The organism is Streptomyces sp. ERV7, from assembly GCF_001653515.1.
Lineage (GTDB): Bacteria > Actinomycetota > Actinomycetes > Streptomycetales > Streptomycetaceae > Streptomyces.
The window spans coordinates 1,378,696-1,494,038 of record NZ_LYOY01000029.1 but is presented as its reverse complement, the minus strand read 5'-3'; the positions used below and the strand labels follow the sequence as shown (position 1 = coordinate 1,494,038).

86 protein-coding genes, 1 tRNA gene, 5 pseudogenes and 1 riboswitch (2 of these 93 only partly in view) are annotated in these 115,343 nt (G+C 71.3%); of the genes and pseudogenes, 51 read left to right on the top strand and 41 right to left on the bottom strand.

Going from position 1 to position 115,343, the window contains the following annotated elements:
• The 6 genes from A8W25_RS13025 to A8W25_RS13000 all read right to left on the bottom strand — a co-directional run.
• Positions 1-2,035, bottom strand: the 5' portion of a protein-coding gene (locus A8W25_RS13025) for a cell division protein FtsK (RefSeq protein WP_079125992.1). 200 nt of this gene lie to the left of the window's left edge; the window shows 2,035 of its 2,235 coding nt (coding positions 1-2,035); the start codon lies at positions 2,033-2,035; the stop codon falls past the left edge of the window.
• Between the two features lie 172 nt (positions 2,036-2,207).
• Positions 2,208-3,032 carry a phosphoadenosine phosphosulfate reductase gene (locus A8W25_RS13020; RefSeq protein ID WP_107470665.1) on the bottom strand — a complete coding sequence of 275 codons (825 nt, stop codon included), beginning with the start codon at positions 3,030-3,032 and terminating at the stop codon, positions 2,208-2,210.
• Positions 3,029-3,679, bottom strand: a complete 651-nt coding sequence (locus A8W25_RS13015) for a GGDEF domain-containing protein (protein WP_067160068.1) — start codon at positions 3,677-3,679, stop codon at positions 3,029-3,031. The genes A8W25_RS13020 and A8W25_RS13015 overlap by 4 nt, the downstream gene beginning before the upstream one ends.
• The gene (locus A8W25_RS13010) at positions 3,676-4,689 is read right to left on the bottom strand and encodes a DUF2637 domain-containing protein (protein WP_067160065.1); all 1,014 of its coding nucleotides are present in this window, start codon (positions 4,687-4,689) and stop codon (positions 3,676-3,678) included. The genes A8W25_RS13015 and A8W25_RS13010 overlap by 4 nt, the downstream gene beginning before the upstream one ends.
• On the bottom strand, positions 4,686-4,979 hold the full coding sequence (locus tag A8W25_RS13005) for a hypothetical protein (protein WP_067160062.1): 294 nt from the start codon (positions 4,977-4,979) through the stop codon (positions 4,686-4,688). The genes A8W25_RS13010 and A8W25_RS13005 overlap by 4 nt, the downstream gene beginning before the upstream one ends.
• A gap of 155 nt (positions 4,980-5,134) precedes the next feature.
• The gene (locus A8W25_RS13000) at positions 5,135-5,551 is read right to left on the bottom strand and encodes an NUDIX domain-containing protein (protein ID WP_067160059.1); all 417 of its coding nucleotides are present in this window, start codon (positions 5,549-5,551) and stop codon (positions 5,135-5,137) included.
• 517 nt (positions 5,552-6,068) lie between these two features.
• Here A8W25_RS13000 and A8W25_RS12995 point away from each other — a divergent pair.
• Positions 6,069-7,199 (top strand): helix-turn-helix transcriptional regulator, encoded by a 1,131-nt coding sequence (locus A8W25_RS12995; RefSeq protein WP_234386415.1) that lies wholly within the window; start codon positions 6,069-6,071, stop codon positions 7,197-7,199.
• Here the strand turns inward: A8W25_RS12995 and A8W25_RS12990 are convergent.
• Positions 7,183-7,968, bottom strand: coding sequence for a GntR family transcriptional regulator (locus A8W25_RS12990; protein ID WP_079125991.1), 786 nt, complete (start codon positions 7,966-7,968; stop codon positions 7,183-7,185). The genes A8W25_RS12995 and A8W25_RS12990 overlap by 17 nt on opposite strands.
• A 245-nt stretch (positions 7,969-8,213) precedes the next feature.
• A complete protein-coding gene (locus A8W25_RS12985; protein WP_067160051.1) occupies positions 8,214-9,986 on the bottom strand; it encodes a dolichyl-phosphate-mannose--protein mannosyltransferase in 1,773 nt (590 codons plus the stop codon).
• Positions 9,987-10,082: 96 nt separating this feature from the next.
• Here A8W25_RS12985 and rsmI point away from each other — a divergent pair, with 96 nt between their 5' ends.
• The 8 genes from rsmI (at position 10,083) to A8W25_RS12945 (ending at position 17,708) form a co-directional block, all read left to right on the top strand.
• Positions 10,083-10,961: a 16S rRNA (cytidine(1402)-2'-O)-methyltransferase gene (rsmI, locus tag A8W25_RS12980; protein ID WP_067160048.1), complete on the top strand. Its 879-nt coding sequence runs from the start codon at positions 10,083-10,085 to the stop codon at positions 10,959-10,961.
• A 181-nt stretch (positions 10,962-11,142) separates the two neighbouring features.
• Positions 11,143-11,556 carry a hypothetical protein gene (locus tag A8W25_RS12975; RefSeq protein WP_067160046.1) on the top strand — a complete coding sequence of 138 codons (414 nt, stop codon included), beginning with the start codon at positions 11,143-11,145 and terminating at the stop codon, positions 11,554-11,556.
• Between the two features lie 30 nt (positions 11,557-11,586).
• On the top strand, positions 11,587-12,459 hold the full coding sequence (locus A8W25_RS12970; protein ID WP_067160043.1) for a TatD family hydrolase: 873 nt from the start codon (positions 11,587-11,589) through the stop codon (positions 12,457-12,459).
• A 141-nt stretch (positions 12,460-12,600) separates the two neighbouring features.
• Entirely contained in the window at positions 12,601-13,944 is a 1,344-nt protein-coding gene (locus A8W25_RS12965; protein ID WP_420708445.1) for a ubiquitin-like domain-containing protein, read from the top strand.
• The gene (rsmA, locus tag A8W25_RS12960) at positions 13,941-14,801 is read left to right on the top strand and encodes a 16S rRNA (adenine(1518)-N(6)/adenine(1519)-N(6))-dimethyltransferase RsmA (RefSeq protein ID WP_067160040.1); all 861 of its coding nucleotides are present in this window, start codon (positions 13,941-13,943) and stop codon (positions 14,799-14,801) included. The genes A8W25_RS12965 and rsmA overlap by 4 nt, the downstream gene beginning before the upstream one ends.
• On the top strand, positions 14,798-15,736 hold the full coding sequence (locus tag A8W25_RS12955; RefSeq protein ID WP_067160037.1) for a 4-(cytidine 5'-diphospho)-2-C-methyl-D-erythritol kinase: 939 nt from the start codon (positions 14,798-14,800) through the stop codon (positions 15,734-15,736). The genes rsmA and A8W25_RS12955 overlap by 4 nt, the downstream gene beginning before the upstream one ends.
• A gap of 266 nt (positions 15,737-16,002) precedes the next feature.
• Entirely contained in the window at positions 16,003-16,269 is a 267-nt protein-coding gene (locus A8W25_RS34350) for a hypothetical protein (RefSeq protein WP_067160034.1), read from the top strand.
• 50 nt (positions 16,270-16,319) lie between these two features.
• Positions 16,320-16,527, top strand: a riboswitch (cobalamin riboswitch).
• A complete protein-coding gene (locus tag A8W25_RS12945; RefSeq protein ID WP_107470664.1) occupies positions 16,524-17,708 on the top strand; it encodes a HoxN/HupN/NixA family nickel/cobalt transporter in 1,185 nt (394 codons plus the stop codon). (Overlaps the previous riboswitch by 4 nt.)
• Here the strand turns inward: A8W25_RS12945 and A8W25_RS12940 are convergent.
• Positions 17,701-18,540 (bottom strand): NAD(P)H-binding protein, encoded by an 840-nt coding sequence (locus A8W25_RS12940; protein ID WP_067160031.1) that lies wholly within the window; start codon positions 18,538-18,540, stop codon positions 17,701-17,703. The two genes, A8W25_RS12945 and A8W25_RS12940, sit on opposite strands and share 8 nt — an antisense overlap.
• A 143-nt stretch (positions 18,541-18,683) precedes the next feature.
• On the opposite strand from A8W25_RS12940, the gene A8W25_RS12935 reads away from it, so the two are divergent.
• Positions 18,684-19,721, top strand: a complete 1,038-nt coding sequence (locus tag A8W25_RS12935; protein ID WP_067161166.1) for a helix-turn-helix transcriptional regulator — start codon at positions 18,684-18,686, stop codon at positions 19,719-19,721.
• Positions 19,722-19,762: 41 nt separating this feature from the next.
• On the opposite strand, the gene A8W25_RS12930 is transcribed toward A8W25_RS12935, so the two are convergent.
• Complete coding sequence (locus A8W25_RS12930) at positions 19,763-21,073, bottom strand: aldehyde dehydrogenase family protein (protein WP_067160028.1); 1,311 nt, start codon at positions 21,071-21,073, stop codon at positions 19,763-19,765.
• Positions 21,074-21,482: 409 nt separating this feature from the next.
• Between A8W25_RS12930 and A8W25_RS12925 the strand changes: the two genes are divergently transcribed.
• The gene (locus tag A8W25_RS12925) at positions 21,483-22,145 is read left to right on the top strand and encodes an HAD family acid phosphatase (protein WP_067160025.1); all 663 of its coding nucleotides are present in this window, start codon (positions 21,483-21,485) and stop codon (positions 22,143-22,145) included.
• Positions 22,146-22,212: 67 nt separating this feature from the next.
• Here A8W25_RS12925 and A8W25_RS12920 read toward each other — a convergent pair whose 3' ends face one another.
• From A8W25_RS12920 to A8W25_RS12910, 3 genes are all read right to left on the bottom strand, one after another.
• The gene (locus tag A8W25_RS12920) at positions 22,213-23,529 is read right to left on the bottom strand and encodes an FAD-binding oxidoreductase (protein WP_067160022.1); all 1,317 of its coding nucleotides are present in this window, start codon (positions 23,527-23,529) and stop codon (positions 22,213-22,215) included.
• 175 nt (positions 23,530-23,704) lie between these two features.
• Entirely contained in the window at positions 23,705-24,001 is a 297-nt protein-coding gene (locus A8W25_RS12915; RefSeq protein ID WP_067160019.1) for a hypothetical protein, read from the bottom strand.
• 15 nt (positions 24,002-24,016) lie between these two features.
• Complete coding sequence (locus tag A8W25_RS12910) at positions 24,017-25,687, bottom strand: sodium:solute symporter family protein (RefSeq protein WP_067160016.1); 1,671 nt, start codon at positions 25,685-25,687, stop codon at positions 24,017-24,019.
• A 376-nt stretch (positions 25,688-26,063) separates the two neighbouring features.
• Between A8W25_RS12910 and A8W25_RS12905 the strand changes: the two genes are divergently transcribed.
• Positions 26,064-27,188 (top strand): hypothetical protein, encoded by a 1,125-nt coding sequence (locus tag A8W25_RS12905; RefSeq protein WP_067160013.1) that lies wholly within the window; start codon positions 26,064-26,066, stop codon positions 27,186-27,188.
• A gap of 6 nt (positions 27,189-27,194) precedes the next feature.
• Here the strand turns inward: A8W25_RS12905 and A8W25_RS12900 are convergent, their stop codons facing one another.
• Both A8W25_RS12900 and A8W25_RS12895 read right to left on the bottom strand, forming a co-directional pair.
• Positions 27,195-27,875, bottom strand: a complete 681-nt coding sequence (locus tag A8W25_RS12900; protein ID WP_067160010.1) for an NUDIX domain-containing protein — start codon at positions 27,873-27,875, stop codon at positions 27,195-27,197.
• Complete coding sequence (locus A8W25_RS12895) at positions 27,872-28,660, bottom strand: DeoR/GlpR family DNA-binding transcription regulator (protein ID WP_067160007.1); 789 nt, start codon at positions 28,658-28,660, stop codon at positions 27,872-27,874. Before A8W25_RS12895 ends, A8W25_RS12900 begins: the two co-directional genes overlap by 4 nt.
• 261 nt (positions 28,661-28,921) lie before the next feature.
• On the opposite strand from A8W25_RS12895, the gene A8W25_RS12890 reads away from it, so the two are divergent.
• From A8W25_RS12890 to galK, 5 genes are all read left to right on the top strand, one after another.
• Positions 28,922-30,604, top strand: coding sequence for a PQQ-binding-like beta-propeller repeat protein (locus tag A8W25_RS12890; protein ID WP_079126048.1), 1,683 nt, complete (start codon positions 28,922-28,924; stop codon positions 30,602-30,604).
• Positions 30,605-30,869: 265 nt separating this feature from the next.
• A complete protein-coding gene (locus A8W25_RS12885) occupies positions 30,870-31,544 on the top strand; it encodes a helix-turn-helix transcriptional regulator (protein ID WP_067160004.1) in 675 nt (224 codons plus the stop codon).
• A 159-nt stretch (positions 31,545-31,703) separates the two neighbouring features.
• Positions 31,704-32,753, top strand: a complete 1,050-nt coding sequence (galT, locus tag A8W25_RS12880; RefSeq protein WP_067160001.1) for a galactose-1-phosphate uridylyltransferase — start codon at positions 31,704-31,706, stop codon at positions 32,751-32,753.
• Entirely contained in the window at positions 32,750-33,730 is a 981-nt protein-coding gene (gene galE / locus A8W25_RS12875) for a UDP-glucose 4-epimerase GalE (RefSeq protein ID WP_067159998.1), read from the top strand. The genes galT and galE overlap by 4 nt, the downstream gene beginning before the upstream one ends.
• Positions 33,723-34,868 (top strand): galactokinase, encoded by a 1,146-nt coding sequence (gene galK / locus A8W25_RS12870; protein WP_067159995.1) that lies wholly within the window; start codon positions 33,723-33,725, stop codon positions 34,866-34,868. The genes galE and galK overlap by 8 nt, the downstream gene beginning before the upstream one ends.
• A 24-nt stretch (positions 34,869-34,892) precedes the next feature.
• On the opposite strand, the gene A8W25_RS12865 is transcribed toward galK, so the two are convergent.
• The gene (locus tag A8W25_RS12865) at positions 34,893-35,333 is read right to left on the bottom strand and encodes a GNAT family N-acetyltransferase (protein WP_067159993.1); all 441 of its coding nucleotides are present in this window, start codon (positions 35,331-35,333) and stop codon (positions 34,893-34,895) included.
• A gap of 241 nt (positions 35,334-35,574) precedes the next feature.
• Here A8W25_RS12865 and A8W25_RS12860 point away from each other — a divergent pair, with 241 nt between their 5' ends.
• Positions 35,575-36,342, top strand: coding sequence for a LuxR C-terminal-related transcriptional regulator (locus tag A8W25_RS12860; RefSeq protein WP_067159989.1), 768 nt, complete (start codon positions 35,575-35,577; stop codon positions 36,340-36,342).
• On the opposite strand, the gene A8W25_RS12855 is transcribed toward A8W25_RS12860, so the two are convergent.
• Positions 36,301-36,798, bottom strand: coding sequence for a MarR family winged helix-turn-helix transcriptional regulator (locus A8W25_RS12855; RefSeq protein WP_067159986.1), 498 nt, complete (start codon positions 36,796-36,798; stop codon positions 36,301-36,303). The two genes, A8W25_RS12860 and A8W25_RS12855, sit on opposite strands and share 42 nt — an antisense overlap.
• 131 nt (positions 36,799-36,929) lie before the next feature.
• On the opposite strand from A8W25_RS12855, the gene A8W25_RS12850 reads away from it, so the two are divergent.
• Positions 36,930-37,931, top strand: a complete 1,002-nt coding sequence (locus A8W25_RS12850) for a methyltransferase domain-containing protein (RefSeq protein WP_079125989.1) — start codon at positions 36,930-36,932, stop codon at positions 37,929-37,931.
• A gap of 62 nt (positions 37,932-37,993) precedes the next feature.
• On the opposite strand, the gene A8W25_RS12845 is transcribed toward A8W25_RS12850, so the two are convergent.
• The 3 genes from A8W25_RS12845 to A8W25_RS12835 all read right to left on the bottom strand — a co-directional run bounded on the left by A8W25_RS12845 (position 37,994) and on the right by A8W25_RS12835 (position 41,721).
• The gene (locus tag A8W25_RS12845) at positions 37,994-39,700 is read right to left on the bottom strand and encodes an FG-GAP repeat domain-containing protein (protein ID WP_234386414.1); all 1,707 of its coding nucleotides are present in this window, start codon (positions 39,698-39,700) and stop codon (positions 37,994-37,996) included.
• Positions 39,701-39,994: 294 nt separating this feature from the next.
• The gene (locus tag A8W25_RS12840; RefSeq protein WP_067159980.1) at positions 39,995-40,693 is read right to left on the bottom strand and encodes a TetR/AcrR family transcriptional regulator; all 699 of its coding nucleotides are present in this window, start codon (positions 40,691-40,693) and stop codon (positions 39,995-39,997) included.
• Positions 40,693-41,721 carry an acyl-CoA desaturase gene (locus A8W25_RS12835; RefSeq protein ID WP_067159977.1) on the bottom strand — a complete coding sequence of 343 codons (1,029 nt, stop codon included), beginning with the start codon at positions 41,719-41,721 and terminating at the stop codon, positions 40,693-40,695. The genes A8W25_RS12840 and A8W25_RS12835 overlap by 1 nt, the downstream gene beginning before the upstream one ends.
• A 219-nt stretch (positions 41,722-41,940) precedes the next feature.
• Here A8W25_RS12835 and ppc point away from each other — a divergent pair, with 219 nt between their 5' ends.
• On the top strand, positions 41,941-44,670 hold the full coding sequence (ppc, locus tag A8W25_RS12830) for a phosphoenolpyruvate carboxylase (RefSeq protein ID WP_067159973.1): 2,730 nt from the start codon (positions 41,941-41,943) through the stop codon (positions 44,668-44,670).
• Positions 44,671-44,755: 85 nt separating this feature from the next.
• Here the strand turns inward: ppc and pth are convergent, their stop codons facing one another.
• From pth to A8W25_RS12805, 5 genes are all read right to left on the bottom strand, one after another.
• Complete coding sequence (pth, locus tag A8W25_RS12825; protein WP_067159969.1) at positions 44,756-45,349, bottom strand: aminoacyl-tRNA hydrolase; 594 nt, start codon at positions 45,347-45,349, stop codon at positions 44,756-44,758.
• A gap of 89 nt (positions 45,350-45,438) precedes the next feature.
• A complete protein-coding gene (locus A8W25_RS12820) occupies positions 45,439-46,026 on the bottom strand; it encodes a 50S ribosomal protein L25/general stress protein Ctc (RefSeq protein ID WP_067159967.1) in 588 nt (195 codons plus the stop codon).
• 194 nt (positions 46,027-46,220) lie between these two features.
• Entirely contained in the window at positions 46,221-47,195 is a 975-nt protein-coding gene (locus A8W25_RS12815) for a ribose-phosphate diphosphokinase (RefSeq protein ID WP_067159963.1), read from the bottom strand.
• A gap of 117 nt (positions 47,196-47,312) precedes the next feature.
• On the bottom strand, positions 47,313-48,761 hold the full coding sequence (gene glmU / locus A8W25_RS12810) for a bifunctional UDP-N-acetylglucosamine diphosphorylase/glucosamine-1-phosphate N-acetyltransferase GlmU (protein ID WP_079125988.1): 1,449 nt from the start codon (positions 48,759-48,761) through the stop codon (positions 47,313-47,315).
• A 155-nt stretch (positions 48,762-48,916) separates the two neighbouring features.
• Positions 48,917-48,991: transfer RNA gene (locus A8W25_RS12805), tRNA-Gln, on the bottom strand.
• 174 nt (positions 48,992-49,165) lie between these two features.
• Between A8W25_RS12805 and A8W25_RS12800 the strand changes: the two genes are divergently transcribed.
• Complete coding sequence (locus tag A8W25_RS12800) at positions 49,166-50,488, top strand: sensor histidine kinase (protein ID WP_067159958.1); 1,323 nt, start codon at positions 49,166-49,168, stop codon at positions 50,486-50,488.
• A 301-nt stretch (positions 50,489-50,789) separates the two neighbouring features.
• On the opposite strand, the gene A8W25_RS12795 is transcribed toward A8W25_RS12800, so the two are convergent.
• The gene (locus tag A8W25_RS12795) at positions 50,790-51,281 is read right to left on the bottom strand and encodes an SUKH-3 domain-containing protein (protein WP_067159955.1); all 492 of its coding nucleotides are present in this window, start codon (positions 51,279-51,281) and stop codon (positions 50,790-50,792) included.
• A gap of 10 nt (positions 51,282-51,291) precedes the next feature.
• Entirely contained in the window at positions 51,292-51,870 is a 579-nt protein-coding gene (locus A8W25_RS12790) for a YwqJ-related putative deaminase (RefSeq protein WP_079125987.1), read from the bottom strand.
• Between the two features lie 289 nt (positions 51,871-52,159).
• Here A8W25_RS12790 and A8W25_RS12785 point away from each other — a divergent pair, with 289 nt between their 5' ends.
• From A8W25_RS12785 to A8W25_RS12775, 3 genes are all read left to right on the top strand, one after another.
• Positions 52,160-53,134 (top strand): SMI1/KNR4 family protein, encoded by a 975-nt coding sequence (locus A8W25_RS12785; protein ID WP_067159952.1) that lies wholly within the window; start codon positions 52,160-52,162, stop codon positions 53,132-53,134.
• A gap of 5 nt (positions 53,135-53,139) precedes the next feature.
• Entirely contained in the window at positions 53,140-55,023 is a 1,884-nt protein-coding gene (locus A8W25_RS12780; protein WP_067161153.1) for an SUKH-4 family immunity protein, read from the top strand.
• A gap of 258 nt (positions 55,024-55,281) precedes the next feature.
• Positions 55,282-56,184 (top strand): cellulose-binding protein, encoded by a 903-nt coding sequence (locus tag A8W25_RS12775; protein WP_067159950.1) that lies wholly within the window; start codon positions 55,282-55,284, stop codon positions 56,182-56,184.
• A gap of 23 nt (positions 56,185-56,207) precedes the next feature.
• Here the strand turns inward: A8W25_RS12775 and A8W25_RS12770 are convergent, their stop codons facing one another.
• The 3 genes from A8W25_RS12770 to A8W25_RS12760 all read right to left on the bottom strand — a co-directional run bounded on the left by A8W25_RS12770 (position 56,208) and on the right by A8W25_RS12760 (position 60,257).
• Entirely contained in the window at positions 56,208-57,806 is a 1,599-nt protein-coding gene (locus A8W25_RS12770; protein WP_067159948.1) for a cation acetate symporter, read from the bottom strand.
• Positions 57,803-58,135: a DUF485 domain-containing protein gene (locus A8W25_RS12765; RefSeq protein WP_079125986.1), complete on the bottom strand. Its 333-nt coding sequence runs from the start codon at positions 58,133-58,135 to the stop codon at positions 57,803-57,805. The genes A8W25_RS12770 and A8W25_RS12765 overlap by 4 nt, the downstream gene beginning before the upstream one ends.
• A gap of 517 nt (positions 58,136-58,652) precedes the next feature.
• Positions 58,653-60,257 carry an MFS transporter gene (locus A8W25_RS12760; RefSeq protein WP_079125985.1) on the bottom strand — a complete coding sequence of 535 codons (1,605 nt, stop codon included), beginning with the start codon at positions 60,255-60,257 and terminating at the stop codon, positions 58,653-58,655.
• Between the two features lie 336 nt (positions 60,258-60,593).
• Between A8W25_RS12760 and A8W25_RS12755 the strand changes: the two genes are divergently transcribed.
• The gene (locus tag A8W25_RS12755) at positions 60,594-61,382 is read left to right on the top strand and encodes an ABC transporter ATP-binding protein (RefSeq protein ID WP_067159942.1); all 789 of its coding nucleotides are present in this window, start codon (positions 60,594-60,596) and stop codon (positions 61,380-61,382) included.
• Positions 61,379-63,958: an ABC transporter permease gene (locus A8W25_RS12750; RefSeq protein ID WP_067159939.1), complete on the top strand. Its 2,580-nt coding sequence runs from the start codon at positions 61,379-61,381 to the stop codon at positions 63,956-63,958. Before A8W25_RS12755 ends, A8W25_RS12750 begins: the two co-directional genes overlap by 4 nt.
• 101 nt (positions 63,959-64,059) lie before the next feature.
• On the opposite strand, the gene A8W25_RS12745 is transcribed toward A8W25_RS12750, so the two are convergent.
• The 3 genes from A8W25_RS12745 to A8W25_RS12735 all read right to left on the bottom strand — a co-directional run bounded on the left by A8W25_RS12745 (position 64,060) and on the right by A8W25_RS12735 (position 67,641).
• On the bottom strand, positions 64,060-65,403 hold the full coding sequence (locus A8W25_RS12745) for a DUF2079 domain-containing protein (protein WP_234386413.1): 1,344 nt from the start codon (positions 65,401-65,403) through the stop codon (positions 64,060-64,062).
• Positions 65,404-65,873: 470 nt separating this feature from the next.
• The gene (locus tag A8W25_RS12740) at positions 65,874-66,368 is read right to left on the bottom strand and encodes a SigE family RNA polymerase sigma factor (protein ID WP_067159935.1); all 495 of its coding nucleotides are present in this window, start codon (positions 66,366-66,368) and stop codon (positions 65,874-65,876) included.
• 145 nt (positions 66,369-66,513) lie between these two features.
• Positions 66,514-67,641 (bottom strand): acyltransferase family protein, encoded by a 1,128-nt coding sequence (locus A8W25_RS12735; RefSeq protein WP_158942495.1) that lies wholly within the window; start codon positions 67,639-67,641, stop codon positions 66,514-66,516.
• Between the two features lie 282 nt (positions 67,642-67,923).
• Here A8W25_RS12735 and mfd point away from each other — a divergent pair, with 282 nt between their 5' ends.
• Positions 67,924-71,466 (top strand): transcription-repair coupling factor, encoded by a 3,543-nt coding sequence (gene mfd, locus A8W25_RS12730; protein ID WP_067159930.1) that lies wholly within the window; start codon positions 67,924-67,926, stop codon positions 71,464-71,466.
• 95 nt (positions 71,467-71,561) lie between these two features.
• Here mfd and A8W25_RS12725 read toward each other — a convergent pair whose 3' ends face one another.
• Entirely contained in the window at positions 71,562-71,843 is a 282-nt protein-coding gene (locus tag A8W25_RS12725) for an antitoxin (RefSeq protein WP_067159927.1), read from the bottom strand.
• Positions 71,844-72,085: 242 nt separating this feature from the next.
• Here A8W25_RS12725 and A8W25_RS12720 point away from each other — a divergent pair, with 242 nt between their 5' ends.
• Complete coding sequence (locus tag A8W25_RS12720) at positions 72,086-72,766, top strand: HNH endonuclease family protein (RefSeq protein ID WP_067159924.1); 681 nt, start codon at positions 72,086-72,088, stop codon at positions 72,764-72,766.
• A 32-nt stretch (positions 72,767-72,798) separates the two neighbouring features.
• Here A8W25_RS12720 and A8W25_RS12715 read toward each other — a convergent pair whose 3' ends face one another.
• Complete coding sequence (locus A8W25_RS12715; RefSeq protein WP_067159922.1) at positions 72,799-73,506, bottom strand: hypothetical protein; 708 nt, start codon at positions 73,504-73,506, stop codon at positions 72,799-72,801.
• A 742-nt stretch (positions 73,507-74,248) separates the two neighbouring features.
• On the opposite strand from A8W25_RS12715, the pseudogene A8W25_RS35700 reads away from it, so the two are divergent.
• The 5 genes and pseudogenes from A8W25_RS35700 to A8W25_RS12690 form a co-directional block, all read left to right on the top strand.
• Positions 74,249-74,968, top strand: a pseudogene (locus A8W25_RS35700) (HsdM family class I SAM-dependent methyltransferase); the annotation flags it as partial.
• Between the two features lie 164 nt (positions 74,969-75,132).
• A pseudogene (locus A8W25_RS12705) lies at positions 75,133-75,561 on the top strand (serine/threonine protein kinase); the annotation flags it as partial.
• A gap of 324 nt (positions 75,562-75,885) precedes the next feature.
• The gene (locus A8W25_RS12700) at positions 75,886-86,700 is read left to right on the top strand and encodes a LamG-like jellyroll fold domain-containing protein (RefSeq protein ID WP_067159919.1); all 10,815 of its coding nucleotides are present in this window, start codon (positions 75,886-75,888) and stop codon (positions 86,698-86,700) included.
• Positions 86,690-87,181: an SUKH-3 domain-containing protein gene (locus A8W25_RS12695; protein ID WP_067159917.1), complete on the top strand. Its 492-nt coding sequence runs from the start codon at positions 86,690-86,692 to the stop codon at positions 87,179-87,181. The genes A8W25_RS12700 and A8W25_RS12695 overlap by 11 nt, the downstream gene beginning before the upstream one ends.
• A gap of 110 nt (positions 87,182-87,291) precedes the next feature.
• Positions 87,292-88,161 carry a glycoside hydrolase domain-containing protein gene (locus A8W25_RS12690; protein WP_067159914.1) on the top strand — a complete coding sequence of 290 codons (870 nt, stop codon included), beginning with the start codon at positions 87,292-87,294 and terminating at the stop codon, positions 88,159-88,161.
• Positions 88,162-88,194: 33 nt separating this feature from the next.
• On the opposite strand, the gene A8W25_RS12685 is transcribed toward A8W25_RS12690, so the two are convergent.
• The gene (locus A8W25_RS12685) at positions 88,195-89,367 is read right to left on the bottom strand and encodes a hypothetical protein (RefSeq protein WP_067159911.1); all 1,173 of its coding nucleotides are present in this window, start codon (positions 89,365-89,367) and stop codon (positions 88,195-88,197) included.
• Between the two features lie 292 nt (positions 89,368-89,659).
• Between A8W25_RS12685 and A8W25_RS12680 the strand changes: the two genes are divergently transcribed.
• The 12 genes and pseudogenes from A8W25_RS12680 (at position 89,660) to A8W25_RS12625 (ending at position 102,517) form a co-directional block, all read left to right on the top strand.
• Positions 89,660-90,649 (top strand): glycosyltransferase family 2 protein, encoded by a 990-nt coding sequence (locus A8W25_RS12680; RefSeq protein WP_067159908.1) that lies wholly within the window; start codon positions 89,660-89,662, stop codon positions 90,647-90,649.
• Entirely contained in the window at positions 90,646-91,080 is a 435-nt protein-coding gene (locus A8W25_RS12675; protein ID WP_067159903.1) for a GtrA family protein, read from the top strand. Before A8W25_RS12680 ends, A8W25_RS12675 begins: the two co-directional genes overlap by 4 nt.
• 61 nt (positions 91,081-91,141) lie before the next feature.
• A complete protein-coding gene (locus A8W25_RS12670; RefSeq protein ID WP_067159900.1) occupies positions 91,142-91,801 on the top strand; it encodes a SurA N-terminal domain-containing protein in 660 nt (219 codons plus the stop codon).
• Between the two features lie 299 nt (positions 91,802-92,100).
• Positions 92,101-93,381: a phosphopyruvate hydratase gene (eno, locus tag A8W25_RS12665; protein ID WP_107470690.1), complete on the top strand. Its 1,281-nt coding sequence runs from the start codon at positions 92,101-92,103 to the stop codon at positions 93,379-93,381.
• Between the two features lie 119 nt (positions 93,382-93,500).
• A complete protein-coding gene (locus A8W25_RS12660) occupies positions 93,501-93,977 on the top strand; it encodes an FtsB family cell division protein (RefSeq protein WP_067159893.1) in 477 nt (158 codons plus the stop codon).
• A 56-nt stretch (positions 93,978-94,033) separates the two neighbouring features.
• Positions 94,034-94,570, top strand: coding sequence for a DUF501 domain-containing protein (locus A8W25_RS12655; protein ID WP_067159890.1), 537 nt, complete (start codon positions 94,034-94,036; stop codon positions 94,568-94,570).
• Positions 94,567-95,511 carry a Ppx/GppA phosphatase family protein gene (locus A8W25_RS12650; protein WP_067159887.1) on the top strand — a complete coding sequence of 315 codons (945 nt, stop codon included), beginning with the start codon at positions 94,567-94,569 and terminating at the stop codon, positions 95,509-95,511. The genes A8W25_RS12655 and A8W25_RS12650 overlap by 4 nt, the downstream gene beginning before the upstream one ends.
• Positions 95,512-95,912: 401 nt before the next feature.
• Entirely contained in the window at positions 95,913-96,290 is a 378-nt protein-coding gene (locus tag A8W25_RS12645; protein WP_158942491.1) for a hypothetical protein, read from the top strand.
• A complete protein-coding gene (locus A8W25_RS12640; RefSeq protein ID WP_067159881.1) occupies positions 96,287-97,942 on the top strand; it encodes a recombinase family protein in 1,656 nt (551 codons plus the stop codon). The genes A8W25_RS12645 and A8W25_RS12640 overlap by 4 nt, the downstream gene beginning before the upstream one ends.
• A 380-nt stretch (positions 97,943-98,322) precedes the next feature.
• Complete coding sequence (locus tag A8W25_RS12635; protein WP_067159878.1) at positions 98,323-99,702, top strand: NAD(P)/FAD-dependent oxidoreductase; 1,380 nt, start codon at positions 98,323-98,325, stop codon at positions 99,700-99,702.
• 203 nt (positions 99,703-99,905) lie between these two features.
• Positions 99,906-101,149, top strand: a pseudogene (locus tag A8W25_RS12630) (class I SAM-dependent methyltransferase).
• A 99-nt stretch (positions 101,150-101,248) separates the two neighbouring features.
• A complete protein-coding gene (locus tag A8W25_RS12625; RefSeq protein ID WP_067159875.1) occupies positions 101,249-102,517 on the top strand; it encodes a phospholipase D-like domain-containing protein in 1,269 nt (422 codons plus the stop codon).
• 67 nt (positions 102,518-102,584) lie between these two features.
• On the opposite strand, the gene A8W25_RS12620 is transcribed toward A8W25_RS12625, so the two are convergent.
• The gene (locus tag A8W25_RS12620; RefSeq protein ID WP_067161145.1) at positions 102,585-105,119 is read right to left on the bottom strand and encodes an ABC transporter permease; all 2,535 of its coding nucleotides are present in this window, start codon (positions 105,117-105,119) and stop codon (positions 102,585-102,587) included.
• 356 nt (positions 105,120-105,475) lie between these two features.
• Between A8W25_RS12620 and A8W25_RS12615 the strand changes: the two genes are divergently transcribed.
• The 3 genes from A8W25_RS12615 (at position 105,476) to A8W25_RS12605 (ending at position 109,366) form a co-directional block, all read left to right on the top strand.
• Positions 105,476-106,864 (top strand): cystathionine beta-synthase, encoded by a 1,389-nt coding sequence (locus A8W25_RS12615; protein WP_067159872.1) that lies wholly within the window; start codon positions 105,476-105,478, stop codon positions 106,862-106,864.
• A 199-nt stretch (positions 106,865-107,063) separates the two neighbouring features.
• Positions 107,064-108,284 carry an acetyl-CoA C-acetyltransferase gene (locus tag A8W25_RS12610; protein ID WP_067159868.1) on the top strand — a complete coding sequence of 407 codons (1,221 nt, stop codon included), beginning with the start codon at positions 107,064-107,066 and terminating at the stop codon, positions 108,282-108,284.
• A gap of 290 nt (positions 108,285-108,574) precedes the next feature.
• On the top strand, positions 108,575-109,366 hold the full coding sequence (locus A8W25_RS12605) for a hypothetical protein (RefSeq protein WP_199831750.1): 792 nt from the start codon (positions 108,575-108,577) through the stop codon (positions 109,364-109,366).
• Between the two features lie 19 nt (positions 109,367-109,385).
• Here A8W25_RS12605 and A8W25_RS35435 read toward each other — a convergent pair whose 3' ends face one another.
• Entirely contained in the window at positions 109,386-109,511 is a 126-nt protein-coding gene (locus tag A8W25_RS35435; RefSeq protein ID WP_267890374.1) for a hypothetical protein, read from the bottom strand.
• A gap of 110 nt (positions 109,512-109,621) precedes the next feature.
• Here A8W25_RS35435 and A8W25_RS12600 point away from each other — a divergent pair.
• A pseudogene (locus A8W25_RS12600) lies at positions 109,622-110,080 on the top strand (SGNH/GDSL hydrolase family protein); the annotation flags it as partial.
• Positions 110,081-110,385: 305 nt separating this feature from the next.
• Here A8W25_RS12600 and A8W25_RS12595 read toward each other — a convergent pair.
• The gene (locus A8W25_RS12595) at positions 110,386-110,802 is read right to left on the bottom strand and encodes a hypothetical protein (protein ID WP_067161140.1); all 417 of its coding nucleotides are present in this window, start codon (positions 110,800-110,802) and stop codon (positions 110,386-110,388) included.
• A gap of 134 nt (positions 110,803-110,936) precedes the next feature.
• On the opposite strand from A8W25_RS12595, the gene A8W25_RS12590 reads away from it, so the two are divergent.
• On the top strand, positions 110,937-111,776 hold the full coding sequence (locus tag A8W25_RS12590) for a MurR/RpiR family transcriptional regulator (protein ID WP_067159866.1): 840 nt from the start codon (positions 110,937-110,939) through the stop codon (positions 111,774-111,776).
• Between the two features lie 342 nt (positions 111,777-112,118).
• On the opposite strand, the gene A8W25_RS12585 is transcribed toward A8W25_RS12590, so the two are convergent.
• On the bottom strand, positions 112,119-113,441 hold the full coding sequence (locus tag A8W25_RS12585) for a diaminopimelate decarboxylase (RefSeq protein WP_067158380.1): 1,323 nt from the start codon (positions 113,439-113,441) through the stop codon (positions 112,119-112,121).
• Positions 113,442-113,555: 114 nt separating this feature from the next.
• On the opposite strand from A8W25_RS12585, the gene hutU reads away from it, so the two are divergent.
• Complete coding sequence (gene hutU, locus A8W25_RS12580) at positions 113,556-115,217, top strand: urocanate hydratase (RefSeq protein WP_067158377.1); 1,662 nt, start codon at positions 113,556-113,558, stop codon at positions 115,215-115,217.
• A gap of 12 nt (positions 115,218-115,229) precedes the next feature.
• Here the strand turns inward: hutU and A8W25_RS32280 are convergent.
• A pseudogene (locus A8W25_RS32280) lies at positions 115,230-115,343 on the bottom strand (DegT/DnrJ/EryC1/StrS family aminotransferase); its annotated part runs 1,011 nt beyond the window's last position; the annotation flags it as partial.

Genomic DNA, 115,343 nt, shown 5'->3' with positions numbered 1-115,343 from the left:
GGGTGGCGACCTTCTCGTTCCACACCTTGTCCTCGTCGACCGCCACGACCTTCAGCACGTCGGCGAGAAGGTCGAAGCTGGCCTCCTCGGTCTCGGGGAGCTGGCCGATGGCGTGGCCGGTGACGTTGCCGTACTCCTCGCGCATCTGCCGGGCCCGCGCCACGACCTGCTCAGCGCCGACCGCGTCCACGAACGCGGAGGCGACGATGCGGGGGTCGTCGCCTTCACCGGCCATCCAGCAGATGCCGCGGTCGGTGCGGGAGAACATCGTGGCCCGGTATCCGGCCTTGTACATCGAGGTGCCCAGCACCATGTCGTTGGCGGGCTGGGCCATGACCTTCAGGCAGAACCTGAGCACGGCGTTCGCGGAGATGCCGGTGGGCAGCGACTTCGCGTCCGGGCGCTGCGTGCCGAACAGCATCGTCATCCCCAGTGCCGGGCCGCGCTTGCCCAGGTCGGTGCAGATCTCCTCGATTTCCGCGCCGAACTTCTCGTGCTCGAAGGGGACCTGGCACTCATCGAACCCGGCCACGATCGGGTGCAGCCGCAGCGTCTTGTCGTTGGCCAGCTCCGGGGTCACCTTCGACTCCGGGCACCGCGAGCGCGGCAACGACTTGATGACCTTCGCCCGGCGCCGCAGCTCCGCGCGCAGCTCACGCAGGGCGTTGAGGACGTATTCGATGTCGTCGTCCTCATCGCCCGCGCGGTAGCGGTGGCAGACGGGTTCGAGGGCGCCGAAGTCGCCGGTGCCCTTGAAGTCGAACGCGTGGACTTCCGCGCGCGGGTCGAGAGCGGCGATGAGGAGGAACAGCCGCATCAGGAAGGTCTTGCCCATGCGCGGAATCGACCCGACGATGACGGAGGCGAACATGAGCGTGACGGACACGTCGCCCATGCGCTGGTCGTTGCCGAACACGACCGGCTTGAACAGGTCGACCACACCCGACTTCAGCAGCGGCCAGGCGGGCTTGGTCGTCTCGTTCATCGGCTTGTCCCCGACCCACAGCACAAGCCGTCCCTCGTGCTCGGTCGGGTCGGCCGACGGCCACACGCAGCCGACTTTGCGCCGCAGACCGGAAGCAAGCGACTTGCGGGCCTCCATGATGTCCTCCGGGGTAACACCCCACGGCAAGTCGAGGTCGGCGCGGTAGCCGGGCCCGTCACGGGTGATCTCGGAGGTGAACCGCATCCCGTTCATGTCGCCGCCCTTCTTGATGGCGGCGGACAGCTTCGGGTTGCCGATGTTGTCCAGGGCCCGGAGCACGATCGAGGTGGTCAGCTTCTCCAACTCGGTCTTCACAACGGCCCGGCCGATCACGGGCTCATCCGCCTTGCCGCCCTTGAACCCGGCGACCAGCACCGCGGCGGACGCGAACAGCACGAGCCAGCCCGGTGCCAGGATGTAGCAGGCCATCGCGAGCGGCACGCCGATGAGCCCGGCAACGGCCATGACCAGCATGCGCAGCCGCACGCGGCGGTCACGCTGGCGCGACAGCTTCAGGTACTCGCCGGTGTTCTCGTGCTCTACCTCGTACGCCCGCAGCGGGGCCGCTTCCGCGTCCCACACCCACCGGTTGGTCTTCGAGATGAGGCGGGCCGCACCCGTCGGCGCGTCCAGCGTCAGCCGGTATAGGTACCAGGGGGTGCGGATGCCGTGATAGGCGGTGGCGTAGAAGGCGTTGCCGGTGGCGCGCTGCGCGGTGGAGACGAAACCGGGCTTGGACTTCAGCCAGGACGGCACGATCGGCTTGCGCTTGTACGTGGTGATCCCGGGGCCCGGCAGGGTCGACGGGTCGGCCGGACGCGGCGCCGTGGAGTCGCCCGACTCGTCGTGGCCGGTGTCGGCCGACGGGTCGATAGTGCGGACGGCCGACTCACCGGCCGACGGGTCGGCCGACTCCGTTCCGGTGCGGTCGGGCGACCCGGCGCGGGCGTGGCGGGCCTTGTCGAGGTCGACCACCTCGCCGGTTCGGTCGGCGTTCATGTCGGCTTCGAGGCGTTCGAAGAAGTCGTGGTTCTCGTCGGGGTGATTCACTGAGGACTCCCCTTCAGGGATGGAGGGATGGCGGGCCCGGCCGACGCTGTGAGAGGTGGGCGGTCGGGCCCGTGTGCTGAGCATCCGCCCGGATGCCGGGCAGCAGGGCACGCAAAGTGCGTGGTCTGTGGTGCGAGGCAGCCTCAAGGGGCTGACCGGTCGCCCTTGTGGGTTAGGTCATGCACCAGCCGGAATCACAGCCGGAGTCGAATTCGTCGAACGGCAGCGTGTCGACTCCGTCCGGGATCGCAGCACGCAGGGGCCGGTTGAACCGGGTCAGCCAGACGTGGTCTTTGCCGAGTTCGTCGCGGCGGCGGTTGAGGAGTTCTTCGAGCTGGCAGGCGCGTTCGAACAGATCGGGTTCGTTGCGGCGCATGTCGTGCCACGCTTCCGGCCGGTGGAACGGGCAGAACCAGCACGACGACTTCGGCGGTACCGGCAGGCCCGCGGTGCGGATAATGCGGGCGCAGTCGACACGGCGGATCCCGCGTTCCAGCAGCGGGTACTCGATGACCTCGTGCGGTTCACAACGCCGGTTGTTCGCCCGGCCTATCTCATCGAGGCTGATGCCGATCCCGACCGTAGCCGGGGCGTCCTTCGTGGCACCGCGGCGTTTGAGTTCGTCTCCGACGACTTGGATTTTGAACTGCGCTGTGCACGAACGGGTGCCGGGGGCCCCGTTCGACATCCGTACCGGGATCTTCAGTGACCGGGAGCCCTCGCGGGTGAGGTCCTGGTAGAGCGTGCGGACCTCACCGGAGCGCTTCATCACCCGGTCCAGCACAACCAGCTCAAGGCCGTGGACTTTGGCGTAGGGAATGGCGTACTGGTGCAGATAGGAGAGGGTGCCGGGGTGTTCGGAGTCGTCCCCCACGTTCGCCATCAGGAAGGTGCGGTAGTCCAGCTCGCCCGAAGCCGCAAGGACAAGGGCTGCCATGGACTGCACGCCCCCGCCAAAGCTGAACGATTTCACCGCAGTGGCATTCGGTGTGGTCATGCCGCCACCTCCAGCGTGGGCGGGGTGGTGCGGGTTCCGCGGCGCCCGGAGCGGCGTCCGGCGACCGTGGCGAAGAGCCTGCCGAGCCCGGCCCGCTTCAGCCCGGATCGGGCTTGCTTGGCTGCGTACATCGACTCATCGGCCCGGCGCAGCAGGCCGGACAGGTCTTCGCCTGGGAAGTCGGCGGCGCGGACCCAGCCGAGCGACACGGTGGTGTGCACGTTCGGGTTCTGGCCGTCGACCGGTCGGGCGAGGATGCCGCACAGGAGGGCGAGTAGGTCGGCGGCGGCGCCGTGCTCGTCGATCAGGACGGCGGCGAACTCATCGCCTCCGAGCCGACCGGCGACCCCCTTGCGGCCCACGTGGCGGGTGAGACGGTCGGCGGTGGCCTTCAGCAGCATGTCCCCTGCGGCATGGCCGTGGGTGTCGTTGATCTGCTTGAACTGGTCCACATCCGCCAGCACCACGACCGCGCGCGGGTCCTTCAGCAGGGTCGTGGCGCGGTGGGTGAAGGCGTCGCGGGTACGCAGCCCGGTGAGCGGGTCACGTCGGGCGACGTGAAGGCGTCGGCCAAGCCAGCGCACATGCGCGGCCCATCCGGCAGCCAGCGGGGCGGAGGCGGCGAGAACGTCTAACAGGGTGTTCATGCCGCCACCTCCCCGACCGGCTCGCCCTCGTCAGAGGCGGGGGTGCCGACGGCGTGCAACGGCTGGTGGGCGCGCTCCGCGGTGAGGATGTCGCGCACCTCGCGAGCCTGCTTGGCCCCGCAGCGCAACCCCTTGCGCAGCGCTTCGGCGTTGATATCCGCGTCCGACCACGACCCCGTCAGCTCCCGTGCCTGGGCCGTCAGCTCATCGAGCGTGCGCCGGGCGGGCGCATTCGTCGGGCGGCGGCGCGGCGCGGACGGCTTGCGGGATGCGGGGGCGGGCGCCGGTGCCGAGGTTTCGGGCTCCGGCTCCTCGGGCTGCTCCGGATCCTCTGGCACCGGTTCGGTTCCGGGGGCGAGGTCCCCGAGCCTGAGCAGGACGCGGGCCCGGCGGGGTGTCCTCGAACGCCACCTGCGGCCGTACTGCTCGCGCAGGTCAGCACGCGCCAACTGCCGCTCACGTTCGCGGGTGAGGGCGTCGGCGTAGGAGGTGATCTCCCACAGCGTCATGCGCCGCCACAGCGTGAACGTCGGCCACGGGGCCAGCAGCCACCGCGTCCACCGGATCTTGTCCATCCGGCGGCCGGTGACCGCGCCGATGCGGACGGCGTAGATGTGCGCGCCGATCTCGGAGAAGACCACCCACAGCAGCGGCATCGTGCCGTGGGCCAGCTTGGCCCACATCCCCTCACCCGCGGCGACGTTCAACCCGCACGTGACGAGAGTCAGCAGCCAGGGCACGAACCGCACCCACGCCAAGCCCATGTCCATGCGGATCAGCAGAAGGTTGGCGACGGTGAACACCGGGATAGCCCCGTCGATGCCCACGGGCAGCATCCACGGCTCGGTGAACCCCCACCGCAGCGCGGCCGACGAGACCGCGTCGAAGGAAGCGAGGAAGCCGAGCGAGCCGACACCAGCCGCAGCGGCGGCGCCGACACCGGCCAGCCCGAGTTCCGGGCGCGTCAGCGGCGGAATCACCGGACGCTCGGTCGCGGTGCCGGCAGTCATGCCGCCGCCTCCTTGCGCGCCGAACGGCGCCGGGAGACCGGGCGAGCCAGCGCTACGACGTTGAACAGCTCCGCCGCGTGGTCCTCGATCGCGCAGGCCGCGATCCGGATCGCGTCGTCCGGCATACCGGGGTTCTCCGCGAGGATGTCGCGGGCCGCGTCCAGACGGGCCGCGCGCTCCATCTCGCTCTCGCCCTCCACACCCAGCCACAGTTCGACCGGGGTGCCCAGGGCGAGTTCGACGAAGTCGTTGCTGGTCACGGCCCGACGGCCATTGATGTACGAACGCATGACGAAACTCCTGATCACAGAGGGATGGGAGAGACCGGAGCGGGCGCGGCTTGTGGAGAGACGGCGCCCGCCCCGGGCGGAAGAAGGAGCGCCCCGGCCGGGAGTCGAACCCGGCCTACGACCATCGAGGCGGTGAAGCGGAACAGTTGTCAGGCTCAGGAGGCCGATGCAACAGCCGCGTTGAGAATGTCGGCGTGGTCGAACGCGAGCGGCGGCAGCGCGTCCAGCGGCCACCACTGGGCATTCGCCGCGTCATCGCCCGCCTCCACGATCGTTCCGGGGATGACGGTCAGGTGGTAGGCGACGGTGACGTACCGGCCGCGCGGGTCGCGGTCGGGCTGATCGAACGTGCCGACCTGCTCCAGCTCCGCCTCCATCGCGTACACCCCGGCCTCTTCGGCAAGCTCGCGAGCAGCAGCGGCGCGACTCGTCTCGCCGGGGTCGACGTGGCCGCCGGGGAGGGCCCACTGGCCCTTGAACGGGTCCCACCCGCGTTCGATCAGCAGGACATGCCCGTCGGTCGTGGTGACGACAACATCGGCGGTGTAGCGAATGACCTCGTTGAGCTCCATAGCTGCTCCCTGTGAAGGTGACTGTCAGATGTCGCGGAGCGCCCCGGCCGGGAGTCGAACCCAGCCTTCGACCATCGAGGCGACTTGCACTGAACCGCGTACGGGACAGGACCCGTACACGCCCGCCCACTTGCAGAGGTGGGGTGGGACTCCCTCGGACCCCATCGACCACCCGTGTGCAGGTGGCTGGGGCCGCACGCTGTTCAGTTCTCAAGCCACGAACGCTTCCTTTGGCCCGTTTCACGGGGCCTCCGGGCGCTGCATTGCGCTCTGCGAATCGGAAGCTACTCCGATCTGGTGCGCACCAGTAGGTAAGCATCTGGTGCGCACCAGAGTCAAGGGGCTTCGTCGGATCGAGCTGTGATTCCCCTTCGCGGCGCATCTCCAGAAGACCGGACTGAAGGGTGAGTTGGTAGCCAACAGGGCTTAACTCGCGACCTGTTAACCCCTGTTGACCTGCGGCGACGTGAGGCATGCTGGGAGGGTCAGCGAGTGGATCTATCGCCGGGCGGTGGTCATGAGCACAGGACTTCGGGTCGCGCGAACAGCACGAGGCTGGTCCCAGGAGCGACTGGTTCGCGAGATCGAGCAGTACGCCCGACGGCACGTCACTGATGTCGCGTCGACCGCGAGTTTGCGGGTGTACGTATCCGAGTGGGAGAACGGCAAGCGCACCATCTCGGACCGTTACGCCACGATCCTGCGCCAGCTTTTCGGCGTCACGGACACGGAGCTGCGCGGCGGTCCGGCCTCGCTCGTGCTGCCGACCGCCGATGGGTACGACGACCTGTTGACCAGGATCGATGCGGCAAGCAGCGTCAGCGTGTCCATGGTCGAGACGTTCAACAGTCAGACCGAACTGCTTCGCACCATGGACCGGCAGATGGGTGCATCTGGTCTCGTCGACCAGATGTCCGGCCACCTGGCAGCCCTTGAAGATGCTCTGAACTTTGCGGTGCTCCCCAGTGCGCGCCAACCCGTGGCGCTCGCGCTCGCAGGGGCGTCGACCCTCGCCGCATGGCAAGCAATTGACTCTGGTGCTGTTGAACGAGCCTGGCGGCACTATGAGTTGGCGAAGCGGGCAGCGCGCGACGCCGAATCTCCTATGTACCTCGCCCACGCCATGGGAGAGCAAGCGTACGTACTCTGCGAGGCTGGTCGGCCGTCGCTCGGAGTCGAATTGGTGCGTGATGCCCAACGCACTCTCGGCCAGGCAGGATCACCACGGCTTTGGGCGTGGCTGCATTCAGCCGAAGCGGAGCTGTGTGCCCACGCCGGAATGCCTGACGACTGTCAACGTGCACTTGATGCGGCCAGGGCCAGTATTCCGCCGGGTTCCGAAGTGCGCGACCCGGACATGGTGAGCATCTTCCTCAACAGCTCCCACCTTGCCCGATGGCGCGGCAACGTTCTTGCCCTGCTCGGAGATGACGATGCAGTGAGCAGCCTTTACGGCGCCCTGAAGGTGGCCGACCCGTCCTTCGTACGCGCGCGGGCAGGGCTTCACGCTGACCTGGTGCAAGCTCATTTGGCGCGAGCCGAATACGACGACGCGAATACGCATCTACGAGAGGCGCGGTTGCTGGCGAGCCGCACCGGTTCGGTGCGGCAACGCCGCCGTGTCGACCTGCTCAGTGCCCGGCTGTGAGTCCCTGTCGACGGCTCGCCAAGATGTGGAGCAGGGCAACGAGGGTGCCAGAGCCCATCAGCTCACCCCGTGCCATCAGCCCCGGAATGTCGGCCAGAGGTACCCACTCGATATGGCCTGCCTCTTCCAGGTCCGTCGGCGAACCAACCTGTTCGGCTCCGTGGCCCACGAAGATTTCGTGAGGCGAATCGACCATGCCAATCATGGGTTGATACGTCACGACGTGCTCAACGGACTTCGGCCGCCAACCCGTCTCTTCCACTACTTCCCGGAGTGCCGTGTCCGCAGCATCCTCGCCCTCATCGACGATGCCGCCCGGAAGCTCCCATCCGAATTGCTGCGGGACGAAGCGGTACCGCCACATCATCAGTACACGGTCTTCGTCGTCCACAACGGCTGTGATGGCGACGCGCTGAAGCTTCACCACATGGTGCTCGAAACGCTCCACGCCTGGAGGCTCCACGTCCCAAAGCTGGAGCTTTACCCACTGGTTGTCATAGACGTTGCGCTCACCGTGGATTTGCCACGGCTCCAGTCCTTCGGGCGTTTGAATGCTCACTCCACCCGGCACTCGGTACGAGCTGCGGCCGCGAACCTCCAAGGCTCCTTCGGACACGAGCCGGGCCAGCACTTGCCGCAGCGCGGTGCGACCGATACCGAGCTCTTCCACAAGCGCGCGCTCTGAAGGCATCTTGTCGCCGGGGGCGTACTCGCCGGAAGCGAGCCGGGCACGAATCGTCTCGTAGACCTTCGCTGTCTTCGGTCCCATTCGCGGGGCACTCTCCATCCTGAAGTGGTGCGTACCAGCGTACTGGGCGTGGGACCTGCTCTCTCTGGTCACGCTTCAGGCATGCTCCGATCTCGGTGCGCCAAACCGGGCCTCAACAGCTCCTGAGCCCGGATGCAGTGGGCCGTCTGTGGGCCGTCCAAGGGCGGCCCAAGACGACCGGCAAGGACCAACAACGACCACGGTGGCCCCGGAGCGCAGACGCTCCGGGGCCACCGTTTTTCCAGCTAGACCCAGGTATCCAGCCACATCCGGTTCCGCCAGGAATCCAGCGGAATCGCCGTTCCCGTGTACAGCGGCCAGAAGTAGATGAAGTTCCAGACGATCAGCAGGACGAGCACGCCCGCGCCGATCGCGCCCACCGCCCGGCGCCGTTCGTCCGAGCCCGGTGGCCCGAGGATCGCGCCGATCATCATCGCCACCGCGAGACACAGGAACGGCACGAAGACGACCGCGTAGAAGAAGAAGATCGTCCGCTCCTGGTAGAGGAACCAGGGCAGATAGCCCGCCGCGACGCCGCAGACGATCGCGCCCGCCCGCCAGTCGCGCCGGAACGCCCAGCGCCACAGCACGTACAGGAGCGCGAAGCAGGCCGCCCACCACAGCAGCGGAGTGCCGAGCGCCATCACCTCGCGGGCGCACTTGTCGGCGGTGGAGGACGGGCAGCCGTCGGTGCCGGGGGAGGGGCTCTCGTAGAAGTACGAGACCGGGCGGCCCAGGACGATCCAGCTCCACGGGTTGGACTGGTAGGTGTGCGTGTCCGTCAGGTTGACGTGGAAGCTGTAGACCTCGGACTCGTAGTGCCACAGGCTGCGCAGCGACTCCGGCATCCAGCTCATGTCGAACTGCGGCAGGCTCACCTTGCCGAGCAGCGGCAGCTTGACGTGGTCGGGGGAGAGGCCGTCGCGGCCGTGCGCCCAGTCCCGGAAGTAGCCCTTGTCGGTCATGAACCAGCCGGTCCAGGAGGCGAGATACGTCGCCACGGCCACCGGGACCGTGGAGACGAACGCCGGGAACACGTCCCTCCTGAGCGCCGCGCGGTACGGCCGCACCGCGCCCGCCGTCCTGCGGGCGCCCGCGTCCCACAGCACCGCCATCACACAGAAGAACACCAGGACGTACAGGCCGTTCCACTTGGTGCCGCAGGCAAGCCCCAGCATCACCCCGGCCGCGATCCGCCAGGGGCGCCAGCCCAGCCGCAGGCTCTGCGCCACGGCCGTGTCCGGGCGCAGATCGCCGTCCTCGCCCTGCGGGAGCGCCGCGGCGAGCCGGGCCCGCGCCCGGTCCCGGTCGATCAGCAGACAGCCGAAGGCCGCGAGCACGAAGAACATGACCACGAGGTCGAGCAGCGCCATGCGGCTCATCACGAAGTGCAGCCCGTCCACCGCGAGCAGCAGGCCCGCCAGACAGCCCAGGAACGTCGAGCGGAACAGCCGCCGCCCGATCCGGCAGAGCATCAGCACCGAGAGCGTGCCGAGCACCGCCATCATGAAGCGCCAGCCGAACGGGGTGAAGTCGAACCACTTCTCGCCGATGCCGATGACGTACTTGCCGACCGGCGGATGCACCACGTACCCCGGGTCGGTGGGGATCGGCACCGACGAGGGGTCCTTGATGATCGACTTGTCGACGTCCTTCGGCCAGGCGCCCTCGTAGCCGCGGTTGATCAGCGCCCAGGCGTCCTTGGCGTAGTACGTCTCGTCGAATATCACCGCGTTCGGGCTGCCCAGGTTCCAGAACCGCAGCACGCCCGCGACCAGCGTGACCAGCAGCGGCCCGCCCCACGCCGACCAGCGCACCAGGCGCTCGGCGGTCGTCGGGGAGACCTTCAGGACCGCCCAGAGCTGCCCGGACGGCCGGGTGTACGGCGGCACCAGCCGGTCGCGCAGGCCGATTCTCGGCCGGGCCGCGTAGCCGAAGCGGCGCAGCCGGTCCTGCCAGCCGGGCGGCGGATCTCCGGCGTCATGGCCCTCAAGGGTCTGTGGCGCAGTACTGGTCACCGCGCCATCGTAGGGAAAGCGTCTGTGCGAGTCCCGTGGCCGGGCCCGATCCGGTCCTGGCGACCGGAGCGGCCCCGGGGCTGGGAGGATGGCGGGGTGACCGGAACACTCGTACTCGCAGGCACCCCCATCGGCGACATCGCGGACGCGCCGCCGCGCCTCGCCGCAGAGCTGGAGCGGGCCGACGTCGTCGCCGCCGAGGACACCCGCAGGCTGCGCGGCCTGACCCGGGCCCTCGGCATCCACACCTCGGGGCGGGTCGTCTCCTACTTCGAGGGCAATGAGTCCGCCCGTACGCCCGAGCTGGTCGAGGCGCTGGAGGGCGGCGCGCGCGTGCTGCTCGTGACCGACGCCGGGATGCCGTCGGTCTCCGACCCCGGCTACCGGCTCGTGGCGGCCGCCGTCGAGAAGGACATCAAGGTCACGGCCGTGCCCGGGCCCTCGGCTGTGCTCACCGCGCTCGCCCTGTCCGGGCTGCCCGTCGACCGGTTCTGCTTCGAGGGCTTTCTGCCGCGCAAGGCGGGCGAGCGCCTCGGGCGGCTGCGCGAGGTCGCGGACGAGCGCCGCACCCTCGTCTACTTCGAGGCCCCCCACCGCCTCGACGACACGCTCGCCGCGATGGCCGAGGTCTTCGGCGCCGAGCGCCGTGCCGCCGTCTGCCGCGAGCTGACCAAGACGTACGAGGAGGTCAAGCGCGGCAGCCTGAAGGACCTCGCCGAGTGGGCCGCCGACGGGGTGCGCGGCGAGATCACCGTGGTGGTGGAGGGCGCGGCCGAGGCCGGGCCCGCCGAGCTGGACGCCGAGGAGCTGGTGCGCCGGGTGCAGGTGCGCGAGGAGGCGGGCGAGCGGCGCAAGGAGGCGATCGCCGCGGTGGCTCTCGACGCGGGCCTGCCCAAACGCGAGGTGTTCGACGCGGTCGTGGCGGCAAAGAACGCGGCACGACAGGCACCTGCGGATGGCAAAGGACTATCGTAAAAAGTAAAGCGCAGGCCGCGCACCGGGGCTTTTGCCTAGGAAAGGCCAAATCGGCACCAACACTCGACAGCCCCTGATGCGTTTTGGCGGCGAAAGGCGTCCCATGGATCGGGGGCGCTTTCCGCCTCCGCTCGCAAGGAGCGCTCGCAAGAGCTTGTCCAGCGGACAAGGGAGCCGGCACATGAGTGAGATCGCTGAGACCACGGCGCACGAGGCTTACGCCTTCGCGTGCATGAGGTGTGGGTATGGCTGGGAGCAGGCGTACGAGATAGAGCACCACGTGGACGGCAAGGGGCAGTCGTTCGTGGTCTACAAGGCCGACGGGGAACGGGTGCCGTCACCGCTGTCCCAGCCCACCTGTATGAACTGCGGCGGGCACGTCGTGCGCACCCTGCGCGCCGGCCGGGTCTCCAGCGTGCAGCAGTGGCTCGCGCACCACTCGACCCATCAGGCACCGGCCGGGCCCGTGGGGTCCGGGGGCGACCCGGAGCCGGACACCCCGCGCACGGCGGAGCCCTCCGACGCCCCCGACTCCACCCACCACTGGCACCTGTCGGACCTTCTGCACCCCTTCCAGCACCACCACAAGAAGTGACGGGCGGGGGCCTTTCATAGGATCGGCCCCATGAGTGCCGCCAAGGATGCCCCGCCGCCGCTGCCCGAACCGCTCGGTGTGGCGGTGGCCGACTCGCACACCCACCTGGACATGCAGTCCACCACGGTGGAGGAGGCCCTGACCAAGGCCGCCTCCGTCGGCGTGACCACGGTCATCCAGGTGGGGTGCGACCTGAAGGGCTCCCAGTGGGCGGCGGACACGGCCGAGGCGTACGAGAACGTGCACGCCGCCGTCGCCCTGCACCCCAACGAGGCGCCCAGGATCGTCCTGGGCGACCCCGACGGCTGGTCGCGCCAGGGGGCGCGGCGGCCCGGCGGTGACGCCGCCCTCGACGACGCGCTCGCCGAGATCGACCGGCTCGCCGCCCTCCCGCACGTCAAGGCCGTCGGCGAGACCGGGCTCGACTACTTCCGTACCGGCGCCGACGGCATGGCCGCCCAGGAGCGGTCCTTCCGGGCGCACATCGAGATCGCCAAGCGGCACGGCAAGGCGCTGGTGATCCACGATCGCGAGGCGCACGCGGATGTGCTGCGCATCCTGCGGGAAGAGGGCGCCCCGGAGCGCACGGTCTTCCACTGCTATTCCGGTGACGCGGAAATGGCGGAACTCTGCGCGGAATCCGGCTACTTCATGTCCTTCGCCGGAAACATGACCTTCAAGAACGCCCAGCCGCTGCGCGACGCGCTCGCCGTCGCCCCCCTCGAACTGGTGCTGGTGGAGACGGACGCGCCGTTCCTCACACCGGCGCCGTACCGCGGACGGCCCAATGCGCCGTATCTCATTCCGATTACGGTGCGCGCCATGGCGGCGGTGAAGTCCATTCACGAGGATGTGCTGGCCGCGGCCATCGCGGAGAACACTGCGCGCGCATTCGATTACTGACGGATAACGGCAGGGATGCTCCGAGTGGGCGAGTGCAGGGTAGCGTGACGACGCTCCGTAGTCGAATCGCTTTGGAGGGTGACCGGTGCTCCGCTAATGTCCCGGCCTCGACGGGACGACCGGCCGGAACTCTGGAGCGCCGTGAGCAATTCGCAGGGCAGTCACCGTGCCGCACGCGGCGGCCGCCGCGCGGCGGCCAGAACGGCCGAGCCGCCGTATCCGCAGGACGCGCCGGCCGCCGAGCCGCCCCCGTACGACGCGTACGAGACGTACGAGACGCAGCCGGGCCAGGTGCCGGGGCCGCGGCAGGGCGGCGGCCAGGAGGAGGCCTCGCGGGCCGGGGCGCGGCGCGCCGCGCGGCGCCGCAGGAGCGGGGCGCTGTTCGGCGCCGGGCCCGACGCCCTGCGCCGGATCATTCCGCAGGCCCTGGTGGTCGCCTTCCTCGCGGGCGGGACCACCGCGTTCCTCGCCAACGACAAGGCCGTACGGCTCACCGTCGACGGCGTCCCGCGCACCCTGCACACCTTCGCGGACGACGTCGACGAGCTCCTCGAGGACCAGCACGTCAGCGTCGGGGACCACGACATCGTGGCGCCCGGCCGCCACGAGGCGCTGACCGGCGGCGACGAGGTGGTCGTCCGCTACGGCCGCCCCGTGGCGCTCACCCTCGACGGCCAGCGCCGCCAGGTGTGGACCACCGCCCAGACGGTGGACGGGGCCCTGCGCCAGCTCGGGGTGCGGGCCGAGGGCGCGTACCTCTCGGCCTCCCGCTCCTCGGCGATCGGCCGCGCCGGAATGGGCCTCGACGTGCGCACCGAGCGCCAGGTCACCTTCCTCGCCGACGGCCGCGAGCGCAGGATCCGCACCAACGCGGCGACGGTCGCCGAGGCCCTGGAGGAGGCCGGGATCTCGCTGCGGGGCCAGGACACCACCTCCATGCCGCCGTCCGCCTTCCCCCGCGACGGCCAGACGATCACCGTCATGCGGATCACCGGCAGCCGCCAGGTCCGCGAGGAGCCGATCCCCTACGAGGTCGAGAAGACCAGGGACGACTCGCTCTTCGCCGGGACCGAGGTCGTGGACCGGCCGGGCCAGCAGGGCTTCCGCAAGGTCACCTACGCGCTGCGGACCGTCAACGGAGTGCGGCAGAAGCCGAAGAAGGTCGCCGAGCACGTGGTGCGCCGGCCGGTCACCCAGACCGTCCGGGTCGGCACCAAGCCGCTGCCCAGCTCGGTGGGCGGCGCCGACCACCTCGACTGGGACCGGCTCGCCCACTGCGAGTCCGGCGGGCGCCCCGGCGCGGTCGACCCGACCGGCAACTACGGCGGGCTCTACCAGTTCGACGGCCGGACCTGGCACGCGCTCGGCGGCAGCGGCCTCCCGCAGCACGCCAGCGCCTCCGAGCAGACGTTCCGGGCGAAGAAGCTCTACGTACAGCGGGGGTCGAGTCCGTGGCCGCACTGCGGCCGTAGGCTGTATCGGTGAGCACCACTGAGCCCGACGCCCTCCTCGGCCCCGCCGACATCCGTGAACTGGCCGCAGCGCTGGGCGTACGCCCCACCAAGCAGCGCGGTCAGAACTTCGTCATCGACGCCAATACGGTCCGCCGGATCGTACGGACGGCGGAGGTACGGCCCGACGACGTCGTGGTGGAGGTCGGGCCCGGCCTAGGCTCCCTGACGCTGGCGCTCCTGGAGGCGGCGGACCGGGTGACGGCCGTAGAGATCGACGACGTGCTCGCGGGCGCGCTGCCCGCCACGATCGCGGCCCGGCTGCCCGCCAAGAAGGACCACTTCGCGCTGGTCCACTCCGACGCGATGCTGGTCCAGGAACTTCCGGGCCCCGCCCCGACCGCGCTGGTCGCGAACCTCCCGTACAACGTCGCCGTGCCCGTCCTCCTCCACATGCTGGACCGCTTCCCGAGCATCGAGCGCACCCTGGTCATGGTCCAGGCGGAGGTCGCGGACCGGCTCGCGGCCAAGCCCGGCAACAAGGTGTACGGCGTGCCGTCGGTGAAGGCCAACTGGTACGCGGACGTCAAGCGCGCCGGGTCGATCGGCCGCAATGTCTTCTGGCCCGCGCCCAACGTCGACTCCGGTCTGGTCTCGCTGGTCCGGCGCACCGAGCCGGTGCGGACCACCGCCACCAAGGCGCAGGTCTTCGCGGTGGTGGACGCGGCCTTCGCCCAGCGCCGCAAGACCCTGCGGGCCGCCCTGGCCGGCTGGGCCGGCTCGGCCGCGCTCGCCGAGGAGGCGCTGGTCGCGGCCGGGATCTCGCCGCAGGCGCGCGGCGAGGCGCTGACGGTGGAGGAGTTCGCGCGGATCGCGGAGGCGAAACGATGACGGTGCCGCCGGTGCCGCCGGTGCCGCCGGTGCGGACGGTGCTGCCGGTGACGGTCAGGGTCCCCGCCAAGGTCAACGTCCAGCTCGCGGTGGGCCCGGCCCGCCCCGACGGCTTCCACGACCTCGCCAACGTCTTCCTCGCGGTCGGCCTCTACGACGAGGTCACCGCGACGCCCGCCGACGAGCTGCGGATCACCTGCTCCGGCCCGGACGCGGACAAGGTCCCCCTGGACCGTACGAACCTGGCGGCCCGCGCGGCCGAGCTCCTTGCCGCGCGGTACGGGCTGGCCCCCGACGTCCACCTCCACATCGCCAAGGACATCCCGGTCGCGGGCGGTATGGCGGGCGGCAGCGCGGACGGCGCGGCGGCGCTGCTGGCGTGCGACGCGCTGTGGGGTACGGGCGCGTCGCGTTCCGAGCTGCTCGACATCTGCGCGGAGCTGGGCAGTGACGTCCCGTTCAGCCTGGTCGGCGGGGCGGCGCTCGGCACGGGCCGGGGCGAGAAGCTGTCCGCGCTTGAGGTGGGCGGGTCCTTCCACTGGGTGTTCGCGGCGGCGGACGGCGGTCTTTCCACGCCGGCGGTGTACCGGGAGTTCGACCGTCTGACGCCGCACGCGGTGGCGCCGGAGGCGGATCCGGTGCTGCTCGCCGCGCTGCTCGCGGGTGACGCGTTCGCGTTGGCGGGGGCGCTGTCGAACGACCTCCAGGCCGCGGCCCTGTCCCTGCGGCCGTCCCTCGCGGACACGCTGGCGGTGGGCAGGGAGGCGGGTTCGCTGGCCGCGCTGGTCTCGGGCTCGGGCCCGACGACGGCGTTCCTCGCGGAGGACGCGGCGTCGGCCGAAAAGATCGCGGCCGCCCTGATGGCATCCGGCACCTGCCGCTCCGCGAGACCGGCCCCGTCCCCCGCCCCCGGGGCAACAATCCTCTCGACCTGAGCGCCGCCCCGTCCCCGGGGCGAGCATCGTCTCGGGCTGAGCCCCGGGCTTCCCGCCCCCGGGCGAGGGCTGTCTCGGGCCGGTGGTGCGGCCGCGCCGCGGGCGAGCCGCAACGCGGGGCCGGCCTCGTGGCCTGTCAGGCCCGGCTCCGCTCCGCCAGGACGCGGCCCAGCCGGCTCGCCCCCTCGTCGAGTTCGGCGTGGTCGGCGGTGGCGGCGAAGTCGAGGCGCAGATGGGGGGCGGGAGGCTCCATGGGGAAGTAGCGGGTGCCCACGCTGGTCCGCGACCCCAAGCACTATGCCGAGGCCGGAGTGGAGAGGGGTATGAGCTCGTCGGCGGCCGACGTGGCCGGACCGGGCCTGGCCGGACTCCTGTCCGGCAGCCTGGGCCCGCGCGGCGCCCTGACGGTGGCGGCCGCCGGCTCGGCGGCCGTGGTGGTGGCCCTTGTGCTGTCACCCGTACGCAGGCTGAAGGGGCTGCCGCAGGAACACGAAGAGGAGCAGGGACGGGAACCGGAGGCGTCCGGAATGTGATCTGCAATACCCCTGCCCACAGCCAGACTTGCAGGTGAGGCGGGTCGCACCTACGGTTGGCGAGCCGTGGTGTTCGGGAAGACCGGTGCAAGACCGGAGCGGCCCTCGCCACTGTGATCGGGTCCCCTGCCGTCCATGCCATGAACGGCTTCGGGTAGCCCGTCCCGCTGTGCCACTGGTGGCCGTGAGGCCGCTGGGAAGGCAGGGACGGCGCGCACCCCGGAAGCCAGGAGACCGGCCACGGCATCTCGCTAATGATCCACGAGGTGCTGGAGCGTGAACGAATGACCCTGCCCACCCCTCCCGCCACATTCCACTGGCGGCGTGAGGACACCGTACGCACCGCCTGGCTGCTGGTGGTGATCGCCGCCCTGCACGTCGTGGCGTTCGGCATACTCTTCCTGCTCGTCGTGCCCGAGCACTACGAGGTCGGCTCGAAGACGTTCGGTCTCGGACTGGGCGTCACCGCCTACACCCTCGGTATGCGGCACGCCTTCGACGCCGACCACATCGCCGCGATCGACAACACCACCCGCAAGCTGATGGCCGACGGCAAGCGGCCGGTGTCGGTCGGCTTCTGGTTCGCCCTCGGACACTCCAGTGTCGTGGTCGCGATGGCGGCCCTGGTCGCCGGGGGCGCGCAGCTCGCGGGCACCCTGATGAACGACGACTCGGAGACCCACCAGACCCTCGGCGTCGTCGGAACCACAGTCTCCGGTTCATTCCTCTACCTCATCGCGGCGCTCAACCTGCTGGCCCTCGTGGGCATCCTGCGGGTGTTCCGGGCCATGCGCGCGGGGACGTACGACGAGGCCGAGCTGGAACAGCACCTGGACTCACGGGGGTTCATGAACCGCCTCCTGGGCCGCTTCACCAAGTCGATCACCCGGCCCGGTCAGATGTACCCGCTGGGCTTCCTCTTCGGGCTCGGCTTCGACACCGCCACCGAGGTCACCCTGATGGTGATGGCCGGTTCGGGCGCGGCCGCCGGGCTGCCCTGGTATGCCGTGCTGTGTCTGCCGCTGCTCTTCGCAGCGGGGATGAGCCTGTTCGACACCATCGACGGCACGTTCATGAACTTCGCCTACCAGTGGGCCTTCTCGAACCCGGTGCGCAAGGTGTTCTACAACCTCGCCATCACCGGGCTCTCCATCGCGGTGGCGTTCCTGATCGGCACGATCGAGCTGGTGGGCGTGCTGCACGACAAGCTCGATCTGCGGGACGGGTTCACCGGATGGGTCGCCGGCCTCGACCTGGACAACGTGGGCTTCATCATCGTCGGCCTGTTCGTCGTGGTGTGGGCGGCGGCCCTGGCGTACTGGCGGTTCGCCAAGGTCGAGCAGCGGTGGGCGGTGCGGGTCGCCGCGGTGGCGGCCGAAGTGCCCGGCCGGGACCGGGCCGCCGCAGGCGTACCCGCGCCCACCTCGGACATCACCTGAAGGCGACGATGTTGTCCGCCGTCCAGTCGGCGAACGTACGCGGTGTCCGGCCGAGGATCTGCTCCACGGCCGGGCTCACCCGCCGCTCCTCGGGCGTGGGTTCGCCGAGGATGCCGAGCGTGCTGTCGACCACCGGCGCGGGCATGAAGCGCAGCAGCAGTTCCCGCGCCTCGGCCCGGCTCTGCTCGACGAACCGCACCGGCGCCCCCAGTGCCTCACCGATCGCCCGCGCCTGCTCGCGCGGTGAGACCGGGGCCGGTCCGGTGAGCTCGTACGTGCGGCCCGCGTGGCTCCCGTCGCGCAGGGCCTCGGCGGCGACCGCGGCGATGTCGGCCGGGTCGATGACGGGCAGGCCGACGTCGCCGAAGGGTGCCGCCACCGTCCGCCCGGAGCGGATCGAGGCCGCCCACATATAGGCGTTGGAGGCGAACCCGCTGGGCCGCAGGACCGTCCACCGCAGGCCCGACTCCCGTACGGCGCCTTCGAAGGTACGCAGCCGGGTGTGCGCGGGGGAGTCCGGGCGGGTCGCGGTGGCCTGCGAGGACTGGAGGACGACCCGCCGCACTCCGGCGGCCCTCGCCGTCTCCAGGATGGCGTACGGGTCGAGGCCCGCGCCGTCGCCGGGGACGAGGAGGTACAGCGCGTCGGCCCCGTCGAGTGAGGGCTTGAGGGTCTCGGGGCGGGCCGGATCGGCCTGCTGGAACTCCACGGTGCCCGGCATCTCGCCGGCCGGGGCGCGACGGGACACCGCCGTCACCCACTCACCGGCGGAGGCGAGGTTCTGCACGAGGTGTCGCCCGACGTTTCCGGTTGCTCCGGTCACCACGATCATGATCTCTCCCTGATGGCTCTGAGGCGCTGACGTGCGCGACGCGGGCCTCGGTCGGCCCGCTGATCCGTTCGCGCTCGATCTGTATGCATCCTGAAAGCCAAACTGGCCATCTCCTGGCCAGTTTCCCAAAGAGAATGATCGGTATGAGAGCCGATCGACTGGTGGCGACCCTGCTGTTCCTGCAGACGCGCGGACGTGTGACAGCGCGCGAGGTGGCGGCGGAGCTGGAGGTGTCCGAACGCACCGCGCGCCGCGACCTGGAGGCGCTGGCGGCGGCCGGCATTCCCGTGTACTCCCAGCACGGGCGGGGCGGCGGCTGGTCCCTCGTCGGCGGCGCCCGCACCGACCTCTCCGGTCTGACCGCTACCGAGATCCGCGCGATGTTCCTGGTGGCGGGCCCGTCGGCGGTCTCGCCCGAACTGCGTACGGCACTGCGGAAGTTGATCCGGGCCCTGCCCGCGACGCTCCGGGCGGACGCCGAGGCCGCCTCGAAGGCAGGGGCCACGGACGGCACCGACTGGTCGCGCCTGCCCGTCACGGCGGGCACGTCTTTGCTGGACGCGTTGCAGCGGGCGGTGGTGGACGGCCTGCGGATCCGCCTCGGTTACGCCCGCCCCGGCAGCCCGGCCCGTATACGCACGGTCCACCCGCTGGGCATCGTCACCAAGGCGGGAGTCCCGTATCTCGTGGCCGGTACTGGGGAGTTCGAGGCTGGTACGAAGGAGTTCGAGGCCGGTACCGAGAAAGGTGTGGCGGGAGCCGAAAAGACGGGAGCCGCGTCCGGCCGCGCCGGGCTGCGTATCTTCCGGCTCGACCGGGTCGCCTCGGTCGAGGTGACCGAGGACCCCGTGGTGCGGCCGGACGGCTTCGACCTGGCCACGGCCTGGCGCGCGCTGGCCGCCCCGATGGAGGAGCGGATGCGCGGGGCGACCGTACGGGGACGGGCCGAGCCCACGGCCGGGCGTGTCCTGGCGATGCTGTTCGGCGGCCGTCTGCGGCTGGGCGGCCGACGGGACGACGGCTGGCTGGAGATGGAGATCGACGGCCCGTCCCCGGAGGTCGTGGCCGCGCAACTGGCCGGTCTCGGGGCGCGCGTGGAGATCCTCGAACCGCCGCAGGCCCGCGAGCGGCTGGCGCGGCTCGCGGCCGAACTCGCCGCCCTCTACGGCCCGGCGCAGTGATCGCAGGGGGCCGGGACGGAGATCCGGCCCCCTGCCGGCCGTCACCCGGCGGCCAGCACGGCCTTGCGGTGGCTGAACGTCTCGATGGAGTAGCGGCCGTGGTAGTTGCCCATGCCGCTCTCGCCGACGCCGCCGAACGGCAGGTCGGAGACGGTGAGATGGGCCAGCGGCAGCCCGAGGCCGAGGCCGCCGGAGGAGGTCTCGGCGGCCAGGCGCTCCCGGGTGGCGTCGGACTCGGTGAAGGCGTACAGGGCCAGCGGCTTGTCGCGGTCGTTGATGAAGTCGATCGCCTCGTCGAGGTCCGCCACCGCCACGATGGGCAGGATCGGGCCGAAGATCTCCTCCCGCATCACCGGCGACTTGGGGTCGACGTCGGCCAGGACGGTCGGCGCGAGGTACTTGGTGGCGCGGTCGCCCCGGCCGCCGGTGACGACCCGGCCCGAGTCGAGCAGCGCGCTCAGCCGGTCGAAGTGGCGCTCGTTGACGATGCGGCCGTACTCGGCGGAGGCCTGCGGGTCGGCCCCGTACAGGGCCTCGATGGCCTGGGCCAGCGCCGGTTCGAGGGCGCGGGCGGTCTCCGGGTCGGTGAGGACGTAGTCGGGGGCGACACAGGTCTGGCCCGCGTTGAGGAACTTGCCCCCGGCCAGTCGCGCCGCGACCGTGGCGATGTCGGCGTCCCGGTCGACGAACACCGGGGACTTGCCGCCCAGTTCGAGCGTGACCGGCGTGAGGTGCTGGACGGCAGCGGCCATGACGATACGGCCGACGGTCCCGTTGCCGGTGTAGAAGATGTGGTCGAAGCGCTCGGCCAGCAGCGCCGTGGTCTCCGGGATGCCGCCTTCCACCACGGCCACCGCGTCCGGGTCCAGATACTCGGGCAGCAGCCGCGCCAGCACGGCGGAGGTGGCCGGAGCCAGCTCGCTGGGCTTGACCACGACGGCGTTCCCGGCCGCCAGCGCGCCGATCATCGGCGTGAGCAGCAGCTGCGCCGGATAGTTCCAGGGCGCGATGACCAGGACGACGCCCAGCGGGTCGTACTGCGTCCAGGCCGTCGCCCCGCCCAGGTGCTCGGGGACGGGCGCGGGTTCGGGGCGCAGCCACCGCGCGAGGTGGTCCAGGGTGTGGTCGATCTCCCGGACGGTGAAGCCGATCTCGGTGCGGTGGACCTCGGTGGGGCTCTTGCCGAGGTCGGCGTGGAGCGACTCGACCAGGTCCGTTCCGCGCTCGGTGAGCATCTCGCGCAGACGTCGCAGCTGCGTGGTGCGCCACTCGACGGGCTTGGTGCGGCCGGTGCGGAAGGTGGCGCGCAGCCGGGCCACGGTGTCGGCGGGCTGCTCCTGGATGCGGTTCATGGTGCCTCGCTGCTGGGGGCGGACCCGTCGGTCCGCGCTGTCGTCGGGATCGGGCCGCGATCGGCTCGATGTATATGCCAACAGTTGAGGTTGGAAAACAAATTCCCGGCTGCGGCGGAATTCTATGGCGTGAGCTCCTCGCTACGCGCGGTGACGGCCCGGGGGGCGTGAGGGGGCCCGGACCGGCGGATCCGGCGGCTCGGCTTCCGTATGGGGTGGGTTCGTGGGGCACTTCCGTGGATTCACCACCCGTAAACGAGAAGTTTCCTACCGACCAGTAGACATTGCGTCACCGGCTGATCATTCTTGGCCGTGCGCATGCCAATCCGTGCCGCCCGAGCCGATCCGCCACGGCCCGGTGGCTCTCCCACGGACTCCCACCATCGCGACAGAGGAGCACCAACCCCCCATGCACCGCACTGCTTGGACGACGCGCACCGCCGTCACGGTGGCCGCCGCGGCGACCGCCCTCATGGCCGCGCCGACCGCCTCCCAGGCCGCCGCCCCCGCCGCGGCCCCGCACTCCGTCGTGGCCCAGGCCTCCCCTTCCGGTGGGATCGCCGGGCTCAAGGGTGTCGACTACGGGACCTGGCTGCGCGATGTCCAGGCCGTCGTGGACACCGCCCGCCCGTACCTGAAGGAGCGCGTCGCCGCCTCGCCCGCGGGTGAGAAGCCGGCGATCGTCCTGGACATCGACAACAGCTCGCTGGAGACGGACTTCCACCACTTCTGGACGTTCCCGACCCCGGCCATCCAGTCCGTCCGCGGCCTGGTGCGCGAGGCGAGCGCCCAGGGCGTCGCCGTCTTCTTCGTGACGGCCCGCCCGGGCATCATCGAGTCCCTCACCTCGTACAACCTCAAGGCGGTCGGCTACCCGGTCACCGGTCTGTACGTACGTGATCTGCCGGACCTGTTCCACGAGGTCAGCACGTACAAGACGGAGAAGCGGGCCGAGATCGAGGCGCGCGGCTACACGATCATCGCCAACATCGGCAACCACACGACCGACCTGGTCGGCGGCCACGCCGAGCGCACCTTCAAGCTCCCGGACTACGACGGCAAGCTGTCCTGACCGTCCGCAGACGCAGAACGGCGCCCCGCGAACACTGCCGCGGGGCGCCGCTCTCGTTTCCGGACCGTCAGCCGAGGACCGGGAAGTTGCTGCGGAAGACCCCGTTCGGGTCGCGGTCGCGCTTGACCTGCTGGAGCTTGGCGAGCACCTCGGGCTTGAAGGCGGTCGAGGCGGTGTCGCCGGGGGAGAGGTAGGTGTAGGGCTTGCGGCCGCTGATGTACGGGGCGACCGACTGGATCAGCGACTGCTGGCGGGCGACGATCTCGGCCCCGCGCTCGGGCGTGAAGGGCACACCGAACATGGCCAGTGAGTACGGCTCGGTCAGCGGGCCCTGCGGGTTCTCCGTCGGCCTGGCGAAGGCGCCGCCCAGGTGCCGGATCTGCACACCGAGGAGCGGGGCGATCGACTCCGCGAGCAGTGCCGCCGCGACCTTGTCGTCCAGGTCCGTGAGCAGCTCGGCGCGGCTCGCGCTGAGCCCGGGCTCGGTCGGCTCACCGGCGATCTCGCCCAGCTCGGCCACCGGCAGCATGCCCCTGGTGTCGGTGTTGGCGCCCTCGATCTCGTCGAGCGCGCTGAGCAGCGCCCGGCCCTCGGCCTCCTCGCCCAGGAAGGCGCTGTCCACGGTGACCAGCGAGGGCCCGTTCGGGATTTCGAGCAGGTTGATCCACGAGGTCAGCTCGTCCGGGGCGTTCGAGGTGATCTTGCGGTAGGCCTCCAGGACGCGGGGCGCCTGGCTGCCGTGCCAGACCACCCGGCCGCCGAACAGCGCGGGCGCGGGGTGCAGGTCGTACTCCATGGCCGTGACCAGGGCGTAGTCGCCGCTGCCGCCGCGCAGCGCCCAGAAGAGCTCGGCGTCGGAGTCGGCGGTCACCCGGGTCTGGGTGCCGTCGGCGGTGACCACCTCGAAGGCGGTGACGCTGTCGGCCGCCCAGCCGTGCTTGCGCCCGAACCAGCTGAGCCCGCCACCGAGCGTGTAGCCGACCACGCTGACCAGCGGGGAGCTGCCCGGCAGGCCGGTCAGGCCGAGCGGCCCGGCCACGGCCTGGACCTGCCCGCCCATGACGCCCGCGCCGACGCGCGCGGTGCGGGTGGCGGCGTCCACGTGCAGCTCGTCCAGCTTGCCCGTGCGGAGCAGGATCACTCCTTCCACGTCACCGCTGGCGCCCCGGCCGCCGGGCTGGGGGGCGACGACGAGCCCGGCGGCCGCCGCGTACCGCACCACGGCCGAGACGTCGTCGGCGTCGGCGGCCTCGACGACCGCCGAGACGGGCTGCTGGACCGAGAGGTTCCACGGCTGTCGTGCCTGGTCGAAGCCGTCGTCACCGGTCAGCAGGACACGGCCGCGCACCTGTGAACGCAGTTCGGCGAGAGCGCTCGTGGTCATGGTTCTTCCCTACTTCCTCGTTCTGCGTATGCCCCCGGAACGCACCGGCCGGCTTTCGCGATCACTTCACTGACGGATTCGAACAGGGAAATGTGACGAGAAGCAGCAGGAAAAAAGATCGAGAAGCGGAGGGGAGGGGCGCGCAGGACCGTCGGGAGGGTCCCGCGCGACCGGCCTAGGCCCCTTCCGGCCGGTCCGCGCCGTCCTCCGGGGCGGGCGGGGCCAGGGGCCGCAGCCACAGCCAGGCCAGGAAGAACAGGCCCAGGGCCAGCATGCCGAGCCCCGTCCAGAGGTTGATGTTGACGCCCTGGGCCTTCTCCAGATCGGCGTCGGAGGCCGTGAGCCCGGCTATGGTGACGATCACTCCGTACAGGGTGAACAGACCGCCGATAATCCGGCGGATGTCGAAGAGCCGGGCCGCCGTGGCGGACTTCTTCTCCAGCTCGGAGACTTCGCGTTGCAGTTCAGACATGGTCCGGGCCTCCGATCAGAGCGAGTAGGGCAGGTAGCAGGCCGCGGCGAGGACCACCGCTCCCCAGCCGAGCAGCGCGGGCCTGCGGTACCAGGCGCCGTCGCCCTCGGCGGGCGGCTCCTCCAGACCGGGCGAGGCCGTCCCGTACACCAGACCGGCCAGCTCGGCCTCGGGCTTGGGGGCGGTGAAGAGCGTCACCACGACCATGACGATCGCGCCGGCGGCGAAGCCGACGATGGCGGAGACGAAGTTGGCGCCCTGGTCGGTGGGGATGGAGACGACGCCCTGCTTGTAGATCCAGAAGTAGTTGACCATCGCGGCCGTGGTGCCCGCGAGCAGCCCCCAGACACCGGACTTCATCGACGCCCGCTTCCAGAACATCCCGATGACGAAGACCACGAACATCGGCACGTTGAAGAAGGAGAACAGCGTCTGGAGGTATCCCATGATGTTGGAGAAGCTGGACGCGATGAACGCGGTGCCGATCGAGGCCAGCACGCCGATCGCCGTGATCAGCCGCCCGAAGCGCAGGTAGTACGCGTCCGGCCGGTCCTTCTTCACGTACTTGGACCAGATGTCGTAGGTGAAGACGGTGTTGAACGACGACACGTTGGCCGCCATGCCCGCCATGAAGGCGGCGAGCAGCCCGGTGACGGCGATGCCGAGCACACCGTTGGGCAGCAGCTCCTGCATCAGATACGGGATGGCGTCGTTGTACGTCAGGTCGGAGCCCGGGGTGCCGATCTTCGGCACCAGGGCGGCGGCGACCAGCCCCGGGATCATCACCAGGAAGACGATGAACATCTTCGGGAAGGCGGCGATCAGCGGGGTGCGCTGGGCCGCGCTGAGGTTCTTGGCGGAGAGGGCGCGCTGGACCTCGGCGAAGTTGGTGGTCCAGTAGCCGAAGGAGAGCACGAAGCCGAGCCCGAGGATGATCGTCAGCCAGTTGGCGCCGAGCGGGTTGCCCTGCCCGATGCCGGTGCCTCCCCAGGCGGTGAGGTAGTTGTGGCCGTGCGCCGACTCCAGGTCGTCACTGAGCGCGCCCCAGCCGCCGACCCGCTTGAGGCCGAGGACGACCAGCGGGATCAGCGCGGCGAGGATCACGAAGAACTGGAGCACTTCGTTGTAGATCGCCGAGGAGAGTCCGCCGACGGTGATGTACGCGAGCACGAACAGCCCGGCGACGACGACGGCCACCCACTGCGGCCAGCCGAGCAGCGCCTCCACCACGATCGACAGGGCGTAGAGGTTGACGCCCGCGATGAGGATCGCGGCGAAGGCGAACAGCGCGGAGCTGAGCAGGTGTGCGGAGGCGTCGAACCGCTGGAGCAGGAACTCCGGCACGGACCGGACCTTCGAGCGGTAGTAGAAGGGCATCATCACCAGGCCGAGGAAGACCATGGCCGGGATGGCGCCGATCCAGTACCAGTGCACGACCGCCACGCCGTACTGGGCGCCGGTGGCGGCCATCCCGAGGATCTCGGTGGCGCCGAGGTTGGCGGCGACGAAGGCGAGCCCGGTCACCCAGGCGGGCAGCGACCGGCCGGAAAGGAAGAAGTCGAGGCTGGTCTTCACACTCGCGCGGGCGGCGAAGCCGATGCCCAGGACGACGACGAAGTAGATCGCCAGAATCGTGTAGTCGAGCCCGTTGGTGGGGAGCCGGAGCCCTTCGGCCAGAGATTGCATACGTACCCGCTTCGTCGAGCGAACTGATCCGAACCGGAACCTACGCCTCGACGGCCAGAAACTGAACACTTTTGTTGGAAGTTTTTGTTTGATTGTGGTGGAGAGTGAGAGGGGTCGCGGTCGGCGGCCCGGCGTGTCCGGCGGCCTGTCCGGAACGAGCCCGTGGAGTGGTGGGGTCCGGGCCGCGCCGGTGACAGCAAGGGGATGCGGTGCCAGAGTGTCCGCCACGGAACTGTGCGGGACTCCGGCCGGACCCCGTCCCTGTGTCCCGGCGCGCGCCCACGGCGGCGCCGGACCCCTTGGAGCACATCTCACCTCGGCATGCCCTGACCTGCGCGCATCGCGCCGGGCCCTGGGGCTGGAGAAGGGGAACACGATGGGTTCATGGCAGTGGAACGACCAGCAGAAGCCCACCGCCGCGGTCGGTGTCCGAGCCACCGCGGGCGCCGTCACGATGAAGGACGACCCACAGGCCGCCCAGCGGCCGTATGTCTTCGTCCGCGGCTACGACTCGCGGCTGCACGTCAACTGGTGGGACGGCAAGGCCTGGCACTGGAGCGACCAGGGGACGCCGGCCGGGCGCACCGTCATCGAGAAGGTCGGCGCCGTCACGGTCAAGGACAACCCGAACGCGCCCCAGCGCCCGTACGCCTTCGTGATCGGCGACGACTCGAAGCTGTATGTGAACTGGTGGGACGGCAGCAAGTGGAACTGGAACGACCAGGGAGCGCCGGGCGGGCGCCGGGTCCGTGAGGGCGTCGGGGTCGTCAGCGTCCAGGACAACCCGAACGCGCCGCAGCGCCCGTACGTCTTCTTCCTCACCGACGACTTCCGCCTCTGGGTCAACTGGTGGGACGGCAAGGCGTGGAACTGGAGCGACCAGGGCACCCCGCCGAGCCGCGTCATCTCGCGTCCGCTCGGCGTCACCACCATGCGCGACAACCCGAGCGCCTTCACCCGGCCGTACGCCTTCGTCATCACCGGCGACTCCCGTGTCTGGGTCAACTGGTGGGACGGGAGCAAGTGGAACTGGAGCGACCAGGGAACGCCCAGCGGGCAGCCGGTGAAGAAGGGCGCGGGCGTCGTCACCGTCCAGGACAACCCGCAGGCGGTCGAGCGGCCCTACGTCTTCGTCCAGGGCTACGACTCGAAGCTGTACGTCAACTGGTGGGACGGCGGCAAGTGGAACTGGAGCGACCAGGGCGCGCCCAGCGGGCGGCTCATCCTCGACTCCGTCGGCGTGGTCACGATGCGGGACGACCCCAGCGCGTTCACCCGCCCGTACGCCTTCGTGATCGGCGACGACTCCAAGCTGTATGTGAACTGGTGGGACGGCGGCAAGTGGAACTGGGCCGCGCAGGGCACACCGCCCGGACGCGTCATCGAGCGCCCCGGCGAGGTCCTCACGGTTCAGGACAACGCGAACGCCGCCGAGCGGCCGTACGCCTTCGTGGTCACCGACGACTCCGACCTGTGGGTCGACTGGTGGTCGCTGCCGTAGGGCGCGTCACGGTGCGGGACGCGGGTCCTCCCGAGGCCGGAACGGGCCGTCCAGGGCCGCCCATTGGAGCAGCATGACGGTCTTGGCGTCGGCGATCTCCCCGCCGCGGACCATGTCCAGGGCCTTGGCGAAGGGGAGTTCCACCACGGCGATGTCCTCGCCCTCGGCCGCCACCCCGCCTCCTTCGGCGGTGGCGGTGGCCGGGCCGTAGGGCGCCGCGAAGAAGTGCAGCCGTTCGGTGACCGAGCCGGGGCTCATATAGACGGCGAAGACCGGCTCGGGGGTCCCGACGGTGTGGCCCGTCTCCTCGGCCGCCTCCCGCCGGATGGCCTCCTCGGGGCTGTCGCCGTCGAGCAGTCCGGCGGCGGTCTCCAGGAGCATCCCGTCGGGGTGCCCGTTGACGTACGCGGGCAGCCGGAACTGGCGTGTCAGCAGGACGGTCCGGTGCTCGGCGGAGTAGAGGAGGATCGTCGCGCCGTCGCCCCGGTCGTACGTCTCGCGCTGCTCGCGGCTCCAATGGCCGTCGCTGTGGCGGTAGTCGAAGGTGGTCTTGCGCAGGACGTACCAGTCGCAGGAGAGCACCTCGACGTCCGTGATCCGCACCTGCGGGTTGCCGGTCAGATCGCGGCCGTGCCGGTCCAGGCCGGTGCGGCCGCGGCGGTCGGGGGTGTCGATGCCGGCGGTCATCGGGCGAGCACCGTTCGGACGCCCGCGTCCCGCAGCGCCTTCAGCGTCGCCGGGCCGCCGGGGTGGGTGGCGGGGTCCTCGGCCGCGGCGTCGGTGACGAAGGCGTCCACCGCGTCGAGCGGGGCGACCTGTCCGAACGCGCGGACGCCGAGCTTGGTCGCGTCGGCCACCCCGACCGTGCGGGCGGCCTGGGCGAGCCCGGCCCGCTTGACCGCCGCGTCCTCCAGGGAGAACTCCGACCAGCCGTGCTCGGCGTGGACACCGCCGATCGACATCACGAAGCAGTCGAAGACGAGGGATTCCAGCGTGCGCAGGGCCAGCGGGCCCACCAGGGAGCGCTCGCCGGGCCGGGAGCGGCCTCCCACGACGAGCAGCTCGATCCCGGGCCGGTCCGCCAGGCACACCGCCGCCTGGAGGCTGAGCACCGCGACCGTGAGCGGGGCCCGGGCGGCCAGGTGCTCCGCGACGTGCACGGTGGTGGTCCCGGCGTCCAGCAGCACGCGCGAGCCGGGCTCCACCAGCGCGGCCACCGCCACGCCGAGCCGGTCCTTGGTCGCGGCCTGCCACGCCTCACGGGCGTCGAACCCCGCCCCCTCCTCCCGGCGCGGCCCGGCGACCGCCCCACCGTGCACCCGCCGGAGCAGCCCCTGCCGCTCCAACGCGTCCAGATCCCGCCGCACGGTCATCTCGGACACCCCCAGCCGCTGAGAAAGTTCAGACACAGAAACCTGCCCGGAGCCCTGCACGAGCCGCAGGGTCAGATCGAGACGGTTGGCTACACCCATGGCCCCTTTCTAACACATCGATGTTCGATCGAACATGTGGATGGGAGAGTAGCGGACTCTCGGGGAGGGGAGGGGTGGTCGGCGTCCCCGGGCGGCGGTGTTCCGCATCCCCCGCCCCCGTGTCATCGTGATGACCGAGGCCAACTGGTCTGGACCATCTCGGCCGTGCGGCGGGTCCGTGCGGTGCCACAGGCGGGAGCCGGCGGATGCGTGGGGCGACGGTGTTACGCCGGCGGCTTCGGCGCCCCGACGCCGCCGGCGATGCCGCCCGCGCCTCCGGCCCAGCCGCCCACGGCCCCGGCCGCCCCGGCCTACGGCTATCCGCAGGCCCCCGCGCCCGGATCCGCATACGGCTATCCGCAGACGCCGCCCCCGGCCCAGCCGGGCTACGGCTACCCGGGCCAGCCGCAGCAGGGCTACGGCTACCCCGGCCAGCCCGCCACCCAGCCCATGGCGCCGCAGGGCGACCCCGGCGGCTCCGGCGGCGGCCGGAAGCTCAACACCCAGGCGACGATCATCGTTTCGGCGGTCGTCGCGGTGGCGCTGATCGTCGGCGGCGGCCTCTGGTACGCCAAGGGCAAGGACGGCGACAAGAAGGACGAGTCCAAGTCCGGCTCCACGCAGGGCGCGGACGGCGGCAAGGACGGCAAGGAGGGCGGCTCGACCGGAGGCGGCGGCAAGGAGCAGGCCCCGGCCAACGTCACCTCCAAGGTGCTCTTCCAGGTGCCGCAGCCCAAGGTCGCCGACCTGGTCCACGTCGACGGCTCCTGGCTGACCGACAAGGTGTACGCCAAGTCGGGCGTCAACGAGATCGTCGGCTACGACCCCGCCAAGGGCACCCAGCTGTGGAAGCTGCCGCTGCCCGGCGCGGTCTGCGCGGCGACCACGCACGTCACCTCCGACGGCAAGACGGCGATCGTCTACGAGGGCGCCAAGGCCTCCGGCGAGAAGTACGCGCGCTGCACCGAGGTGGCCGTGCTGGACCTCGCCACCGGCAAGCTGGCCTGGACGAACTCCGTCAAGGAGGGCGACCGCAAGACGATGTACGAGGAGGTCACCATCGGCGGCGGCACGGTCGCCACCGGTGGCACCTCGGGCGGCTCCGCCTGGGACCTGGCGACCGGCAAGCTGCTGTGGCAGCCGAAGATCACCACCGACCAGTGCAAGGACGCGGGCTACGGCGGCGGCGAGGCGCTGGTCGCCGTCCGCAAGTGCGGCGACTACGACAACCCCACGGTCACCATCCAGCCGCTGAACCCCAAGACGGGTGCGCCGGCCGCCTCGTACAAGATGCCGGCCGGTGTCCAGTACGCGCACATCGTCTCGACCAAGCCGCTGGTCGTGGCCGCCGACGTCGGTGACACCGCCGGGGACGGCAGCGGGATCTCGGACTTCTTCTCGATCGACGACAAGACCGGCAAGCTGCTGGCCCGCATCCCGGCGCCGGGCGACAAGTACGCCGCCGACTGCGACTCCACCGATGTGGAGAAGTGCACCTCGGTCGCGGCGGGCGGCGGCAAGCTGTACATCCCCACCGAGCAGCACGACGGTGCGGGCGGCAGCGGCTACTCCGGCCGCACCAACGAGATCATGGCGTTCGACCTGGCCACCGGGCAGCCCGTGCCCGGCAAGGCCGACGCGGGCGACGGCTCCTCGCTGTACCCGCTGCGGATGGACGGCAACAACGTCATCGCGTTCAAGAAGCCCCCGTACGACAAGGGCAGCCAGATCGTGAGCGTCGACGGGGGCAGCTTCAAGCAGACGGTCCTGCTGCAGAACCCGGCGGACACCTCGGTGCGCGACGCGCTCTCGCAGTTCGGTCCTGAGTACGGCGAGATCCGCTTCAACCAGGGCAAGCTCTTCATGTCGGCCACATCGGTCATGAAGCCGAGCACGCTGACCAGCGAGACGAAGTACCTGCTGATCGGTCTCGGCACCGGCTGACCCGGCGACGCCGTCACCGACGGCGTCAACTTCTCCAGCACGGCGGCCCCGGCCGCGGAGCACTCTCCGCGGCCGGGGCCGCCGCGTTCACCTGGGCGGACACAAACATTCGCCAAGTAGTCCTGAATGCCGGGGATTTCGACAATCCGGGCGTCTTCTCACCGGTAGGGGGCGCGCGACGTCGAACAAGCGTGTAGCTTGCCGGGTCAGGGAGGGCCGGGCCAGGGGAGTTGGCAACGTGCCCCGGGGGGATGGGGGTTGCTCGATGGGCGTGCGGCTCATGGTGGTCGACGACCACCGCCTGCTCGCGGAGGCGCTCGCCTCGGCACTCAAGCTCCGCGGGCACCGGGTGCTCGCCGCGGCCGCTCCGGTCGCCGGGGCGGCCGAGCTGGTGGTGTCACGGGCGCCGGAGGTGTGTCTGCTCGGCACGGCCACGCCCGCCGAGCCGGGGGTGTTCGACCCGATCGTGAAGATCAAACGTGAGCGGCCGCAGGTGGCCGTGGTGGTGCTCGGGCCGGTGCCCAGCCCGCGCGGGATCGCCGCCGCGTTCGCCGCGGGCGCCTCCGGTTACGTACGGCACGACGAGCGCATCGAGGGCGTGGAGCGCGCCATGGTCAAGGCGCGCTCGGGGGAGGCGGCGGTGGCGCCGCAGCTGCTCCAGGGCGCCTTCGCGGAGCTGCTCAACCCGGCCGCGCAGCCGGACGACGAGGGGCAGCGGCTGCTCCAGATGCTGACCCCGCGCGAGGTCGAGGTGCTGGTCAGGGTCGCGGACGGGGAGGACACCCGGCTGATCGCGGCGGGCATGGGCATCGCCCCCTCCACCGCGCGCACCCATGTCCAGCGCGTCCTGATGAAGCTGGGCGTCGGCTCCCGCCTGGAGGCGGCGGCGCTGGCCGCCCGCACCGGGCTCCTGGACCGGGCGGTCCCTCCGGCGGGCTGAGCCGGATCTCTCCTCTGCCGGTGCTGTGGGCGCGACCGCGTGGCGGTCGCGCCCACAGCCGTGTGCGGCCCCGTGCGTCCGTCTTCGTCGCGCCCATTGACTGATGGTGTTGGCTCGTGGTTCTTTATGTTTGGTTCTGTTTGAAGCTGGAGGGTGCAGGTGAAGAAGACGTCGACCCGGCTCGCCGACGGCCGTGAGCTGCTCTACTACGACTTGCGGGACGACGTCGTACGGGACGAGAGCGACGCCCGGCCGCTCGATCCCGTCTCCACCGCATCGGAGATCCGCCGGGACCCCCTGCTCGGGGACTCCGTGGCCATCGCCTCGCACCGCCAGGGCCGCACCTACCACCCGCCCGCCGACGACTGCCCCCTGTGCCCCTCGCGCGACGGGCGGCACAGCGAGATCCCGGCCGCCGACTACGACGTGGCCGTCTTCGAGAACCGCTTCCCCTCCCTGGCCGGGGACTCCGGGCGCTGCGAGGTCGTCTGCTTCACCCCCGACCACGACGCCTCCTTCGCCGACCTCACCGAGGAGCAGGCCGCCCTCGTCCTGGAGGCGTGGACCGACCGGACCGCGGAACTCGCCGAACTCCCCCAGGTGGAGCAGGTGTTCTGCTTCGAGAACCGGGGCGCCGAGATCGGCGTCACCCTCGGCCACCCGCACGGCCAGATCTACGGCTACCCCTTCACCACCCCCCGCACCGCCCTCATGCTCCGCTCGCTGGCCGAGCACCGCGAGCGCACCGGCGGCCGCAACCTCTTCGACGACACCGTCGCGCGCGAGCTCGCCGAAGGCGTCCGGGTCGTCCTGGAGGGCGAGCACTGGGTCGCCTTCGTGCCGTACGCCGCGCACTGGCCCTACGAGGTGCACCTCTACCCCCGCCGCCGGGTCCCGGACCTGCGGGCCCTGGACGACGGCGCGCGCACGGAGTTCCCACAGGTCTATCTGGAACTCTTGAGGCGCTTCGACCGGATCTTCGGGGACGCCGAACCGCCCACGCCGTACATTTCGGCCTGGCACCAGGCACCGTTCTCCGAAAGCGCCGACCGGCGGGAATTCGCTCTGCACCTGGAGCTTTTCACCGTTCGCCGTACTTCCGGCAAGCTGAAGTTCCTCGCGGGTTCCGAGTCGGGCATGAGTGTGTTCATCAATGACGTGCCGCCGGAGGCCGCGGCCCGGCGACTGCGAGAGGTAGCGAGTTCATGAGCGGGAAGTACCTGGTCACCGGCGGCGCCGGCTATGTCGGCAGCGTGGTGGCGCGCCACCTCGTCGAGGCCGGCCACTCGGTGACCGTCCTCGACGACCTCTCCACGGGCTTTCGCGAAGCCGTCCCGGCGGGCGCGGAGTTCATCGAGGGCCGTATCCAGGAGGCGGCGCGCTGGCTGGACGCCTCGTATGACGCCGTGCTGCACTTCGCCGCGTTCTCGCAGGTCGGGGAGTCGGTGGCGCGCCCCGAGAAGTACTGGTCGAACAACGTCGGCGGCACCATGGCGCTGCTCGACGCGATGCGCGCGGCGGGCGTGCGCACGCTGGTGTTCTCCTCCACCGCCGCGACCTACGGCGAACCGGCCTCCGCGCTGCTCACCGAGGCCGACCCGACCGCCCCCACCAGCCCCTACGGCGCCTCCAAGCTCGCCGTGGACCACATGATCACCGGCGAGGCCGCCGCGCACGGCCTCGCGGCCGTCTCCCTGCGGTACTTCAACGTGGCCGGGGCGTACGGCAGCTGCGGCGAGCGGCACGACCCCGAGTCGCATCTGATCCCGCTGCTGCTCCAGGTCGCCCTCGGCGAGCGGGAGTCGATCTCGGTGTTCGGGGACGACTACCCGACCCCGGACGGCACCTGTGTACGCGACTACATCCACGTCGCCGACCTCGCCGAGGCGCATCTGCTCGCGCTGGCCGCGGCGACCGCCGGAGAGCACCTGATCTGCAACCTCGGCAACGGCAACGGGTTCTCCGTCCGCGAGGTCGTCGAGACCGTACGCAAGGTCACCGGGCATCCGGTCCCCGAGGTCATCGCCGGGCGGCGGCCGGGCGACCCGGCCGTCCTGGTCGCCTCCGCCGCCCGCGCCCACGAGCGGCTCGGCTGGCAGCCCTCCCGCGCGGACCTCGAAGGGATCGTCGCGGACGCCTGGGACTTCGCGCGGCGCGGGCACGGGCGGGAGAACCCGGATGACTGACGTCGCGGAGCAGTTCCGCAAGCTGTACGGCGCGGAGCCCGAGGGGGTCTGGGAGGCGCCCGGACGGGTCAACCTCATCGGCGAGTACACCGACTTCAACGACGGCTTCGTGATGCCGCTGGCGCTTCCCCACACGGCGGTCGCGGCGGTGTCGCGGCGCACCGACGGGGTGCTGAGGCTGCACTCGGCCGATGTGGACGGCGGAGTCGTCCAGCTCGACGCCGACGCCCTGGAGCCCCTGGCGAGCGGCGGCTGGGCCGCGTATCCGGCGGGTGTGGTCTGGGCGCTGCGCGAGGCGGGCCACCCGGTCACCGGTGCCGACGTCCACCTCTCCTCGGCGGTGCCGACCGGCGCGGGGCTCTCCTCCTCGGCGGCGCTGGAGGTCGTGACCGCGCTGGCCCTGAACGACCTGTACGAACTGGGGCTCACCGGGCCCGAGTTGGCGCGTCTGGCCCAGCGCGCCGAGAACGCCTTCGTGGGCGTCCCCTGCGGCATCATGGACCAGACCGCGTCCGCCTGCTGTACCGAGGGCCATGTGCTGCACCTGGACACCAGGGACCTCTCGCTGCGCCAGGTCCCCTTCGACCTCGCCGCGCACGGGCTCGCGCTCCTCGTCGTGGACACCCGGGTGAAGCACGCGCTCGGAGACGGCGCGTACGCCGCGCGGCGCGCCGCCTGCGAGGCGGGTGCGCGGGCGCTCGGTGTGCGGACCCTGCGCGAGGTTCCGTACGCGCGCCTCCATGCCGCGCTGGCCAGGCTCGACTCCGAAACCGTTCGCCGGTGCGTACGCCATGTGGTGAGCGACAACGAGCGGGTGGAGCGGGTCGCGGCGCATCTGGCGGCGGGTGATCCGCGCGCGGCCGGCCCGGTCCTCACCGAGGGCCACGCCTCGCTCCGCGACGATCTGCGGGTCTCCTGCGCCGAGTTGGACCTGGTCGTGGCCTCGTCGGTGGCGGCCGGGGCGCTCGGCGCGCGGATGACGGGCGGCGGCTTCGGCGGGTCCGCGGTCGTCCTCACCGAGGCGGCGGCGGTGGACACGGTCACCAAGTCGGTCGAGGAGGCCTTCGCCGCGGCCGGGTACACCGCGCCCAGGGTCTTCGAGGCGCTCCCGTCGGCGGGAGCGCGCCGCAGGAGCTGACCCGGGCCGGTGCCCGGCCCCGGCTCACAGCCGCTTGGCCAGGATGAACTCGGTGACGCCCGGCGGGTAGTCGGGCACCTCGCCCACCACCTCGTACCCCTGTTTGCGGTAGAAGTCCGGCGCCTGGAAGTCCCAGGTCTCCACGCGGGAGAAGGCGCAGGAGCGCTCGGTGCGGGCCGACTCCTCGGCGCGGGCCAGGAGTTGGCCGCCCAGGCCCGCGCCCCGGTGGGCCGCGTCCACCCACAGCAGGTCCACATGGAGCCAGGAGGCCCAGGTGCGGCCGGTGAGACCGCCCGCCAGGCCGCCCTTGTCGTCCATCACCCATACGTGGAGCGGCAGTTCCTTCTCGTCCGGGGTGCCCCGCAGGGCACGCAGCACCGAAGAGGCCTCGGTATTGGTGTCCTTGAGCAGCTGACCCAGCAGAATCCGTCGAGCCTTGTCCACTTCCGTCTCAAAACGAAACATGGGCCACACCCTAAACAACCCGGTCAATCAGTTCTGCAAATTGCCTTCCGCTTCCGGCCCACGGCCCTACTCTGAAGCACAGCACCGGTGGGGGCCGGTGTTGATCAGGGGGCGAGGCAGTCGGGTACGACGCCCGGGGTGGGGTACCAGTCAGTCCACGGCGGCGGCCGCGCGACTGCCGTTTCCCCCTCTTCGGGCGCCGTGCCCTGACCGGTCCGTTCCCCGACGCATGGGGGTGTCTGTGGTTCGTATCCGGGTTCTCGTGGTGGATGACCACCGAATCTTCGCGGAGTCGCTGGCCGCCGCCCTGGCGGCCGAGCCCGACGTCGACGTCGCGGCCGCCGGCAGCGGCCCGGCAGCGCTGCGCTGTCTGGAGCGGGGGGCCTCCGAGGGCCGCCGCTTCGACGTGATGCTCGTCGACGCCGACCTCGGCGCGCTCGCCGGGGCGCCGGTGGCCCGGGCCGTGCCGGACGGCGGCGGCGCCGACGGGCTGGTGGACGGCATCTCGCTGGTCGCCGGGGTCCGTTCGGGCCAGCCCGCCGTGCGTACGGTGGTGCTCGCCGAGAAGGACGACCCGCGCCGCGCCGCGCTCGCGCTCCAGGCGGGGGCGTCCGGCTGGGTGGCCAAGGACTGCTCGCTCCAGCGGCTGCTCGCGGTGATCAGAGGAGTGCTGCGGGACGAGACGCATCTGCCGCCCGCGCTGCTCACCGGCGTGCTGCGCGAGCTCACGGCCGCCCGCAAGCACCGCACCGAGAGCGAGCGCCTGGTGGAGTCGCTGACCCCGCGCGAGCGCGAGGTGCTGCGGTGCATGGTCGCCGGTCTGGGCCGCAAGGCGGTCGCCGAACGCCTCTTCCTCTCCCCGCACACGGTCCGCACCCATATGCAGAACGTGCTGGGCAAGCTCGGCGTGCACTCCACGCTGGCCGCCGTCGCCCTGGCCCGCCGGGCCGGGGTCGGCCCGGTCGACCTAGCCGGGGATGTTGTCGAACGGGGCGGTCAACTGGCGTAGCAGCGCCGCCAGTTCCCCCCGCTGGGTGCGCGACAGCTGGGCCAGGATGGCCCGCTCCTGCTCCAGGAGCCCGGCCAGCGCCTGGTCCGCCCGGTCGCGCCCCTCGGGGGTGAGGCGGACCAGGACCCCGCGCCGGTCGCTGGGGTCGGGGAGCCGCTCGACCAGGCCCTTCTTGGCGAGCCGGTCGATCCTGTTGGTCATGGTGCCCGAGGTGACCAGCGTCTGGGTGAGCAACTGCCCGGGAGAGAGCTGGTAGGGGGCGCCCGCGCGCCGCAGCGACGTCAGGACGTCGAACTCCCAGGGCTCCAGCTGATGCTCGGAGAAGGCGAGTCTGCGCGCCCGGTCGAGGTGGCGCGCCAGCCTGCTGACGCGGCTGAGCACCTCAAGCGGCTCCACGTCGAGGTCCGGGCGCTCGCGGCGCCATGCTGAGACCAGTCGGTCGACCTCGTCCTCCATGTCGATCAGTGTAGAGGGTCTGTCGACGTGAAGTCTCTTGACGTCAAGATATATAAACCCCCACCATTGGGCATGGAGGGCCCGGGACTCTGTTCCGCTTCGGTCAGCCGTACCTGCAAGGGGGCTCGAACATGCATTCCGATTTCGTCCCGGAGTCCGTCGAGACGCCGCCCCGGGAGTTCACCGGCACGTCCGCCCGGACGTCCGACCCGCTGCCCGCTCCCCTCTGGGATCCGCAGCAGTACCTGCACCATTCCGGCCATCGCACCCGGCCCTTCCTCGATCTGCTCGCGAGGATCCCGGCCCTGCCGGGCTTCGCCGGCGCGGCCGCCGCCGACACGGCCGCAGCCGGCGAGCCCGCCGCCCGGGGCATGGGGTCCCCGCACACCAGGGACATCCACCCGGGGCCCGGGACCCGTCCGCCCGCCCGGATCGCGGACCTCGGCTGCGGCCCGGGAAACGTCACCGCACTGCTCACGGAGCGCTGGCCCGAAGCCCGGGTCACCGGCTTCGACCTCTCGCCCGAGATGCTCGCCCAGGCCGACAAGGACCACGCGGGCACCACCCCGGGCGGCGGCTGGCTGGACTTCCGCCCCGCCGACCTCGCCCACTGGACGCCCGAGGAGCCGTACGACCTGATCGTCTCCAACGCCGCCCTCCAGTGGGTCCCCAACCACCCCGAGTCCCTCGCCTGCTGGATCGACGGCCTCACCCCCGGCGGCACCCTCGCCTTCCAGGTCCCCGGCAACTTCACCTCGCCCAGCCACGCCCTGCTCGGCGAGCTCTGCGAGTCGCCGCGCTGGCGAGCCCGGCTGGGCGACCACGGGCGCCGCTATGTGCACATCCTGGGCCCCGCCGACTATCTGCTGCGCCTGACCGGCCTCGGCTGCGAGGCGGACGTCTGGGAGACGACGTACTCCCAGCTGCTGCCCGGCGAGGACCCGGTCCTGGACTGGGTCAAGGGCACCGCCCTGCGCCCGGCCCTGACCGCGCTCGCCGACGACGAGGAGGCCACCGGGGCCTTCCTCGCCGAGTACCGCGAGCTGCTGCGCCGCGCGTACCCGCCGGGCCCGCACGGCACGGTCTTCCCGTTCCGCCGGATCTTCGCCGTGGCGCGCAGAACGGACCGCTGAAGCCCGGACACAGCGGTTCCCCGCGCCCCCTGGCGGGACGCGGGGAACCGTGGCGCGCGCTCTTAGTAGAGGTCGCGGTAGATGTTCCAGCCGTCGCCCAGCTTCACCCGGGACTTGAAGCCGCCGTAGCCGTTCGACTCGTAACGGAACGCCTCGCCGCGCGAGTTGGTGGCCACCAGGTCCGCCCGGCCGTCGCCGTTGAGGTCGCCGGGGGCCGCGATGTTCCTGAACTGCTGCCAGCCCGGGCCGACGTAGACCCGCGACTTGAACGGCGAGGCGGAGTCGCCGGTGCCCGCGTACAGATACAGCTTGCCGTCGCCGGTGCGCGCGACGATGTCGGTCAGCCCGTCCCCGGTGAGGTCGCCGGCGCCCACGATCCTGTCGTACGCGTTCCAGCCGCCGCCGACCTTGAGGCGGGAGGAGAACTGGTAGCCGTTGCCGTAGCCCCGGTAGAGGTAGAGCGTGCCGGAGCCGTCGCGGGCCAGCAGGTCGCTCTTGCCGTCGTTGTTCAGGTCGCCCGGGCCGACCAGGGAGTCGAAGCCGCCCCAGCCGCCGCCCGCGTCGCTGAGGCTGGAGCCGATGTAGAGGTGCCCGCCGTCCCACTGGAGCAGGTCGCCGTAGAGGCTGCCGTGGATCGAGGCCGCGAAGGCGAGCCGGCGCGAGTTGGCGAAGACGCCGTCGTCGCTGGCCCGGAAGCGCTGCGAGAGCTGGCCGTTGTACTCGGAGTAGTACTGCCAGAGCGTGCCCTTGGTGTCGCGGGCGATGACGGCGCTCTTCACCGGGGTCGCGTTGGCGCCCGTACCGCTGAAGGCCTGGGTGTACTCCCAGCCCGTGCCCATCTTCACCGGGTTCGCGAAGTTGCCCTTGCCGTCGGCCGCGTAGAAGTACAGCGTGCCGCCGTTGCTGCGGGCCGCGAGGTCGGCGTAGCCGTCGCCGTTGCCGTCGTCGATCGAGAGGATCTGGTTGTACGCGGTCCAGCCGCCGCCGATCCGCACCCGGGACTTCAGCGGGTCGGTCGCGTTGCCGGTGCCCGCGTAGAAGTACAGGTCGCCGCCGGGCGTCCGGGCCACGACGTCGCCGAAGCCGTCGCCGTTCATGTCGTTGGCGCCGACCAGCTGGTCGTAGCCCTGCCAGCCGCCGCCGACCTTGATGCGCCCGGCGAACGGGTCACCCGCGGCGAGACCCTTGCCCGGGTACAGGTACAGGTCGCCGCCCGGCGTGCGGGCCAGGACGTCGCCCTTGCCGTCGCCGGTCAGATCGGCCGCGCCCACGATCTTGTTGTAGGCGTTCCAGCCGCCGCCCGTCCAGGTCGCGTAGGGGGAGCCGTTGTTCGTCACGTCGGCGTAGAGCGAGAGGATCCCGCCCGGCTGCACGGTCAGCAGCTCGGGGGTGCCGTTCCCGTCCAGGTCGCCCGGAGTGATGATCTCCTTGTAGGCGCCGAAGGAGTTGGCGAACGCCGGGTTCTCCTTCTCGGTCCAGGTCTCCAGGTACGTCTGGTCGTCGATGCCCCGGTAGAGCAGGTCCGAGCTGCCGTCCTTGTTGAGGTCCAGGCGCGGCTTGGCGGCGGTGGCGGCCGCGGCCGCCGACGACCTGGGGCTCCGCTGCGGGAGTGCGCCCGTCGGGTTGCCGGCGGACGGCTTGGCGGCCTGGACGGCCGCCTTGGGGGCCTTCGGCGCCTCGTCGGCCGCGGCCGTGCCCGAAAGGAGCATGCCGGCCGAGAGCGCGAGGGCGGTGCAGGCCGCGAGACGGCCGGGGCGCAAGGTGCGCACAGAAGACAAAATTCCCCCCAGGGAATATGCGGGTGGAACCGGGTCGAATTCGCTGCGGCTCACGCGAAAGCGGAGCGCGCGGAAACATTCCTCGCGGGGCCCACACGCAGCGCGTCGAATCGGACGTTGAGGCACGCGTGGCCGCTCACGAAGGAATGCCGGAATCCCCCCCGGGAATGTGCGTGAAGCCTACAGCCGATACGAGTGTGGTTGAAGAGCGAAATGGGCCACGAGAAGAACTCGCGACCCATTCGAGATCATCCGGATCCGGCGGTCATCGCACCCGGCCACCGCTCAGTTCTTGCGGTGCCCTATCAGCCGCGGTTTCTGCTCCAGGCCGTCGAGGCCGTGCCACGCCAGATTCACCAGGTGCGCGGCCACCTCCGCCTTCTTGGGCTTGCGCACGTCGAGCCACCACTGGCCGGTCAGCGCGACCATGCCGACCAGCGCCTGCGCGTACAGCGGGGCGAGCTTGGGGTCGAAGCCGCGGGCCTTGAACTCCAGGCCGAGGATGTCCTCGACCTGGGTCGCGATGTCGGAGATCAGCGAGGCGAAGGTGCCCGTCGACTGCGCCACGGGGGAGTCCCGCACCAGGATGCGGAACCCGTCCGTGTACTTCTCGATGTAGTCGAGCAGCGCGAACGCGGCCTGCTCCAGGAGCTCGCGCGGGTGCCCCGCCGTCAGGGCGCCCGTCACGCCGTCCAGGAGCGAGCGCATCTCGCGGTCGACCACTACCGCGTACAGCCCCTCCTTGCCGCCGAAGTGCTCGTAGACCACCGGCTTGGAGACGCCTGCCTTGGCCGCGATCTCCTCCACCGACGTGCCCTCGAAGCCCTTCTCGGCGAAGAGCGTGCGGCCGATGTCCAGCAACTGCTCCCGGCGCTCCGCGCCCGTCATCCGGGTACGGCGGGTCCGCCGGGGTCGTTCGGTGCCCGCAGAGCCGTTGCTGCTGGTCGTGCGGGTGGTACTGGAGTCGGTCGCCACGTCCTCCATCATGCCGCCTCTGTGGCCTTCTCCTTACGGGCGCTCTCCTCGCGGGCCTTCTCCGCACGCCGGGACGGGGCGCCGGGCTCGCTGCGCTTGGCCTCCAGCCGGGCCTCGGTGGGCCAGCGCACGTCGTACGCCCAGCCCAGCTGCTCGCACCAGCGGATGATCCGGGCGCTGGAGTCGATCTGGCCGCGCATCACGCCGTGCCGCGCCGAGGTCGGGTCGGCGTGGTGCAGGTTGTGCCAGGACTCGCCGCACGACAGGACCGCCAGCCACCACACGTTGCCGGAGCGGTCACGGGACTTGAAGGGGCGCTTGCCCACCGCGTGGCAGATGGAGTTGATGGACCAGGTGACGTGGTGCAGCAGCGCGACCCGGACCATCGAGCCCCAGAAGAACGCGGTGAACGCGCCCCACCACGACATCGTCACCAGACCGCCCACGATCGGCGGAATGGCCAGCGAGAGAATCGTCCAGAAGACGAAGTCGCGCGAGATCCGGCGGATCGCCGGGTCCTTGATCAGATCCGGCGCGTACTTCTCCTGCGAGGTCTGCTCCTCGTTGAACATCCACGCGATGTGGGCCCACCACAGGCCCTTCATCAGCGCGGGCAGCGTCTCGCCGAACCGCCACGGAGAGTGCGGGTCGCCGTCCGCGTCGGAGAACTTGTGGTGCTTGCGGTGATCCGCCACCCAGCGCACCAGCGGGCCCTCCACGGCCATGGATCCGGCCACCGCGAGCGCGATCCGCAGGGGGCGCTTCGCCTTGAAGGAGCCGTGTGTGAAGTAGCGGTGGAAGCCGATGGTGACGCCGTGGCAGCCCAGGTAGTACATGAACACCATGAGGCCGAGGTCGAGCCAGCTCACGCCCCAGCCCCAGGCCAGCGGCACCGCGGCGAGCAGCGCCACGAACGGCACGACGATGAAGAGCAGCAGCGCGATCTGTTCGACGGACCGTTTGCTCTCGCCCCCGCGGGTGGCGGAGGAATCCGGCGGCTCGGTGGCCGGATCGATCAGGTCGGGGCTTGTGGTCATGGGGAATCCCCCCGGGGGGTGAGTGAAGAGACGAGAGGCGCAAGGCTACGGACCCGTAACCTACGGCGACGTAAGTATGGCAGTGCCCCGGCACCGTACAAGAGGGCAGTGGACTGCGACGCGCGCACGGACACCTATCCTGGGTCTCGTCGGACAGCGCGGTCCGCAAGCCTCCAGTACCCCTCCAGACGTGCTCAAACACTGCAAGGAGCCGCACCTGTGAGCAGTGCCGACCAGACCCCCGCCGCCAGCCCCGAGCTTCGCGCCGACATCCGCCGACTGGGTGACCTCCTGGGCGAGGCGCTCGTCCGCCAGGAAGGGCCCGAGCTCCTGGAGCTCGTCGAGCGCGTGCGCGCCCTCACCCGTACGGACGGCGAGGCCGCCGCCGAGCTGCTCGGCGGCACCGAGGTGGAGACCGCCGCCAAGCTCGTACGGGCCTTCTCCACCTACTTCCACCTGGCCAACGTCACCGAGCAGGTGCACCGGGGCCGTGAGCTGCGCGCCCACCGGGCCGCCGAGGGCGGGCTGCTCGCCCGCACCGCCGACATGCTCAAGGACGCGGACCCCGAGCACCTGCGCGAGACGGTCAAGAACCTGAACGTGCGCCCGGTCTTCACCGCGCACCCCACCGAGGCGGCCCGCCGCTCCGTCCTCAACAAGCTGCGCCGTATCGCCGCCCTCCTGGAGACCCCGGTCACCGAGGCCGACCGGCGCCGCCACGACCTGCGGCTCGCCGAGAACATCGACCTCATCTGGCAGACCGACGAGCTGCGCGTGGTCCGCCCCGAGCCCGCCGACGAGGCCCGCAACGCCATCTACTACCTGGACGAGCTGCACGCCAACGCGGTCGGCGACGTCCTGGAGGACCTGGCGGCCGAGCTGGAGCGGGTCGGCGTCGAGCTGCCTCCCGGCACCCGGCCGCTCACCTTCGGCACCTGGATCGGCGGCGACCGCGACGGCAACCCCAACGTGACCCCGCAGGTCACCTGGGACGTGCTGATCCTCCAGCACGAGCACGGCATCAACGACGCGCTCGAAGTGATCGACTTCCTGCGCGGGCTGCTGTCCAACTCGATCCGGTACGCGGGCGCCACCGAGGAGCTCCTGGCCTCCCTCCAGGCCGACCTGGAGGCGCTCCCCGAGATCAGCCCCCGCTACAAGCGGCTCAACGCCGAGGAGCCCTACCGGCTCAAGGCGACCTGCGTACGCCAGAAGCTCGTCAACACCAAGGAGCGGCTCGCCAAGGGCACCCCGCACCTGCCCGGGCGCGACTACCTGGGCACCTCCGAGCTGCTCGCCGACCTCACGCTGATCCAGACGTCGCTGCGCGCCCACCGCGGCGCGCTCTTCGCGGACGGCCGGATGGACCGCACCATCCGCACCCTGGCCGCGTTCGGCCTCCAGCTCGCCACCATGGACGTACGCGAGCACGCCGACGCGCACCACCACGCGCTCGGCCAGCTCTTCGACCGCCTGGGCGAGGAGTCCTGGCGGTACGCGGACATGCCGCGCGAGTACCGCCAGAAGCTGCTCGCCAAGGAGCTCCGCTCGCGGCGCCCGCTGGCCCCCACGCCCGCCCCGCTGGACGAGGCCGGACAGAAGACCCTGGGCGTCTTCGGCACGATCAAGGAGGCCTTCGAGCGGTTCGGCCCCGAGGTGATCGAGTCGTACATCATCTCGATGTGCCAGGGCGCCGACGACGTCTTCGCGGCGGCCGTGCTCGCCCGCGAGGCCGGGCTCGTCGATCTGCACGCGGGCTGGGCGAAGATCGGCATCGTGCCGCTCCTGGAGACCACGGACGAGCTGCGCGCCGCCGACGTCATCCTCGACGAGATGCTGGCCGACCCCTCCTACCGCCGTCTGGTGTCGCTGCGCGGCGACGTCCAGGAGGTCATGCTCGGCTACTCCGACTCCTCCAAGTTCGGCGGCATCACCACCTCCCAGTGGGAGATCCACCGCGCCCAGCGCAGGCTGCGCGACGTCGCCCACCGCTACGGCGTACGGCTGCGGCTCTTCCACGGCCGCGGCGGCACCGTCGGCCGCGGCGGCGGCCCCTCGCACGACGCGATCCTGGCGCAGCCGTGGGGCACCCTGGAGGGCGAGATCAAGGTGACCGAGCAGGGCGAGGTCATCTCCGACAAGTACCTCATCCCCTCGCTGGCCAGGGAGAACCTGGAGCTCACCGTCGCGGCCACCCTCCAGGCGTCCGCGCTGCACACCGCGCCGCGCCAGTCCGACGAGGCGCTGGCGCGCTGGGACGCGGCGATGGACACGGTCTCGGACGCGGCCCACTCGGCGTACCGCAAGCTGGTCGAGGACCCGGACCTGCCCGCGTACTTCTTCGCCTCCACCCCCGTCGACCAGCTCGCCGAGCTGCACCTGGGCTCGCGCCCCTCGCGCCGCCCGGACTCCGGCGCGGGCCTGGACGGGCTGCGGGCCATCCCGTGGGTGTTCGGCTGGACGCAGTCGCGGCAGATCGTGCCCGGCTGGTTCGGCGTGGGCTCGGGCCTGAAGGCGCTGCGCGAGGCCGGTCTGGACACGGTCCTGGACGAGATGCACGAGCAGTGGCACTTCTTCCAGAACTTCATCTCCAACGTGGAGATGACGCTGGCCAAGACCGACCTGCGGATCGCCCGCCACTACGTGGACACCCTGGTGCCGGACGAGCTCAAGCACGTCTTCGCGGACATCGAGGCCGAGCACGCGCTCACGGTCAGCGAGGTGCTGCGGATCACCGGCGGTGAGGAGCTGCTCGGCTCCCACCCGGTGCTCCAGCAGACCTTCGCGATCCGGGACGCCTATCTGGACCCGATCTCCTACCTCCAGGTGTCCCTGCTCGCCCGTCAGCGGGCCGAGGCGGAGCGCGGCGAGAACCCCGACCCGCTGCTCGCCCGGGCGCTGCTGCTGACCGTGAACGGCGTGGCCGCGGGCCTGCGCAACACGGGCTGACCCGCGCACGAGGCACGAAGAAGCCCCGGCGGCCGCACGGCTGCCGGGGCTTCTCGCCGCGTACGTCTGCGTACGTCTGCGTACCTCAGGAGTTGTACGTCGACTGGGCGCGCTCAAGACCCTCGATGACCAGCGCCTCGACGGCGTCCGCCGCGCGGTCCACGAAGTAGTCGAGCTCCTTGCGCTCGGTCGAGGAGAAGTCCTTGAGGACGAAGTCCGCGACCTGCATCCGGCCGGGCGGGCGGCCGATGCCGAAGCGGACGCGGTGGTAGTCCGGGCCGAACGACTTGGTCATCGACTTGAGGCCGTTGTGGCCGTTGTCGCCGCCGCCGAGCTTGAGGCGCAGCACTCCGTAGTCGATGTCCAGCTCGTCGTGGACGGCGACGATGTTCTCGACCGGCACCTTGTAGAAGTCGCGCAGCTGGGTGACCGGGCCGCCCGAGAGGTTCATGTACGAGAGCGGCTTGGCCAGGATCACCCGGCGGTTGAACGGTCCGGCCGGGCCGATACGGCCCTCGACGACCTGGGCGCGCGCCTTGTGCGCCTTGAACTTGCCGCCGATGCGGGAGGCGAGCAGGTCGGCCACCATGAAGCCGACGTTGTGCCGGTTGCCCGTGTACTCGGGGCCGGGGTTGCCGAGCCCCACCACCAGCCAGGGGGCGTTCGCTTCCGTGGTCATCTGTGCTGCGTCTCTCCTCGCGTGACGACAAGAAAAAACGGGGCGGCGGGCCGCAGTGGCCCGCCACCCCGTCAGGCAGAGCGTACGGCTCAGGCCTCGGCGGACTCGTCGCCCTCGGCGTCGGCGGCCGGCTCCTCGGCCTGGGCGGCCAGGATCTGGATGACGACGGCCTCGGGGTCGGTCGCCAGGGTGGTGCCCTTGGGCAGCGCGACGTCCTTGGCGTGGATGGAGGCGCCGGCCTCCAGGCCCTCGATGGAGACGGTGACGGAGGTCGGGATGTGGGTGGCCTCGGCCTCGACGGAGAGCGTGTTCAGCACGTTCTCGACGAGGAAGCTGCCCGGGGCCAGCTCGCCCTCGGTCAGGACGCCGACCTCGACGGTGACCTTCTCGCCCTTCTTGACGAGCAGCAGGTCGACGTGGACCAGGTAACCCTTGATGGCGTCGCGCTGGACGGCCTTCGGGATCGCCAGCTCGTTCTTGCCGTCGATGTCCAGGGAGAGCAGGACGTTCGGGGTACGCAGGGCGAGCTGCAGCTCGTGGCCCGGCAGGGTGATGTGGACCGGCTCGGTGCCGTGGCCGTAGACGACCGCGGGAACCTTGTTCTCACGGCGGATGGTGCGGGCGGCACCCTTGCCGAAGCTGTTACGGACTTCGGCGGCGAGCTTGACCTCGGACATGTGCACTCCTCGTACAACCAGATGGATAGGTGTGGCTGGTTACCCGGCCACGACTGGCCTGCTACGAAGAGCGCGTCGATAACGGACCGCCGTACCGAAACGGGTACGGCCTCCCTCGCCGAGCAACTCGATGAGTCTACCCGGCCGGGAGGCCGCACCCAAAAGGATCTTCTTGGGCCCTGGGGGCCGGGGGCCTACTGCTCCTCGAAGAGGCTCGTCACCGAGCCGTCCTCGAAGACCTCGCGGACCGCGCGCGCGATCGACGGGGCGATCGAGAGGACGGTGACCTTGTCGAGCTCCAGGTCGGCCGGGTCGGGCAGGGTGTTCGTGAAGACGAACTCGCTGACCTTGGAGTTCTTCAGCCGGTCGGCGGCGGGGCCGGACAGGATGCCGTGCGTGGCCGTCACGATGACGTCCTCGGCGCCGTGCGCGAACAGGGCGTCGGCGGCGGCGCAGATGGTGCCACCGGTGTCGATCATGTCGTCGACCAGGACGCAGACGCGGCCCTTGACGTCACCCACGACCTCGTGGACGGTCACCTGGTTGGCGACGTCCTTGTCACGGCGCTTGTGGACGATCGCCAGGGGCGCGTCCAGACGGTCGCACCAGCGGTCGGCGACGCGCACGCGGCCGGCGTCCGGGGAGACGATCGTCAGCTTGGAGCGGTCGACCTTGGCGCCCACGTAGTCCGCGAGGACCGGCAGGGCGGTGAGGTGGTCGACCGGGCCGTCGAAGAAGCCCTGGATCTGGTCGGTGTGCAGATCGACCGTGAGGATCCGGTCGGCGCCGGCCGTCTTCAGGAGGTCCGCGATCAGCCGGGCGGAGATCGGCTCGCGACCCTTGTGCTTCTTGTCCTGGCGGGCGTACCCGTAGGACGGCACGATCACGGTGATGGAGCGGGCCGACGCGCGCTTCAGCGCGTCGATCATGATCAGCTGCTCCATGATCCACTTGTTGATCGGAGCCGTGTGGCTCTGGATCAGGAAGCAGTCGGCGCCGCGCGCCGACTCCTGGAAGCGGACGTAGATCTCACCGTTGGCGAAGTCGAAGGCCTTCGTCGGCACGAGGCCGACACCCAGCTGGTGCGCGACCTCCTCGGCCAGCTCGGGGTGGGCGCGGCCGGAGAAGAGCATCAGCTTCTTCTCGCCGGTCGTCTTGATCCCGGTCACAGCACTGTCTCCTCAGAGGTGTCTTCTGCTGCTGAGCCCGCGCGGTCCCTTGGCGACGAGCCAGCCGAATCGTGTGCGCCTATCACGGTACGCCGTGACAGGCGCAGATGTTTCCGGTCAGTTTTCGCCAACGGCCTCTTCGGAGGCGGCCGCAGCCGCCTGCGCGGCGGCGCTGCCCGGCCGCTTGCGGGCCACCCAGCCCTCGATATTCCGCTGCTGGCCCCGGGCTACGGCCAGCGAGCCGGCGGGCACGTCCTTGGTGATGACGGACCCGGCCGCGGTGTAGGCGCCGTCCCCCACTGTGACAGGAGCAACAAACATGTTGTCCGAGCCCGTCTTGCAGTGCGAGCCGATCGTGGTGTGGTGCTTGGCCTCACCGTCGTAGTTCACGAAGACGCTGGCCGCGCCGATGTTCGTGTACTCGCCGATGGTGGCGTCACCCACGTACGACAGGTGCGGCACCTTGGTGCCCTCGCCGATCGTCGCGTTCTTGGTCTCGACGTACGTGCCGAGCTTCGCCTTCGTGCCGAGGCGGGTGCCCGGGCGCAGATAGGCGTACGGGCCGACCGACGCGCCCTCGCCGACCTCGGAGTCGTACGCCACGGTGTTGTCCACGCGCGCGTCCGGGCCCACCTTGGTGTCGGTCAGCCGGGAGTTGGGGCCGACCTCGGCGCCGCGGCCCAGGTGCGTGGAGCCGAGCAGCTGGGTGCCGGGGTGGACCAGCGAGTCCTGCTCGAAGGTGACGGTGACGTCCACGAAGGTGGTGGCCGGGTCGACCACGGTCACGCCCGCGAGCATCGCGCGCTCAAGAAGGCGGTCGTTGAGGAGGCGGCGGGCCTCGGCGAGCTGGACGCGGTTGTTGATGCCGAGGATCTCGCGGTGGTCGCCGCCGACCGAGGCGCCTACGCGGTGCCCGGCCTCGCGCAGGATGCCCAGCACGTCGGTGAGGTACTCCTCGCCCTGGCTGTTGTCGGTGCGGACCTTGCCGAGCGCGTCCGCGAGCAGGGCGCCGTCGAAGGCGAAGACGCCGGAGTTGATCTCCTTGATGGCGCGCTGGGCGTCGGTGGCGTCCTTGTGCTCGACGATCGCGGTGACCGTGCCCGAGGCGCTGTCGCGCACGATCCGGCCGTAGCCGGTCGAGTCGGGGACCTCGGCGGTGAGCACGGTGACGGCGTTGCCGTCCTCCTCGTGCGTACGGGTCAGCGCGGCGAGCGTGGCGCCGGTCAGCAGCGGGGTGTCGCCGCAGACCACGACGACGGTGCCCTCGATGGACTGGCCGAGCTCTTCGAGGGCCATCCGGACCGCGTGCCCGGTGCCGTTCTGCTCGTACTGGACGGCGGTGCGCACCGAGGCGTCGATCGCGCCGAGGTGGGCGCCGACCTGCTCGCGGGCGTGGCCGACGACCACGACGAGGTGCTCGGGGTCGAGCTCACGGGCGGCCGCCACGACGTGGCCGACGAGCGAACGCCCGCAGATCTCGTGCAGGACCTTCGGGGTGGCCGACTTCATACGGGTGCCCTCACCCGCTGCGAGGACGACGACGGCTGCCGGGCGATTGGCGCTCACGGGAATGCCCTTCGGCTTTGTGTGGTGGACATCCGCAGGATACCGGGGGGTTTCGGGGCCGAAATGCCGGGAGGGTCGGCGGAAGGAGAACAGAAGGGGAGCGGCGGGGAAAAACAACCGGGTCCCGACCGATGTGGTCAGGACCCGAACTGCGCTGGCTCCCCCGCCAGGACTCGAACCCGGACATAAGGCACCAAAAGCCTCAGTGCTGCCAATTACACCACGGGGGATGGAAACCGGTTCGACCGGACATTACGTCGGGTCACCGGATCGGCACCCCACACTATGCCGTACCGAACCCCTTCCGTGCGACGGTGCCGATCACCGTGATCGGCACCGTCGCACGCGGAGGGTCGGCGAAACTCGCCGGAAAATCGCTGGCGGGCGCCCGTAGGCTGGATGGCATGACCGCAACGGGGGCAGACCACGACTCCGCGGGGAGGACCTCCCGCGGCTGGTGGTGGTGGGAACGGCGGCGCAGTGCCGTCCTGGACATCGGACTGGGGCTCGGCTCCGCGTTCGAGTGTGCACTGGAAGGTGTGAAGTTCGCCGGGGACGCGGGGGTTCCCGTACCGGCCGGGGTGCTGTTCGGCCTTGTGGCCGGGGCGACTCTGGCCGCGCGGCGGCGCTGGCCGGTCGCGGTGGTGCTGGTCTCGATCGCCGTCACCCCGGCCAATATGGGCTTCCTGCTCGGCATCGTCGGCCTGTACACGCTGGCCGCCTCCGAGGTGCCGCGCCGCATCACCGCCGCGCTGGCCGGAATGTGTCTGGCGGGCACCTTCATCGTCACCTTCGTGCGGATGAACCAGAGCGTCGACGACGGCGCCTTCGACGGCGGCCGCTGGCTGGTCCCCCTGTTCTCCGCCGTGATGTCGCTCGGCCTGACCGCGCCGCCGCTGCTCCTGGGGCTCTATATAGGGGCCCGGCGGCGGCTGATGGAGTCGCTGCGCGAGCGCGCCGACTCGCTGGAGCGGGAGCTCTCGTTGCTCGCGGACCGCGCCGAGGAGCGTGCCGAGTGGGCCCGTACGGAGGAGCGCACCCGGATCGCCCGCGAGATGCACGACGTGGTCGCCCACCGGGTGTCCCTGATGGTGGTGCACGCGGCCGCGCTCCAGGCGGTGGCCCGCAAGGACCCGGAGAAGGCCGTCAAGAACGCGGTGCTCGTGGGGGACATGGGCCGCCAGGCGCTGACCGAGCTGCGCGAGATGCTCGGGGTGCTGCGGACCGGGGAGGCGGTGCGGCGGGCCGACGCGCCGGTGCCGGTGCCGCTCGCGGCCGTCGGCGCGGCGGCCGCCGCGGCCGCTGCCGCCGCCGAGGAGGGGCCGTGCCTGGCCGACATCGAGGCGCTGGTCGGCCAGTCCCGGGAGGCCGGGATGGTGGTCGAGATGATGGTCCACGGCGTAGAGCGCGTGTATGACGCGCTGGTGGAGCAGACCGCGTACCGGGTGATCCAGGAGGCGCTCACCAACGTCCACAAGCACGCGGCGGGCGCCAAGGTGATGGTCCGCCTCGCCCACCGGGACGCGGAGGTCGCCATGCAGGTCGAGAACGGGCCGGCCGACGGGGCGACGGCCGACGCGGGGCTTCCCAGCGGGGGGAACGGGCTGGTCGGGATGCGCGAGCGCGTCCTCGCCCTGGGCGGGGTGTTCGTCTCCGGCGTCACGGACGCGGGGGGATGGCGGGTGTCGGCGGTACTCCCGGACCGCGTGGAGGCGCAAGCGCCGTAGGCGCCGGAGGCGCCGTTGTCGTTGTTCACCTGCGGACCGTGGTGGGTTGCTCGCGCAGTTCCCCGCGCCCCTGAAGGCCTGTGGCTGAGCCGGTTTCTCCGGCTGCGGCGAACCCCCTAAGGGGCGCGGGGAACTGCGCGACCAGCCCCCACCGGCCCGCGGCCAACGAACCACCTAGGGGCGCGGGGAACTGCGCGACCAGCCACCCACCGGCCCGCAGGTGAAGTCCGGGCCCAAAGCGCCGCGAGCAACCACCCACCGGCCCGCAGGCGAACCCCGGGCCCAAAAGGGGGCGTCGCGGTCAGCGCGGGGACGTCAGGCGGATCGGCTGGACGCCCGTCACCAGCGTGTTCAGGGCGAGGTCCAGATCCGCGCCCAGGTACCAGTCGCCCGTGTGGTCGACGCTGTAGACCCGGCCCTCCGTGTCGATGGCGAGGACGGCCTGCTGGTCGCCCTCCTCGCCCAGCGGCGCCAGCTCGGTCTCCAGGGCCCGGCCCAGGTCCGCGAACGTACGGGCCAGATGCAGCCCGGCCACGGGGTCGAAGCGGACGGTCGCGGGCGCGTTGTGGCGGCCGGGGCCCGGCGCGGTCAGCCGCAGGCCGCCGAACTCGGCCCACGCCTCCACGGCCGCCGGGAACACGGTGTGCCGGTGCCCGGCGGGCGAGGCGTGCGAGCGCAGCACGTCGGCCCAGGCCTCGGCCTGTCTGATGTCCCAGCGGCCGGGGTGCCACCCGGCGGCGCGCAGCGCGGCGTCGACGGGGACGGGGAAGCGGGTGGTGGACACGTCCGGCATCGCGTTCGGTTCAGCCCTTCTCGGCGGCGGGGTCGACCGCGCGTACCCCGAAGTGGGCGAGCAGCGCGGTACAGGAGCGGCAGGGCGGCGCGTAGCTGCCGTGCAGCGGGTCGCCGTCCTCGCGGATGCGGCGGGCGGTCACCTTGGCGTGCTTGAGCGCGCGGCGGGCCTCGCCGTGGGTCAGGGGCTTGCGGCCGGACCTGCGCGACTTGCCCGCGCGGGCCGACTCCAGGGAGGCGAGCTGGCGCGAGAGCAGGATCGCCTCCGGGCAGCGCCCGGTGAACCGCTCGCGCTGGCCGCTGGTGAGGGTGTCGTGGAAGTCCTGTACGAGCGGGTGGAGCGCCGGCGGCTGGTCGCCCTTGCCGGCGGTGCAGGTCAGCGTCTCGCCCCGGAGCGAGAGCGCGGCGGCCACGGCCGGCAGGATGCCGTCGCGGCGGTGCAGCAGGACGGGCGCGGAGGCGGTCGTGGTGCTCCACTGCAGACGCGGGTCGCCGGTGCGCGGGTCCCCTGCCCCCGGGGCCCCGGCCCGGGGGTCCCCCGTCCGGGAGGCGTCCGCCGCCGTACCCGATATGTCGGTCGTTCCGTGCATGGTGCTCGCTGTCCCTCCCGTTGCCGGCACTGTCCGCAAGCCGGTGTCAACGCCCCCGTTAACGCCCCGTTGCGGGGAACAGACTGCCAAATGTGCCCAGTGGTACGGAAGCTGGGGCTCTGATGTCACTACGTCCGTGTCGTCACCATCGCCGCACGGTGACCCGGTTGTGACACCTGGTCACGGTGGTGCGGGGCCGGGGTGCGGGGCAGGGACCCGGTATTGCCCCACCGCATAGTCTGGTCCTCACCAGCCAGACGCAGCAGCTCGCACGCAGGGGGCATCCGCCATGACGACAGGTCGGCTCGGGCACGCCGCGCCACCGAACGCGGCCTATGCCGGACAGGTCGTGAACTTCCCGGACCCGGTCCGCGCCTCCCGCCACCCCAGAGGGGTGCGGGTGGACGGCGACGGCTACCCGGACTTCTCCGCGTACGCGCGCGCCGCCGCCGAGATCGCGGAGCCGCCGGAGGGCTTCGGCGTGGACGAGCTGCGGCTGACCGACTACGTGTCGGCCAACGCGGCGCTCGCCGCCGACGGCCATGAGCTGTGGGACACCGTCCCCGCCGTCGCCACCCCGCACGGCTGGACCTGGCACCACGTGCCCGGCACCCGCCGCCTTGAGCTGGTCCCGGTCGAGGTGAAGGCGCTGCTGCGCCACCACGGCGGGCTCACCACGACCGGCGTCGACCAGGACAAGCGCGGCACCCGCCCGCTCCAGGAGACCCGCCCGGCCCACTTCGGGCTGCCCAAGACCCTGGTCTCGGTCTCCGAGTCCCAACTCCTCGGCGTGGAGGAGGACTTGGGGTACCGGCTGCCGGGCGCGTACCGGGCCTTCCTGAAGGCGGCGGGCGGCTGCGCGCCGGTGGGCGCGGCGCTCGACGCGGAGCTGGGGCTCCTGGTGGACCAGCCGTTCTTCACCGTGCGCGACCAGGCGGCGGCCAATGACCTCGTCTACATCAACAAGTGCCTGCGCGACCATCTCACCAAGGACTACCTGGGCGTGGCCTTCGTCCAGGGCGGCATCCTCGCGGTGAAGGTGAAGGGGCAGGCGATCGGCTCGGTCTGGTTCTGCGCGTACGACGACGCGCGCGACCAGGACGGCTGGAGCGTGCAGGAGCGAGTGGAGCGGCTGCTGCTGCCCTGCGGGACGGACTTCGACGACTTCCTCCAGCGGCTGGCGGGCAACCCGCCGGAGCTGGAGACCGTGGCGAACCTGATGGTGGACGGCGGCTTCGCGCGCGCCGTGCCGGTGGGGGAGTGAGTGTGATGGTGACCTTCGCCCAGGCGCAGGAGCGCGCGGAAGAGTGGATCAACGGGGACGTTCCCGCGTACCAGCACCGTGAGGTGCGGGTGCGGGAGTTCGAGCTGGGCTTCGTGGTGTGGGCCGAGGACCGCGCCGAGGGCCCGTCCTCGGACGGCGGCCGCCAGCGGCTCGTCATCGCCCGGGACAGTGGAGAGGCCACGCTGTGGCCCGGTCTGCCGGTGGGTGAGGTGATCCGCCGGTACGAGGAGGAGTACGGCGTGCCGGACGAGCCCGAGGACGCGGTTCCCGCGCCGCCGCCCGAACGCATCGACCTCAACCAGACGTCGTTCCTGCTGACGCCGCCGGAGTGGCTCCAGGCGGCGGCGGACCGGATGGGCATCCCGGACCGCCGGGATGCCGGCGGTCCGGCGTCCGGTACCGGTGCCGCTGTCGCGGCTTCGGCCGGGGAGGCGGCGGCACCCGCGCCGACGCCCGCACCCGCCCAGCCCGCGCAGTCCGGGCCCGCGTGGCCCAGTGCCGGCCCGCCCGGTGCCCCCGGTGCCGGTCGTGGGCCGCAGCCGCCCGGGCCGCCCGGTGCTCCCGGCGCGCCGCAGCCCCCCGGTCCGCCCGGTGTTCCCGGTGGGAGCAGCGGTGGCGGGGCGCACTACGCCGCGACCATGCTCGCCGACCCGAGCCAGCTCGGGGCCGGTGGGCGGCCCGGCGCGCCCCAGCCGCCCGGTCCGCCGGGGGCTCCCGGCCAGCCGGGGCAGCCCGGTGTGCCCGCGGCGCCCGGCATGCCCGGTGGCCCCGCCGGACCCGGTGGCGTGCACCACGCCGCCACCATGCTCGCCGGGCCCGCCCAGATGGGACCCGGCGCGCCCCAGCCGCCGCAGCCGCCCGCGTACGGCTACCCCCAGCAGCCCACCGGCGTGCCGACCGTCGGGCCCGGGTACCAGGCCGTGCTGCGCTACCGCGCGGCCGACGGGTCCGAGCAGCAGCTCATCCGGCGCTCCGCGCCCGGCATCCCGCACCCCGAGTGGCAGATCTTCCACGAGCTGCGCGGGATGAACGTGCCGCCGGACCACGTCCTGGAGCTGCACACCGAGCTGGCGTCGTGCGAGCTGCCCGGCGGCTACTGCGCCCGGATGATCCGGGAGACCTGGCCGCAGGTGCGGATCACCTCCGTCGCCCCGTACGGCACGGACCACGCCTCGCGCCGCCAGGGCGTCCAGCATCTGCTCACCCACCAGGGCGAGCTGGCGCAGGTCGCGGACGGCCCCGCCCGGCCGCAGCCGGTGCGCGCGCCGCTGCAGCAGGTGCAGCCCGCGCCGCCGCTCCCCCCGGAGGGCGTCGCGCACGAGCTCGCCGGTGCCTTCGGCCCGCAGGGCGTCTTCCGCTTCGACCAGCGGGCGGTGTCCCGCCAGGGCGTGCCCGAGGCCGTCGCGGTGACGCTGGTGTGGGCGGGGCTTCCGGCGGACTTCGGCCCGTTCTTCTGGGCGCAGGCCGTGCCGGGCCAGCCGGTCCCGACGCTCGCCGAGCTCGCCGCCCAGCGGCAGGTGCAGCCCGCCCCGGACGCCGGCTCGTACCTCGTCATGGGCTCGGACTTCGGCCGGGCGATCTGCGTCCAGTACGGGACCGCGAACATCGTCGCGGTGCCGGTGGAGGCGGGTCCGGGCGGCCAGTCCGTACCGCCGCAGTTCGTGAACAGCGGACTGCCCGAGTTCGTCCGGTGCATGGCGCTGCTCGGCCGGATGTGGCGGCTGCGCTACGGGCTCACCCCCGAGCAGGCGGGCCGCTGGACGGTCGACTTCCAGGCCCAGCTCGCCGCGCTCGACCCGGCGGCGCTGGCCTCGCCGGAGAGCTGGTGGTCGGTGCTGCTCGAACAGTTCTGGGACGGACTGCTCTGAGTCAGCGGCGGGGAAGCGTACGTACATCCGTGTAAGTGCGTTGATATGACGAGGCGTTCGCCGCGGTCGCGCGGCGGGCGCCTCGTCGCCTTTCCGTGGCCTTTTCCGGCCCCCTTCCGGTTCTGAGGGGAATTGACGCATCCTTGGCCGTTACGGATGGGCGGAGTGTCGCGTTATGACCACTTCGCTTCGATCCAGCAGGATGTGGCCGGATCGCGTCGTGTTCGGAGAGGTCGGAGAGGTCGGAGGACGTCAAGGATGAGTGCAGCGCCCGAACCACCGCAGGCACCCCAGGGCTTCGCCGCCGTACGGGGCGGCCGGGGCTACCGGACCGACCAGGTCGACCGTCAACTGGCCCTCCTCGGCGAGGAGCGCGACGCCGCCTGGGAGCGGGCGGCGCGGCTCACCGTCCTCGCCAAGCGGATGGAGGCGGAGGCGGCCGCCCTGCGCGACCGGGTCGCGGCGCTCGGCCCGCAGTCGTACGAGTCGCTCGGCCGCCGGGCGCAGGCGCTGCACGCCCTGGCGGTCGAGGAGGCCGACGCCGTACGGGCCGGCGCCCACGAGGAGGCGGCGGGCGTGCGCGACTCGGCGGAGGCGGCCGGGCGCCAACTGCGCGAGACCGCCCGCGCGTACGGGGAGACGGTCCGCGCCGAGGCCGAGGAGCGGGCACGGCATCTGCTGCTCGTGGCGCGGACGAGCGCCGACGAGCAGTGCGCCGAGGCCGGTGCCGAGGCGCGTGAGCGGCGTGCGGAGGCGGCGGACGCGCTGCGCGAGGTGCGCGAGCGGACCGGGGCCGCCCTGGCCGAGCAGGCACGCGAGCACGCCGAGCGCGTCGAGGCCCTCGACCGTGAAGTGGCCGCGCGCCGGGCCGAGTCGGACGCCCGGCACGCCGAGCTGACCGCGCACGCCGAAGCCGCCCTGGCCGAGACGGGCCGGGTCTGCGCCGAGGCCCAGGAGTCGGCCCGGCACGGTCAGGAGGACGCCGAGGCGCGGGGCGCGGAGCTGGTCGCGGCGGCGCGGGTGCGGGCCGAGCGCATCGCGCGCGAGACCGAACAGGTGCTGCGGGAGCACGCCGAGGCCCGGGAGGAGGCCGTCGCGCACATGGCGCATGTACGGAGCAGTCTGGCGGGCCTGACGGGGCGGGCCCCGGCGGAGGGCTGAGCCGCCGGGGCCGTGCGACGGACTCAGCGCCTCGCGCCCGCCAGGATCCAGCCCTCCACCGCCTCGTACCGCTGCCGCTGGGCGTACACGTCACGGCGGCTCAGGACCGTGCCCAGCCAGCCGACCGCGAAGCCGAACGGGATGGAGACGATGCCCGTCGTGGTGAACGGGAACCAGTTGAAGTCGTAGGCGGGGAAGACGGACTGGGGCGAGCCCGACACCAGCTTCGTCCCCGTCATCACCACCGCCGTGAACAGCGTTCCGCCGATCAGGGTGCACAGCAGGCCCGCCCGGGTGTAGCGGCGCCAGAACAGACTGAGGATCAGGGCCGGGGCCAGCGCGGACGCGCCCAGGCAGAACGAGAGGGTGACCAGCGGCTGGAGGTTGTGGTTCTGGGCCGCCGTCGCCAGCGCGATCGCCGGGACGCCGATGGCGAGCGCGGCCACCCGGGCGGTGTTCGTCTCGGTGGCGTCCCGCACTCCGGCCCGGCCGCGCAGCCCGTGGGCGACCAGGTCGTGGGCGAGCGAGTTGGCGCACGCCAGGGTCATCCCGGAGATCGAGGCCAGCAGGGTCATGAAGATCGCCGTGGCGACCGCCGTGAAGAGCAGGGCGCCGAGCGTCGACGCGTGCGTCCCGACGAGCGCCTGGCTGGTCAGCAGGATGGACGTCTTGCCCTGCGGGTCCGCCTCGGTGATGGCGCGGCGGCCCACCACGGCCGCCGCGCCGAAGCCGATCACGATCAGCGCCAGGCAGATGACCACGACCGCCGACACCGCCCAGGAGAGCGAGCGCCGGACCGCGCGGGCGCTGCGGGCGCTGTACATCCGCATGGTGATGTGCGGCAGACAGGCCGCGCCGATCACCACCGTGAGCTGCGAGCTGATCATGTCCAGTGAGTCGCCGCCGAACTGGAGCCCGGAGGAGAGGTACGCCGGGCCCGCGCCGCTGCCCCGCGCCGCCTCGCCGAGCAGCAGGCCGGGGCTCCACCCGTACCGGTTGAGGACCAGGCCCGCGACCACGAGCGAGGAGGCGGCGAGGACGACGGTCTTGACCGCCTGGATGAAGGCGGTTCCCTTCATTCCGCCGATCGCCGCGTAGCCGATCATCAACAGGCCGAGCATGACGATGCAGCCGGTCTTGAACTGGGCGGCGTCGAAGCCCAGGACGAACGCGATGAGGTCGCCCGCGCCGGCCAGCTGGACCACCATCAGCGGCAGCAGCGCGGCGAGCGTGACCAGGCACGCGGTGACCCGGACGGCGGGGCCGGGGGCCCGCCGGGCGAACGCGTCGCCCATGGTGAACTTCCCCGCGTTGCGCAGCGGTTCGGCCAGCAGGAACATCAGCAGCACCAGCGAGAGGGCGGTGCTCAGGGTGAGGACGAGGCCGTCGTACCCGGTCAGCGCGATGACCCCGACCGTACTGAGCACGGTGGCCGCCGAGACGTAGTCCCCGGCGATGGCCAGGCCGTTGCGCAGCGGCGAGAGCGAGCGGTAGCCGGTGTAGAACTCGCCGAGGTCGTCGCGGTCGGGCGCGGTCATCACACAGAGCAGCAGGGTCACGGTGATCACCGCGATGAACGCGACCAGGGACATGGCCCGGGCGTCGGAGGCGAATCCGGTCATCGGGCGGCTCCGTCCGTGTACCGGCGGGAGTTCGCCGGCCGCTGCGCGGCCTGGTGGCGGATGGCGGCGGCGAGCGGGTCGACGGTCCGCTGGGCGGTCCACTCGTACACGGCTATCGCGGCCAGCGTCACCGGCAACTGGCAGAGCCCGAGCAGCAGTCCGGCGGTGAGCCCGCCGGAGACGTGCCGGGCGAGCAGACCGGGGGTGTAGCCGGAGAGGAACAGGAAGAGGACGAAGTACCCGAGGGCGGTGAGGGTGGAGACGCGCCGCAACAGACGGTAGGCGGTGCGGAGTTGGGGGAGGCCGGGGGAGGAGCGGTGGTGCGGCATCGGCTGCTCCTTGCAGAGGGGGACGGGGAAGCCGGAAGCGCTGGTGGGTGGCGGCGAACTTACCGGTCGGTATGGAGTCTGGGGACCCCCTGACGCGAACTTTTCGATCCGACCGGATCGTTACCGTAGGTAACGCCGGGGGCCCACCTGCGGGCCGGCGGCGGGCTGGCCGCGCAGTTCCCCGCGGGGCGCTCCGCTGTGGGGGCCGGTTTTTCGTCCGCGGACCGTGGGTGGTTGCTCGCGCAGTTCCCCGCGCCCCTCAGGGCGTCCGCCGCAGCCGGGGAATCCAGCTCAGCCACAGGCTCTCAGGGGCGCGGGGAACTGCGCGAGAAGCGAGCACGGCCTGCAGGCGACCACGGGTTGAGGGGCGCGGGGAACCGCGCGAGCAACCCAGCACGGCCCGCAGGTGCACACCACGCACTGGCGTCACATCCCGCCCCGGGGATCCCCAACCCCCTCAGGGGCGTGGGGAACCGCGCGAGCACCCACCCACCGACCCGCGGCCGAAACCGGGCCCTCACCCCGCGTCAGCGTCCCGCACGGGAAACCGCCGAGGCGCCAGCGTCAGGAGAACGACCAGCGCCGCCACCGCAGCCAGCGCCGCGCCCACGTACACGCGATCCACCGCCGCCGCGACCGCCCGTCGCAGGTAATCCGCCCCCTCCTGCGACAGCCCGGCCGGCGAGGCCAGCGCGCGGGAGACCGAGTCGAGGTCGTCCGGCAGGCCGGACACCGGTGCCGAGGCCAGCCGTGACGTGATCGTCGCGTTGGCCACCGCCCCGAACAGCGCCGCCCCCACGGACTGCCCCACCTGCCGGCAGAACAGGACCGACGCCGTCGCCGTACCCCGCTCGGCCCACCCCACCGACGACTGCACCGCGATGATCAGCGGCAGTTGGAAGAGGCCGAGCGCGCCGCCCAGCGCCAGCATGATGAGCGCGGGCTGCCACGCCTGCCCGGGGTACGGCAGCAGCGGGAAGGCCAGCAGGATCAGCGCCGCGAGCCCGATGCCGATCACCGCCGAGTCGCGGAACCCGATCCGGGTGTACACCCGGTTGGAGAGCGCGGCGGAGACCGGCCAGCTCAGGGTCATCACCGAGAGGACGAAGCCCGCCGCCACGGGGTCGAGGCCGAGTACGGACTGCGCGTACGTCGGCAGGAACACCGTCGGCGCCACCATCAGCAGCCCGAGCGCCCCCAGCGCCAGGTTCACCGCCGAGATGCTGCGCCTGCGCCACACCCAGCCGGGGATGACGGGCTCGGCGGCCCGTCGCTCGACCACCACCGTGACGAGCCCGAGCACCGCGCTCGCGGCGAACAGGCCGAGCGAGGGCGCGGAGAGCCAGTCCCAGGCCACCCCGCCCTGGACGAGTGCGGTGAGCAGCAGCGCCCCGGTCGCGAAGACGCACAGTGCCCCGGCCCAGTCGATCCGGGGCACGGCCGCGGGCTTCGCCCGTACGGGCTCCACCAGGTGCCGCCCCACCAGCCACAGTGCGAGGAGTCCCACCGGCAGGTTGACCAGGAAGATCCAGCGCCAGTCGGCGTACGAGGCGAGCACGCCGCCGAGTGCCGGTCCGGCCACCGCCGACACCGCCCAGACCGTGGACAACTTCGCCTGGATCTTGGGGCGTTCCTTGAGCGGGTAGAGGTCGGCGGCCACCGTCTGGACCGTGCCCTGAAGAGCCCCGCCGCCCAGGCCCTGGAAGACCCGGAAGGCGATCAGCGCGGCCATGTTCCAGGCGGCCGCGCACAGCAGCGACCCGGCGAGGAAGAGCACGATGCCCGCGATGAGCACCGGCTTGCGGCCGAAGGTGTCGGAGAGCTTTCCGTACACCGGCAGGCTCACCGTGACGGCGAGCAGATAGCCGGAGAAGAGCCAGGAGAAGACGGAGAACCCGCCGAGGTCGCCGACGATCTGCGGAACGGCGGTGGAGACGATCGTGCCGTCGAGCGCGGCGAGCGCCATGCCCAGCATCAGGGCCGCGACGACCGGGCCGCGCCCCCGGGCGGGGACGGACTCGGCCGCCGCGCCGGGTATCGCCTCCGTGCCGCCGCCGGATCGGCCGCCGGACCCGCCCCGAGTACTCACGGCGTACTCCCCCAAGATCGGTTCATGGTGCATGTAGTTGACCGGGCTCCACCCTCTCATCCCGGGCCTGAGCGGCGACAGAGAGCGGCGGGGTGGAGGTCCTCGTGGCCGGACTCAGCCCTGGGGTGGAGAGCCCCTACGGGTTACTCCCTACTTCAGGGCAGGGGCTGTTCGTCCTGGCGGAGGACGAGAAGAGGGGGAGCGGTTCTTTAACGTGGTCCTACATCGAGCGGCTACGGGGAGCCGCAGGTGGGGGGTGGGGCTAACCCCCCGCTCAAGACACCGCCGGGCACCAGGGTGCCGGGCGGCCTCGATCGTCAGACTCAAGACGTACGCAGGACGCACTGACTCGCAACGAGGAGAAGAACCGTGACAACGGCTGTGACCATTCCCAGGCACGGGGGTACTGGAGGGCAAACGGCGGTCGCGGCTCGGGCGCGCCAGGTCGTCAAGGCGTACGGGTCGGGGGAGACCAAGGTCGTCGCGCTTGACCATGTGGACGTGGACATCGCCCGGGGGCAGTTCACCGCGATCATGGGTCCGTCCGGCTCCGGCAAGTCCACGCTGATGCACTGCCTGGCCGGGCTCGACACGGTCACGGGCGGGCAGATCTATCTGGACGACACCGAGATCACCGGTCTCAAGGACAAGAAGCTCACGCAGCTGCGCCGCGACCGGATCGGCTTCATATTCCAGGCGTTCAACCTGCTGCCGACGCTCAACGCCCTGGAGAACATCACGCTCCCGATGGACATCGCGGGCCGCAAGCCCGACCAGCAGTGGCTGGACCGCGTGGTGGAGACCGTCGGCCTGGCCGGCCGCCTCAAGCACCGCCCGACCCAGCTCTCCGGCGGTCAGCAGCAGCGTGTCGCGGTGGCCCGCGCCCTCGCGGCCCGGCCCGAGATCATCTTCGGTGACGAGCCGACCGGAAACCTGGACTCCCGCGCGGGCGCCGAGGTCCTCGGCTTCCTGCGGCGCTCGGTGGACGAGCTGGGCCAGACCATCGTGATGGTCACCCACGACCCGGTCGCCGCCTCGTACGCGGACCGCGTGCTCTACCTCGCGGACGGCCGGATCGTCGACGAGATGTTCCGCCCGACCGCCGACGCCGTGCTCGACCGCATGAAGGACTTCGACGCGCGGGGGCGGACGTCGTGACCGTGCTCAAGACCTCGATGCGCAACTTCTTCGCGCACAAGGGACGGATGGCCCTCTCGGCCGTCGCGGTCCTGCTGTCGGTGGCGTTCGTGTGCGGCACGCTCGTCTTCACCGACACCATGAACACCACCTTCGACAAGCTCTTCGCCGCCACCGCGGCCGACGTCACCGTCACCCCGAAGAACGCGAAGCCCGACGACCGGCCGCAGACCGGCACGCCCGAGACGCTGCCCGCCTCGGTCCTGGAGCAGGCGCGCGGCGCGGCCGGGGTGAAGTCCGCCGAGGGCGGCGTCTCCAGCTCCAGCGTCACGGTCGTCAACTCCGAGAACGAGAACATGGGCTCCTCCAACGGAGGCCCCACGCTCGCGGGCAACTGGACTGCCAACGACCTCAAGGCGATGGAGATCACCTCCGGCCACGCCCCGCGCGGCCCGACCGAGGTGATGGTCGACGCCGACACCGCCGACAAGCACGATCTGAAGATCGGCGACGAGCTGCGCACCATCGCCGTCACCGGTGACTTCAAGGCCAGGATCTCCGGCATCGCCTCCTTCAAGGTGACCAACCCGGGCGCGGCGATCGTCTACTTCGACACCGCCACCGCCCAGCGCGAACTGCTCGGCCGGACCGGTCTGTTCACCAACGTCACGCTCACCGCCGCCGACGGCGTCAGCGACAAGCAGCTGAAGCAGAGCGTCGCCGCCAAGATCGGCGCCGGTACGTACAAGGTGGAGACCGCCGCCGAGAACAAGGAGACCAACCGCGACTCGGTCGGCTCCTTCCTCGACGTGATGAAGTACGCGATGCTCGGCTTCGCCGGAATCGCCTTCCTCGTCGGCATCTTCCTGATCATCAACACCTTCTCGATGCTGGTCGCCCAGCGCACCCGCGAGATCGGTCTGATGCGGGCCATCGGCTCCAGCCGCAAGCAGGTCAACCGCTCGGTCCTGGTCGAGGCGCTGCTGCTCGGCTTCTTCGGCTCCGTCCTCGGGGTCGGCGCGGGCGTCGGCCTGGCCGTCGGCCTGATGAAGATCATGAGCGGCATGGGCCTGGAGCTGTCCACCGACGACCTGACGGTCAAGTGGACGACCCCGGCGGTCGGCATGCTGCTCGGCATCGTGGTCACCGTCCTGGCCGCCTACCTCCCGGCCCGCCGGGCCGGCAAGATCTCCCCGATGGCCGCGCTCCGCGACGCCGGTACGCCGGCGGACGGCAAGGCGGGCCTGATCCGGGCGATCATCGGCCTGGTCCTGACCGGCGCCGGCGCCGCCTCGCTCTACGCGGCGGCCCACGCCGACAAGGCCAGCTCCGGCTCGGGCGTCCTCGCCCTCGGCGTGGTGCTCACGCTCATCGGCTTCGTGGTCATCGGCCCGCTGCTCGCGGGCGGTGTGGTGCGGGTGATCAGCGTCCTGGTACTGCGGATGTTCGGCCCGGTCGGCCGGATGGCCGAGCGCAACGCGCTGCGCAACCCGCGGCGTACGGGAGCGACCGGCGCGGCCCTGATGATCGGGCTCGCCCTGGTGGCCTGCCTCTCGGTGGTCGGCTCCTCGATGGTCGCCTCGGCCACCGCCGAGCTCGACAAGTCGGTCGGCGCGGACTTCATCGTCCAGTCGGGCAGCAACGACGGCCGGCCGATCGTGCCGCAGGCCGCCGACGCCCTCCGCAAGACCCCGGGCATCGCCCATGTCACCGACTACAAGTCGGTGGACGCGAAGATCACCACGCCGGACGGGAAGACCAGCAGCGAGGACCTCGCCGCGGCCAGCCCGACCTACGCCGAGGACCTGCGGCGCGAGACGGTCTCCGGCAAGCTCTCCGAGGCGTACGGCAAGGACGCGATGTCGGTCGGCGACAAGTTCGCCGGGGACCACAACGTGAAGGTCGGCTCCACGCTGACCGTCGCCTTCAAGGGCGGCCGCACGGCCCACCTCAAGGTCGCGGCGATCACCTCGGACGACACCAATGTCGACAAGGGCGCGATGTACACCAACGTCACGACCGCCGAGCGCTATCTGCCCGCCGACCGGGTCCCGAAGAACATGATCATGTTCGCCAAGGCGGAGGACGGCAAGGCCAAGGAGGCGTACGCCTCGCTGAAGGCGGCCCTCAAGCCGTACCCGCAGTACAAGGTGCAGGACCAGACGGACTTCAAGAAGGACCTGAAGGACCAGATCGGCCAGCTCCTGAACATCGTGTACGGCCTGCTGGCCCTCGCGATCATCGTGGCGGTGCTCGGTGTGGTGAACACCCTTGCCCTGTCGGTGGTCGAGCGGACCCGGGAGATCGGCCTGATGCGCGCCATCGGCCTCTCGCGCCGCCAGCTGCGCCGGATGATCCGTCTGGAGTCGGTGGTGATCGCCCTCTTCGGCGCCCTGCTCGGCCTCGGCCTCGGTATGAGCTGGGGGACGACCGCGCAGAAGCTGCTGGCCCTGGAGGGCCTGGGTGTCCTGGACATCCCGTGGCCGACGATCATCACGGTCTTCGTCGGATCGGCGTTCGTGGGTCTGTTCGCCGCCCTGGTCCCGGCCTTCCGGGCGGGCCGAATGAACGTGCTCGGAGCAATCGCGAGCGAGTAGCCGCCGTACGGGGGTCGGCGGGGTGGCCCCGGGGAGTTCTTCCGAACTCCCCGGGGCCGCTTCATGTTCGGGGCCACTTTTGCGGGCGGCGGGGGTGGGGGCTACGGCTGCCGCTCCAGCAGGACGTAGCCGTACGCCACGCCCACCACCGCGTACCGCGTGCCCGGGTGCAGCTCGCGGGCGTACTCCAGCGGGTTCCCGGCCCAGCCCGAGACGTTGTCGAGCGCGATGTAGCGCGGGATCACCTGCCGGGTGTCGCCGACCCAGAACACCCGGCAGCGGGAGGTGAGCCGGGAGATCGGCCCGACGTTGGCCTCGACGGTGGCCCCGTCCGGGACCGCCGCCAGCATCCGCTCCCGCTCGGCCACTTGGGGGCTCTTGCGGTAGGTGGCGGCCTCGGTGAGCGAGTACAGCGGCAGCGAGGCGGTCAGCGCGAGCGCGGCGGCGGCCGCGGCGGCCGGCAACTGGCGGGCGTACGTCCGCAGCCAGGGGCGCGCGCTGCGGCGGCCGGTGTCCACGGCGTCGGCGAGGGCGAGCGCCAGGACGGGCATCAGCACGGCGCTGTAGTGCCAGTCGGTGGACCAGTAGTGGTCGTCGGAGGACAGGAAGCGCCAGCCCAGGGTCGGCACGGCGGCCAGGAACAGCGGGGAGCGCACGGCGAGCAGCCCGGTGGGCAGCAGCAGCCACAGCAGGGTGCGCAGCTTGGTGCCGGAGGCGGTGAACGGCCCGGCGCCGGTGGTCTTGCCCCAGTAGTCGTACGCCCCGGTCGAGTTGAAGGCCGGTATCAGCGCGGTGAGGGTGACCACGACGGCCGCGATCCCGAACGCTGCGACGCCCAGCGCGTACGCGGCGGTGCGCGGCGAGCTCCGCCGGGCGCGCAGGGCGACGACCACCGCGACGGCCGCGAGGGTCAGCCCCAGGTCCTCCTTGACCACGACGAGCGGCAGCGCCCAGCACAGGGCGGCCCGCCAGCGCCGGTCCAGTACGGCTTCGAGCGCGTAGGCGATCAGCGGTACGGCGAAGCAGATCTCGTGGAAGTCGAAGTCGGCGGCGCGCTGGATGCCCCAGGAGAGCCCGTAGGCGACGCCGACCGCGAGTCCCGCGCCCCGGCCGAGCAGCCTCGCCGCGCCCCGGGTGACCGGCACGGCCGAGAGCGCGAACAGCGCGGCCTGGGCGACGAGCAGCGTGACGGGGGTCGGGAAGAGCCGGTAGAGGGGGGCGAGCAGCGCGGTGACGGGGCTGAAGTGGTCCCCGAGGATGTTGGTGCCCGGCCCCTTGAGGTCGGCGACGGGGGCGCGCAGGTGCGCGTAGCCCCGGACGGCCTGCTCGAAGATCCCCAGGTCCCAGGAGAGCGTCTCCATGCGTCGGTGGCGGAGCACGGAGACGGTGGCGTACGCGGCGAACAGCGCGGCGGCGAGGAGGTACGGGTCCCGGTGCCCGGGCACGCCACCGCGGCCTTTTGCTTCCTTTCGGCCAGGTATGCGGGGGGAGGGGACCCGGGTTTCGGGCAGCGTGAGTAGAGCTCCGTGCACGGTGAGTTCCTCGGGTCAGCGGAGGCGGGACGGGGTGGCGGGGCGAGGGGGTGCCCGCGTCGGACGGGCTGCGGGACGGGGTGCCCGAGCCGTACGAGGGCGAGCCGGACGGTGTCCCGGACGGGGTGGGCGGGTTGGCCGGGACCGTCGTCCCCGAGCCGCCCTGCATCGTGAGGGCGGCGACCGCGCCCGTACCGGCGACCAGGCAGACCACACAGGCGGCGGTCGCGGCGAGGGTGCGGCGCCGTCGCCGCAGTCCGCGCTCGGCGACCCGGGCGGGCGGCTCCGGCACGACCCGGCGCCCGCTCTCGGCGGCGGCCCGCTTCAGCGCCCGGGCCAGGTCGGGATCGCCCTCGTGGTCGTCGGGGAAGCCCTGGGGGAATTCAGACACCCTGATCCTCCTCGGAGGTGAGGTGGGGCCGCAGCGCTGCGCGCGCCCGGGAGAGGTGGGTCTTCACCGTGCCGGTGGACAGGCCGGTCTCGGCGGCCACCTGCTCGACGGTGAGATCGCAGACGTAGTGCAGGACGGCCACGCGCCGCTGGCGTTCGGAGAGCAGGCGCAGGGCGTCGACGAGCGCGACGGAGGACGGGTCGGGGCCGTGCGCGGCGCCGGGGTGGCCGCCGCTGTGCAGCCGCCAGGCCTCACCGGCCCGGCGGCCCCGGCGCCAGCGGCTCACCGCGAGCCGCCAGGCGACGGTGCGGATCCAGGCCTCGGGCCCGGCCTCGCGCCGCAGTCGCGCGCGGCGGCCCCAGGCCCGGACGAACGCCTCCTGGACGACGTCCTGCGCCTCGTGGAGGTCGCCGGTCATCAGATAGACCTGGCCGACCAGGTCCTTGACCGAGTGAGCGTAGAACTCCTCGAACTCGTCGTCGGTCAAGGCGGCTCCCGTCGGATGGACAGACCTGTCGGCGGACAGGTCTCACGGGATGTACGCCTGGCGGTGGCCGTTCGGTTGACAGCTCACCGCAAGAATTTTCGGACAGGTCCCCGGGGCGGGTCCCGGACGGGTCCCGGCGCGGGCCTCAGAGCTTCCGCAGGCCCTGCTTGAGCTGCTTGCCGAGCGGGCGCTCCACATACCGGTGCACCAGCCAGGACACCGCCAGCATCAGCGCGATCACGCCGCTGACCAGCGGGACGGGCTTCACCTGCGGGGAGAGGGCGCCGATGATCTCCCAGCCGATGTACTCGTGCAGGAGGTAGAGCGGATACGTCAGCGCGCCCGCGTACGGCAGCCAGCGCCACTGGATCCAGGACAGCTTCCCGGTGGCGACCAGACCCATCACCGCGAAGCACGCCGCCATGACCGCCACGACCGGCCAGTACGGCATCGGGTGGCTGAGGCGCTCCCCGGCGTGCTCCCAGGTGCGGTGGGCGGAGGGCAGCGAGGCGGCCAGGCAGAACAGGACGATGCCCCAGAGCATCAGGTTCGGCCGGAACCGGTACATCAGATAGAACGCGACACCCGCGATGAAGCACCAGCTGTTGTCCGGCATGACGATCATCCGGATCGTGCTGTCGTCCGACTGGTAGGCGAGCGCGCTGGCCACCGCCCAGGCGCAGCAGAAGAAGAGGACGCGGCGGTAGGTCAGCCCGCGCCAGGCGACGACTGCGAACAGCAAATAGAACCGCAGTTCGGCGAAGAGGGTCCAGTAGACGCTGTCCACGCTCTCGACGCCCATCGGTTCCTGGAACATCGTGAGGTTGGTGACCACGTCCGCGAACGGGTGGCCCCTGAGCCCGCCCGGTACGGCCGTCACGACCAGGGTGGTGGCGATGACCGCGAACCAGTACGCGGGGTAGAGCCGCACCACGCGCGAGACGAAGAACGACTGGAGCGGTTTGCCCCAGCTGCTCATACAGATCACGAAGCCGCTGATGAGGAAGAAGAGCTGGACGCCGAGCCAGCCGTAGGCGGCCACCGGGTAAGTGGCTGGAAATCTCGCCCGGGAGTCGGATTCCGGCCATCGTCCGGTGAGCGCCATGTAGTGGAACATGACGACCGTGAGGGCCGCGAGGAGGCGCAGACCGTCGAGTGCGTAGATACGGCTCGGTCGGCTCCCCTCGGCGGTGGAGCCGGTCCGCTGCGGGATGCCGGTGCTCGTGAGCACCGGCTCGGGCTGAAGGAGCGCTGTCCGGGCCTGGTCGGGCATGTCGAGCGGGTTCCCCTCGGGCACAGATGTCAAAGCATGGTCTCGCGACGTCGCCGTCCTGCCAGGCGTTCGGCACGTCCGCCGGAGCCTATGGGGTTCCACAAGATTTGCAAAGGCTCACCCTTTGCTCAGGAATACCGCCGAAGGGGTGATCCTGGCCACGCGCGCCCCCTGGCTTGCTTCCCGCGCGGCTGTCACACCCACGCCGTAGGCTGGGAACCCCCGGCCCGTGCGACGTGTCGGGCGGTTCGCGTTGCCCTCTCCCCGGGATGGAAGCCCTTCATGAGCCTGCACGGTCTGCTGGACGCGGTGGTACGGGACCCGGCGCTCGCCGAAGCGGTCAAGGCCGCCGCCGACGGCCACCGGATGCACGTCGACCTGGTCGGCCCGCCCGCCGCGCGGCCCTTCGCGGTGGCCGCGCTGGCCCGCGAGAGCGGACGCCCGGTGCTCGCGGTGACCGCGACCGGGCGCGAGGCGGAGGACCTGGCGGCGGCGCTGCGCTCGCTGCTGCCTCCGGACGGGGTCGCCGAGTTCCCGTCCTGGGAGACGCTGCCGCACGAGCGCCTCTCGCCCCGCAGCGACACGGTGGGCCGCCGGCTCGCCGTGCTGCGCCGCCTGGTGCACCCCCGGGACGACGACCCGGCGGCGGGCCCGGTCAGCGTGGTGGTCGCGCCGATCCGTTCCGTCCTCCAGCCCCAGGTCAAGGGGCTCGGGGAGCTGGAGCCGGTGGCGCTGCGGAGCGGGCAGTCGGCGGATCTGAACGCGATCGTGGAGGGCCTGGCGGCGGCCGCGTACTCCCGGGTCGAACTGGTCGAGAAGCGCGGCGAGTTCGCGGTCAGGGGCGGCATCCTGGACGTTTTCCCGCCGACCGAGGAGCATCCGCTCCGGGTCGAGTTCTGGGGCGACGACGTCGAGGAGATCCGGTACTTCAAGATCGCCGACCAGCGCTCCCTCGAAGTCGCCGAGCACGGGCTGTGGGCGCCGCCCTGCCGCGAGCTGCTGCTCACCGACGACGTCCGTACGAGAGCCGCCGCGCTCGCCGAGCAGCACCCGGAGCTGGGCGAGCTGCTCGGCAAGATCGCGGAGGGCATCGCGGTCGAGGGCATGGAGTCGCTGGCGCCGGTCCTGGTCGACGAGATGGAGCTGCTGCTCGACGTGCTGCCCAAGGGTGCGATGGCGGTGGTCTGCGACCCCGAGCGGGTGCGCACCAGGGCGACCGACCTGGTGGCGACCAGCCAGGAGTTCCTCCAGGCCTCCTGGGCGGCCACGGCCGGGGGCGGCGACGCCCCGATCGACGTCGGCGCGGCCTCGCTGTGGGGCATCGCGGACGTCCGCGACCGGGCCCGCGAGCTCGGCATGATGTGGTGGTCCGTCTCGCCGTTCGCGGCCGACGACACCGACCTCGACGATGAGACCCTCAAGCTCGGGATGCACGCGCCGGAGACCTACCGGGGCGACACCCAGCGGGCGCTCGCGGACACCAAGCAGTGGCTCGCGGACGGCTGGCGCGCGGTCTATGTGACCGAGGCCCACGGCCCGGCGTCCCGGACCGTGGAGGTCCTCGGCGGCGAGGGCATCGCCGCCCGCCTGGACGCGGATCTGGCTGAAATCAGCCCCTCGGTGGTCCATGTCGCCTGCGGCTCCGTCGAGTACGGCTTCGTGGACGCGGGCCTGCGGCTCGCGGTGCTCACCGAGACGGATCTGACCGGGCAGCGCACGGTCAGCAAGGACCTGGGCCGGATGCCGGCCCGGCGCCGCAAGACCATCGACCCGCTCACCCTCGAAGTGGGCGACTACATCGTGCACGAGCAGCACGGCGTCGGCCGCTATCTGGAGATGGTCCAGCGCACCGTCCAGGGCGCCACCCGCGAGTATCTGCTCGTCGAGTACGCGCCCGCCAAGCGCGGCCAGCCCGGCGACCGGCTCTACATCCCCACCGACCAGCTGGAGCAGGTCACCAAGTACGTCGGCGGCGAGGCCCCGACCCTGCACCGGCTCGGCGGCGCCGACTGGACCAAGACCAAGCAGAAGGCCAAGAAGGCGGTCAAGGAGATCGCCGCCGACCTCATCAAGCTGTACTCGGCGCGGATGGCCGCCCCCGGCCACGCCTTCGGCCCGGACACCCCCTGGCAGCGCGAACTGGAGGACGCCTTCCCGTACGCGGAGACGCCCGACCAGCTCTCCACCATCGCCGAGGTCAAGGAGGACATGGAGAAGACGGTCCCGATGGACCGGCTGATCTGCGGCGACGTCGGCTACGGCAAGACGGAGATCGCGGTCCGCGCCGCGTTCAAGGCGGTGCAGGACGGCAAGCAGGTCGCGGTCCTGGTGCCCACCACGCTCCTGGTCCAGCAGCACTTCGGTACCTTCTCCGAGCGCTACGGGCAGTTCCCCGTGGTCACCAGGGCGCTCTCGCGCTTCCAGACGGACACCGAGGCGAAGGCGACCCTGGAGGGGCTCAAGGACGGCGCCGTCGACATCGTCATCGGCACCCACCGCCTCTTCTCCTCCGAGACCAAGTTCAAGGACCTCGGCCTGGTCATCGTCGACGAGGAGCAGCGCTTCGGCGTCGAGCACAAGGAGCAGCTGAAGAAGCTGCGCGCCAACGTGGACGTACTGACCATGTCCGCGACCCCCATTCCCCGTACGTTGGAGATGGCAGTCACCGGCATCCGCGAGATGTCGACGATCACCACCCCGCCCGAGGAGCGCCACCCGGTGCTCACCTTCGTGGGGCCGTACGAGGAGAAGCAGATCGGCGCCGCGATCCGGCGCGAGCTGCTGCGCGAGGGCCAGGTCTTCTACATCCACAACCGGGTCGAGTCCATCGACCGGGCGGCGGCGCGGCTGCGCGAGATCGTCCCCGAGGCGCGCATCCAGACGGCGCACGGGCAGATGGGCGAGTCCCAGCTGGAGCAGGTCGTCGTCGACTTCTGGGAGAAGAAGTTCGACGTGCTCGTCTCGACCACGATCGTCGAGTCCGGCATCGACATCTCCAACGCCAACACGCTGATCGTCGAGCGCGGCGACAACTTCGGCCTCTCCCAGCTCCACCAGCTGCGCGGCCGCGTGGGCCGAGGCCGCGAGCGCGGCTACGCGTACTTCCTCTACCCGCCGGAGAAGCCGCTCACCGAGACCGCCCACGAGCGTCTGGCGACCATCGCCCAGCACACGGAGATGGGCGCGGGCATGTACGTGGCGATGAAGGACCTGGAGATCCGCGGCGCGGGCAACCTGCTCGGCGGCGAGCAGTCCGGCCACATCGCGGGCGTCGGCTTCGACCTGTATGTGCGCATGGTCGGCGAGGCCGTCGCGGACTACCGGGCGCAGCTGGAGGGCGGGGACGGGTCTTCGGGGGAGCAGGCGCCGCTGGAGGTCAAGATCGAGCTGCCGGTCGACGCGCACGTCCCGCACGACTACGCGCCGGGCGAGCGGCTGCGCCTCCAGGCCTACCGGGCGATCGCCTCGGCCAACTCCGAGGAGGACATCAGGGCGGTACGGGAGGAGCTCACCGACCGCTACGGCAAGCTGCCCGAGCCGGTCGAGAACCTGCTGCTCGTGGCCGGGCTGCGGATGCTTGCGCGGGCCTGCGGCGTCGGCGAGATCGTGCTCCAGGGCTCCAACATCCGCTTCGCGCCGGTGGAGCTGCGCGAGTCCCAGGAGCTGCGCCTGAAGCGGCTGTACCCGCGCACGGTGATCAAGGCGCCCACCCACCAGATCCTGGTGCCGCGCCCGACGACGGGCAAGATCGGCGGCAAGCCGGTGGTGGGCCGTGAACTGCTGGCGTGGACGGGGGAGTTCCTCACCACGATCCTGGGGTCGTGATCCCGGCCCGCTGAGAGCCGCCCGGCGGCAGGGGACGGGTGGGCCGCGCCCACCCGTCCTCCCACCGGCCCGTGGCCTGCGGCCCGCCGGGAAGCTCAGGCCGGGGGCTCCTCCTCCGGGTTCCGCGCGGAGGACGTCCGCTCGGGCGGGCTCTGTCCGTCCGCGCTCTGTCCGTCCGCGCTCTGTTCTGCCGGCCGCTGCTCGGCGGCGTCGGTGCCGAGGACGTCCCTCGCCTTCTCCTTCGCCTTGTCCTGCGCCTGGTCGACCTGGGAGGCGAACCGGCCGCCGGTCTTCTCGTCGATCTGGTCTCCGACGGTGTCGACCAGGTCCTCCGCCTTGTTCTGCGCCTGGTCCTTGAAACGGTCGAGGATCCCCATCCGCGGTCTCCTTCGTGGGGGAGGCAGGGCCGGTCACGACGCTACGCGCCACCGCCCCGTCGCGGGCGGCCCGCCGCCGGTGGAGAGGGGCACGGCCGGGTGCGGGCCCCGCGCCGCCGTGCGCGGGCGGCCGGGCCCGCCGCGGCTTTCCGCCTTCGAGCCCCTATGGCCGCCGGGTGGCCGGGTAGGACTCCATAGGATCGCGGGGTTCCGCCAACTTCCTTCGAGGACGGCCCGTTGTGATGCGTACGTACCGAATCGCCCTTCCCGCCGCCGCGCTCGCGGCCGCGCTCGCCCTCACCGGATGCTCCGACAGCAAGAGCGACGCCAAGAAGGCGAAGCCCGGCGCGCCCGCCGCGCAGGGGAGCGCCCTCGCCGGTGTCGACACCCTCACCGTGAAGGGCCGGGCCGCGAAGACCGGTTACTCGCGGGACCAGTTCGGCAAGGGCTGGACCGACACCGACGCCAACGGCTGCGCCACCCGCGAGGACATCCTCAAACGGGACCTCACGGACGTGAAGTTCAAGGGCAAGTGCGATGTCGCGTCCGGGACGCTGACCAAGGACGTCTACACCGGCGAGACCATCAAGTTCGTCCGGGGCGCGAGCAAGGTCGACATCGACCATGTGGTGGCCCTCTCGGACGCCTGGCAGAAGGGCGCCCAGCAGTGGGACAAGAAGAAGCGGGTGGCCTTCGCCAACGATCCGCTGAACCTGCTGGCCGTGGACGCGAGCGCCAACCGCCGCAAGAGCGACGGCGACGCGGCGACCTGGCTGCCCACGTTCGCGGCGGGCCGCTGTACGTATGTGGCGGACCAGGTGGCCGTCAAGAAGAAGTACGGGGTGTGGGTGACGGACGCCGAGAAGGAGGCGATGAAGAAGGTCCTCACCGAGTGCCCGCAGCAGAAGCTGCCCACGGGGTGAGGCCCGCCCGCTCCTCGTGGCAGGGCTGACGCTCAGCCCGTCTTCACCCAGTCCTGGCAGCCGCTGCTCTTGAAGTACGCGTCGCCGGCGCCGACCTTCACGATCGCCGTGCCCGTCACGTTCTCGTTGGCGGCGATCGCCTCGGTGCTGTGCGAGGCGTCCTTGGCCCGCTCCCAGTAGCACTGGTCGTCCTTGTTGCCGGTCGACTTGTAGGTGCCGGGCGCGATGTCGGCGCCCACCTTGAACATGCCCCCGTTGCCCTTGAGCGTCGCCTTGGGGGCGCCCTTCGCGGCCTTGGGGTCGACGAGGTGCCAGTCCTGGCAGTCGCTGCTCTTGAAGATCTTGTCGCTCGCCAGCACCGTGACGTAACTGGCGCCCGTCACATTGTCGTTGGCGAGGATCGCGTCGGTGCTGCCCGAGGCGTCCTTGGCCCGCTCCCAGTAGCAGCCGTCCTTGTTCCCGGTGCTGACATAGGTGCCGGGCCTGATGTCCGAGCCGACCTGGAAGCTGCCGTCGCCCAGGCCCTTCTCCTTCTTCTTCCCGTCCTTCGGGGTCTCGCCCGTCCCGCCCGCCTTCTCCGTCTTCTCGGGCGTCTCCTTGGTGGCCGCGGCGGTGGGGGACTTGTCGTCCGAGCCGCCGCCCGCGCCGACCGCGCCGCCGACGGCGACCACCAGGGCGACCGCGCCGACGCCGGTGAGGACCTTGTGGCGGGCGAACCAGTTGTGCTTCCGCTGAGACATGGCAGTGCCTTTCCGTCGGGCCCTGGGGCCGTGTGAACCGATGGGGCAATCACAACAGAGACTGTGAACCGAGTCAACATGGTTCACGGAAGTTGCGTGGTTCACGCTCGTGTATGGAGTGCTCAGGTGGTGATCGCTATGCTGGGAGGCACAACAGACGAGGGGAGTCGGGTCCGTGCCGGACAACGCAAGCGAGGTGACCGCCGCCGGGATCGCCCGGCTCGCCGGGGTGGGCCGGGCGGCCGTCAGCAACTGGCGCCGCCGCCACGCCGACTTCCCGAGGCCCGTCGGCGGCACCGAGACCAGCCCCTCCTTCGCGCTCCCCGAGGTCGAGCAGTGGCTGCGCGACCAGGGGAAACTCGCCGAGGTCCCGCTGCGCGAGCGCGTCTGGCAGCAGCTCTGCGGTCACCCCGCCGGAGCCGTGGCGGGCCTGGTCCACGCCGGCCGCGCGCTCCTTCTCGTACGGGACGACCCGGATGGGTGGCGCCGGCTCGCCGCGCTCTCCGACGCCGCGCTGGCGGAGCGGCTGCCGAAGGTGCTGGACGAGTCGGTTCACAGCGACGCTGTGAACACCCCCGCCCCGGGCCCGGCCGAGCTCGCCGTGTCCGTGCCGCTGCTGCGCGGGGTCGGGGAGCTCGCCGCCGAGCTGGGCGCCCGGCAGACCTTCGAGTTCCTGCTCGGCCGCCAGCTGGACGCCAACCCGCGCCAGTACACGCTCACCCCGCCCGGCCCCGCCGAGCTGATGGCCGCGCTCGCGCTGGCCTCGCAGGCGGCCTCGGTGCTCGACCCCGCGTGCGGCACCGGCACGCTGCTGCGGGCGGTCCCGCACGCGGAGGCGGTGTACGGACAGGACGCCGACCCGGAGCTGGCGGCGCTGGCCGGGCTGCGGCTCGCCCTGCACGGCCCCGCCGAGGTGCGCACCGCCGCCGCCGACTCGCTGCGCGCCGACGCCTTCCCCGCGCTCACCGTCGACGCGGTGCTCTGCCACCCGCCGTTCAACGAGCGCAACTGGGGCCATGACGAGCTCGCGTACGACTCCCGCTGGGAGTACGGCCTGCCCGCCCGCACCGAGTCCGAGCTGGCCTGGGTGCAGCACGCGCTGGCCCGGCTGCGCGAGGGCGGCACGGCCGTCCTGCTGATGCCCCCGGCCGCCGCCTCCCGCCGCTCGGGCCGCCGCATCCGCGCCGGGCTGCTGCGCCGGGGCGCCCTGCGGGCGGTGATCGCCCTGCCCGCGGGAGCCGCGCCCCCGTACGGCATCCCGCTCCATCTGTGGGTGCTGCGCAAGCCCGGCGCGGGCAGCCGCCCCGCACCCGAGCTGCTGCTCGTCGACGCGGCCGGGCTGTCCGGCGGCGACGGGGGCGGCCGCGACAAGCTGCCGTGGCAGACCGTGCGGAGCGCGGTCCTTCAGGCCTGGGCGCCCTTCGACCGGGACGGCACCGCCGAGGAGCGGCCCGGCGTCAGCCGAGCGGTCCCGGTCATCGAACTCCTCGACGACGACGTGGACCTGGCCCCCGCCCGGCATCTGCCGCCCCCGGCCGCGGCGGGCGGCGCCGACGCGCTCGAAGCCGTACGCGAGGAGCTCGGCGCGACCCTGCGGACCCCCGTCTCGCGCCCGAGCCGGCCCAGGCCGCCCAGCCCGATGTCGCGGGCGCCGTCGACGAGGCCAAGCGGCTGCTCGGGGAGGGGCGGATCACCCAGGCCGTGGACATCCTCGGCGCGATCCTGCCGGCCGCCGCGGCCCGGCACGGGGAGGGCTCCCCCGTCGTGCGGATCCTGCGCAAGCAGTACGCGGCGACGCTGATGGACGACGGCCAGTACCGCCGGGCGCTGCCCGAGCTGCGCCGGCTCGCCGAGGAGCGGGCCGCCGAGGCGGGCCCGGCCGACCCGCAGGCGCTGGCGTTCCGCCAGGACGCCGCGCTCTGCCTGGAGCAGCTCGGCGACGGCGCCGCCGCGCTCGCCGAGTACCGCGCGGTCCTGCCGTACTTCGAGAGCCCCTACGGCACCGGCGACCCGGCCCGCGCGGCCGAGGTCCGGCGGCGGGTCGACGAGCTGCTGCGTCTGCCGTCGATCGCGGGACGCGCTTGACCTTCGCCTCGCGATACCCAGTGGAGGAATGGCCCCGGACTTCTTCTGGCAAAAGTAGGGGAAAGCCCGAAACGGACAGTTGGAACAACCCATTCCACTTAAGCAATGGGTTGCTCAAGCGGCAGCCAAGAAGAGGTCTGCTGACTGTCATTTAGGTGCGCTTTACGGACAGGATCGGCGCGTTTCTGTCTTCGCGCCCTTCTGTGGCCGTCCTTTGGGAGTCGCCTCGTGCGTCCGCGTCCCTTCCGCCGTTCCCCGCGGCGGCCCTCGTTGTACCGCCGCCGTCAAAGACGCGTGGCACTGCTGCTGCTCACCAGCCTCGCACTGATGCTGACCACCCAGCAGGCCATGGCCGACGACGCCCATCTGGGCCGGATATCGCTGCCCAGCCTCAGCTCGATCACCGCCTGGTTCAAGGACCCGCACTGGGGCTCGCTGCCCAAGCAGCAGAGCGGCACCGCCGCCGGGCACGGCCACCACACCGGCGCCGCCGCCACCAAGGCGAACAAGGGCAAGGGCCACAAGCCGGGCAAGGGCCACGGCGAGCTCGACGCGTACCAGCCGTACGCGAAGGCCACCAAGGGCGGCAAGAGCCGCTCGGCCCAGGGCTTCAACTCCAAGACGAGCCGCCGCAATCCGGTCAAGTCCACCCGTACCGCCACGGTCTTCGACAACGCGGACGGCACCCTGACCCGGCAGCTCGCCATGACGCCGGTGAACTACAAGGACGAAGAGGGCAAATGGCAGCCCATCGACGTCGATGTGAGAGCCGGGCCGGACAAGCGCTGGCACGAGAAGGCCAACTCCCTCGACGTCGACTTCGCCGCCAAGGCCGCCGACCCGGCGCTCGCCTCCTTCGCCGCCGACGGCTCGCACGCCCTCAGCTACGGCCTCCAGGGCGCGGCCCCCGTCACCGGCACCGCACACGGCTCCCACGTCACCTACGCCAAGGTGCTTCCCGACACCGACCTGGAGCTCGCGCCCACCGCGACCGGGCTCAAGGAAGCGATCGTCCTGCACTCCGCGAAGGCCGGCAACAGCTGGACCTTCCCCCTCGACCTCAAGGGCCTGACGGCCGAGCAGGCCAAGGACGGCTCCATCGAGCTGGTGGACGCCGCCGGCAAGACCGTCGAGCGCATCCCTTCCGCGTACGCCTACGACGCGAAGGTCGATCCGCGCTCCGGTGACCCGGCCACCACCCACTCGGTGACCTACCAGCTGATCCGCCAGGGCGCCAGGACCGCCCTGAAGGTCACCCTGGACCCGCGCTGGCTGCACGACCGCGCCCGGGTCTTCCCGGTCACCGTCGACCCGACCGTCACCGACGGCTGGACCACCACCTACGCGGAGTCCGGCCTCCCCGCCGGCGACCACTCCTCCGAGCAGACGGTCAAGGTCGGGTCCTACGACTCCGGCCCGCACTCGGCGGCCTCGTACGTCAACCACTGGTACAACACCTGGGACGGCACGCACGCCACGGTCACCTCGGCGACCCTGCACCTCTTCGACACCTGGGCCTCCACCTGCACCCCGGAGCGCTTCGACGTCGCCCTGGTCACCCAGGCCTGGAAGCCCGACACGGTGACGAGCTACCCCGGCCCGTCCTACGGCTCCTCCATCGGCAACGCCACCCCGAGCGTCCCCAAGGCCTGCGCCAACACCGGCGCCGACCGGACCGTGGGCGACTGGGTGGACGTGCCGCTGGCCACCAGCGCGATCCAGGGCTGGTTCAACGGCACCACCGCCGACAACGGCCTCGCGGTCTACGCGGCGACCAACGACAACCTGCACTGGAAGCAGTTCGGCTCGTTCAACGACCCGGCGCTCGGCCCGTACATGTCGGTCACCTACACCGGCAACGCGGCCCCGCAGATCTACCAGCAGTACCCGAACAACAACGCCGTCGCGGACACCACCACGCCCCACCTGACCGCCTGGGCGGGCGACGACGTCACCACCACCCCGCAGTACGTCTTCCAGGTCTACGACAACACCAACACCAAGGTCGCCGACTCGGGCCTGATCGCCACCGGCGACTGGACGGTCCCGGCGGGCAAGCTCAAGTGGGGCCAGACGTACTACTGGACGGTCCAGGGGTACGACGGCTCGCTCTACACCCCGGCCGCCGACTGGTACGCGCTGCAGATCCAGGTGCCCCAGCCGGTGATCACCTCGGGGCTCTCGCAGAACAGCGGCGACCACGGCTTCGACGCGTCCAACGGCAACTACACCACCAGCGACACGGACGCCTCGATCTCCACCGTCGGCCCCAGCCTCGACGTGGTGCGCGACTACAACTCCCGTGACCCGCGCTGGACCGGCTCCTTCGGCGCCGGCTGGTCGTCGATCTTCGACACCCGCGCCACCGAGCAGTACAACGCCTCGGGCGCCGTCACCAGCGCGGTCATCTCCTACCCGAACGGCTCCCAGGTCGGGTACGGCAAGAACGGCGACGGCAGCTTCTCGTCCGGCTCCGGCCGCTTCTCCACCTTCAAGTCGGTCACCGGCGGCTACTCGCTGACCGACAAGGACGACACCGTCTACACCTTCACCCAGGCGCTCGGCTCCGGCGGCTACGGCCTCACCTCGGTGACCGACGCCAACGGCCGCGCCCTGACCCTCACCTGGTCCGGCGGCCGTGTCTCCAAGATGGCCTCGGCCGTCTCCGGGCGGGCCCTGAACGTCACCTGGTCCACGCCGTCGGGCGCGAGCGCCGCGCACGTGGCGACCGTCGTCACCGACCCGGTCGTCGCCGGCACCCCGTCCTCCGCGCTGACCTGGACCTACGGCTACACCGGCGACCAGCTCGTCTCGGTCTGCCCGCCGTCCTCCACCACCGCCTGCACCAAGTACACCTACACCGCGGGCTCCCAGTACCAGAACGCCTCGCTCGACCTCGACCCGCGCGCCATGTGGCCGCTGGGCGAGGCCTCGGGCACGGTCGCCAAGGACGCCGTCCTCGGCAACCAGAGCACCCTCAACGCCACGTACAAGAACGTCACGCTCGGCCAGGCGGGCCCGCCGAACGGCGGCACCGCCGCCGGCTTCAACGGCACCTCCTCCGCCGTGGCGCTCCCCAACAACACCGGCAACAACACCGACTCGGGCGCCCTGTCGCTCTGGTTCAAGACCTCGGCGGGCCCCGGCGTCCTCTACTCGTACGCCTCGCAGCCCATCGACGCGGGCAACGCGGCCGGGTACTACACGCCGTCGATCTACGTCGGCACGGACGGCAAGCTGAACGCCGAGTTCTGGTACAGCGGCGGCATCGCCCCGCTCACCACCTCCGCCTCGGTCGCCGACGGCAAGTGGCACCACGTGGTGCTCTCCGCCGCGGGCAACTCGCAGTCGCTGTTCCTCGACAACGCCAAGGTCGGCTCGCTGTCGGGCACCGTCTCCATCAAGAGCGGCACCGCCTTCGGCAAGAACCAGCCGTTCAACTACCTCGGCACCGGCTTCCTGGGCGGCAACTGGCCCGACCAGCCGCACCAGAGCAGCACCAGCAAGACCGGCTACGCCACCTACTTCAACGGCTCCATCGCGGGCGCCGCGTGGTACGACCGCCCGCTGGTCGCCGCCGACGTCAGCGCGCTCTACAACTACGGCACGCACGCCTCCAGCCTGCTGTCCTCCGTCACCCGCCCGTCCGGCAAGACGTACGCGGCGATGACCTACGACCCGGGCACCGCGGCGCTCACCCAGGTCACCGACGAGAACGGCGGTGTCTGGAAGCTCGGCGCCCCCACGGTCACCGGCTCCAGCCAGACCTACCGGGGCGCGGTCCTCGGCGGCGCTCCCGCCACGTACTTCCGCCTCGGTGAGGCGGCGGGCGCGGCGACCGCGGTCGACGAGACGCGCGGCGGCAACGGCACGTACAGCAATGTGACGCTGGGGGCCACCGGCCCGTTCAGCGACCAGAAGGCGGCGTCCTTCAACGGCACCAGCTCCTGGGTGCAGGTGCCGGACGTCCAGACCGGCAGCACCTCCGCCTCCGCCGAACTCTGGTTCAGCACCACGCGCGGCGGCGCGGTCCTGATGAACGCGCAGAACGGGCCGATCGGGGGCACGGTCGGCTCGACCACCCCGCAGCTGTGGATCGGCACCGACAACAAGCTGTACGGCGGCTTCTACACCACCTCCGGCTCCGTCCAGATGGGCACCGCCGGCACGGTCACCGACGGCAAGTGGCACCATGTGCTGCTCTCCGCCACGGGCAGCGGCCAGACGCTCTACCTGGACGGCACCCAGGCGGCCACCAGGACCGGCACGGCCGGGCTCACCACCGGCGGGCGCACCACCGACTACATCGGTGCCGCCACCACCGGCTCCGGCTGGGCCGGTCTGCCCTACCCGGCGACCGTGTACTTCAACGGCTCGCTCGCGGAGGTCGCCACCTACCGTTCGGCGCTCACCGCGCAGGACGCGGCCGCGCACTTCCAGGCCGCGAAGAACTCCACGGGCCTGCTGCCGGTGTCGACCGTCAAGGTCACGTCCCCGGCCAACGCCACCCTCACCTACCAGTACGACGTCAACCACAACAACCGGACGCTGACCGAGACCGACGGCCTCGGCAACACCACCAGCTTCGGCTACGACACCGGTGGCTACGAGCACACCGTCACCAACCCCAACGGGGCGACGACGGTCACCGGCCATGACGTCCGCGGCAACACGGTCTCCACGACCACCTGCCAGAACCAGGCCGCCAACGCCTGTTCCACGGAGTACTTCAGCTACTTCCCGGACGACACCACCGAGCAGCTCACCACCGCCGACCCGCGCAACGACATCCTGCTCACCCGGCGCGACGGCCGCTCGGCCTCCGCGACGGACAACACCTATCTGACGTCCTTCGGCTACGACAGCGCGGGCAACCAGACCACCATCACCGGTCCGGCCGTGGCGGGCTTCCCCAGCGGGCGCACCACCACGACCGTCTTCAGCGACGGCACCGCCACCTACCCGGCGGCGGACAGCGGCAACGTCCCCAAGGGCCTGCCGGTGCGCACGGTCAGCCCGGGCGGCGCGGTCAACTCCGTCGCCTACCTCAAGAGCGGCGACGTGGCCTCGACCACGGACGCGGCCGGTCTGGTCACCTCGTACACCTATGACGGTGTCGGCCAGGTCCTGAGCAAGAAGGTCGTCTCCGACACCTACCCGGCCGGTCTGACCACGACGTACACGTACGACGCGGACGGCCAGGTCGTGCAGGAGAAGGACCCGCAGCTCACCGACCGGGTCACCGGCGCGGTCCACGCGGCGGTCTCCACCACCGTCTTCGACGTCGACGGCAACATCACGTCGCAGTCGGTCGCGGACGGCAGCGGCGGCGACTACACCCGCACCGAGACGCAGACCTACGACGCGTACGACCACCTCGCCACCAAGAAGGACGCCAACGCCAACGCGGGCGCGTCCAACGGCAGCACGGTCACGTACACCTACGACAGCCAGGGCAACAAGACCAAGGAGGTCACCTCCTCGGGAACCGAGACCCGCTACACCTACGACGACAACGGTCAGCTGCTGACCCAGGGCGTCATGTACAGCGGCGACCCGGTCAACCCGCAGACGCCGACGCTGCTCACCGAGTCCTCCCGGGCCTACGACCCGGCGGGCCGGCTCGCCTCGGTCACCGACGCCATGGGCGCGACGACCTCGTACACCTACACCGACAACGGTCTGGCGGCGACGGTCACCAAGAAGAGCGCCGACGGCAACAGCTCGACGGTGCTGCAGTCCAACACCTACGACGCCGCCGGCAACGTGATCTCCACGGCCGCCGACAACGGTGAGACCGTCACGACCCACACGGTCGACGCGGCCTCGCGCAACACCTCCAGCACCGTCGACCCGACCGGTGTCGCCCGCGTCACCAGCGTGTCCTACACGCCGGACGACGAGATCGCCACCGAGAACAGCCACGACTCCTCGGGCTGGGACCGCACGGTCACCAACGCGTACGACGCGATGGGCAACAAGATCGCCGAGACGCTGTACGGCGACGCCGCCGGACACCCGAGCGGCTGGTGGAAGCTCGACCAGTCCTCCGGCTCGACCGTCACCGACGCCTCCGGCTCCGGCAACACCGCCGCCGCCACCGGCGTGACCTGGAACGGCTCATCGGCCACCTTCGCGGGCACCGCGGGCCAGCAGATCGCCACCAACGGCCCGGTGCTCGACACCGCCGCCTCCTACACGGTCTCCGCGTGGGTGAACATGGCGTCGCTGCCGACCCACAACGCCACGGTCGTCGCCCAGGCGGGCACCACCAACAGCGCGTTCATGCTCCAGTACAACTACGCGCACACCAACGCGCCGCTGTGGTCCATGGAGCAGACCAGCACCGACGCACCGGGGACCTCGTTCCCGGCCGCCTACTCGACGGCGAAGCCCGTCGCGGGCACCTGGACGCACGTCGTCGGCGTGTACAACGCCACCAACGGCGCGGTGCAGGTCTTCGTCAACGGCACGCTCTCCGGCAGCGCCACCAACAGCGCTCCCTGGAGCGCGCACGGGCCGCTGATGATCGGCGCCGCCAAGTACGGCGGCGGCGTGGTCGACGCGCTGCCCGGCGGGGTCTCGAACGTGCAGGTCTACCAGCGCGCGTTCTCCTCGGCCGATGTCACCTCGCTCTACGGCAAGGGACGCACCGGCGGCACCGCCGCCTCCTCGGACGAGCAGAAGACCACGTACACCTACGACAAGCGCGGTCTGCGCACGTCCATGACGGACGCCAACCAGAACACCACCACCTACGCCTACGACGAGGCCGGGAACCTGGCGGTCGCCACCGCCCCGGCGGTCCAGGCGGAGACGGACGGCACCAACCCGCTCACCGTGCGCCCCGTCACCACCAGCGGCTTCAACACCTTCGGTGAGGCCGTCGAGGAGCAGGGCCCGGGCGGCGACGTGACCACCACGGCCTACGACGCCAACGGCAACAAGGTCTCCCAGACCCTGCCGCAGTACACCCCGGCCGGGGGGTCCACCTCGGTCACCGCACCGGCCACCTGGACGTACGACGACGAGGGCAACCAGACGTCGTCGACCAGCCCGGGCGGGCGCACCACCAGCTACCTCTACGACCAGCTGGGCCGCGTCGCCCAGGTCACCAGGCCCGACGGCGCCACCGTGCACACCACGTACGACAACGCCGGCGACCCGCTCTCGGTGACCGACGGCACCGGTGCCACCACCCAGGCGACCTATGACTACCTGGGCCGCCAGCTCACCTCCACCACCCTGGAGCGGTTCCCGTCCACCCGGACGCTGACCAGCACCAACTCCTACGCGGTGACCACGGGCAACCCGTACGGCACCCACCTCTCGTCGTCGACGACGCCGGGCGGGGTGACCACCTCGTACGGCTACAACCGGGTGGGCGAGGCCACCTCCGCCACGGACGCGGCGGGCAACACCACCCGGCTCACCTACGACTTCGAGGGCAACCCCCAGAAGACGATCCTGCCGGACAACACCTGGACGGAGACGGACTACAACGCGGCCGGGCAGCCGACGTACAACAAGCAGTACGACGCCTCGGACACCCTGCTCGCCCAGTCCTCCATCGGCTATGACGCGGTGGGCAACGCGGTCACCACGACCGACGCCCTCGGCCACACCTCCCGCTTCACCTACGACGCGGCGGGCACGGTCACCCAGGAGATCCAGCCGGTCTCCGACACCGCGTCCATCACCACCAGCTTCGGCTACGACCAGGCGGGCCACCGCACCCGGTTCACCGACGGGCGGGGCAACTCCTGGCGCTACACCTACACACCGTGGGGCCAGCAGGAGAAGGTGATCGAGCCGTCCACCGCGCAGTACACCTCGGCGGCGGACACCACCAGCACCTTCAGCTATGACGCCGACGGCCGGATGGTCAAGGCCGTCAAGCCGGGCGGTACGTCGACGTCCCTGACGTACGACAAGAACGACCAGGTCCTGACCATGGACGGCCAGGGCGCGGACGCGGCGACCGCCACCCGCTCCTTCACCTACGACAAGTCGGGCCGGGTCCTGGCGGCCGACACCGCCGAGGCGGGCATCACCGGCAACACCGACCACCAGTCGGCCACCCACGAGGCGTTCGGCTACGACGACCGCGGCGACCTGCTCTCCGCGTCCGGCTCGGCCGGCTCCTCCAGCTTCACCTACAACTCCGACTCGTCTCCGCTGACCCGCACCGACGCGGCCGGCACGACGACGTACGGCTACGACACCGCGGGCCGGCTGTCCACCCTGGACGACGCGGCCACCGGCAACCGGCTGACCTACACGTACGGCAAGCTGAACGAGGTCTCCCAGGTCAAGTACGGCGCCACCGGCCAGACCCGCACCTACACCTACGACACCGCCCACCGGCTGACCGGCGACACCCTGATGCAGGGCGCCACCGGCCTCGCCTCCATCGGGTACGGCTACGACAAGAACGGCAACCTGACGTCGAAGACGACGACCGGGGTGCCGGGCGCGGCGAGCCACACCTACACCTACGACCACGCCAACCGCCTCAGCTCGTGGAACAACGGCTCCACGACGACCAACTACGCCTACGACGCCTCCGGGAACCGCACCCGGGTCGGCGCGGACGTCTACACCTATGACGCCCGCGACCAGCTGACCTCGGACGGCAACCACACCTACAGCTACTCGGCCCGGGGCACCATGACCCAGCAGGCCGGGTCGGACGGCACCGTCGCCTTCACCACCGACGCGTTCGGCGCCCAGATCACCGCGGGCACCCACGCGTACAACCTGGACGCGGCCGGGCGGAACATCACCGACACCGACACCGCGACCCAGGGCAGCCGCACCTTCCAGTACTCGGGCGCGAGCAACACCATCGCCTCCGACGGCAACTACACCTACACCTACGACCCGTCGGGCTCGCTGATCGGCGTCGGCAACGGCTCCTCCGGCAGCTCGCTGGCCCTCACCGACCAGCACGACGACGTCATCGGCACCTTCACGGCCGGCGCGACCGCGCTGTCCGGCTCGGCGAGCTACGACCCGCTGGGCAAGGGCATCGGCACCAACACCGTCCTCGGCCACCTCGGCTTCCAGTCCGGCTGGACCGAGCCCGGCTCGGGCGATGTGGGCACGGCCTCGCGCTGGTACAACCCGGCGACCGGCCAGTTCCGCAACAAGGACTCCATCTCGCTGAACCCGGTCCCGAACTCGGTGTCCGCGAACCCGTTCGCGTACGTCAACGACAACCCGCTCGCGGGTACGGACCAGTCCGGCAACTGCTCCTGGTACGACGTGGTGTGCGGCGCCAAGAAGGTGGCCCACAAGACCGCCGCGGTCGTCCACCAGGTCGTGGCGCCGGTCTACCACGCCGCCGTCCAGGTGGTGCACCAGGTCGTCCAGGTCGCCAAGCACGTGGCGAAGAAGGTCGTCCACCGGGTCCGTGACGTCTACCGCGCCACGGTGCGGGTGGTGCGCCGCGTCTACCACTACGCGGTACGCAAGGTGAAGCGCGTCTACCACGCGGCGGTGCATGCCGTACACACGGCGTACCACAAGGTCACCAAGACGGTGAAGCGCGTGGTCAAGGCGGTCAAGAAGACCGCCAAGGCGGCGGTCCACACCGTCGCCAAGGCGGCCCGCACGGCCTATCACGCCACCGTGAAGGCGGCGAAGACGACGGCCACGTTCGTGAAGCACCACGCGGCCGCGATCACCTCGTTCGTGGTCTCCACGGCGGTCTTCATGGGCTGTGAGGCGGTCACCGCGGGCGTCGGCTCCATCGGCTGCGCGGCGGTCGCCGGAGCGGTCGGCTCCCTGGTCACCCAGGGCTTCGCCTGCGCCCAGAAGGGCGGCGACGAATGCAGCCTCGGAGCCTTCGCGGGCTCCGCGGCGGAGGGCGCGGTGTCCGGCGCGCTGGGCGGCGTCCTCGGCAAGATCGGCGGCTCCCTGCTCGCCAAGGCGGCCCCCAAGGCGATGAAGGCCGTGGGCGGTCTGTTCGGGAAGGGCGCGGCGGCCGAGGAGACGGCGGCGCGGGATGCCACGGAGACGGCGGCGTCCAGGGCCCAGGCGGAAGGGGCGGGCTCGCGCAGCGAGTCCGGCATCGGCTGCAAGGTCCGGCCTCCGCACAGCTTCACCGGCAACACCAAGGTGCTGATGGCCAACGGCTCGACCAAGGCCATCGACAAGATCAAGGTCGGCGACACGGTGGCGAACGCGGCCCCCGGCGCCTCCGGCACCGAGTCGCACAAGGTGACGGCCGTCATCGTGACCGAGACGGACCACGACTTCGTCGACGTCACGATCAAGGCCACGAAGCGCGGTGCGGCGGTCAAGAAGGCGGTCCGCAGGGCGGCGCTGGGCCTCGCGGCCTCGGCGGCGGTCCTCGGCGCGCTGACGGCGACCCCGCAGAAGGCCCAGGCGGCGGAGGTGACCGCCAAGGGCGACCACCTCACCACCACGTTCCACCACCCGTTCTACGACGCCACGCAGTCGGCGTTCGTGGAGGCCAAGGACCTCCACGAGGGCGACGTCCTCCAGACCCCGACCGGCACGGCCGAGGTCACGGGCGTCCGCCTGTACCACGCGAACACGATCACGTACGACCTGACGGTCGACGGTCTCCACACGTACTACGTGGAGGCCGGGGACACGCCGGTTCTCGTCCACAACTGCAACATCGGGCAGGACGAGGCCCACGGCATCATCGACAAGATCACCGACCCGCTGAAGGCACACCGGCAGAAGGTGCTCTCCGACTACGCCAAGCGCGGTGTGGAGCCGCCCACCACGGTCTCCATCGCCTACGACCGGGCCGCCGCCGAAGGCAGCGAGATCATGGGCGTCGGCTTCCGGGGAGAGGCGGCCACCATGGGCGGCCGTCACGGTCTCGACCACGAGATCACCGAGCACATGCCGAAGGTCTCCAAGGAGGTCTGGCAGGATGTCGAGGGCTGCGCGGAGATCGGAGCCTGCGCGGGAGCGTTCGACGCCGGCGCCTCGGCACGGCCGAACCTCGCGTTCTTGACGGTGAACACAAGGTCGGGCGTACCGATGCCGTTCTGCAAGAACTGTGCGGCGACGTTCCACGATGCCGTGGACCTGTTCAAACACTTGAGGCCTGGCGATGCGTTCTGAGTCCGAAGAGCGGTACGAGGACGCGGCTCGCCGCGTCCTGCGGACCGCGGGGTGGGTGCCGGGCCGTGCGTCCGGCACCGCCCCGGCGGCCCAGCTGGTGGCCGACTACGGGCCGGCTCCCGAGGCGGCCCTGGCCTTCCTCGACGAGTTCGGCGGGCTGCGCCTGGTCTTCACGGACCCCCGGGACAGCGCGTCCGAGGACGACGTGGAGATCATCACCCCGCAGCTCGCCGGGTGGGTGACCACCTGGAGCCGGGCCGCGGGCGAGCCGGTGTACCCGGTGGGTGTGTTCTCCCGTCGCAACTGCGTCCTGCTCGTCGGCGAGAGCGGCGCCCTCTACGGGGCGTTCGACGCCGAGCTCGGCAGGCTGGGCGCCGACGCGCTGGAGGGGCTGGGTAGGCTCGTGCTCGATCCCCGCCCCCTGGAACCGCGGCTCCCGGTCCCGCCGGAGGTCCTGTTCCGCCGGGAGTTCCTTGAGTAGCGGCTGACGTACGTCAGCAGAAGTGAGAGGGGAGGAGGGCACACGCCCTCCTCCCCTTCTTTCGTGTTCTTTCGTGATCAGTTTCTTTCGCGACCAGTTGAGGAATCGATGTGGCTCGTCACCGCCTGACCAAGAAGCACCGCACCATAGCCATGGCCCTCGGCGGCGCAGTCCTCCTCGTCGGCGGTGCCCTCACCGCCCAGGCCGCCTCCTCCGGGGGCGGGGCCCCGGCCGCCGGTGCCATGCCCGCGCGGCCCGTCTCGCTCTCCAAGCCCGCCACCTTCACCGGCCGCGCCTTCGACACCTGCACCGCCCCCACCCTCGCCCAGATGAAGGCGTGGAAGACCGCCTCGCCGTACGGCGGCGCCGCCGTGTACATCGGGGGCAAGAACCGCGGGTGCGCCCAGCCCCAGCTCACCCGTGACTGGGTGAAGGCCGTCAGCGCGGTCGGGTGGAAGCTCATCCCCCTGTACGTGGGCGCGCAGCCGCCCTGCAAGTCCGGCAGCGACCCGGAGCGGATGACGGCCGCCACCGCCGCCTCCCTGGGGGCCACGGACGGCGCCGACGCCGGCGCCAAGGCGGGCGCGCTCGGGATGCGCCCGGGCAGCCCGGTCCACCTCGACATGGAGGGGTTCGACACCGCGAACACCTCCTGCAAGGACACCGTGCTCACCTACACCCGCGCCTGGAACAAGGCCCTGCACGCCAAGGGCTACCGCACCGGCTACTACGGCTTCGCCTCCTCCAGCGCCGCCGTCGTCGCGGCCGTCTCGCCGGGCACCGACATGCCGGACGCGATCTGGTACGCCGCGTACGACGACACCGCGTCGACCACCACCAACTACCCGTTCGGGACCAAGTGGTCGGGCCACCGCCGGGGCCACCAGTACGCCATCAACAAGAAGGAGACGTACGGCGGCGTCACCCTCACGGTCGACCGGGACGCCTGGGACGCCCCGGTCGCCGTCGTGGCGAAGTAGCCGGACCGAAGCAGCGGGACACGCGGCGGCGGGTCAGGGGAGCTCCGGCGCCCCGGCCCGCCGTTTGCGTACCGCCAGCAGCCCGCCCGTACCGATCAGCCCCACCAGCCCGGCCACTCCCGCCGCCGCACCCGCCTTCAGGCCCGGCGGGCGGAAGTCGCAGGAGACGGTGGAGGGGGAGCCCGAAGCCTTCAACTCCGCCGACACCAGGCCCAGATACGACCCCGCCGGCTTGGACGCGCCCCCGTTCACCGCGCAGCTCCACCCGGCGATGCGCGGCATCGCGAACACCGCCGTCCCGCTCGCCCCGGCGGGCAGCACCGCCCGTACACCGCTGTCGGTGACGTGCACGTCCGTCGCCCCCGTCGTACGCAGCCGCTCCACCGCCGCCGTCAGCGCGCCCCGGTCCAGACAGCCCAGCTGGGCCTTCTGGTAGGCGGGGCGCAGCACCACGGCGGACGACGGGCCGGACGAGACGCCCAGCGGCGCCAGGGCCGCACGGCGCTTCGGGGCGCCGCCCCGGAACTCCACCCACTTCCCGGCCGTCCCGAGCCGCGCCCACCCCGTGTACTCCGGCGCCCACAGGAACGCCTCCTGCCCGGCCGCACACCCCTCGGCGACCGTACGCGGCAGGGTGTACACCCGCGCCCCGAGCAGCGACTCCTGGTTCCGGAACGGCGACTTCACGTACGTCGGCGCCCTCTCCCCGCCCCGCACCGTCACCAGCGGCGGCACCGGGGCGCGGGTGACCGTCGTGGCCCCGCCCTTGTCCGCGCGCATCCGCGCCCCGACCGCGAACACCGCGTCCGTGACCGGGTTGTCCAGGCTCTGGAGGGACCGGCCGCGCGAGGTCCAGCCGCCGCCGAGCGCGGTCATCGTCTTCGTCAGGACGTCGGGCGTCAGACTGCTGTAGTACGACGCGCCCTCGCCGCCGACGAGCAGCGGGTCGTTGCCCGTGAGCTGGCGCCGGCCCGGATCCGTGCGGTACGCGGGCCAGCCGTCCGCCCCGGCCACCGCCTCCTCGCGCGCGTCGTGCGCCCCGCCCCACGCCGGGTAGCTGTCGAGCCGGTGCAGCCGCTCCCGGTCGCCGTAGGCCACCGTCACCGCCGCCTGCGCGGTCTGCGCCCCGGCCAGCAGGGCCACCGCGAGCAGCACCACACCCCGCCGCCCACCGGAGCGCGCGGCGGCGAAGAGCCCGCCGAGCACGGCCGCGAGCCCGCCGAGGAAGAGGGGGTAGGACCAGGGCGAGACCAGCTGGGCCCGGCGGCCACGGCCGGGGCGGCGGGGGGAAGCTGGACGGCTTCGAGAGTCGGCATGGGGATCCTCTGCTGTTCGCTGCCGTCGAATATGCCGGACCGTTGCACGTAAATCAGCGGCCCGGGGGTTCAGTTCACTTGATTGACGCCCGGTCGTCATTCGGTGAATCCGCCCCGGACGTCTGGCCCGGCTGTTCTTCGTTGACTGCCACAGCCGTACTCCGTATCGACGGGGGAGAACCGTGCTCATCTCGATTGTCGTGCCCTGCTTCAACGAAGAGGAGATCATCGGCCGTTTCCATGATCAGGTGACCAAGGAAATCTCCCGGCTCGACGCGGAATTCGAACTCCTCTATGTCGACGACGGCAGCAAGGACCGTACGTTCCCGCTGCTCCAGGAGATCGCGGCCCGTGATCCGCGCGCCCGCTACGTCTCCTTCAGCCGGAACTTCGGCAAGGAGGCGGCGATGCTCGCGGGGCTGCGGCACGCCGCCGGGGACGCCGTGGTGATCATGGACGCCGACCTCCAGCACCCGCCGGAGCTGATCGGCCGGATGATGGAGCTGCACGCCCAGGGCCACGACCAGGTGATCGCCCAGCGCACCCGCAAGGGCGACCGCGTCACCCGCACCCTCACCGCGCGCCTGTACTACCGCCTGATCAACCGCCTGGTCGATGTGGAACTGGTCGACGGCGTGGGAGACTTCCGCATGCTCTCGCGCAGGACGGTCGACGCGGTACTCGAACTCACCGAGTACAACCGCTTCTCCAAGGGGCTCTTCGCCTGGGTCGGATTCCCCACCGCCACGTTCGGTTACGAGAATGCGGTCCGGGAACAGGGACGTTCCGCCTGGACGTTCGGAAAGCTGCTGAACTACGGCATGGACGGGGTCATCTCGTTCAACAACAAGCCGCTGCGGGCCGCCGTCTATCTGGGCATGCTGCTGCTCGGGATCGCCACGGCGTATTCCGCGTGGATCGTCGGTGTCGCGATGGTGAACGGCGTGGACACTCCCGGATATGTGACGCTGCTCGTCGTGGTGACCGCGCTCGCCGGAGTGCAGATGGTGATGGTGGGCGTGGTCGGCGAATACGTCGGCCGGATCTATTACGAGGTCAAGCGCCGTCCGCACTTCCTGGTGCAGTCGACGAATGTGCAGACCGCCGAGGTGGCGCCCGCCGACGGACGGATGCCGCGCCAGCACCCCGACCGGGAGTTCGCCCGCCGATGAAACCGGGAACCGCCGCCCAGATAGTCCGGTTCGCCCTGGTGGGGGTGGTCAACACCGGTACGTACTACGGCCTGTATCTGCTCTTCCTGCCGTGGGTGCCGTATGTGGTCGCCCATGTCACGGCCTTCCTGCTGGCCATGGTGGGCTCCTTCTTCCTCACCTCGTACTTCACCTACCGCACCCGGCCCACCTGGCGGAAGTTCCTGCTCTTCCCGCTCACCAACGCGGCCAACTTCGTGATCACCACGGCCGGGATGTACGTCCTGGTGGACCTGCTGGGGTTCAGCAGCACCTGGGCCCCGCTGGTCGCCGCGGCGGCGGCGATTCCGGTCACCTTCGTCCTCTCCCGGACGATCATGTTGCGGCCCGAGACTCCCGAGGCGGCCGAATCGTTGAGCGAATCAGTGGCCCACGCCACTGAGACTGCCTAACATCGATCACCGCAAGGTCATCAGGTCGCTGCACTGTCGCACGATCCGCCGGGAGGCTCCTTTGCACCGCCGCCGTCGCACCGCACTCGCCCTCTCTGTCGCGCTCCTCGGCGCGGGCCCACTCCTGACCGCCTGCGGCAGCGAGGCCCACCCGGGCGCCGCCGCCGTCGTGGGAGGCGACCGGATCCCGGTCTCCGCGCTCCAGGCCCAGGTCAAGGACGTCCGTACGGCGCAGCAGGCCTCGCCGCAGTCCGCCCAGCTGATCAAGAACACCGGCCAGCTGAGCCGCGCCAAGCTGCACGGGCTGATCTTCGACAAGGTCCTCGACCGGGCCGCCGCCGACGCCGGGGTGAGCGTGAGCCGCAAGGAGCTCCAGGACGCCCGGGCCGCGATGGCCCAGCAGTCGGGCGGCGAGCAGGCGTTCGCGGCCATGCTCCTCCAGCAGCGCGGGGTCGCCCCCGGCCAGATCGACGACGCGGTGCGCGAGCAGGTGCAGCTGACCCGGCTGGCCGCCGCGACCGGCGCCGACCTGTCCACGCCCACCGGCCAGGCCGCCGTCACCAGGACGCTGACGGAGGCGTCGAAGAAGCTGAAGATCGACGTCAATCCGCGGTACGGCACCTGGGACGACAAGGCGATCCAGCTCGCCGACGCCAAGACGCCGTGGATCGCCCAGGTGACCAAGAACGCGCCGGAACAGGACGGTCCCGTCACCGGCTGACGGGCCGGGGCGGGCGCGGGGAGCGGTCGGGGTAGGTTCGGCCCGCGAGGCCCGCGGAGATCCACTTAGCTGAAAGCTGAACCGGGGCCGCGGGGCCGACCCCGCGAAAAGACTCCCGCCCCGGCGCGCCTCCCCCGTCACGCCGGGGCGGGGCTTTGTTTTGTTCGGGAACATTTTGCCCCCCGTTTCGTCCCACGGGCCGGTCGGTCGGCTGGTGGATGCCCCGGAGCCGGTTAGGCTCAGGGGTGCCGGACCACGCGGCCCGGCGTTTTCGCGTCACATCCCAGAAGGAGATGCTCGTGCCGTCCATCGACGTCGTCGTAGCCCGGGAAATCCTGGACTCCCGAGGCAACCCCACGGTCGAGGTCGAGGTCGGCCTCGACGACGGCAGCACCGGCCGTGCCGCCGTCCCCTCGGGTGCCTCCACCGGTGCCTTCGAGGCCATCGAACTGCGTGACGGCGACCCCAGCCGCTACCAGGGCAAGGGTGTCGAGAAGGCCGTCCTCGCCGTGATCGAGCAGATCGGCCCGGAGCTCGTCGGCTACGACGCCACCGAGCAGCGCCTGATCGACCAGGCGATGTTCGACCTGGACGCCACGGACAACAAGGGCTCGCTGGGCGCCAACGCCATCCTCGGCGTCTCGCTCGCCGTCGCCCACGCCGCCTCCGAGGCCAGCGACCTGCCGCTGTTCCGCTACCTGGGCGGCCCGAACGCGCACCTGCTGCCCGTTCCGATGATGAACATCCTCAACGGTGGGTCGCACGCCGACTCCAACGTCGACATCCAGGAGTTCATGATCGCCCCGATCGGCGCGGAGTCCTTCTCCGAGGCGCTGCGCTGGGGCACCGAGGTCTACCACACCCTCAAGGCCGTCCTGAAGCGCAAGGGCCTGTCCACCGGCCTCGGCGACGAGGGCGGCTTCGCCCCGAACCTGGACTCCAACCGCGCCGCCCTGGACCTGATCCTGGAGGCCATCAAGGAGGCCGGCTACGCCCCGGGCAAGGATGTCGCGCTCGCCCTGGACGTCGCCGCGTCCGAGTTCTACAAGGACGGCAAGTACGAGTTCGAGGGCCAGTCCCGCTCGGCCGCCGAGATGACCGAGTACTACGCGGAGCTCGTCGCCGCGTACCCGCTGGTCTCCATCGAGGACCCGCTCTTCGAGGACGACTGGGCCGGCTGGAACACCATCACCGCCAAGCTCGGCGACCAGGTCCAGCTCGTCGGTGACGACCTGTTCGTGACCAACCCCGAGCGCCTCGCCCGGGGCATCGAGGAGAAGTCGGCCAACGCCCTGCTCGTGAAGGTGAACCAGATCGGTTCGCTGACCGAGACGCTGGACGCCGTCGAGCTCGCCCAGCGCAGCGGCTTCAAGTGCATGATGTCGCACCGCTCCGGCGAGACCGAGGACGTCACCATCGCCGACCTGGCCGTCGCCACCAACTGCGGCCAGATCAAGACCGGCGCCCCGGCCCGCTCCGAGCGCGTCGCCAAGTACAACCAGCTGCTGCGCATCGAGGAGATCCTCGACGACGCCGCGGTGTACGCGGGCCGCAGCGCGTTCCCGCGCTTCAAGGGCTGAGAAGTCCCGACCCGGGCCAGTCCTGACACGGGCTGACCGCCCTGTCGTACGTACGTCCCCGGCCGCGGTCCCGTACCGTGTCCGGGGACGTTGTACGTACGTGAGGGGAGCGGGGCGACATGGCCAAGGGCAACCGGGACCGGTTCTCCACCGCGGCCCGGCTCAAGGTGCTCGGCGAGCAGACCGCGGCCCGGGTCTACCGCTCCCAGACCAAGCGCCAGGCACGCCGCTCCCGGCTCACCGGGCGGGCCGCGCTGCTCGCCCTGGTGATGTGCTCGCTGGTGGTGGCCCTCGCGTACCCGATGCGCCAGTACGTGTCGCAGCGCGGCGACATCGCCGAGCAGCGCCGCAAGGAGCACGACGCGGCCGCGCAGGTCGAGCGGCTGCGCGACGAGAAGGCTCGGCTCCAGGACGACGCGTACATCAAGCGGCTGGCCCGTGAGCACCTGCACATGCAGTTTCCGGGCGAGACCGGCTACACCGTGACCGACCCGTCGGCCGGCAAGGGCCGCCACGACGGCAAGGCCGCCACCGGCCGCCCCTGGCACCAGAACCTCTGGGACGGCGTGGACAAGGCCGACCGGCCCGGCGACTGACGACGTGAACCGCCAGCGACAGATCCAGACAGACAGAGACTGAGACAGACACCGCGATGGAAACGCCCCCGCCCCAGACTCCCCACACCGAGCCGACCGACGCGGACATCGCCGCCTTCCAGGAGCAGCTGGGCCGCCCGCCGCGCGGGCTGCGCGCGATCGCGCACCGCTGCCCGTGCGGCAACCCGGACGTGGTCGAGACGGCCCCCCGGCTGCCCGACGGCACGCCGTTCCCGACGACGTACTACCTGAGCTGCCCGCGGGCCGCGTCGGCGATCGGCACCCTTGAGGCCAACGGCGTCATGAAGGAGATGACGGAGCGGCTGGCGACCGACCCCGAGCTGGCCGCCGCCTACCGCGCCGCCCACGAGGACTACATCGCCCGCCGCGATGCCATCGAGGTCCTGGAGGGCTTCCCGAGCGCGGGCGGCATGCCGGACCGGGTGAAGTGCCTGCACGTGCTGGTCGGCCACTCGCTGGCGGCCGGGCCCGGGGTGAACCCGCTGGGCGACGAGGCGATCGCGATGCTGCCCGAGTGGTGGGCGAAGGGCCCGTGCGTCACCCCCTGCGTGCCCGGGGAGGGCGAGAAGTGACCCGGGTCGCCGCCATCGACTGCGGGACGAACTCGATCCGCCTCCTCGTCGCCGACGCGGACCCGGCGACCGGCGAACTCGTCGACCTGGACCGCCGGATGACGATCGTGCGCCTGGGCCAGGGCGTGGACCGCACCGGCCGCCTCGCCCCCGAGGCCCTGGAGCGCACCTTCGCGGCCTGCCGCGAGTACGCGGCGGTCATCAAGGAGTTCGGCGCCGAGCGCCTGCGCTTCGTCGCCACCTCCGCCTCCCGCGACGCCGAGAACCGCGACGACTTCGTCCGGGGCGTCCTGGACATCCTGGGCGTCGAGCCCGAGGTGATCACCGGCGACCAGGAGGCCGAGTTCTCCTTCACCGGCGCCACCAGGGAGCTGCACGCCGACGGCGACTACCTCGTCGTCGACATCGGCGGCGGCTCCACCGAGTTCGTGGTCGGCTCCCGCCATGTGCGCGCGGCCCGTTCCGTGGACGTGGGCTGTGTGCGGATGACCGAGCGCCACCACCCCGGCGACCCGGCCACGCCCGAGCAGATCGCGGCGATAAGGGCGGACGTCGAGGCGGCCCTCGACCTCGCCGAGCGGACCGTGCCGCTGCGCGAGCCGCGCACGCTGGTGGGCCTGGCCGGTTCGGTGACCACGGTCGCCGCCGTCGCGCTCGGTCTGTCCGCGTACGACTCGGCGGCGATCCACCACTCCCGTATCTCCTATGAAGAGGTCAAGCGGGTCACCGAGCGCCTGCTCGCCTCCACCCACGAGGAGCGCACGGCGATCCCGGTGCTGCACCCCGGCCGTATCGACGTGATCGCCGCGGGCGCGCTCGTCCTGCTGGCCGTCATGGAGCGCACAGGCGCGTCGGAGGTCGTGGTCAGCGAGCACGACATCCTCGATGGCATTGCCTACAAAGTGGCAGAAGAGGCCGAGGAGGAGAAAGACAAGGTCTGACCTGCGGTAACGCATCTGCCATGGATGTGACGCGGCCCCGGTACCTCGTTCGGAGGAACCGGGGCCGCGCTCTGTGGAGGGCCGCGGCGCCTTCCACCAGGGGCCGACAGCTTCTCCTGTCGGGGTGTACTGGCCCTGCTCGCCAAGGCTCTCCACCTGCCGCTAGGCGAAGTCCTCGTAAGAGCCGGAATCCTTGACGAATCCGAACTCCAAGCCGTCCGCCACCCCGCCCCAGCAGGCCCCCGCATCACCCCAGAGGAAGCGGCGGCCGAGCTAGGCATTCAAGACGAACAGGCACGACGCCTCTTCGTCTCCATGACCCAAACCCTCCAACGAAACCAAGGCGACAACGTCGCCGAGCACTAGACACCCCGGAGGACCCACCAGTGTTCAACCGCACCATGTCCCGTACCGCAATGCCCCTGCTCGCCCTCGGCGTCTTCGTCGGAGCCGCAGGCGTGCACCCCAAGTTCAACAACGGAGACATGGTCGTGGTGGGAATCCTCATGACCGCGGCGGCCATGCCCGCCGTATTCGCGCAGCTGCTCAGACGCTCCCAGCAGGCCACCGACGAACAGCTCGCCACCGCCCACACCCAGGGGTACCAACTCGCCCTCGGCCACGTTGCCCGCGGTCTGCTCGACCAGCCGACCGCGCCGCACCCAACGAGCTACCCGACCAGCACCACCGCAGACCGCGCCGGCCTCGGCGCCCTGCCGAGCAACGTCCGCCGTCTGCACCCCACCCAACAGGAGAACCAAGAACGGACCGCCCTGTGACAGCCATCCTTCCGGCGACCTTCCTGCCCGGGGCATCGCTCGACGATGAACCCTGGATCGCCTACATCCGCGTATCCACATGGAGAGAGGAGAAGATCAGCCCCGAGATCCAGCGCGCAGCCATCAAGGAATGGGCCCGCCGCAACCGCAAGCGCATCGTCAAGTGGATACCTGACCTTGACGTGTCCGGCCGGACGTTCAAACGCAAGATCATGGGCGCCATCGAGATGATCGAGAACGGCAAGGCCCGCGGCATCGTCGTATGGCGCTACTCGCGCTTCGGACGCGACCGCGTCGGCAACGCCGTCAACCTCGCCCGCGTCGAGAACGTCGGCGGCATGCTCATCTCAGCAACCGAACCCGTCGACGCAGCAACAGCCATCGGCCGCTTCCAACGCGGCATGATGCTGGAGTTCGCAGCCTTCGAGAGCGACCGCACCGGCGAACAGTGGAAAGAAGTCCACGCGCACCGCCTCGGCCTGCTCCTACCGTCCGGCGGACGCCCCCGATTCGGGTACATCTGGCACCGGCGCCGCATCCCCGACGCCACCGCGCCGGATGGATGGCGCCTGCAACAAGAGTGGTACGAGCCAGACGTACCGACCGAGGCAGGGCCCGCCCTCGCCGACGCCTACCTCGAACACGTCAACATGGGCACCGGGTTCAAGACCCTCGCCGAAGGGCTCACCGAGCAAGGGTTCGTAACCACCCGCGGCAAGCGATGGACCGACACCTCTCTGTTGCGGTACATGGACAGCGGCTTCCCCGCCGGGCTCCTACAGGTCCGGGACAACTGCATGTGCCCCAAGAACAAGAAGTCGTCGTGCCGTCACTGGCGACGCTTCCAAGGCGCACAGGAACCCCTGATCTCAGAGGAGGCATGGGAGGCATACGGAGAACGCCGCAAGACGGTAGCCAGCCGTCCGCCCCGGGCACGACACGCCACCTATGAACACACCAGCCTCACTAAGTGCATCCGGTGCCGAGGCGCCATGACCGCACACCCCAAGGACAGCGGCGACGCCTATTGGCGCTGCGTCCGCCGCGACCACGGCGGAGACTGCGAGGGTGTAACCGCCACTGACAGCGACCTCAAGAAGATCGTTCGCGAGTTCATGGAAGAGGTGGCCGAGGGCATCGACTGCGCCCCCGTCATCCCCATCAACGCACCGCGCCGGCCCGTCGGCCCCGACCCCGCAGCAGAGAAGGCCCGACTGACGGCCGAGCACGCCAAGTGGAGTGCCGCGCTCACTCGTCTTATTACGGACTACGCCGTCAACCCGGATCGCTACCCCGATGCCGAGTACGACAAGGCTCGTAAAGACATGGAGGGGAAGCGCGACGCCGCCCTCGAAGGACTCGCGAAGTTCGAGGAGACAGAGAAGAAGGAGGAGACCCCCAAGTTTGAGGACCTTCGCCCCCTCGTGGTGGGCGTCCTCCCGGAGTGGGAGACGTTCACCGTCCAGCACCGCAACACGATCTTGCACAAGATCATTCGACACATCCTCGTGTCTCCCCGCCCCTCCCGGTTCGAGACGGCCGCTAGGGTCGTTCCGGTGTGGGCGCCGGTTGAGGAAGCGGCCCACGGAGCCGCCGAGGCGAGTGTCAGTTCAGAGGACATGTTCGACGGAATCGCCTGGTCGATCGCGTGAAAGGGGCCCCGGGGGCCCCTTGAAGGGGCCTTGGGGCCACCCTCCGCGAGAAAGTTCGTGAAGTTCTTCACAAGGAAAACCCGCCGGTTGGCCTCGATTCGGGGCCGTAGGCCTCTCTTCTGCAGGCCCAGAGGCTCAACAGGGCGCGATCCAAGGGGTCGACCGTGTGTTACGGACGTGTTTCCTGGCCCAGTGGTCTAGCCCGCTCGGCGGTGTGAGGGCCAGTTCAGGAGGGGTGAACAACGTTCTCCCCTACACCGTGGTTCCCTCCGTCCGCCATGACCTCGGTCACGTGGGCCGCGAAGTGTAGCAGAGGCCCCGTCGGACCTTGTGAAGGGGCGCACGAGCGAGGGTCCACAGGGGGGTGGATACTCGATGGCATGAGCACCACGGAGCGTCCCCGAATCCTCGTCGTAGGCGGTGGGTACGTAGGCCTGTACGCGGCACGGCGCATTCTCAAGAAGATGCGCTACGCCGAGGCGACTGTCACGGTCGTCGACCCGCGGTCGTACATGACGTACCAGCCCTTCCTCCCCGAAGCCGCCGCAGGCAGCATCTCCCCGCGCCACGTCGTCGTCCCGCTGCGACGCGTCGTGCGCGGAGCCGAGGTGCTCACCGGCCGTGTCACCAGCATCGACCAGGACCGCAAGGTCGCCACGGTCGCGCCGCTCGTCGGCGAGGCCTACGAGCTGCCCTTCGACTACCTGGTCGTCGCCCTCGGCGCGGTCTCGCGCACCTTCCCGATCCCCGGCCTCGCCGAGCAGGGCATCGGTATGAAGGGCGTCGAGGAGGCCATCGGGCTGCGCAACCACGTCCTGGAGCAGCTGGACAAGGCCGACTCCACGACCGACGAGGACGTCCGCCGCAAGGCGCTGACCTTCGTCTTCGTGGGTGGTGGCTTCGCCGGCGCCGAGACGATCGGCGAGGTCGAGGACATGGCCCGCGACGCGGCCAAGTACTACACCAACGTGAAGCGCGAGGACATGCGCTTCATCCTGGTCGACGCCGCCGACAAGATCCTCCCCGAGGTCGGGCCGCAGCTCGGCAAGTGGGGCAAGGAGCACCTTGAGGGCCGCGGTGTCGAGATCTACCTCTCGACCTCCATGGACTCCTGCGTCGACGGCCACGTGGTGCTGAAGAACGGCCTTGAGGTCGACTCCAACACCATCGTGTGGACCGCGGGCGTCAAGCCCAACCCGGCGCTGGCCCGCTTCGGCCTGCCGCTCGGCCCGCGCGGCCACGTCGACACCGCCCCGACCCTCCAGGTCCAGGGCACCGACTACATCTGGGCCGCGGGCGACAACGCCCAGGTCCCGGACCTCGCCGCCCGCAAGGCCGGTGTGGAGAACGCCTGGTGCCCGCCGAACGCCCAGCACGCGCTGCGCCAGGCCAAGGTCCTCGGCGACAACGTGGTCTCCGGTATGCGGGGCTTCCCGCAGAAGGAGTACGCCCACGCCAACAAGGGCGCGGTGGCGGGCCTCGGCCTCCACAAGGGCGTCGCGATGATCGTCATGGGCAAGATGAAGATCAAGCTCAAGGGCCGTCTCGCCTGGTACATGCACCGTGGCTACCACGGTCTGGCCGTGCCCACCTGGAACCGCAAGATCCGCGTCTTCGCCGACTGGACCCTCGCGATGTTCCTGAAGCGCGAGGTCGTCTCGCTCGGCGCCATGGAGACTCCGCGCGAGGAGTTCTACGAGGCCGCCAAGCCCGCTCCGGCCCCGGCCGCGAAGGTCGAGGAGAAGGCCAAGGCCTCCTAGCCTCGGCCCACCCCACAGCACAGCCCGAAGGGGCCGTCCGCCATCCGTGGTGCGGACGGCCCCTTCGGCGTGCGCGCCCCGGCGCCGTCACCTTCGCGCCGCCGATGTACGCCCGTGGCGCTGTAGCGGGAAGGCGGGTGATCCGGGCAGTGTTGTCCGGGGTGCTGGGCATGTGGGGGGCCGACTTCACGGAGGTGTGCGCCATGGCCGACGCCGCGACGCGGCTGACCGCTCTCGCCGGCAGGCTCCTGGGCGAGGACCTTCCGGTCCGCATCCGCGCCTGGGACGGCAGCGAGGCGGGCCCGCCGGGCGCCCCCGTGGTCGTGCTGCGCCACCGCCGCGCACTGCGCCGGCTGCTGTGGAAGCCGGGCGAACTGGGCCTGGCGCGCGCCTGGGTGGCCGGCGAGCTCGACATCGAGGGCGACCTCTATCTGGCCCTGGACCTGATGACCGGGATGGCCTGGGAGCGCCACCCCGCCGACGACGCCGACGCCGCCGCCGTCCACCCCGTACGCGACCCGAGGCTGCGGGCCGGCGCCCGGGAGCTGCTGCGGCTCGACGCCGCGACAAGCAGGCCGTCAGCCACCACTACGACGTGGGCAACGCCTTCTACGCGCTGGTGCTCGGCCCCTCGATGGTCTACTCGTGCGCCTACTGGGAGCGCCCCGACGCCACCCTGGAGGAGGCCCAGCGCGACAAGCTGGAGCTGATCTGCCGCAAGCTGGGTCTCAAGGAGGGCGACCGGCTGCTCGACGTCGGCTGCGGCTGGGGCTCGATGGCGCTGCACGCGGCACGCCACCACGGCGCCCGGGTCGTCGGCATCACGCTCAGCGCCGAACAGGCCGCCCACGCCCGCAAGCGGGTCGCCGAGGAGGGCCTGGCCGACCGCGTCGAGATCCGGGTGCAGGACTACCGGGACGTGCGGGACGGTCCGTACGACGCGATCTCCTCGATCGGGATGGCCGAGCACGTCGGCGCGGTGCGCTACCGGGAGTACGCGGACGACCTGTACGCCCTGCTGACGGACGGCGGGCGTCTCCTCAACCACCAGATCGCGCGCCGCCCCGAGGGGGACGAAGCCGCGTACCACGTGGACGAGTTCATCGACGCGTACGTCTTCCCCGACGGGGAGCTGGCCCCGTTGGGGCGGACCCTGGCGACGCTGGAGGACGCCGGGTTCGAGGCGCGTGACGTGGAGGCCATCCGCGAGCACTACGCGCTGACCCTGCGCCGCTGGGTGGGCAATCTGGAGGCGGACTGGGAGCGGGCGGCGCGGCTCGCCGGCCCCGGCCGGGCCCGGGTCTGGCGGCTCTACATGGCCGCCTGTGCGCTGTCCTTCGAGCGCAACCGGATCGGCGTCAACCAGATCCTGGCGGTGAAGGTGCCCGGGAGCGGCGCCTCGGGGATGCCGCTGCGGGCGCGCAGCTGGGGGAGCCCGGACCGGTAACGGCCGGGGGGCGTTGATACCTTCGACCAATCGGGCGGAACCACGTCGTCCGATTTGTCATGTACGCGCTATTCGTAGCCCTATGCACTGGAGGCCGGTGTGCACCGCCACCGCAGAACCTGGCTCCTCGGCCTGGCCGTTGCCGTGATGTCCGTCTTCGCCGGGCCGGGGGCGGCCTCGGCCGACACCGTCGCGGTCACCAACGGGGCGATCTTCAACGACCCGTCCGGCACCACCGCCGACCAGGACCGGATCCGCGACTACGTCGTCTCGCTGGTGAACGACGCCCCCGCGGGCAGCACCGTCCAGATGTCGATGTACACCTTCACCGACGACGTCCTGCGCACCGCGCTGATCGCCGCGAAGGACCGCGGCGTCGCCGTGAAGCTCGTGGTCGACTACAAGTCGCACAACTTCAAGCCCGACGGCAGCGAGCTGACCAAGGGCGGCGAGTACGAGAACCTGGCCGCGGCGCTCGGCACCGACCGCACCAAGCCGTCCTGGATCCTGTCCTGTCCGCAGGGCCGCGCCTGCATCGCCAACCGGAAGCTCAACTCCGGTGACGACGGCTCGATCAACCACAACAAGTTCTTCCTCTTCTCCCACACGGGAGGCGCGGACAACGTCGTGGTGCAGACCTCGGCCAACATGTCGGGCACCCAGCGCACCGACCTCTTCAACAACGCCGTCACCCTGGTCGACGCCGGTCTCTACGCCAACTACCAGGCGTACTTCAACGACCAGGTGACGAACGGCTCCTCGGGCACCAGCGACAACAGCTACTACTCGACGCCGATCAGCGCGACCAACCCGAACTACAAGACGTACTTCTTCCCCCGCAAGGAGACGTCCGGCACCACCTACTCGACGGACCCGGCCACCGACACGGTCAAGCTGATCCTCGACAAGGTCACCTGCTCCTCCACCCAGCACTCCGAGGTGCGGATGGCGGCCAACCTCTTCTACCGCGACCAGATCGCCACCAAGCTCGCCGCGATGGTCGACGCGGGCTGCAAGGTCTACCTGGCGGCCGACGCCAACCCCGACGGCGGCGGCTCGGGCGTCCCCTCGATGGGCAAGACCGTCGAGTCGATCCTGTACGGGCAGCTCACCCAGCGCGTGGAGTGCTTCGAGACCCCGCCCGCCGGGCACTCGGTCAACATCGGCATCCACTCCAAGTACCTGCTGGTGAACGGCACGTATGAGGGCGTCGCCAACGAGAAGGTCGTCTGGACCGGCAGCCACAACTACTCGTGGCAGGCGCTGCGCTCCAACGACGAGACCATCCTCAAGATCAACGATGACGCCGTCTACGACCAGTTCAAGGCCAACCACGACCAGCTGATGTCGTACTGCGCCGGCAGCTGAGACACGCACACGACGAAGGGCCCGGGACGGCACACGCCGTCCCGGGCCCTTCGCCCTTTTCCCGCCGCTACTCCGTCTTGATCGCCGTCAGCATGTTCAGCCGGGCGGCGCTGCGGGCCGGCCAGAGGGCGGCCAGGACGCCCACCAGGCCCGCCAGGAGCAGGAAGAGCCCGATCCGGTCCCATGGGATGACCAGCGCGTACGCCGGGATCGACCCCTTGATGGTCTGGCCGATGGCCCAGGCCAGGAAGGTGCCGAGGCCCACGCCGATCACCGCGCCGAAGACCGAGATCACGACGGCCTCCAGGCGGATCATGCGCTTGACCTTGCCGCGGTCCAGGCCGATCGCCCGCAGCATCCCGATCTCCTGCTGGCGCTCGAAGACCGACATGGCCAGCGTGTTGATCACACCCAGGACCGCGATGAGCAGCGCCATCGCGAGCAGCCCGTACATGATGTTGAGCAGCGTGTTGATCATGCCGCCGAACTCGTCGCGGATGTCCTGCTGGTCCATGAAGCTGATCGCCGGGTTGTCGCCCAGGGCGTTCACCAGCGCCTGCTCATTGGCCTTGGTGGCCCCGCCGGCCATCTTCACGAAGACCGTCTCGATGTGCGGCCTGGTCTCGTGCGGGTCGAGGACCGAGGTCGAGGCGAGCATCGACTCCAGGAACTCCTGCTTCTTGTAGACCGCGCCCACCACGAGCTTCGTCTTCTTCTTGTCGTCGAACTCGACCGGCAGCGAGCTGCCCGGCTTCCAGCCGTGCTTCGCGGCGAGCTCGTCGTCGATGGCGAGCTGCCCCTTGCCGAGGGTGGCGAGCGAGCCCGAGACCGTGTCGAGGCGCAGCACCTTCTCGACGTCGCCCGGCGTCACACCGGTGACCGAGTGGAAGTCGCCGTCGGCCTTCAGATACGAGTTCTGCTTGGGCGAGACGGCGGTGACACCGGGTGCCTTGCGCAGCTCGGGCACGACCGACTTGTCCAGGGCGTCGCGGCTGGCCATCGCGACCATGTAGTCGGCCTTGATGTTGTCGGTGGTCGTCTTGTCGATCGCCTTGCCGACCGTGACACCGAGCACCGAGAGACCGGTGACCAGGGTGAGGCCGATGGCGAGCGCGGAGGCGGTGGCGCCGGTGCGGCGCGGGTTGCGCACCGCGTTCTGGCTGGCCAGCTTGCCGGAGACGCCGAACATCTTGGCCAGCGCCGGGCGGACGAGCGCGATGACCGGGCGGGAGAGCAGCGGGATCAGGACGATGATGCCGACCAGCGCCAGGAACGCGCCCAGGCCGATCATCGTCTTGCCGTCCTTGCCCGCCGCCGCGCCCGAGAGGACCGCGCCGGCGCCGAGCAGCGTGATGATCGCGCCGATCGTGTTCCGTACCACCAGGGACTTGGTGGTGGCGGCCGCGTGCACGCTGTTCATCGCCGCCACCGGCGGGATCTTCGCGGCGCGCCAGGCGGGCAGCAGCGCGGCGATCAGGGTCACCAGGACGCCGACCGCGAGCGCGGCGATCACCGGGGTGGCCGAGACGATCAGCGCGCCGCCCGGGATCTTCATGCCGAACCCCGACATCGCGGAGCGCAGCCCGGCCGCCAGGCCGATGCCCAGGCCGAAGCCGATCGCGGACGCGGTGACCCCGACCACCAGCGCCTCGGTGAGCACCGAGCGCCGCACCTGGGAGCGCGAGGCGCCGACCGCGCGCATCAGGGCCAGCTCCTTGGTGCGCTGGGCGACCAGCATGGTGAAGGTGTTGGAGATCAGGAAGACACCGACGAAGAGCGCGATGGCGGCGAAGGCGAGCAGCGTCTGGTTGAGCGCGCTCAGCCCCTTCTCGATGTCGTCGGCCTCCTGGACGGCGAGCGCCTGGCCGGTCTTGGCCGTGGCGTGCTCGGGGATCAGCGGGGTGACCTCGTCGAGGATCTTCCGCGCGTCGGCGCCGGGGGTGGCGGAGACGTTGACGTTCTTGAAGAAGCCCGGCTTGAGGTAGAGCTGCTGGGCGACCTTGGTGTCGAACAGGACGAGGCTGCCGCCCGCGTTGACCGAGCCGTCCTCGGTGGTGAACACACCGGAGAGGGTGTACGTCTTCACCGGCCCGTTGGTGGCCACCCGCACCGGGTCGCCGACCTTGTACCCGCCCTTGGACGCGGTGTCCTCGTCGAGCGCGATCTGGCCGTCCTTCACCGGGCCGGAGCCGTCGGTGAAGTCGTATGCTGGATCCTTGCCGTCCCGGCCGTCCTTGCCCGGAGAGTAGTTGCCGCCCTTGTTGGCCCAGCCCTGGCCGATCAGCTTGCCGTGGCGGTCGGCCACACCGGCGAACCCGTCGACGCGTCCGTTGACGGAGGCGACCCCGTCCAGGGCCTCGATCTTGCGGACGGTCTGCTTGCTGACGCCGGGGTCCTGCTTGTCGTCGCCGCTCCCGTACGAGGTGACGGCGACGGCCACGTTGTCGTAGCTCTTGGCCGACTGGTTCTTGAAGGCGCTCTTGAGGGTGTCGGTGAAGACCAGGGTGCCGGAGACGAAGGCCACGCCGAGCATCACGGCGAGCACGGTCATCAGCAGCCTGGCCTTGTGCGCGAGCACGTTGCGCAGGGCGGTTTTGAACATGGGGCTTTTCTCAGTCCTGGGGTGGGAGCCGGGCGGCGGTGGAAGGGACGGGCTGACCGACCGCTTGGCCAGCGCCGCCTCCGCGAGCAGCACGCCGACGGCGGCCGTGGCGAGCAGCCCGATCCCGCCCCCGCCGAACGCCGCGCCCGCCGCGATCCGGCGCGCCACCCTCGCCCTCGAACCGGCCGACACCCCGGCCGACACGATCGACACACTCCCAGCCACCGCCACCTCCTTGGAGCCGTACATCAGCTACCTGCCCGGTGACGGGTGTCGCTCAATCCCGCCGTGAGGTGAACGGGCGCTCGCTCTGCGCATACGCTGGCGGCACCATCACGGAGACCCCGGAGACAACGGTGCAATTCCACGACTCGATGATCAGCCTCGTCGGCAATACCCCGCTGGTGAAGCTCAACAGTGTGACCGCGGGCATCCAGGCGACCGTCCTGGCCAAGGTCGAGTACTTCAACCCGGGCGGCTCGGTCAAGGACCGGATCGCCGTGCGCATGATCGAAGCGGCGGAGCAGAGCGGTGCGCTCAAGCCGGGCGGCACGATCGTGGAGCCCACCTCGGGCAACACGGGTGTCGGTCTCGCGATCGTGGCCCAGCAGAAGGGCTACAAGTGCATCTTCGTCTGCCCGGACAAGGTGTCGCTCGACAAGATCAACGTCCTGCGGGCCTACGGGGCCGAGGTCGTCGTCTGCCCGACGGCGGTCGACCCTGAGCACCCGGACTCGTACTACAACGTCTCGGACCGCCTGGTGCGCGAGACGCCCGGCGCCTGGAAGCCGGACCAGTACAGCAACCCGAACAACCCCCGCTCGCACTACGAGACCACCGGTCCCGAGCTCTGGGAGCAGACGGACGGGAAGATCACGCACTTCGTGGCGGGCGTCGGCACCGGCGGCACGATCTCCGGCACCGGCAAGTACCTCAAGGAGGTCTCCGGCGGGGCCGTGCGGGTGGTCGGCGCGGACCCCGAGGGCTCGGTCTACAGCGGCGGCTCCGGCCGTCCGTACCTGGTCGAGGGCGTGGGCGAGGACTTCTGGCCCACCGCGTACGACCGTGAGGTCACGGACGAGATCGTCGCAGTCTCGGACAAGGACTCGTTCCAGATGACGCGCCGCCTCGCCAAGGAGGAGGGCCTCCTGGTGGGCGGCTCCTGCGGCATGGCGGTCGTGGCGGCGCTGCGGGTGGCCGAGGGCCTGGGCCCGGACGACGTGGTCGTCGTCCTGCTCCCGGACTCCGGCCGCGGCTACCTCTCCAAGATCTTCTCCGACGAGTGGATGGCCGGGCACGGCTTCCTGGAGGAGGCGGGCCCCTCGGCCCGTATCGGCGACGTCCTCGCCGACAAGGAGGGCGCGATGCCGTCGCTCGTCCACATGCACCCGGAGGAGACGGTCGGGGAGGCGATCGAGGTGCTGCGCGAGTACGGCGTCTCGCAGATGCCGATCGTCAAGCCGGGCGCGGGCCACCCCGACGTGATGGCCGCGGAGGTCATCGGCTCGGTCGTCGAGAAGGAGCTCCTGGCGGCCCTGTTCGCCCAGCGCGCGTCGCTCACGGACCCGCTGGAGAAGCACATGAGCGCGCCCCTGCCGCAGGTCGGCTCCGGCGAGCCGGTCGGCGAACTGATGTCGGTCCTGGGCGAGGCGGACGCCGCGATCGTCCTGGTCGAGGGCAAGCCCACGGGCGTGGTCAGCCGCCAGGACCTCCTGGCGTTCCTGGCGAAGAACGCGGCGAAGTAGTTCGCGTGGGGGGCGCCGCACCTTCGGGGTGCGGCGCCCCTTTTTACGTGGGCGGCCCCCGGCCCCCGGCCCCCGGGCGGGGCGGGGGCTGAGCGGGCGCTTAGAAAAGAGGTCCGCATCACACGCGTCCCCCGATGACCAATTCCGTACGTACGGGTAACTTCCCAGAGAGCCCGCCCGCTTAGCCCCTGGAGCCGTGATGCCCGAAGCCGTGATCGTCTCGACCGCTCGTTCCCCCATCGGCCGCGCCTTCAAGGGCTCGCTGAAGGATCTGCGCCCGGACGACCTCACCGCCACGATCATTCAGGCCGCGCTCGCCAAGATCCCCGAGCTCGACCCGCGCGACATCGACGACCTGATGCTCGGCTGCGGCCTCCCCGGCGGCGAGCAGGGCCACAACCTCGGCCGCATCGTGGCCGTGCAGATGGGCATGGACCACCTGCCGGGCTGCACCATCACCCGGTACTGCTCCTCCTCGCTCCAGACCTCCCGCATGGCGCTGCACGCCATCAAGGCGGGCGAGGGCGACGTCTTCATCTCGGCCGGTGTCGAGATGGTGTCGCGGTCCGTCAAGGGCAGCTCCGACGGGATGCCCGACACCCACAACCCGCTCTTCGCCGACGCCGAGGCCCGTACCGCCGCCGTCGCGGAGTCCGCCGGCGCCTCCTGGCACGACCCGCGCGAGGACGGCCTGATCCCCGACGCGTACATCTCGATGGGCCAGACCGCCGAGAACCTGGCGCGCGCCAAGGGCGTCACCCGCGCGGACATGGACGAGTTCGGCGTACGGTCGCAGAACCTCGCCGAGGAAGCCATCAAGAACGGCTTCTGGGAGCGGGAGATCACCCCGGTCACCACCCCCGACGGCACGGTCGTCAGCAAGGACGACGGCCCGCGCGCCGGCGTCACCGTGGAGGGCGTCCAGGGCCTCAAGCCCGTCTTCCGCCCCGACGGCCTGGTCACCGCCGGCAACTGCTGCCCGCTCAACGACGGCGCCGCGGCCCTCGTCATCATGAGCGACACCAAGGCCCGGGAGCTCGGTCTGACGCCGCTCGCCCGGATCGTCTCCACCGGTGTCACGGGCCTCTCGCCCGAGATCATGGGCCTCGGCCCGGTCGAGGCCTCGAAGCAGGCCCTCAAGCGCGCCGGCCTCACCGTCGGCGACATCGACCTCTTCGAGATCAACGAGGCCTTCGCCGCCCAGGTGATCCCCTCGTACCGCGACCTGGAGATCCCGCTCGACAAGCTGAACGTCAACGGCGGCGCCATCGCGGTCGGCCACCCCTTCGGCATGACGGGCGCCCGCATCACCGGCACGCTCATCAACTCCCTCCAGTTCCACGACAAGCAGTTCGGTCTGGAGACGATGTGCGTGGGCGGCGGCCAGGGCATGGCCATGGTCATCGAGCGCCTGAGCTGACGAGGCCCTACGCTGCGGCGGGGGGCATCGGCGGTGCCCGCGGGGGTGACACCTCTCAGCGCCGCCCCGACCCCGCCGCGTCCGGTTCGTGACCGAATCTCCCCCAGGATGTGACGTACGTCCCGGGGGAGAGGTATTCCCGCAGGTCACAAGGGTCACGGGGTTAAACCCCAGGCACAAAGACCTGTCCAATTCGTGACGTAATGCACTGACAACGGGAGCGGGTACCCGACAAGCTGATGTAGGAAGTCGGGGAATCGTTTGAATCCGGGAGTAAGTCAGTGAGCGCCATGCCTCTTGCCCTGCTGCTGACCACGGCCGCTGCCACGGCCGTGGGCGCCGCCGCCCTGCACGCCGCCCACGGGCTGCGCAGGCAGGTCGTGGCGCTGCGCGCCGACCTCGCGGCCACGAACGCCGGCCGGTCCGCCACCGTGCCCCACCAGGCGCGCGGCGGGGAGACCCCCGTCGCCGAGATACGCGCGGCCGTCGCCGAGGCGCTCGCCGAGGAGCGGGAGCGCGAGCTCGCCGAGGCGCGGGCCTTCTGGGCCGCGCAGGAGGCGCGGGACGCGGCGGACGCCCCGTCGCTCCTGGGCGGCCTCACGGGCCTCGGGGAGGACGCCTCGCTGTTCCTCCCCCGGCAGGCCGACTTCGTCGGTCTGGAGGGCGTGGAGCTGGGCGCGGAGCCGTACGAGGAGTTCCCCGAGGACTCCCCGGAGCTGGCCGCGGCCCGCCGCCGCCACCCCTCGCACCCCGACTTCGTCCCCGCGCAGACGTCGGTCGTGGCCGACCACGAGTCCACGGTCTCGCGCCTGGAGCAGCTCGCCGAGGCCCGTACCGCGCTCTCGGACGTGCGCCCCGGCCCGCTCGGCACCCTCGACGTCTACGTCTTCGCCGACGGCACCACGCTGTGCATGACCCCCGGCCACCGCGAGACCTCCGAGCGCCTCGCCGAGGCCCTGCGCGAGGGCGACACCCCGGTGCTGCTCGGCGGCTCGGGCATCTCCGGGGCGTACGCGCTGACGTTCTCGTGCGGCGAGGAGAGCGTGTACATCCTGGCCGACCGGGTCATCGCGTCGCTGTAGGCGTACACGGGACGGGCCGTCAGGCGCCGAGCGCGCCCGGGACGGCCGGTGACGCCTTCAGCGCGGCGACTTCCGCGACGCGCGGCGAGAGCAGGTGTCGGAGTCCCTGGTCGCCGGTGAGGGCGTCCGCTTCCGGGTCCGCCACGAGGAGACGGCCCCCCGCCGGGGCGGGGCTGGGGCCTGTCCGGCGGATCTTGCCTGGGACGCGGGGGTCCGGGACCGCGGGCGGCCAGATCCGCCGGACAGACCCTAGGCCTCGGCTCGGTCGAGCCGGTCTACCAGCCGCTGCGCTGGCTGGCCCGGCGGGTCTCGCGCCAGCTCGCGGCCGCGCAGACGATCGTGGTGGTCGAGCAGGGCGGGCGGACGGTCTCGCTCGGCCATCTGCTCGGCCCCGAGTTCGAGGCGAACCCGCGCGAGCTGTTCGGCCCGGACAACTACCACCCCTCGGCCGAGGGGTACGCGACGGCCGCGATGGCCGTCCTGCCCACGCTCTGCGCCTCGCTCGGGCTGTGGCCGGACGCCGACCGGCTGGACGCGGACCGCGACGAGGACATCCTGCCGGTGGCCAAGGCGGCGGCCGAGGCGGCCGCGGAGCCCGGCACCGAGGTCAGCGGGGCCCGTGCGCCCTGGGCACTGCTCAAGCACCGCCGCCGTCGGCGGCTGACCGCGACCGAGCCGTCCACCGCGCACCCGGCGCATCCGGCCCACCCCTGAGTCCCGTACGCGCCAAGGCAGTCGGCGGACGGTGTGTTGGACGCGGAACCGGTACGAGCGCGACATGTTCGCGCAGCACGCGCTTAACACGAGTGCGGCACAGTGGTGTTCGTCGGTCGGGGGAACCCGGCCGGCACCACCAGCGGCGTCAAGGACCTCCGGAGCGGCTCCCGGACCTCTCGGCGCCCAGGACGCGGCGACCGGCCCTGACCCGGGACCGTGTCCCGCGCGGGGACCGCCGTCGTCCCGCCCCCCGGGCGACCGGGGGTGCGGCGGTCCCCGCGCTCATCTTCTCCAGCCGTTCCTCAGTCGCCGTCGCCCTCGCCCCGGTGGCGGCGCGGCCACGGCCACGGACGGGCGGCGTGCACGGCGTTCACGCCGAAGATGCCCAGCCAGGTGACGAAGAGGCCGCTCAGTCCCGCGTTGACGGCGCCGATCGCGGACAGCGGGATGGCGAGGACCAGCGAGATCATGCCGAACCCGAAGCGCTCGGCGAAGCCCATGTCGGGGCTCTGGCCGGACGGGCGGCCGCCGCGGGCCACCACCATCTGCTGCTCGGCGAGCTGGCGCCGCACCCGGCGGTCGATCGCCGGGTCGAGGCGCTGCTCCACCTTTTCCAGGAACGAGTCGACGAGCGCGGGCTCGTACTCCTCCCCGAGCTCCCTGCGGGCGTGCAGGGTGGCGTCGAGTTCTTTTCTCAGGTCGGCGTCGCGGGCTTCCATGCTTCCCCACGGTACGGAGCGGACGGCGCGGGCGCAGTGGGGGTAGCCCCCGTACTTGCCCGTCTGCATATGGTCATGCAGAGTGCTGGGCGACTGAATATCGTGGAGTGACGGGCGTGAGGAAGGGGGACGGCATGAGCGACGGCCCTGCCGCGCGGCTGCAACAGCTCTTCGAGGGGCGCAGGCTGACACCGACCCAGCGGCGGATCGCGCACTCCATGGTGCGCCGGGCCGCCGATGTGCCGTTCCTGTCGAGCGTGGAGCTGGCGGAGCTGGCCGGGGTGAGCCAGCCCTCGGTGACGCGCTTCGCGGTCGCGCTCGGCTTCGACGGGTACCCGGCGCTCCGCCGCCATCTGCGCGAGGTGGTGCCCGCGTCCTCCCCCAAGGAGGGCGAGGACGAGTACAACGAGTACCAGCAGGCGGTCCAGGCCGAGATCGAGAACCTGCGCCATCTGGCGGGCCTGCTGGCCGACCCCTCGCCGGTCGAGGAGGCCGGACGGCTGCTCGCCGGGTCCCGGCCGCTGCCGGTGCTCGGGCTGCGCGCGGCCTCCTCCCAGGCGCGCGGCTTCGCCTACTTCGCCGCCAAGGTCCACCCCGACGTGCGGCTGCTCGACGAGGGCGGCTCGATGCTGGTGGACCGGATCGACGCGGCGCGTCGGGCGGGGGCGTCGGCGCTGCTGTGCTTCGCGCTGCCGCGGCATCCTCGGGAGGTGGTGGACGCGCTGGCGTACGCGCGCTCGGTGGGCCTGACCGTCGTCACGGTCGCCGACTCGGCCTTCGCGCCGGTGGCCCGCCACAGTGATCTGCTGATCCCGGCGGCCGTCGGCACCGGCCTCGCGTTCGACACCGCCTGCGCCCCGATGCTCCTCGGCCGCGTCCTCCTGGAGGCGATGTGCGACAGCCTCCCGGACGCGCAGGCACGGCTGGAGTCGTTCGACGCGGGGGCCGCGGGGCGCGGCTTGTTCGTGGAGTAGTCCGTCCCGGCCGGGGGCACGTGCTCGCTTACGGCCCGGCGGGGCCTTTCCGGCCCGGACTTTATCTGCGGACCGGTGGGTGGTTGCTCGCGCAGTTCCCCGCGCCCCTCAACCCTCTGGACCTGCGGACCGTGGCGGGTTGCTCGCGCAGTTCCCCGCGCCCCTGAACCCTCTGGATCCGCGGGCTGTGGGTGGCTGGTCGCGCAGTTCCCCGCGCCCCTGAAGGCCTGTGGCTGAGCTGCGTTTCCGGCTGCGGCGGACTACCTAAGGGGCGCGGGGAACTGCGCGGCCAGCCAGCCACCGGCCCGCAGGTGAAGTCCGGGCGTGAAGTCCGGGCGTGGGCTAGAGCAGGGCGTCCGGGGTCGGGCCGCCGGATTCTGCCACTATGGCCGCCACCGACTGCGGCTCCCGGACCACCGCGAAGCGGACGCCCGACGGGGACGCCGTGAAGCCGTAGACGCCCGGTCTGGCGAGGCTGTTGTACGCGTAGTGGTGGGCGAAGTAGTACGCCCCGGTGTCCAGCACCGCCGCGTAGTCCCCCTGCTCCAGACGCGGCAGCAACCGGGCCTCGGCCAGCAGGTCCCCCGCGAAGCAGGCCGGGCCGGCCACGTCCTGGACGACGGGCGGACCGGACTTGGGGCGGCCCTTCGGGCCGTACGCGGCGATCCGCAGCGGCCAGGACGCGGGCGCGTACACCGTACGGGCCGCGATCTGGACGCCCGCGTGGGTGACCGCGATGGCCCGCCCCCCGGACGTCTTCGCGTACTCCACCCGCGCCAGCACCGTCCCGTGCCTGGCGAGCAGCGAGCGGCCGAACTCGGTCACCAGCGCGTACGAGCCGTCGAAGAGCCCGGGGACCTCGGTGCGCAGCAGCCGCGCGTACTCCGCGTACGTGGGTCGGTCCTCGTCCGAGGCGAAGTTCACCGGCAGCCCGCCGCCGAGGTCGACCGTGTCGATCTGCCGGCGGCCCACGCGCGCGTTGACCTCCTCGGCCAGCTCGTACGCGGCCCGCACCCCCTCGGCCATCAGCCCCAGCGGCACCCCCTGGGAGCCCGTGTGGGTGTGCAGCCGGGTGAGCCAGGGGCGGTCCGCGTACGCCCGCACGACCCACTCCCGCGCCCCCTCGTCCCGCAGCGCCACCCCGAACTTCGAGGTCGCCGTCGCCGTCGAGAGCGCGCCGATGGACCCCGCGCCCAGCTGCGGGTTGACCCGCAGGCCGAGCGGCGACGCGGTCGCGGCGGAGGCGACGAGCGCGTCGAGACGGGCCAGCTCCTGGGGGTTGTCGGCGTTGACGGCGATGCCGAGCGCGAGCGCCTCGCGCAGCTCGGCGGGGGTCTTGGCGGGGGAGTCCAGGACCGTGCGGCCGGGGCCGATCCCGGCGGCGCGGGCCAGCGCCAGCTCGCCGGGGCTGGCGACCTCCGCGCCCAGCCCCTCGGACGCGAGCAGGCGCAGCACGGGCACCAGCGGGCACGCCTTGACGGCGAAGGCGTGCAGCACGGGCGCCTCGGTCACGGCCGCGAAGGCCGAGGTCAGCGCGGCTGCGGCGGCCCGGATGCCGGTGACGTCGAGGAGCGCGGCGAGCGGGGTGTCCGGGCCGACGAGCCCCTGCTCCACGGCCGCCCGCACCGCCTGGTCGCGGCGCGCCGCCGCCTCCGTGTCGGTCATGGAATCCAGCCAAGCACCAGGTGCGCCGACGCGCAGACGTACCAAGGTATTGACTAGTTCTATTCAGAAAGACAGGATGTGAATATCTGAGTCACGTCGTGAGGAGGCCTCGCCATGTCAGGACCCCGCCCCGTACGGGCACCGCGCGGTACGGAACTGACCACCCTGGGATGGCAGCAGGAAGCCGCCCTTCGGATGCTCCAGAACAACCTCGACCCCGAGGTCGCCGAGCACCCCGACAAGCTCGTGGTCTACGGCGGCACCGGCAAGGCCGCGCGCGACTGGCGCTCCTTCGACGCGATGGTGCGCACGCTGCGCACGCTCAAGCAGGACGAGACGATGCTCGTCCAGTCCGGCCGCCCGGTCGGTGTGATGCAGACCCATGAGTGGGCCCCGCGCGTCCTGATCGCCAACTCCAACCTGGTGGGCGACTGGGCGAACTGGGAGGAGTTCCGCCGCCTGGAGCAGCTGGGTCTGACCATGTACGGCCAGATGACCGCGGGCTCCTGGATCTACATCGGCACCCAGGGCATCCTCCAGGGCACCTACGAGACCTTCTCGGCCGTGGCGGCGAAGAAGTTCAACGGGACGCTGGCCGGGACGATCACGCTCACCGCCGGGCTCGGCGGCATGGGCGGCGCGCAGCCGCTCGCCGTGACGATGAACGACGGCGTCGCGATCTGTATCGACGTCGACCCGCGCGCCATCGAGCGCCGCATCGAGCACCGCTACCTCGACGTGAAGGCCGACAACCTGCGGCACGCCCTTGAGCTGGCGGTCGAGGCGCGCGACGCCCGCCGGCCGCTCTCCATCGGCCTGCTCGGCAACGCGGCGGAGCTGCTGCCGCAGATGCTGGCCGAGGGTGCGCCGGTCGACATCGTGACCGACCAGACGTCGGCGCACGACCCGCTGGCGTACCTGCCGGTCGGCGTCGACTTCGACGACATGGCCGCGTACGCGGCGAAGGACCCGGCGGGCTTCACCACCCGCGCCCGGGAGTCCATGGCCCGGCACGTCGAGGCGATGGTCGGCTTCATGGACGCGGGCGCCGAGGTCTTCGACTACGGCAACTCGATCCGCGGCGAGGCCCAGCTGGCCGGGTACGACCGGGCGTTCGCGTTCCCCGGCTTCGTCCCCGCGTACATCCGCCCGCTCTTCTGCGAGGGCAAGGGCCCGTTCCGCTGGGCGGCGCTGTCGGGCGAGGCGTCCGACATCCACAAGACCGACAAGGCGATCCTGGACCTGTTCCCGGAGAACGAGTCGCTGCACCGCTGGATCAAGATGGCGGGCGAGCGCGTCCACTTCCAGGGCCTGCCCGCGCGTATCTGCTGGCTCGGCTACGGCGAGCGGGACAAGGCGGGCGAGCGCTTCAACGACATGGTGGCGTCCGGCGAGCTGGCGGCCCCGCTGGCCATCGGCCGCGACCACCTCGACTGCGGCTCGGTGGCCTCCCCGTACCGCGAGACCGAGGCGATGCTGGACGGCTCCGACGCGATCGCGGACTGGCCGCTCCTGAACGCCATGGTGAACGTCGCCTCCGGCGCGTCCTGGGTCTCCCTGCACCACGGCGGCGGCGTCGGCATGGGCCGCTCCATCCACGCGGGCCAGGTCACGGTGGCCGACGGCACGGCGCTGGCGGGCGAGAAGATCCGCCGCGTACTGACGAACGACCCCGGGATGGGCGTCATCCGGCACGTCGACGCCGGATACGACATCGCGGAGTCGGTCGCGGACGAGCGGGGCGTGCGGGTGCCGATGCGGGAGGGTGAAGCGTGACGGGGGGCACCCCTCCCGAGGCCGGGCCCCCGACTCCTCCAGGACCCGCAGCGACAGTTCGGCCCTGAGCGGGTCGACGGGCAGGGCGTGCCGCGCGAACCAGCGCCCGGCCTCGGGAGCGGGCGA

Bases quoted from the DNA above. Each gene is read 5' to 3' on its own strand.
- A8W25_RS12940 (WP_067160031.1), bottom strand. From the start codon at position 18,540: ATGATCGTGGTGACCGGAGCAACCGGAAACGTCGGGCGACACCTCGTG.
- A8W25_RS13015 (WP_067160068.1), bottom strand. From the start codon at position 3,679: ATGAACACCCTGTTAGACGTTCTCGCCGCCTCCGCCCCGCTGGCTGCC.
- A8W25_RS12795 (WP_067159955.1), bottom strand. From the start codon at position 51,281: ATGCCGGACGTGTCCACCACCCGCTTCCCCGTCCCCGTCGACGCCGCG.
- A8W25_RS12975 (WP_067160046.1), top strand. From the start codon at position 11,143: ATGAGTGAGATCGCTGAGACCACGGCGCACGAGGCTTACGCCTTCGCG.
- A8W25_RS13005 (WP_067160062.1), bottom strand. From the start codon at position 4,979: ATGCGTTCGTACATCAATGGCCGTCGGGCCGTGACCAGCAACGACTTC.
- A8W25_RS12635 (WP_067159878.1), top strand. From the start codon at position 98,323: ATGAGCACCACGGAGCGTCCCCGAATCCTCGTCGTAGGCGGTGGGTAC.
- A8W25_RS12780 (WP_067161153.1), top strand. From the start codon at position 53,140: ATGGTGACCTTCGCCCAGGCGCAGGAGCGCGCGGAAGAGTGGATCAAC.
- A8W25_RS12595 (WP_067161140.1), bottom strand. From the start codon at position 110,802: ATGGAAGCCCGCGACGCCGACCTGAGAAAAGAACTCGACGCCACCCTG.
- A8W25_RS12910 (WP_067160016.1), bottom strand. From the start codon at position 25,687: ATGCAATCTCTGGCCGAAGGGCTCCGGCTCCCCACCAACGGGCTCGAC.
- A8W25_RS12885 (WP_067160004.1), top strand. From the start codon at position 30,870: ATGGGCGTGCGGCTCATGGTGGTCGACGACCACCGCCTGCTCGCGGAG.
- A8W25_RS12990 (WP_079125991.1), bottom strand. From the start codon at position 7,968: ATGGGACCGAAGACAGCGAAGGTCTACGAGACGATTCGTGCCCGGCTC.
- A8W25_RS12900 (WP_067160010.1), bottom strand. From the start codon at position 27,875: ATGACCGCCGGCATCGACACCCCCGACCGCCGCGGCCGCACCGGCCTG.
- A8W25_RS12945 (WP_107470664.1), top strand. From the start codon at position 16,524: ATGATCCACGAGGTGCTGGAGCGTGAACGAATGACCCTGCCCACCCCT.
- A8W25_RS12855 (WP_067159986.1), bottom strand. From the start codon at position 36,798: ATGGAGGACGAGGTCGACCGACTGGTCTCAGCATGGCGCCGCGAGCGC.
- A8W25_RS12715 (WP_067159922.1), bottom strand. From the start codon at position 73,506: ATGTCTCAGCGGAAGCACAACTGGTTCGCCCGCCACAAGGTCCTCACC.
- A8W25_RS12775 (WP_067159950.1), top strand. From the start codon at position 55,282: ATGAGTGCAGCGCCCGAACCACCGCAGGCACCCCAGGGCTTCGCCGCC.
- A8W25_RS12660 (WP_067159893.1), top strand. From the start codon at position 93,501: ATGGCCAAGGGCAACCGGGACCGGTTCTCCACCGCGGCCCGGCTCAAG.
- A8W25_RS12915 (WP_067160019.1), bottom strand. From the start codon at position 24,001: ATGTCTGAACTGCAACGCGAAGTCTCCGAGCTGGAGAAGAAGTCCGCC.
- A8W25_RS12720 (WP_067159924.1), top strand. From the start codon at position 72,086: ATGCGTACGTACCGAATCGCCCTTCCCGCCGCCGCGCTCGCGGCCGCG.
- A8W25_RS12930 (WP_067160028.1), bottom strand. From the start codon at position 21,073: ATGAACCGCATCCAGGAGCAGCCCGCCGACACCGTGGCCCGGCTGCGC.
- A8W25_RS12590 (WP_067159866.1), top strand. From the start codon at position 110,937: ATGAGCGACGGCCCTGCCGCGCGGCTGCAACAGCTCTTCGAGGGGCGC.
- A8W25_RS12585 (WP_067158380.1), bottom strand. From the start codon at position 113,441: ATGACCGACACGGAGGCGGCGGCGCGCCGCGACCAGGCGGTGCGGGCG.
- A8W25_RS12925 (WP_067160025.1), top strand. From the start codon at position 21,483: ATGCACCGCACTGCTTGGACGACGCGCACCGCCGTCACGGTGGCCGCC.
- galE (WP_067159998.1), top strand. From the start codon at position 32,750: ATGAGCGGGAAGTACCTGGTCACCGGCGGCGCCGGCTATGTCGGCAGC.
- A8W25_RS12785 (WP_067159952.1), top strand. From the start codon at position 52,160: ATGACGACAGGTCGGCTCGGGCACGCCGCGCCACCGAACGCGGCCTAT.
- hutU (WP_067158377.1), top strand. From the start codon at position 113,556: ATGTCAGGACCCCGCCCCGTACGGGCACCGCGCGGTACGGAACTGACC.
- A8W25_RS12695 (WP_067159917.1), top strand. From the start codon at position 86,690: ATGCGTTCTGAGTCCGAAGAGCGGTACGAGGACGCGGCTCGCCGCGTC.
- A8W25_RS12765 (WP_079125986.1), bottom strand. From the start codon at position 58,135: ATGCCGCACCACCGCTCCTCCCCCGGCCTCCCCCAACTCCGCACCGCC.
- A8W25_RS12835 (WP_067159977.1), bottom strand. From the start codon at position 41,721: ATGACCACAAGCCCCGACCTGATCGATCCGGCCACCGAGCCGCCGGAT.
- A8W25_RS12935 (WP_067161166.1), top strand. From the start codon at position 18,684: ATGAGAGCCGATCGACTGGTGGCGACCCTGCTGTTCCTGCAGACGCGC.
- A8W25_RS12610 (WP_067159868.1), top strand. From the start codon at position 107,064: ATGCCCGAAGCCGTGATCGTCTCGACCGCTCGTTCCCCCATCGGCCGC.
- A8W25_RS13000 (WP_067160059.1), bottom strand. From the start codon at position 5,551: ATGGAGCTCAACGAGGTCATTCGCTACACCGCCGATGTTGTCGTCACC.
- A8W25_RS12725 (WP_067159927.1), bottom strand. From the start codon at position 71,843: ATGGGGATCCTCGACCGTTTCAAGGACCAGGCGCAGAACAAGGCGGAG.
- galK (WP_067159995.1), top strand. From the start codon at position 33,723: ATGACTGACGTCGCGGAGCAGTTCCGCAAGCTGTACGGCGCGGAGCCC.
- mfd (WP_067159930.1), top strand. From the start codon at position 67,924: ATGAGCCTGCACGGTCTGCTGGACGCGGTGGTACGGGACCCGGCGCTC.
- A8W25_RS12645 (WP_158942491.1), top strand. From the start codon at position 95,913: ATGTCCCGTACCGCAATGCCCCTGCTCGCCCTCGGCGTCTTCGTCGGA.
- A8W25_RS12760 (WP_079125985.1), bottom strand. From the start codon at position 60,257: ATGCACCATGAACCGATCTTGGGGGAGTACGCCGTGAGTACTCGGGGC.
- A8W25_RS12770 (WP_067159948.1), bottom strand. From the start codon at position 57,806: ATGACCGGATTCGCCTCCGACGCCCGGGCCATGTCCCTGGTCGCGTTC.
- A8W25_RS12675 (WP_067159903.1), top strand. From the start codon at position 90,646: ATGAAACCGGGAACCGCCGCCCAGATAGTCCGGTTCGCCCTGGTGGGG.
- A8W25_RS12895 (WP_067160007.1), bottom strand. From the start codon at position 28,660: ATGGGTGTAGCCAACCGTCTCGATCTGACCCTGCGGCTCGTGCAGGGC.
- A8W25_RS12820 (WP_067159967.1), bottom strand. From the start codon at position 46,026: ATGTCCGAGGTCAAGCTCGCCGCCGAAGTCCGTAACAGCTTCGGCAAG.
- A8W25_RS12840 (WP_067159980.1), bottom strand. From the start codon at position 40,693: ATGGAGGACGTGGCGACCGACTCCAGTACCACCCGCACGACCAGCAGC.
- A8W25_RS12865 (WP_067159993.1), bottom strand. From the start codon at position 35,333: ATGTTTCGTTTTGAGACGGAAGTGGACAAGGCTCGACGGATTCTGCTG.
- A8W25_RS12890 (WP_079126048.1), top strand. From the start codon at position 28,922: ATGCCGCCCGCGCCTCCGGCCCAGCCGCCCACGGCCCCGGCCGCCCCG.
- A8W25_RS12790 (WP_079125987.1), bottom strand. From the start codon at position 51,870: ATGCACGGAACGACCGACATATCGGGTACGGCGGCGGACGCCTCCCGG.
- pth (WP_067159969.1), bottom strand. From the start codon at position 45,349: ATGACCACGGAAGCGAACGCCCCCTGGCTGGTGGTGGGGCTCGGCAAC.
- A8W25_RS12735 (WP_158942495.1), bottom strand. From the start codon at position 67,641: ATGCCCGACCAGGCCCGGACAGCGCTCCTTCAGCCCGAGCCGGTGCTC.
- A8W25_RS12955 (WP_067160037.1), top strand. From the start codon at position 14,798: ATGACGGTGCCGCCGGTGCCGCCGGTGCCGCCGGTGCGGACGGTGCTG.
- A8W25_RS12605 (WP_199831750.1), top strand. From the start codon at position 108,575: ATGCCTCTTGCCCTGCTGCTGACCACGGCCGCTGCCACGGCCGTGGGC.
- A8W25_RS13020 (WP_107470665.1), bottom strand. From the start codon at position 3,032: ATGACCACACCGAATGCCACTGCGGTGAAATCGTTCAGCTTTGGCGGG.
- A8W25_RS12655 (WP_067159890.1), top strand. From the start codon at position 94,034: ATGGAAACGCCCCCGCCCCAGACTCCCCACACCGAGCCGACCGACGCG.
- A8W25_RS12970 (WP_067160043.1), top strand. From the start codon at position 11,587: ATGAGTGCCGCCAAGGATGCCCCGCCGCCGCTGCCCGAACCGCTCGGT.
- A8W25_RS13010 (WP_067160065.1), bottom strand. From the start codon at position 4,689: ATGACTGCCGGCACCGCGACCGAGCGTCCGGTGATTCCGCCGCTGACG.
- A8W25_RS12995 (WP_234386415.1), top strand. From the start codon at position 6,069: ATGAGCACAGGACTTCGGGTCGCGCGAACAGCACGAGGCTGGTCCCAG.
- A8W25_RS12850 (WP_079125989.1), top strand. From the start codon at position 36,930: ATGCATTCCGATTTCGTCCCGGAGTCCGTCGAGACGCCGCCCCGGGAG.
- A8W25_RS12620 (WP_067161145.1), bottom strand. From the start codon at position 105,119: ATGTTCAAAACCGCCCTGCGCAACGTGCTCGCGCACAAGGCCAGGCTG.
- A8W25_RS12905 (WP_067160013.1), top strand. From the start codon at position 26,064: ATGGGTTCATGGCAGTGGAACGACCAGCAGAAGCCCACCGCCGCGGTC.
- A8W25_RS12800 (WP_067159958.1), top strand. From the start codon at position 49,166: ATGACCGCAACGGGGGCAGACCACGACTCCGCGGGGAGGACCTCCCGC.
- A8W25_RS12920 (WP_067160022.1), bottom strand. From the start codon at position 23,529: ATGACCACGAGCGCTCTCGCCGAACTGCGTTCACAGGTGCGCGGCCGT.